General features: G+C 73.1%; 109 protein-coding genes and 2 tRNA genes (2 of these 111 only partly in view). 63 read left to right on the plus strand and 48 right to left on the minus strand.

Features of this window, described 5'->3' with window-relative positions; translation table 11 throughout:
• Positions 1-7, minus strand: the beginning of a protein-coding gene (locus tag FB388_RS26730; protein WP_142104899.1) for a hypothetical protein. 932 nt of this gene lie to the left of the window's left edge; the window shows 7 of its 939 coding nt (coding positions 1-7); the start codon lies at positions 5-7; its stop codon lies off the left edge, out of view.
• 360 nt (positions 8-367) lie between these two features.
• On the opposite strand from FB388_RS26730, the gene FB388_RS26735 reads away from it, so the two are divergent.
• On the plus strand, positions 368-733 hold the full coding sequence (locus FB388_RS26735) for a tyrosine-type recombinase/integrase (RefSeq protein WP_142104900.1): 366 nt from the start codon (positions 368-370) through the stop codon (positions 731-733).
• An 81-nt stretch (positions 734-814) separates the two neighbouring features.
• On the opposite strand, the gene FB388_RS26740 is transcribed toward FB388_RS26735, so the two are convergent.
• Positions 815-888: transfer RNA gene (locus tag FB388_RS26740), tRNA-Gly, on the minus strand.
• 93 nt (positions 889-981) lie between these two features.
• Between FB388_RS26740 and FB388_RS26745 the strand changes: the two genes are divergently transcribed.
• Positions 982-1,058, plus strand: a tRNA-Pro gene (locus FB388_RS26745).
• A gap of 2 nt (positions 1,059-1,060) precedes the next feature.
• Here FB388_RS26745 and FB388_RS26750 read toward each other — a convergent pair.
• On the minus strand, positions 1,061-2,044 hold the full coding sequence (locus FB388_RS26750) for a methyltransferase (RefSeq protein WP_142106309.1): 984 nt from the start codon (positions 2,042-2,044) through the stop codon (positions 1,061-1,063).
• Between the two features lie 220 nt (positions 2,045-2,264).
• On the opposite strand from FB388_RS26750, the gene FB388_RS26755 reads away from it, so the two are divergent.
• The 3 genes from FB388_RS26755 to FB388_RS26765 are packed head-to-tail and all read left to right on the plus strand — an operon-like array spanning position 2,265 to position 4,212.
• The gene (locus tag FB388_RS26755) at positions 2,265-2,663 is read left to right on the plus strand and encodes a cupin domain-containing protein (RefSeq protein WP_142104901.1); all 399 of its coding nucleotides are present in this window, start codon (positions 2,265-2,267) and stop codon (positions 2,661-2,663) included.
• Positions 2,664-2,680: 17 nt separating this feature from the next.
• On the plus strand, positions 2,681-3,559 hold the full coding sequence (locus FB388_RS26760; protein WP_142104902.1) for an alpha/beta fold hydrolase: 879 nt from the start codon (positions 2,681-2,683) through the stop codon (positions 3,557-3,559).
• A complete protein-coding gene (locus FB388_RS26765; RefSeq protein WP_142104903.1) occupies positions 3,559-4,212 on the plus strand; it encodes an RraA family protein in 654 nt (217 codons plus the stop codon). Before FB388_RS26760 ends, FB388_RS26765 begins: the two co-directional genes overlap by 1 nt.
• Here FB388_RS26765 and FB388_RS26770 read toward each other — a convergent pair.
• Positions 4,209-4,553 (minus strand): VOC family protein, encoded by a 345-nt coding sequence (locus FB388_RS26770; RefSeq protein ID WP_142104904.1) that lies wholly within the window; start codon positions 4,551-4,553, stop codon positions 4,209-4,211. The genes FB388_RS26765 and FB388_RS26770 overlap by 4 nt on opposite strands.
• Before the next feature lie 5 nt (positions 4,554-4,558).
• The gene (locus FB388_RS26775; protein WP_246122431.1) at positions 4,559-5,404 is read right to left on the minus strand and encodes a Mut7-C ubiquitin/RNAse domain-containing protein; all 846 of its coding nucleotides are present in this window, start codon (positions 5,402-5,404) and stop codon (positions 4,559-4,561) included.
• A 54-nt stretch (positions 5,405-5,458) separates the two neighbouring features.
• Between FB388_RS26775 and FB388_RS26780 the strand changes: the two genes are divergently transcribed.
• Together FB388_RS26780 and FB388_RS26785 are read left to right on the plus strand one after the other, a co-directional pair.
• On the plus strand, positions 5,459-5,989 hold the full coding sequence (locus tag FB388_RS26780; RefSeq protein ID WP_142104905.1) for a PH domain-containing protein: 531 nt from the start codon (positions 5,459-5,461) through the stop codon (positions 5,987-5,989).
• Positions 5,986-7,494, plus strand: a complete 1,509-nt coding sequence (locus FB388_RS26785; protein WP_246122435.1) for a PH domain-containing protein — start codon at positions 5,986-5,988, stop codon at positions 7,492-7,494. Before FB388_RS26780 ends, FB388_RS26785 begins: the two co-directional genes overlap by 4 nt.
• Here the strand turns inward: FB388_RS26785 and FB388_RS26790 are convergent.
• Complete coding sequence (locus tag FB388_RS26790; protein WP_142104906.1) at positions 7,483-8,034, minus strand: TetR family transcriptional regulator; 552 nt, start codon at positions 8,032-8,034, stop codon at positions 7,483-7,485. The genes FB388_RS26785 and FB388_RS26790 overlap by 12 nt on opposite strands.
• A 48-nt stretch (positions 8,035-8,082) precedes the next feature.
• Here FB388_RS26790 and FB388_RS26795 point away from each other — a divergent pair, with 48 nt between their 5' ends.
• A complete protein-coding gene (locus FB388_RS26795; protein ID WP_142104907.1) occupies positions 8,083-8,574 on the plus strand; it encodes a GNAT family N-acetyltransferase in 492 nt (163 codons plus the stop codon).
• Between the two features lie 43 nt (positions 8,575-8,617).
• Here the strand turns inward: FB388_RS26795 and FB388_RS39630 are convergent, their stop codons facing one another.
• The gene (locus FB388_RS39630; RefSeq protein WP_170225843.1) at positions 8,618-8,773 is read right to left on the minus strand and encodes a hypothetical protein; all 156 of its coding nucleotides are present in this window, start codon (positions 8,771-8,773) and stop codon (positions 8,618-8,620) included.
• Positions 8,774-9,029: 256 nt separating this feature from the next.
• Complete coding sequence (locus tag FB388_RS26805) at positions 9,030-9,779, minus strand: HAD-IIA family hydrolase (protein WP_211362354.1); 750 nt, start codon at positions 9,777-9,779, stop codon at positions 9,030-9,032.
• 107 nt (positions 9,780-9,886) lie between these two features.
• On the opposite strand from FB388_RS26805, the gene FB388_RS26810 reads away from it, so the two are divergent.
• The gene (locus tag FB388_RS26810) at positions 9,887-10,651 is read left to right on the plus strand and encodes a hypothetical protein (RefSeq protein ID WP_142104910.1); all 765 of its coding nucleotides are present in this window, start codon (positions 9,887-9,889) and stop codon (positions 10,649-10,651) included.
• A 54-nt stretch (positions 10,652-10,705) separates the two neighbouring features.
• On the opposite strand, the gene FB388_RS26815 is transcribed toward FB388_RS26810, so the two are convergent.
• Positions 10,706-11,176: a carboxymuconolactone decarboxylase family protein gene (locus FB388_RS26815; RefSeq protein ID WP_425468573.1), complete on the minus strand. Its 471-nt coding sequence runs from the start codon at positions 11,174-11,176 to the stop codon at positions 10,706-10,708.
• A 74-nt stretch (positions 11,177-11,250) separates the two neighbouring features.
• On the opposite strand from FB388_RS26815, the gene FB388_RS26820 reads away from it, so the two are divergent.
• Positions 11,251-12,123 carry a sigma-70 family RNA polymerase sigma factor gene (locus tag FB388_RS26820; protein WP_142104911.1) on the plus strand — a complete coding sequence of 291 codons (873 nt, stop codon included), beginning with the start codon at positions 11,251-11,253 and terminating at the stop codon, positions 12,121-12,123.
• Here FB388_RS26820 and FB388_RS26825 read toward each other — a convergent pair.
• Entirely contained in the window at positions 12,120-13,205 is a 1,086-nt protein-coding gene (locus FB388_RS26825; protein WP_142104912.1) for a winged helix DNA-binding domain-containing protein, read from the minus strand. The genes FB388_RS26820 and FB388_RS26825 overlap by 4 nt on opposite strands.
• Positions 13,206-13,409: 204 nt before the next feature.
• Between FB388_RS26825 and FB388_RS26830 the strand changes: the two genes are divergently transcribed.
• Complete coding sequence (locus FB388_RS26830; RefSeq protein ID WP_142104913.1) at positions 13,410-14,141, plus strand: alpha/beta fold hydrolase; 732 nt, start codon at positions 13,410-13,412, stop codon at positions 14,139-14,141.
• A gap of 25 nt (positions 14,142-14,166) precedes the next feature.
• Positions 14,167-15,369, plus strand: a complete 1,203-nt coding sequence (locus FB388_RS26835; protein ID WP_142104914.1) for a cytochrome P450 family protein — start codon at positions 14,167-14,169, stop codon at positions 15,367-15,369.
• On the opposite strand, the gene FB388_RS26840 is transcribed toward FB388_RS26835, so the two are convergent.
• From FB388_RS26840 to FB388_RS26850, 3 genes are read right to left on the minus strand one after another with little or no spacing between them, the layout of a single operon-like run.
• On the minus strand, positions 15,329-16,180 hold the full coding sequence (locus FB388_RS26840; protein ID WP_142104915.1) for an Fpg/Nei family DNA glycosylase: 852 nt from the start codon (positions 16,178-16,180) through the stop codon (positions 15,329-15,331). The two genes, FB388_RS26835 and FB388_RS26840, sit on opposite strands and share 41 nt — an antisense overlap.
• Positions 16,180-16,680, minus strand: a complete 501-nt coding sequence (locus FB388_RS26845) for a ribose-5-phosphate isomerase (RefSeq protein ID WP_142104916.1) — start codon at positions 16,678-16,680, stop codon at positions 16,180-16,182. Before FB388_RS26845 ends, FB388_RS26840 begins: the two co-directional genes overlap by 1 nt.
• Positions 16,681-16,696: 16 nt before the next feature.
• Positions 16,697-17,917, minus strand: a complete 1,221-nt coding sequence (locus FB388_RS26850) for an AI-2E family transporter (protein ID WP_246122437.1) — start codon at positions 17,915-17,917, stop codon at positions 16,697-16,699.
• Between the two features lie 226 nt (positions 17,918-18,143).
• Between FB388_RS26850 and FB388_RS26855 the strand changes: the two genes are divergently transcribed.
• The 7 genes from FB388_RS26855 to FB388_RS26880 all read left to right on the plus strand — a co-directional run bounded on the left by FB388_RS26855 (position 18,144) and on the right by FB388_RS26880 (position 26,415).
• On the plus strand, positions 18,144-18,863 hold the full coding sequence (locus FB388_RS26855) for a hypothetical protein (RefSeq protein WP_142104917.1): 720 nt from the start codon (positions 18,144-18,146) through the stop codon (positions 18,861-18,863).
• A complete protein-coding gene (locus FB388_RS40570; protein ID WP_246122439.1) occupies positions 18,860-19,552 on the plus strand; it encodes a hypothetical protein in 693 nt (230 codons plus the stop codon). Before FB388_RS26855 ends, FB388_RS40570 begins: the two co-directional genes overlap by 4 nt.
• Positions 19,549-20,793, plus strand: a complete 1,245-nt coding sequence (locus tag FB388_RS26860; RefSeq protein WP_246122441.1) for a MinD/ParA family ATP-binding protein — start codon at positions 19,549-19,551, stop codon at positions 20,791-20,793. The genes FB388_RS40570 and FB388_RS26860 overlap by 4 nt, the downstream gene beginning before the upstream one ends.
• 91 nt (positions 20,794-20,884) lie before the next feature.
• A complete protein-coding gene (locus tag FB388_RS26865; RefSeq protein WP_142104919.1) occupies positions 20,885-21,721 on the plus strand; it encodes a cupredoxin domain-containing protein in 837 nt (278 codons plus the stop codon).
• 18 nt (positions 21,722-21,739) lie between these two features.
• Positions 21,740-23,083: a ferredoxin reductase family protein gene (locus FB388_RS26870; RefSeq protein WP_142104920.1), complete on the plus strand. Its 1,344-nt coding sequence runs from the start codon at positions 21,740-21,742 to the stop codon at positions 23,081-23,083.
• Between the two features lie 36 nt (positions 23,084-23,119).
• On the plus strand, positions 23,120-25,384 hold the full coding sequence (locus tag FB388_RS26875) for a DUF1996 domain-containing protein (protein ID WP_142104921.1): 2,265 nt from the start codon (positions 23,120-23,122) through the stop codon (positions 25,382-25,384).
• A gap of 26 nt (positions 25,385-25,410) precedes the next feature.
• Positions 25,411-26,415, plus strand: a complete 1,005-nt coding sequence (locus FB388_RS26880; RefSeq protein ID WP_142104922.1) for a CopD family protein — start codon at positions 25,411-25,413, stop codon at positions 26,413-26,415.
• 46 nt (positions 26,416-26,461) lie between these two features.
• Here the strand turns inward: FB388_RS26880 and FB388_RS26885 are convergent, their stop codons facing one another.
• On the minus strand, positions 26,462-27,958 hold the full coding sequence (locus FB388_RS26885; protein WP_142104923.1) for an Nramp family divalent metal transporter: 1,497 nt from the start codon (positions 27,956-27,958) through the stop codon (positions 26,462-26,464).
• A gap of 357 nt (positions 27,959-28,315) precedes the next feature.
• Between FB388_RS26885 and FB388_RS26890 the strand changes: the two genes are divergently transcribed.
• From FB388_RS26890 to FB388_RS26910, 5 genes are all read left to right on the plus strand, one after another.
• Positions 28,316-30,181: an ABC transporter ATP-binding protein gene (locus FB388_RS26890; protein WP_246122600.1), complete on the plus strand. Its 1,866-nt coding sequence runs from the start codon at positions 28,316-28,318 to the stop codon at positions 30,179-30,181.
• A gap of 113 nt (positions 30,182-30,294) precedes the next feature.
• Positions 30,295-32,346, plus strand: a complete 2,052-nt coding sequence (locus FB388_RS26895; RefSeq protein ID WP_142104925.1) for an NAD(+) synthase — start codon at positions 30,295-30,297, stop codon at positions 32,344-32,346.
• Positions 32,343-33,017: a SanA/YdcF family protein gene (locus FB388_RS26900; RefSeq protein ID WP_246122443.1), complete on the plus strand. Its 675-nt coding sequence runs from the start codon at positions 32,343-32,345 to the stop codon at positions 33,015-33,017. The genes FB388_RS26895 and FB388_RS26900 overlap by 4 nt, the downstream gene beginning before the upstream one ends.
• A 47-nt stretch (positions 33,018-33,064) precedes the next feature.
• Positions 33,065-34,180, plus strand: coding sequence for an oxidoreductase (locus FB388_RS26905; RefSeq protein WP_142104926.1), 1,116 nt, complete (start codon positions 33,065-33,067; stop codon positions 34,178-34,180).
• A 68-nt stretch (positions 34,181-34,248) separates the two neighbouring features.
• Positions 34,249-35,121 (plus strand): alpha/beta fold hydrolase, encoded by an 873-nt coding sequence (locus tag FB388_RS26910; RefSeq protein WP_142104927.1) that lies wholly within the window; start codon positions 34,249-34,251, stop codon positions 35,119-35,121.
• Positions 35,122-35,124: 3 nt separating this feature from the next.
• On the opposite strand, the gene FB388_RS26915 is transcribed toward FB388_RS26910, so the two are convergent.
• Entirely contained in the window at positions 35,125-35,649 is a 525-nt protein-coding gene (locus FB388_RS26915; protein WP_142104928.1) for a pyridoxamine 5'-phosphate oxidase family protein, read from the minus strand.
• Between the two features lie 130 nt (positions 35,650-35,779).
• Between FB388_RS26915 and FB388_RS26920 the strand changes: the two genes are divergently transcribed.
• Positions 35,780-36,412 (plus strand): DUF1989 domain-containing protein, encoded by a 633-nt coding sequence (locus FB388_RS26920; RefSeq protein WP_170225844.1) that lies wholly within the window; start codon positions 35,780-35,782, stop codon positions 36,410-36,412.
• Positions 36,409-37,275 carry a polysaccharide deacetylase family protein gene (locus tag FB388_RS26925; RefSeq protein WP_142104929.1) on the plus strand — a complete coding sequence of 289 codons (867 nt, stop codon included), beginning with the start codon at positions 36,409-36,411 and terminating at the stop codon, positions 37,273-37,275. The genes FB388_RS26920 and FB388_RS26925 overlap by 4 nt, the downstream gene beginning before the upstream one ends.
• On the opposite strand, the gene FB388_RS26930 is transcribed toward FB388_RS26925, so the two are convergent.
• Positions 37,252-38,820 carry a PucR family transcriptional regulator gene (locus FB388_RS26930; protein WP_142104930.1) on the minus strand — a complete coding sequence of 523 codons (1,569 nt, stop codon included), beginning with the start codon at positions 38,818-38,820 and terminating at the stop codon, positions 37,252-37,254. The genes FB388_RS26925 and FB388_RS26930 overlap by 24 nt on opposite strands.
• Before the next feature lie 107 nt (positions 38,821-38,927).
• On the opposite strand from FB388_RS26930, the gene FB388_RS26935 reads away from it, so the two are divergent.
• On the plus strand, positions 38,928-40,328 hold the full coding sequence (locus tag FB388_RS26935) for a cytosine permease (RefSeq protein WP_142104931.1): 1,401 nt from the start codon (positions 38,928-38,930) through the stop codon (positions 40,326-40,328).
• Positions 40,329-40,379: 51 nt separating this feature from the next.
• Here the strand turns inward: FB388_RS26935 and FB388_RS26940 are convergent, their stop codons facing one another.
• On the minus strand, positions 40,380-40,610 hold the full coding sequence (locus FB388_RS26940) for a hypothetical protein (protein WP_142104932.1): 231 nt from the start codon (positions 40,608-40,610) through the stop codon (positions 40,380-40,382).
• A gap of 304 nt (positions 40,611-40,914) precedes the next feature.
• Here FB388_RS26940 and FB388_RS26945 point away from each other — a divergent pair, with 304 nt between their 5' ends.
• From FB388_RS26945 to FB388_RS26960, 4 genes are read left to right on the plus strand one after another with little or no spacing between them, the layout of a single operon-like run.
• Positions 40,915-41,904 (plus strand): methionine ABC transporter ATP-binding protein, encoded by a 990-nt coding sequence (locus FB388_RS26945; RefSeq protein WP_142104933.1) that lies wholly within the window; start codon positions 40,915-40,917, stop codon positions 41,902-41,904.
• The gene (locus FB388_RS26950) at positions 41,901-42,605 is read left to right on the plus strand and encodes a methionine ABC transporter permease (protein ID WP_246122444.1); all 705 of its coding nucleotides are present in this window, start codon (positions 41,901-41,903) and stop codon (positions 42,603-42,605) included. Before FB388_RS26945 ends, FB388_RS26950 begins: the two co-directional genes overlap by 4 nt.
• Before the next feature lie 17 nt (positions 42,606-42,622).
• A complete protein-coding gene (locus FB388_RS26955) occupies positions 42,623-43,456 on the plus strand; it encodes a MetQ/NlpA family ABC transporter substrate-binding protein (RefSeq protein WP_142104934.1) in 834 nt (277 codons plus the stop codon).
• A gap of 44 nt (positions 43,457-43,500) precedes the next feature.
• The gene (locus tag FB388_RS26960) at positions 43,501-44,493 is read left to right on the plus strand and encodes an ABC transporter substrate-binding protein (RefSeq protein WP_142104935.1); all 993 of its coding nucleotides are present in this window, start codon (positions 43,501-43,503) and stop codon (positions 44,491-44,493) included.
• Between the two features lies 1 nt (position 44,494).
• Here the strand turns inward: FB388_RS26960 and FB388_RS26965 are convergent, their stop codons facing one another.
• Positions 44,495-44,674, minus strand: coding sequence for a hypothetical protein (locus FB388_RS26965; protein ID WP_142104936.1), 180 nt, complete (start codon positions 44,672-44,674; stop codon positions 44,495-44,497).
• A gap of 534 nt (positions 44,675-45,208) precedes the next feature.
• Between FB388_RS26965 and FB388_RS40040 the strand changes: the two genes are divergently transcribed.
• Positions 45,209-46,612, plus strand: coding sequence for an HNH endonuclease signature motif containing protein (locus FB388_RS40040; RefSeq protein ID WP_211362231.1), 1,404 nt, complete (start codon positions 45,209-45,211; stop codon positions 46,610-46,612).
• Between the two features lie 334 nt (positions 46,613-46,946).
• On the opposite strand, the gene FB388_RS26975 is transcribed toward FB388_RS40040, so the two are convergent.
• Both FB388_RS26975 and FB388_RS26980 read right to left on the minus strand, forming a co-directional pair.
• Positions 46,947-48,542 (minus strand): non-homologous end-joining DNA ligase LigD, encoded by a 1,596-nt coding sequence (locus FB388_RS26975; RefSeq protein WP_142104937.1) that lies wholly within the window; start codon positions 48,540-48,542, stop codon positions 46,947-46,949.
• 18 nt (positions 48,543-48,560) lie between these two features.
• Positions 48,561-49,559 (minus strand): sigma-70 family RNA polymerase sigma factor, encoded by a 999-nt coding sequence (locus tag FB388_RS26980; RefSeq protein ID WP_246122445.1) that lies wholly within the window; start codon positions 49,557-49,559, stop codon positions 48,561-48,563.
• Between the two features lie 112 nt (positions 49,560-49,671).
• On the opposite strand from FB388_RS26980, the gene FB388_RS26985 reads away from it, so the two are divergent.
• From FB388_RS26985 to FB388_RS26995, 3 genes are all read left to right on the plus strand, one after another.
• Entirely contained in the window at positions 49,672-51,144 is a 1,473-nt protein-coding gene (locus FB388_RS26985) for an MFS transporter (protein WP_211362232.1), read from the plus strand.
• 82 nt (positions 51,145-51,226) lie between these two features.
• Positions 51,227-52,015, plus strand: coding sequence for a PP2C family protein-serine/threonine phosphatase (locus FB388_RS26990; RefSeq protein ID WP_142104939.1), 789 nt, complete (start codon positions 51,227-51,229; stop codon positions 52,013-52,015).
• Positions 52,016-52,251: 236 nt separating this feature from the next.
• On the plus strand, positions 52,252-52,632 hold the full coding sequence (locus FB388_RS26995) for a hypothetical protein (RefSeq protein ID WP_142104940.1): 381 nt from the start codon (positions 52,252-52,254) through the stop codon (positions 52,630-52,632).
• A gap of 89 nt (positions 52,633-52,721) precedes the next feature.
• On the opposite strand, the gene FB388_RS27000 is transcribed toward FB388_RS26995, so the two are convergent.
• Complete coding sequence (locus FB388_RS27000; RefSeq protein WP_142104941.1) at positions 52,722-53,324, minus strand: TetR/AcrR family transcriptional regulator; 603 nt, start codon at positions 53,322-53,324, stop codon at positions 52,722-52,724.
• 122 nt (positions 53,325-53,446) lie between these two features.
• Between FB388_RS27000 and FB388_RS27005 the strand changes: the two genes are divergently transcribed.
• Both FB388_RS27005 and FB388_RS27010 read left to right on the plus strand, forming a co-directional pair.
• On the plus strand, positions 53,447-54,178 hold the full coding sequence (locus FB388_RS27005) for an SDR family NAD(P)-dependent oxidoreductase (RefSeq protein WP_142104942.1): 732 nt from the start codon (positions 53,447-53,449) through the stop codon (positions 54,176-54,178).
• Positions 54,179-54,224: 46 nt separating this feature from the next.
• The gene (locus FB388_RS27010) at positions 54,225-55,508 is read left to right on the plus strand and encodes a D-arabinono-1,4-lactone oxidase (RefSeq protein ID WP_211362233.1); all 1,284 of its coding nucleotides are present in this window, start codon (positions 54,225-54,227) and stop codon (positions 55,506-55,508) included.
• Positions 55,509-55,526: 18 nt separating this feature from the next.
• On the opposite strand, the gene FB388_RS27015 is transcribed toward FB388_RS27010, so the two are convergent.
• Positions 55,527-56,012 carry an STAS domain-containing protein gene (locus tag FB388_RS27015; RefSeq protein ID WP_142104944.1) on the minus strand — a complete coding sequence of 162 codons (486 nt, stop codon included), beginning with the start codon at positions 56,010-56,012 and terminating at the stop codon, positions 55,527-55,529.
• Between the two features lie 76 nt (positions 56,013-56,088).
• Complete coding sequence (locus FB388_RS27020) at positions 56,089-56,808, minus strand: IspD/TarI family cytidylyltransferase (RefSeq protein WP_142104945.1); 720 nt, start codon at positions 56,806-56,808, stop codon at positions 56,089-56,091.
• Between the two features lie 224 nt (positions 56,809-57,032).
• Here FB388_RS27020 and FB388_RS27025 point away from each other — a divergent pair, with 224 nt between their 5' ends.
• Entirely contained in the window at positions 57,033-59,147 is a 2,115-nt protein-coding gene (locus FB388_RS27025; protein WP_142104946.1) for an LCP family protein, read from the plus strand.
• 7 nt (positions 59,148-59,154) lie between these two features.
• Here FB388_RS27025 and FB388_RS27030 read toward each other — a convergent pair whose 3' ends face one another.
• Both FB388_RS27030 and FB388_RS27035 read right to left on the minus strand, forming a co-directional pair.
• Positions 59,155-59,868 carry a response regulator gene (locus tag FB388_RS27030; protein WP_142104947.1) on the minus strand — a complete coding sequence of 238 codons (714 nt, stop codon included), beginning with the start codon at positions 59,866-59,868 and terminating at the stop codon, positions 59,155-59,157.
• A complete protein-coding gene (locus FB388_RS27035) occupies positions 59,865-61,439 on the minus strand; it encodes a sensor histidine kinase (RefSeq protein ID WP_142104948.1) in 1,575 nt (524 codons plus the stop codon). The genes FB388_RS27030 and FB388_RS27035 overlap by 4 nt, the downstream gene beginning before the upstream one ends.
• A gap of 142 nt (positions 61,440-61,581) precedes the next feature.
• Here FB388_RS27035 and FB388_RS27040 point away from each other — a divergent pair, with 142 nt between their 5' ends.
• Positions 61,582-62,925 carry a cation:dicarboxylate symporter family transporter gene (locus FB388_RS27040; RefSeq protein WP_142104949.1) on the plus strand — a complete coding sequence of 448 codons (1,344 nt, stop codon included), beginning with the start codon at positions 61,582-61,584 and terminating at the stop codon, positions 62,923-62,925.
• A gap of 46 nt (positions 62,926-62,971) precedes the next feature.
• Here the strand turns inward: FB388_RS27040 and FB388_RS27045 are convergent, their stop codons facing one another.
• Complete coding sequence (locus tag FB388_RS27045) at positions 62,972-63,550, minus strand: short chain dehydrogenase (RefSeq protein WP_142104950.1); 579 nt, start codon at positions 63,548-63,550, stop codon at positions 62,972-62,974.
• A 110-nt stretch (positions 63,551-63,660) separates the two neighbouring features.
• Between FB388_RS27045 and FB388_RS27050 the strand changes: the two genes are divergently transcribed.
• The 7 genes from FB388_RS27050 (at position 63,661) to FB388_RS27075 (ending at position 68,883) form a co-directional block, all read left to right on the plus strand.
• Positions 63,661-64,497: a helix-turn-helix transcriptional regulator gene (locus tag FB388_RS27050; RefSeq protein ID WP_142106318.1), complete on the plus strand. Its 837-nt coding sequence runs from the start codon at positions 63,661-63,663 to the stop codon at positions 64,495-64,497.
• 33 nt (positions 64,498-64,530) lie between these two features.
• Positions 64,531-65,418: an SMP-30/gluconolactonase/LRE family protein gene (locus FB388_RS27055; protein ID WP_142104951.1), complete on the plus strand. Its 888-nt coding sequence runs from the start codon at positions 64,531-64,533 to the stop codon at positions 65,416-65,418.
• 142 nt (positions 65,419-65,560) lie between these two features.
• Complete coding sequence (mihF, locus tag FB388_RS27060) at positions 65,561-65,872, plus strand: integration host factor, actinobacterial type (RefSeq protein ID WP_142104952.1); 312 nt, start codon at positions 65,561-65,563, stop codon at positions 65,870-65,872.
• Between the two features lie 116 nt (positions 65,873-65,988).
• Entirely contained in the window at positions 65,989-66,861 is an 873-nt protein-coding gene (locus FB388_RS27065; RefSeq protein WP_142104953.1) for an alpha/beta fold hydrolase, read from the plus strand.
• 116 nt (positions 66,862-66,977) lie between these two features.
• Positions 66,978-67,142: a hypothetical protein gene (locus FB388_RS39635; RefSeq protein ID WP_170225845.1), complete on the plus strand. Its 165-nt coding sequence runs from the start codon at positions 66,978-66,980 to the stop codon at positions 67,140-67,142.
• Positions 67,143-67,507: 365 nt separating this feature from the next.
• Positions 67,508-68,395, plus strand: a complete 888-nt coding sequence (locus FB388_RS27070; RefSeq protein WP_170225846.1) for a ParA family protein — start codon at positions 67,508-67,510, stop codon at positions 68,393-68,395.
• Positions 68,392-68,883 (plus strand): hypothetical protein, encoded by a 492-nt coding sequence (locus FB388_RS27075; protein ID WP_142104955.1) that lies wholly within the window; start codon positions 68,392-68,394, stop codon positions 68,881-68,883. Before FB388_RS27070 ends, FB388_RS27075 begins: the two co-directional genes overlap by 4 nt.
• A gap of 44 nt (positions 68,884-68,927) precedes the next feature.
• On the opposite strand, the gene FB388_RS27080 is transcribed toward FB388_RS27075, so the two are convergent.
• Positions 68,928-70,151, minus strand: a complete 1,224-nt coding sequence (locus FB388_RS27080) for a TMEM165/GDT1 family protein (protein ID WP_142104956.1) — start codon at positions 70,149-70,151, stop codon at positions 68,928-68,930.
• A 135-nt stretch (positions 70,152-70,286) separates the two neighbouring features.
• Between FB388_RS27080 and FB388_RS27085 the strand changes: the two genes are divergently transcribed.
• From FB388_RS27085 to FB388_RS27110, 6 genes are all read left to right on the plus strand, one after another.
• Positions 70,287-71,006 carry a GntR family transcriptional regulator gene (locus tag FB388_RS27085; RefSeq protein ID WP_142104957.1) on the plus strand — a complete coding sequence of 240 codons (720 nt, stop codon included), beginning with the start codon at positions 70,287-70,289 and terminating at the stop codon, positions 71,004-71,006.
• 96 nt (positions 71,007-71,102) lie between these two features.
• Positions 71,103-72,398, plus strand: a complete 1,296-nt coding sequence (locus FB388_RS27090) for a sugar ABC transporter substrate-binding protein (RefSeq protein ID WP_142104958.1) — start codon at positions 71,103-71,105, stop codon at positions 72,396-72,398.
• The gene (locus FB388_RS27095) at positions 72,395-73,351 is read left to right on the plus strand and encodes a carbohydrate ABC transporter permease (RefSeq protein ID WP_142104959.1); all 957 of its coding nucleotides are present in this window, start codon (positions 72,395-72,397) and stop codon (positions 73,349-73,351) included. The genes FB388_RS27090 and FB388_RS27095 overlap by 4 nt, the downstream gene beginning before the upstream one ends.
• Positions 73,348-74,157, plus strand: coding sequence for a carbohydrate ABC transporter permease (locus FB388_RS27100; RefSeq protein ID WP_246122446.1), 810 nt, complete (start codon positions 73,348-73,350; stop codon positions 74,155-74,157). Before FB388_RS27095 ends, FB388_RS27100 begins: the two co-directional genes overlap by 4 nt.
• Positions 74,154-75,533: a glycoside hydrolase family 3 protein gene (locus FB388_RS27105; RefSeq protein ID WP_142104960.1), complete on the plus strand. Its 1,380-nt coding sequence runs from the start codon at positions 74,154-74,156 to the stop codon at positions 75,531-75,533. The genes FB388_RS27100 and FB388_RS27105 overlap by 4 nt, the downstream gene beginning before the upstream one ends.
• A gap of 76 nt (positions 75,534-75,609) precedes the next feature.
• Positions 75,610-77,001, plus strand: coding sequence for a S1C family serine protease (locus FB388_RS27110; RefSeq protein ID WP_142104961.1), 1,392 nt, complete (start codon positions 75,610-75,612; stop codon positions 76,999-77,001).
• 55 nt (positions 77,002-77,056) lie between these two features.
• Here FB388_RS27110 and FB388_RS27115 read toward each other — a convergent pair whose 3' ends face one another.
• The 9 genes from FB388_RS27115 to FB388_RS27155 all read right to left on the minus strand — a co-directional run bounded on the left by FB388_RS27115 (position 77,057) and on the right by FB388_RS27155 (position 86,793).
• A complete protein-coding gene (locus FB388_RS27115) occupies positions 77,057-78,223 on the minus strand; it encodes a CaiB/BaiF CoA transferase family protein (protein WP_142104962.1) in 1,167 nt (388 codons plus the stop codon).
• A 63-nt stretch (positions 78,224-78,286) separates the two neighbouring features.
• Positions 78,287-79,693, minus strand: coding sequence for an MFS transporter (locus FB388_RS27120; RefSeq protein ID WP_142104963.1), 1,407 nt, complete (start codon positions 79,691-79,693; stop codon positions 78,287-78,289).
• Positions 79,694-79,759: 66 nt separating this feature from the next.
• Entirely contained in the window at positions 79,760-80,248 is a 489-nt protein-coding gene (locus tag FB388_RS27125; protein ID WP_142104964.1) for a MarR family winged helix-turn-helix transcriptional regulator, read from the minus strand.
• Positions 80,249-80,294: 46 nt separating this feature from the next.
• A complete protein-coding gene (locus FB388_RS27130) occupies positions 80,295-80,996 on the minus strand; it encodes an alpha/beta fold hydrolase (RefSeq protein ID WP_211362234.1) in 702 nt (233 codons plus the stop codon).
• 42 nt (positions 80,997-81,038) lie between these two features.
• Positions 81,039-83,162 (minus strand): phage holin family protein, encoded by a 2,124-nt coding sequence (locus tag FB388_RS27135; protein ID WP_142106320.1) that lies wholly within the window; start codon positions 83,160-83,162, stop codon positions 81,039-81,041.
• Entirely contained in the window at positions 83,162-83,758 is a 597-nt protein-coding gene (locus FB388_RS27140) for a DedA family protein (protein ID WP_142104966.1), read from the minus strand. The genes FB388_RS27135 and FB388_RS27140 overlap by 1 nt, the downstream gene beginning before the upstream one ends.
• On the minus strand, positions 83,755-84,561 hold the full coding sequence (locus tag FB388_RS27145) for an MBL fold metallo-hydrolase (protein ID WP_170225847.1): 807 nt from the start codon (positions 84,559-84,561) through the stop codon (positions 83,755-83,757). The genes FB388_RS27140 and FB388_RS27145 overlap by 4 nt, the downstream gene beginning before the upstream one ends.
• Positions 84,562-84,633: 72 nt before the next feature.
• The gene (locus tag FB388_RS27150; RefSeq protein ID WP_142104967.1) at positions 84,634-85,428 is read right to left on the minus strand and encodes an SDR family oxidoreductase; all 795 of its coding nucleotides are present in this window, start codon (positions 85,426-85,428) and stop codon (positions 84,634-84,636) included.
• Positions 85,429-85,452: 24 nt separating this feature from the next.
• Positions 85,453-86,793, minus strand: a complete 1,341-nt coding sequence (locus FB388_RS27155) for an ATP-dependent 6-phosphofructokinase (RefSeq protein WP_425468590.1) — start codon at positions 86,791-86,793, stop codon at positions 85,453-85,455.
• Between the two features lie 224 nt (positions 86,794-87,017).
• Between FB388_RS27155 and FB388_RS27160 the strand changes: the two genes are divergently transcribed.
• Positions 87,018-88,445, plus strand: a complete 1,428-nt coding sequence (locus tag FB388_RS27160; protein ID WP_246122447.1) for an MFS transporter — start codon at positions 87,018-87,020, stop codon at positions 88,443-88,445.
• A gap of 656 nt (positions 88,446-89,101) precedes the next feature.
• Here FB388_RS27160 and FB388_RS27165 read toward each other — a convergent pair.
• The gene (locus FB388_RS27165; RefSeq protein WP_142104970.1) at positions 89,102-89,467 is read right to left on the minus strand and encodes a VOC family protein; all 366 of its coding nucleotides are present in this window, start codon (positions 89,465-89,467) and stop codon (positions 89,102-89,104) included.
• A gap of 1 nt (position 89,468) precedes the next feature.
• Positions 89,469-90,338 (minus strand): alpha/beta fold hydrolase, encoded by an 870-nt coding sequence (locus tag FB388_RS27170; RefSeq protein ID WP_211362235.1) that lies wholly within the window; start codon positions 90,336-90,338, stop codon positions 89,469-89,471.
• Between the two features lie 115 nt (positions 90,339-90,453).
• On the opposite strand from FB388_RS27170, the gene FB388_RS27175 reads away from it, so the two are divergent.
• Positions 90,454-96,093 carry an ATP-binding protein gene (locus tag FB388_RS27175; protein ID WP_281290478.1) on the plus strand — a complete coding sequence of 1,880 codons (5,640 nt, stop codon included), beginning with the start codon at positions 90,454-90,456 and terminating at the stop codon, positions 96,091-96,093.
• Between the two features lie 146 nt (positions 96,094-96,239).
• On the opposite strand, the gene FB388_RS27180 is transcribed toward FB388_RS27175, so the two are convergent.
• Genes FB388_RS27180 through FB388_RS27190 form a run of 4 tightly spaced genes read right to left on the minus strand, consistent with a single transcriptional unit; the run spans position 96,240 to position 99,106 of the window.
• Positions 96,240-97,373 (minus strand): glycoside hydrolase family 3 N-terminal domain-containing protein, encoded by a 1,134-nt coding sequence (locus tag FB388_RS27180; RefSeq protein ID WP_142104971.1) that lies wholly within the window; start codon positions 97,371-97,373, stop codon positions 96,240-96,242.
• Positions 97,374-97,432: 59 nt separating this feature from the next.
• A complete protein-coding gene (locus tag FB388_RS27185) occupies positions 97,433-98,431 on the minus strand; it encodes a glutathione S-transferase family protein (RefSeq protein WP_142104972.1) in 999 nt (332 codons plus the stop codon).
• Positions 98,432-98,468: 37 nt separating this feature from the next.
• Positions 98,469-98,627 (minus strand): hypothetical protein, encoded by a 159-nt coding sequence (locus FB388_RS39640; RefSeq protein ID WP_170225849.1) that lies wholly within the window; start codon positions 98,625-98,627, stop codon positions 98,469-98,471.
• Positions 98,609-99,106, minus strand: a complete 498-nt coding sequence (locus tag FB388_RS27190) for a GtrA family protein (RefSeq protein ID WP_170225850.1) — start codon at positions 99,104-99,106, stop codon at positions 98,609-98,611. The genes FB388_RS39640 and FB388_RS27190 overlap by 19 nt, the downstream gene beginning before the upstream one ends.
• A gap of 187 nt (positions 99,107-99,293) precedes the next feature.
• Between FB388_RS27190 and FB388_RS27195 the strand changes: the two genes are divergently transcribed.
• The 3 genes from FB388_RS27195 to FB388_RS27205 are packed head-to-tail and all read left to right on the plus strand — an operon-like array spanning position 99,294 to position 101,668.
• On the plus strand, positions 99,294-99,929 hold the full coding sequence (locus tag FB388_RS27195) for a VC0807 family protein (protein WP_170225851.1): 636 nt from the start codon (positions 99,294-99,296) through the stop codon (positions 99,927-99,929).
• Between the two features lie 9 nt (positions 99,930-99,938).
• Entirely contained in the window at positions 99,939-101,063 is a 1,125-nt protein-coding gene (locus tag FB388_RS27200) for a sensor histidine kinase (protein WP_246122448.1), read from the plus strand.
• The gene (locus FB388_RS27205) at positions 101,063-101,668 is read left to right on the plus strand and encodes a response regulator transcription factor (protein WP_142104975.1); all 606 of its coding nucleotides are present in this window, start codon (positions 101,063-101,065) and stop codon (positions 101,666-101,668) included. Before FB388_RS27200 ends, FB388_RS27205 begins: the two co-directional genes overlap by 1 nt.
• 7 nt (positions 101,669-101,675) lie before the next feature.
• Here the strand turns inward: FB388_RS27205 and FB388_RS27210 are convergent, their stop codons facing one another.
• Genes FB388_RS27210 through FB388_RS27225 form a run of 4 tightly spaced genes read right to left on the minus strand, consistent with a single transcriptional unit; the run spans position 101,676 to position 104,524 of the window.
• On the minus strand, positions 101,676-102,074 hold the full coding sequence (locus tag FB388_RS27210) for a nuclear transport factor 2 family protein (protein WP_142104976.1): 399 nt from the start codon (positions 102,072-102,074) through the stop codon (positions 101,676-101,678).
• A gap of 11 nt (positions 102,075-102,085) precedes the next feature.
• Positions 102,086-102,634 (minus strand): protocatechuate 3,4-dioxygenase subunit alpha, encoded by a 549-nt coding sequence (gene pcaG, locus FB388_RS27215; RefSeq protein ID WP_142104977.1) that lies wholly within the window; start codon positions 102,632-102,634, stop codon positions 102,086-102,088.
• The gene (pcaH, locus tag FB388_RS27220; protein WP_142104978.1) at positions 102,627-103,355 is read right to left on the minus strand and encodes a protocatechuate 3,4-dioxygenase subunit beta; all 729 of its coding nucleotides are present in this window, start codon (positions 103,353-103,355) and stop codon (positions 102,627-102,629) included. Before pcaH ends, pcaG begins: the two co-directional genes overlap by 8 nt.
• Before the next feature lie 11 nt (positions 103,356-103,366).
• On the minus strand, positions 103,367-104,524 hold the full coding sequence (locus tag FB388_RS27225) for a 4-hydroxybenzoate 3-monooxygenase (RefSeq protein ID WP_142104979.1): 1,158 nt from the start codon (positions 104,522-104,524) through the stop codon (positions 103,367-103,369).
• Between the two features lie 78 nt (positions 104,525-104,602).
• Between FB388_RS27225 and FB388_RS27230 the strand changes: the two genes are divergently transcribed.
• The 5 genes from FB388_RS27230 (at position 104,603) to FB388_RS27250 (ending at position 109,159) form a co-directional block, all read left to right on the plus strand.
• A complete protein-coding gene (locus FB388_RS27230; protein ID WP_246122449.1) occupies positions 104,603-105,397 on the plus strand; it encodes an IclR family transcriptional regulator in 795 nt (264 codons plus the stop codon).
• Positions 105,398-105,464: 67 nt separating this feature from the next.
• Entirely contained in the window at positions 105,465-106,466 is a 1,002-nt protein-coding gene (locus tag FB388_RS27235; RefSeq protein ID WP_142104981.1) for an acetamidase/formamidase family protein, read from the plus strand.
• Between the two features lie 11 nt (positions 106,467-106,477).
• The gene (locus FB388_RS27240) at positions 106,478-107,236 is read left to right on the plus strand and encodes an SDR family NAD(P)-dependent oxidoreductase (protein ID WP_142104982.1); all 759 of its coding nucleotides are present in this window, start codon (positions 106,478-106,480) and stop codon (positions 107,234-107,236) included.
• Entirely contained in the window at positions 107,236-108,369 is a 1,134-nt protein-coding gene (locus FB388_RS27245) for an epoxide hydrolase family protein (RefSeq protein ID WP_142104983.1), read from the plus strand. The genes FB388_RS27240 and FB388_RS27245 overlap by 1 nt, the downstream gene beginning before the upstream one ends.
• 187 nt (positions 108,370-108,556) lie before the next feature.
• On the plus strand, positions 108,557-109,159 hold the full coding sequence (locus tag FB388_RS27250) for a superoxide dismutase (RefSeq protein WP_142104984.1): 603 nt from the start codon (positions 108,557-108,559) through the stop codon (positions 109,157-109,159).
• Between the two features lie 61 nt (positions 109,160-109,220).
• Here FB388_RS27250 and FB388_RS27255 read toward each other — a convergent pair whose 3' ends face one another.
• Complete coding sequence (locus FB388_RS27255; RefSeq protein WP_142104985.1) at positions 109,221-110,501, minus strand: competence/damage-inducible protein A; 1,281 nt, start codon at positions 110,499-110,501, stop codon at positions 109,221-109,223.
• Positions 110,502-110,578: 77 nt separating this feature from the next.
• The gene (locus FB388_RS27260; protein ID WP_142106325.1) at positions 110,579-111,541 is read right to left on the minus strand and encodes a patatin-like phospholipase family protein; all 963 of its coding nucleotides are present in this window, start codon (positions 111,539-111,541) and stop codon (positions 110,579-110,581) included.
• Positions 111,542-112,235: 694 nt separating this feature from the next.
• Here FB388_RS27260 and FB388_RS27265 point away from each other — a divergent pair.
• Positions 112,236-112,460 carry the beginning of a 2-dehydropantoate 2-reductase N-terminal domain-containing protein gene (locus FB388_RS27265; RefSeq protein ID WP_142104986.1) on the plus strand. 759 nt of this gene lie beyond the right edge of the window, so only the first 225 of its 984 coding nucleotides appear in the window; it begins with the start codon at positions 112,236-112,238; its stop codon lies off the right edge, out of view.

The following is a 112,460-nucleotide window of genomic DNA, read 5'->3' on the forward strand; positions in this document are numbered from 1 at the left end:
GTCCCATGCGCCGTCCTCCTCGTCCCCGCGGCGTGGCGTGCTCGGTGAGAACGACCTCCCGGACGGGACGACGGTTGGGGGCGGCGGCCGTCCGATCGGGCTGAAGATGCTCATCCCCACCTCGGCGAGCACCACTCGGCCAGTACATCATTTGACGTTCGCGCCGCTGCAAGCTGTCCGGTCAACGGTCAACGCCCAAACGGGTCGACAACCGAACCACCGACCGTCAGTAGACCGTGCCCACCCATACTCCAGGTCGCGAGGGCACTCGCGGAACTGAACAGCGGAGCCCGCCAATTGAAGGACCCGAAGTCGGAAGCCGGCAAGCGGAAGGTGGCGCTGCCGGCGGCGATCCTCCCGGAGATCCGTGAGCACCCCGCGCCGTACCGGAAGATGGACCGGACGGCCGCCTGTTCACCGGGCCCACGGGGCGACGCCGCGTCGTAGCTCATTCAATCGGATCTGGAAGCGAGCGCTCAAGGCCTCGGGCGCGAACCCGGAAATGCATCTGCACGATCTGCGCCACACCGGGGGAACGCTCGCGGCCCAGACAGGGGCCACGCTGAAGGAGATCATGGCGAGGATCGGTCACGGCAGCACGCGGGCAGCGATGATCTACCAGCACGCCACGAGCGAGCGTGATCGGAGGATCGCGGAAGCGCTCGACCTGATGATCCGAGAAGCACGCGCGGCTGGCGAGGAAGCCGCTGCGGAGGGCCCGACGGAGGACTGACCTGGCACGGATCTGGCGCGAACGGCAACGGCCGCCGCTCCGATGATCGGAAGTGGCGGCCGTTTCCGCTGGTCAGCGGCGTGGAGCGGGCGACGGGAATCGAACCCGCGTAGCCAGTTTGGAAGACTGGGGCTCTACCATTGAGCTACGCCCGCATGTTCCCGAGGCTACCCGACCACCCGCACGTGCTCGAAGCCACCCGGTATCCGGTGTCCTGGTGCCGAAGGCGCCGCTTAGACTCTGCCCGACGGGGTGTGGCGCAGCTTGGTAGCGCACTCGCTTTGGGAGCGAGGGGCCGTGGGTTCAAATCCCGCCACCCCGACCATGTCAGGACCGGTCCGGATGATCTTCCGGGCCGCTCCCGAACTCCAGTACCGTCCGCCCGTCCGCCACCGGTGCCGTGCCGCGGAGCACGAGTCCGCATTCGGCGGCCAGCTCGGCGAGCTCGTCGACCGTCCGTTCCCGGCCGGCGAAGCACATCAGCATGAACAGGTCCATCGCGGTGCCGGCCGCCCCGGCGCTCTCGATCACCACCACGGTGCCGTCGGGGCCGGCGGCGCGCCGGCAGCGGGCGAGGATCTTTCGGGCGTGGTCGTCGTCCCAGTCGTGCAGGATGTCGGACAGGAGATATGCGTCGGCCCCCTCGGGCAAGGGGTCGAAGAAGCTGCCGGAGACGGCGGACGCCCGGTTACGGAGTCCGGCGGCCGCGAACCGCTCCGACGCGGCGGTCGCCGTCGGGGGCAGGTCCACCACCTGGCCGCGAACACCGGGATGGGCGTGCAGGATCGCTGCGAGCACCATGCCGTCCCCGCCGCCGACGTCGACGATCTCGGAGAAGCGGCCCCAGGCGAAGCGTTCGGCGATCTGCGCCGCCTGCACCTGGAACCGCCAGTGCATCTGCGCGTCGAAGGAGCGCCGCAGCTCCGGGACGGCATCGAGGTCCTCCCAGAAGCCGCGCCCGTACCGCTGCACGTAACCCGGAGTGCCGGTGGTGAGCGTCCCGAGCAGCTCGACGAAGCCGAGTTCGGCCCGCCCACCGGCGCAGTTGATGTCGAGCAGGGGCTTGATCCCTTCCGGGGCGTCCTCGCTCATCTGGGCGCCGAGTTCCGTGGGTCGGTAACGGCCGGACTCCGTGTCGCGGTCGAAGACGCCGATCGCGACCAGGTGCTCGAGCAGGCGCCGCAAGGCCGGGGCGGCGGTTCCGGTCTCGGCGGCGAGCTGCTCCGCGGTCGCGCCCGCGCTCCCCGAGCGCTCCACCAGGCTGAGTGTCGCCGCAACCCGGATCGACATAGGGGTGGCCAGATCGGCCATGGCTCGGATGGACGGTGCGGCCGTTCGTTGATCCACCGCCCGAAGGTAGACACCCGCGCCGCGCCGCGGCGATCGGGTTCGACCCTGGGACTCGGCCGGCGGACCGTGAGGGGGGCGATCCGCCGGCCGGGCTGAAGAGAGGTTTCCCGAACTCCACCGACCGCACACATCGTCACGTTCGTACAAGCCGGTGCAAGGCACCGCGGGCGACGATCGGGGCATGACGACGACCGACCCGGTCAACCTGACCACCGCGCTGGCCTCCTTCGACGACGTGTACAGCCCCCGGATCGTGGCCCGGATGAACGACTACGACGTGCGCATCGCCCATACGAAGGGCGAGCACGTCTGGCACGTGCACGAGGACACCGACGAGTTCTTCCTCGTCCTCGACGGACGCTTCGACGTCGCGCTCCGGGAGGCCGACGGGACCGAGCGGACGGTCGTGCTGCACCGGGGCGACACGTTCGTCGTGCCGAAGGGCACCGAGCACAAGCCCTCCTCCCCCGGCGGCTCCATCCTGATGCTCGAGCCGAGCGGCACCTCCACCACCGGCGACCGGCACGACGGCGAGATCCCCGATCACGTCGACAGCACGACCGGGCACGACCTCGCGTAGCCGGTACGTTCCGAATCATGTTCGAGGGGTTCGAGCGGGTCAGGGTCGACACCGGCGAGGCGACGATCAACGCCGTGCACGGCGGCACCGGGCCGCCGGTGCTGCTGCTGCACGGGTTCCCCCAGACGTCGGCGATGTGGCACCAGGTGGCGCCCGCCCTGGCACAGCGGCACACAGTGGTGGCCGCCGACCTGCGCGGATACGGCGACTCCAGCCGCCCGCCGTCCGGCGACGACCACGCGAGCTACTCGTTCCGCGCCATGGCGGCCGACCAGGTGGCGCTGATGCGCTCGCTCGGGCACGAGCGCTTCGCGGTGGTCGGGCACGACCGCGGCGCGCGCGTCACCCACCGGATGGCCCTCGACTCGCCGCACGCCGTCACGCGGCTGGCCGTGCTCGACATCCTGCCGACCCTGCACGTCTACACCCACGTCGACCGCAGGCTGGCCACGGCCTACTACCACTGGTTCTTCTTCATCCAGCCCTACGACCTGCCGGAGCGGCTCATCGCCGGGGACCCCGTCGGCTACCTGCACCGGCTGCTGGGAACGTGGGGCGGCGTGCTCGACACGTTCGCGCCGGAGGCGGTGGCCGAGTACGAGCGCGTCTTCGCCGACCCGGACGCGCGCCACGCCATGCTGGAGGACTACCGGGCTGGCGCTTCGGTCGACCTGGAGCACGACCGCGCCGACAGCGGACGTCGCGTCGAGGCGCCGCTGCTCGCGATGTGGGGCACCCGGGGTGTCGTCGGGCGCGGCCCGGACAACCCGGTGGCCGTGTGGCGCGAGCACGCGACCGACGTGCACGGGGTGGCGCTGGACGCCGGGCACTTCCTGGTGGAGGAGCGGCCGGAGGAGGCGCTGGCCGCGCTCGAACGATTCCTGGAGGTGGAGTGATGGACGAGCTGGTCACGCGGCTCTCGCGGCTGCAGGTCTCGTCGCTCTCGGACGCCGACAAGACCCTGCCGGTGTGCGATCCGGCGATCCACGCGCTGGTCGCGGACGTCACGCTGGTGGGCGTCGCTCTCACCGTCCGCGCCGACGGCGACCTGCTCGGCATGATCGACGCGATCGGCCGGGCGGAGCCGGGCACCGTGCTCGTGGTGGCCACCGACGGCCGCCCGCTCGCCGCGTCCGGAGAGCTGTTCGCCACCGAGGGCCGCCGGCGCGGGCTCGCGGGGATCGTCGTCGACGGGTACTGCCGCGACCTGCGCGGGATCCGCCGCGTGGGGCTGCCCGTGTACGCCCGCGGCACGACTCCGGCTGCGGGACCGGCGCTCGGGCCCGCGGTCGTCGGGGAGCCGGTGACGTTCGGCGGGGTCGAGGTGAGCCCGGGTGACCTCGTGTTCGGCGACGACGACGGCCTGCTCATCGCCCCGCCCGAGCGGATCGCGGCTGCGGTGGACCAGGCGGAGGAGATCGAGCGCGTCGAGGCGGAGGTGGCGGCCGGGATGCGCGCCGGCCGGAGCCTGCACGAGCTCACCAACGCCCCCGAACACCTGCGGGCGATCGCCGCGGGCGAGCCGAGCACCTTCCGCTTCCAGCCCTAGCCGATGCAGAACTCGTTGCCCTCGGGATCGCGCATGACCGTCCAGCTGGTCCCGTTCCCGGAACGGTGTTCGTCCCGGGTGGCCCCGAGGGCGACGAGCCGGGCGATCTCGGCTTCCGGGTCGCGGGTGGCGAGGTCGACGTGCACCCGGTTCTTGCCCGCCTTGGGCTCCGGCACCCGGAAGAAGAGCAGGTGGCGGACGCCGCGCGGGTCGTTGGCGCGCAGCCGCACGAAGTCGGGCCGTTCCTCGGTCACCTCGTAACCGGTGACCCCCGCCCAGAACGCGGCGACCCGGCGCGGGTCGGTGCAGTCGAAGGTCACGTTGAACACGAACGACGTCATGACCGTCATGATGGGCGCGTCCTGAGGGCCTCCGCGACGATCGCGTCGAGGCGCCGCCCGTGCGCGCCGCGCCAGAACACCCGCCCGCAGGACCGGCACCGGGAGAACCGCTCGTAGCACCGCAGGGTGCCCGGCTCCAGCCGGTCGGCGACCTCTGCCTTGGGCACATCGGCCAGCTCGCCGTTGCACGCCGAGCAGCGCGTCCACGGAGCGAGCCGCGGCGCGAAGCGGTCCAGCACGTCGGCCAGCTGCGCGTCCGCACCGGCCCCGCGGACGTAGGCACCCGCCCGCAGCGCGCGCCGCATGAGCAGACCCCGGTCCTGCGTGAGCAGGACCCGGTGCTCCCGGCCGGCCCGCTCGACGAGGTCGGCGTCGTCGGCCTCGTTCTCGTACGCGGTGTCGATCCCGAGCAGGCGCAGCCGCCGGGCGAGCGATCCGAGGTGGACGTCGAGCAGGAAGCGGGCACCGTCCGGCAGGGGCTGCGGGCGCGGAGGCGGGGCGAGCTCGATCACCGCGCCGTCGTGGAGTCGCCCGGAGCGCGTGCCGTCGACCACCGGCGGCTGCACCTCGGTCAGTGGGATGCCGAGCGCCTGCACGACGTGTCCAAGCGAGGAGCTGCCGTCGTAGGGCACCACGATCTCGGGGCGCCTCCGGCGGGGCGGGAGGAAGAGCCACAGCGCTGCGCCCGGTCGGACCACGACCTCCATCCGGTCGAGGATCCCAGGAACGCCGGCTCGAGGCAGCCGGGACACCACCGCGGCCATCCGCTCGTCGGACATCGCCCGGATGAAGAACGCGACATCGGCGAGCCACGACGCCCGGCTGCGGTCGTCGGTCGGCAGGATCTCCACCGTGATCGTCCGAACGACCTCGCGGACGGTCGGCGGGCGGCCCGCCGCGATCGCATGGCAAAGGGGGGCGACGTGACCACGACGACCGCACGAAGCGGAGAGCTCCGGCTCCGGCCACCGCGCAACCCCGTCGACCCGCGGGCGGTCAGCTGGTGGCGCACGTCCCTCGCCCTGCTGTTCGCCGTGCCGGTGGTCGCGCTCGTGCTGGCTGCCCTGCTGATCCCGCCCGCGGCGCTCTGGCTGCTGTCGGCCGCCGTCGTCCTCGTGCTCGCGGGGACGCCGCTGACGCTGGCGCTCCCGCGGTGGTGGTACCGCCTGCACCGCTGGGAGGTCACCGACGCCGCCGTCTACACGCGCTCGGGCTACTTCTGGCAGGAGTGGCGGGTGGCGCCGATGTCGCGGATCCAGACCGTCGACACGCAGCGCGGACCGCTCGAGCAGCGCTTCGGGCTCGCGACCGTCACCGTCACGACGGCGTCGGCGAAGGGGGCGCTGAAGATCGAGGGCCTCGACCACGAGGTGGCCGCCGAGCTGGCCGAACGCCTCACGGCCACCACGCAGGCCACGCCGGGGGATGCGACGTGACCGGCTGGACGGCGCTGGACCGGCGCACCGTCGCGGTCACCGCGCTGGTCGTGGCGGGCATGTCGATCACGGCCGGGGTCCCCATCGGCATCGGGATCGCAGGCGCGAGCTCGGCCGGCACCGCCGCGCTCCTGCTGCTGCCGGTCGGGGCCCTGCTCGTGGCCGGCGGCAGCGCCGTCGAGTACGTCCGCTGGCGCCGCACGCGTTACCGGCTGACGCCGGGGCGTTTCGAGCTACGCAGCGGCGTCCTGGTCAGCAAGCACCGGTCGCTGCAGCGCGACCGGATCCGGACCGTCGACATCACGGCCGACCCGCTGCTGCGCGCGTTCGGGCTCGTCGCCGTGCGGATCGGAACCGGCGAGCAGTCCGGGGCGGACGAGGGGTCGGTGGTGCTCCGGCCCGTGCCGGCCGAGGTCGGCGACGCGCTGCGGCGCGAGCTGCTGGACCGGGCGCACCCGCCCGCGGCGACGGACGGGGCGCTCGCCGTGCTCGATCCGCGCTGGATCCGCTATGCGCCGGTGTCGTTCATCGTGCCGCTGCTCGGCGCGAGCGCCTTCGGCGGCGTGCTCCAGGTGTCGGAGTGGTTCGGCCTCCGGTCCACCGTGATCGGCTGGGTCGGGAGCCAGTTCCGCGGCGTGCCCGTCGTGGTGGTGATCGCGGTCCTCGCCGCGGTGGCGCTCGTGGTCGGTGCGGTCGCCTCGCTCGGGCTCTGGGTCGAGATGTGGTGGCACCACCGGCTGGAACGAGAGCCGGGCACGCTGCGGGTGCGCCGGGGCCTGTTCACCACCCGCTCGATCTCGATCGAGGAGGCGCGGCTGCGCGGCGTCGAGCTCGTCGAGCCGCTCGGCGTGCGGCTCGCCGGGGCGGCCCGCGTCGACGCGGTGGCCACCGGGATGGCGGCCGCGGGAAGCGACGACGACAAGTCCGACCGCCGCACCCTGCTACCCGCCGCCCCGGTCGCGGTCGCGCGACGGGTCGCGGCCGAGGTGCTGCGCGAGTCCGAGTCCCCGCTCGAGGCGGTCCAGCTGGTCGGGCATCCCGTGGCCGCGCGCGGGAGGCGACTGCGGTGGGCGCTCGGCTCCGTCGCCGTGGTCGAGGCCCTCCTGGTGATCCTCGGTGTCCTGTTCACCGACGTGTTGCTGCACGTCGCGTGGATCAGCGCGCTCGTACTCGTGCCGGTCGCCGTCGTACTGGCGCTCGACGAGTACCGCAGCCTCGGCCACGGTCTCGGCGAGCGGTACCTGGTGGTCCGCAGCGGCAGCGTCCGGCGTTCGACGGTGGCCCTGCAGCGCGGCGGCATCATCGGCTGGACGTTCCGCCAGTCGGTATTCCAGCGGCGCGCCGGGCTGGTCACCGTGATCGCGACGACCGCCGCGGGCGAGGGCGCGTACGCGGTGTCGGACGCGGGATCGCACGACGGCCTGACGTTCGCGGCCACCGCCGTCCCCGGCCTGCTGACGCCCTTCCTCGAGTCCTCTCCGGAGCCGGCGCTGCTACCCGGCTGAGAGACCGGCCGTCTGCTGCCGGACGGCGGCCGTGGTGCGCTCGACGTCGCCGGTGGCCAGCAGGTCGAGCAAGGCACCGCGGAGCATCGCCAGCACCGCCGTCGGGTCGCCCGCCGGGCCGAGCACCTCGCCGAGGACCTCGATCCAGTCGTGCACACCTTGCGCGGCGAAGCCTGCCCACGGCCCGTCCGGTTCCACGAGGGAGCGGGCGTAACCCTCCGCCCACAGGCGCAGCAGGTCACGCCGCTGCGGGGCGGCCAGCCACTCCCAGAGGCGCCCGACGACCTCGGCCGGCCCGCCGCCCTGCGCCCGCACCTGCGCGAGCAGCGCGAGCTCCTCGGTCCGCGATCGGCCGAGCAGCGCCCGCACCAGGCCGTCCTTGGAACCGAACAGGTACAGCAGCACGCGCGGGCTCGACCCGACGGCCTCCGCGAGCGGACGCAGCGACATGGCGGCCATTCCGGTGCGGAGCACGTAGGCGTACGCCAGCTCCAGCAGCTCCTCCCGGCGCGCGGAAGGGACTTGCGGATCGGCGCCCATGGCGACAGTCTGCACTGAAACACTCGTTTCAGTAGTTGGAGGGTACCGATGGGCGACGTGCGGATCCGCGAGCTCGGGCAGCCGGGCGACCTCGGCTGGGTCGTGCTCGCGCACGGCGAGCAGTACGCGGAGGAGTTCGGCTGGGACAGCTCGTTCGAGGCGCTCGTGGCCCGGATCGTGGCCGACTTCGGCGAGAGCCACGACCCCGTCCGGGAGCGGGCGTGGATCGCGGAGCTCGACGGCAGGCGCGTGGGTTGCGTCTTCTGCGTGGCCGGCGACGAGCCGGGCACGGCGAAGCTGCGGATCCTGCTGGTGCACCCGGACGCCCGCGGGCACGGCGTCGGCACGCAACTCGTGGACGCCTGCGTGGCCTTCGCCCGCGAGGCGGGCTACGAGCGCATGCGGCTCTGGACGAACGACGTGCTCACCGCCGCCCGCCGGATCTACCTCGCCGTCGGCTTCCGGCTCGTGGCCGAGGCGCCGCACCACAGCTTCGGCGTCGACCTGGTGGGACAGGACTACGAGCTCGACCTCTCGTAGTACCGCTCAGCGGCCGCGAGCCGCGGCCGGGAGGTTCGGCCGCCTACGCGGCCACGGCCTCCCACCGCCAGCTCTCGGTCATCGCCTCCGCGCAGTCCGGGCAGGGGACCTCGCAGCCTGCCGTGGCACCGACAGGCAGCTCGGCCTCGACGCCGCACCCGGTGCACATCCACCATCCGGTCGTGATCGTCGTGTCCATGGCTCGATGCTAAATGACACCACTGTCATTCTCGGCCACGCGCGCCGCGCCGACCGATGAGTAACACGCCGTCGGCGTGCCGCGAGTGGATCCGCGGGGGTGGGGTTGACCACGGGCCCCGCGCGGAGCGCTGGGCCCGCGCGCGTCCCCGGCGCCGCGCCCGGCCGGAGAAATCCCCTCCTCGACCGGCCCCGGATCCGCACCGACGTGCCCGCGTGGCGCGGATCCGGCCACGAGGTCGGGACGGTGCCCCGCCCTAGATCTCGCCCACGAGGTCGGCGATCGATGCCACCACGCGGTTGGGCCGGTACGGGTAGCGCTCGACCTCCTCCGCCTGGGTGATCCCGGTCAGCACCAGCACGGTGCGCATCCCGGCCTCGAGGCCCGCGATGATGTCGGTGTCCATCCGGTCGCCGACCATCACCGTCGTCTCGGAGTGGGCCTCCAGCCGGTTCAGCGCCGCCCGCATCATCAGCGAGTTCGGCTTGCCGATGAAGTAGGGATCCACCCCGGTGGCCCGGCTGATCAGCGCGGCCACGGCACCGGTCGCCGGCAGGACCCCGTCGGGCGACGGGCCGGTCGGGTCCGGGTTGGTGGCCACCCACCGCGCACCACCCTTGATCAGGCGGATCGCCGTGGTCACCGCCTCGAAGCTGTACGTGCGCGTCTCCCCGAGCACCACGTAGTCGGGCGCGTTGTCGGTGAGCACGTAGCCGATCTCGTGCAGCGCCGTGGTGAGCCCGGCCTCGCCCACGACGTAGGCGCTGCCCTGCGGCCGCTGGTCGTCGAGGAAGCTCGCCGTGGCGAGCGCCGACGTCCAGATCGACTCGACGGGCAGGTCGATCCCGCTGTTCCGCAGCCGGAACTGCAGGTCCCGCGGGGTGTAGATCGAGTTGTTGGTGAGCACGAGGAACGGCCTGCCGGTGTCGCGCAGGCGGGTGATGAACTCGTCGGCACCGGGGATCAGCCGCCCCTCGTGCACGAGCACACCGTCCATATCGGTCATCCAGCACTCGATCGGCTTGGAGTCGGCCACGGCTGGGGAGCCTATTGGAACGCCGCCGACCCCACCTGCGTTGACGGTGTGACGGTTCCCGATGAGGAGTGGTTCAAGTGGGCACGGTCCTGACCATCCTGGTCATCGCCCTGATCGTGGGTGGCGCCTGGTGGCTGATCCGCCAGCGCAGCGCGGCCCAGGCCCGCGAGCTGGAGGACGCCAAGTCCGAGGCCCGGCGGTGGGTGGAGCGGCTCGGCGGCCAGGTGCTCAACCTCGTCGGCACGGACGAAGCGTCCAGGCAGGCGCTCGCCGACGCCGCGGAGCGGTACAACGCTGCCGGCTCGCAGATGGAGCAGGCGCGCAGCACCGTTCAGGCGCGGCAGGTCATCGAGACCGCCCACGAGGGCCTCTACTACGTGCGCGCCGCCCGCACCGCGATGGGGATCGACCCCGGTCCCGAGCTGCCCCCGCTCCCCGGCCAGCAGCGCGCCGGCGCCGTCAGCGAGGAGCGCGACGTGGAGGTGGAGGGCCACTCCTACAGCGCATCGCCTGCGCCGTCGGGCCGCAACCAGCACTATTACCCGGGCGGCGTGGTGGCGGGGCGGCCGGTCCCGCAGGGCTGGTACTCCGAGCCGTGGTGGAAGCCCGCCCTCGTGGCCGGTGCGTGGGGTGTGGGGTCGGCGCTGCTGTTCAGCGCCATGTTCTCCGGCATGGCCGGCGTGGCCTACGCCGACGGGTTCTCCGACGGCGCGGCCTCCGCCGACGGCGGCGCCGACGACGCGCAGGGTGACGTCGGCGCCGACATGGGCGACCAGGGCGGCTTCGACGACGGCGGGTTCGACGCCGGCGGCGGCTTCGACGGGGGATTCGGCGACTTCTGAACCCGTGAGTGGGTACGGGTGCCGGAGCACTCGTATCCACTCACGCGGTCATTTTCAGGCGGCCTCCCAGCTCGGCGCGTCGGCGCGCTCCCGCACCGTCACGTTGATGCGGTTGAAGAGGTTCAGCGTGCCGACCATGACGAGGAGCGCCGCGAGCTGCTTCTCGTCGTAGTGGTCTGCCGCCTCGTCCCAGACCTCGTCCGGCACGGCCTCGGCGGCCGCGGACCGGTCGGCGGTGCGGGTCACCGCTTCCGCCAGCCGCAACGCGGCGCGTTCGGCGGCGTCGAAGTACGGCGCCTCCCACCACACGGCCACGGCCGTCAGCCGCTCGTCGCTCTCACCCGCCTTCCTGGCCTCGCGGACGTGTCCCTGCACGCACGCGGCGCAGCCGTTGATCTGGCTGACCCGCAGGCCGACCAGCTCGAGCGTGCGCTGCGGTACTCCGCCCTGCCTCGCCGCCTTCAGCAGGTACTGGATGCCCTTCATCGCGTCCGGGAGCACGAACGCCGGGTTGGTCATACGCATGGGTCTTCTCCTGTCACATCTGCGTCCCTCGGTGGGTCAGTGCTCTGACACCCGGCGACGGAGGGATGTGACAGGTGGACGAGCAGGACTTCCTGACGGTGCGGTTCGAGGAGCACCGGCCTCATCTGCACGCGGTGGCGTACCGGATGCTGGGATCGCGCGCCGAGGCCGAGGACGCGGTCCAGGAGGCGTGGCTGCGCGTCACCCGGGCCGACACCGCGGCCGTGGACAACGTGGGCGGGTGGCTCACCACGGTCGTCGCGCGCATCTGCCTGAACGTCCTGCGCACCCGGCACCGCGAGGAGCCGCTCGACGCGCACGTCCCCGACCCGGTCCTGGCGCCCATCGAGTCGTCCGACCCCGAGCAGGAGGCGCTGCTCGCCGACTCGGTCGGGCTCGCGCTCCTCGTCGTGCTCGAGACGCTGGGCCCCGCCGAGCGCCTCGCGTTCGTGCTGCACGACATGTTCGCCGTGCCGTTCGACGAGATCGCCGCCGTGCTCGACCGCAGTGAGACCGCCACCCGCCAGCTGGCCAGCCGGGCGCGCCGCCGCGTGCGCGGTGCGCGTCCGGGAGCGGACGCGGACCTCGGCGCCCAGCGCGCCGTCGTCGAGGCGTTCCTCACCGCGGCACGGGGGGGCGATCTCGAGACGCTCGTCTCCCTACTCGCGCCGGACGTCGTGGTGCGCGCCGACGGTGGGACGCTGCGCCCGAGCTCGGTGGTCCAGGGCCGGGAGGCGGTCGCCCGTGGCGCGATGACGTTCGCGCGGGCGGCCGAGCTGGGCCGGCTCGCGCTGGTCAACGGGTCGGTGGGGGCCGTCGGGCTCACGGAGGGCCGGATCGTCTCGGTGGCGGCGTTCACCGTGTCCGACGGCCGGGTCATCGCGCTCGACATCCTCACCGACCCCGAGCGGCTCGCCCGGCTCGACCCCGCCGTGCTCGACGGCTAGAGGGGCGCCTCGATCCGCACCTCGCGTTCGGCCGCGGGCCAGAGCGCGGCCAGCATCCGCTCGCCCTCGGCCACCACGTCGGCCGCGTCGGCGTCGGCGAGCGGGGCGAGCGGGCGTACGGCCAACCCGTCGGGTCCCGAGGTCCACAGCCCGGCCGCCATCCCGTCCACCAGGAGTGGCCGCACCGGCTTGAGCAGCACCTGTGACCGGTGCTCGGTGGCGAGGATGCGGGTGCGGTCGTCGTGGCCGAGCAACGCGTTGTCGAACTCGCCGAGGAACCGCGGGGGCGCGGGCGTGTCCGGGTCGGGCAGCGGCCCGTCGGCGACGTCGTACAGGGTGCGGCCGCGCTCGTCGGCGAACCGGCGCAGGTCCAGCCGCTCCACCACCTCCCGGATGCCGCCGACGCCGGTGAACGCGCGGATGTCGGCCGTGCTCGCCGGGCCGAACGCACGCAGGTAGCGCAGCACGAGCCACTCGGCAGAGGCGGCGGTTCCGACGGGTCGGCCGAGCACCGCGTCCAAGGGCGCCAGCCGGGCCCGCCCGGTCTCGCCCCAGACCCCGCGGGGCGGCAGCTGCAGGAGCGGTGCGCCGTACTGCACGGCGGCACCGAGCGGCGTCGGCTTCCGGCCCGGGTAGCGCTCCGCGAGCTCGCGGCCCAGCTCCGTGACGGTCAGCGGCCGGTCGCGCAGCAGCTCCAGGCCGGCGGCGACGACCTCGTCGACGTCCAGGCCGGCCAGGTCACGGCCGTACTCGCTGCCCTGGAACACGCGGCGGTGCAGCGCCGCGACGATCGGCGGGAGCGCGAGGGCGTCCTCGACGGTCGTCAGGTGGATGGTGGCGCGCAACGACGGCATCCGGACCAGCGAGAGCTCGGCGACGCGGCGCCCGAGGTCGTGCGGGTCGAACGCGGCCACCCGCGACCAGAGGTCCGGGTAGGGCGCGTTCGGCACCTGCGCCTGCACACCCACGAGGTGGGCCACCGCGTCCGGCACGGCCAGGTCCGCCCGCCGCAGTAGCAGCTGGCGCTCGAGGAAGGCGCGGTTCAGCGCGCGGCGGCCGAGCACCGGCTGGGAGGTCGTCATGCCAGGAACAATACGAACCAATGCGGCACGATCCGTTCCTCGTTCCGAATGTGGGCAGCGGGTACCGATGCACACGACGCCCGGAGGGCGTGGGATGGGCGCATGCAGCACGAGGCGCCGTACGCCGAGACCGTCCGGACCCCCGGATTCCCGATGAACGGGTTCGCCGTGCTGCCGGTGAGGCTGCGATGACGGGGAGGTGCGATGACGGTCTTCGTCCTGGTGCACGGAGGCTGGCACGGTGGCTGGTGCTGGCGACGGGTCGCGCCGCTGCTCCCCGGGTACGACGTCCACTGCCCGACGCTGACCGGTCTCGGTGACCGGGCCCACCTCGCCCGCCCGGACACCGGGCTCGCCGACCACGTGGCGGACGTGGTCGCCGTGCTCGAGCTGGACGACCTGCGCGATGTCGTCCTCGTGGGGCACAGCTCGGGCGGCGCCGTGATCACCGGGGTGGCGCAGCGGTGCCCGGACCGCCTCCGCGAGCTCGTGTACCTCGACGCCTTCGTCCCGGCGCCGGGGCAGTCCGTGTTCGACCTGCTGCCGGCCGCACGGCGCGAGCTCTTCCTCGGGCTCGTCGACGGGTCGGGGCGGATCGTGCTCGACCCGGATACCGCCATGGACGGCTGGGGCCTCACCGCGGCCGCCGATCGGGACTGGGTCCGCCCGCGGCTGCGCCCGTTCCCGGTCGGCGCGCTGCGCGACCCGCTTCCCGCGGATCCGGTGCCCGAGCTGCCCCGCCGGTACATCCATTGCACGGTGAAGCCCGGCGGGGACAGCTTCGCCGGGTTCGCCGACGCGGCCCGCACCGACCCGACATGGCGCCTCGACGCCCTCGGCGCCGGCCACGACGCGATGGTCACCGCTCCGGAGGCCCTCGCCACGTTGTTGACGAGCGGCGGTCTCAGCGCAGTGCCAGCAAAGCCACCTTGCTGACACTCCGAGGGCTAGCGTCGGGACGATGACCACATCGACCACGCCGTCGCCGTTCACCGAGACCACGGGCCCCGCCCGGCACGCCGCCTTCGCCGAGCTCGCGACCACCGGTCCGGTGCAGAAGGTCATGCTGTTCACCGGCGTCCCGGCGTGGGTGGTCACCGGGTACGCCGAGGCCCGCGAGCTGCTCGCGCACCCGGCCCTGGTCAAGATCGAGGGCGGCGGGCCGCACATGGACGCGATGCCGCCCGATCTCAACGCGGCGATGAACACCCACCTGCTCGGCACGAACCCGCCCGACCACACCCGGCTGCGCCGCCTGGTGACCGCCGCGTTCACCGTCCGCCGCATCGAGGCGCTCGCCCCGCGCGTGCAGGAGATCACCGACGCACTGCTCGACGCGCTGGAGGGCGAGGGCGACGGCCCGGTGGACCTCGTCGACGGGTTCGGGTTCCCGCTGCCGATCACCGTGATCACCGAGCTGCTCGGCATCCCGCCGGGCGACCGCGCCGACTTCCGGCGCTGGTCGTCGGTCACCGTCAATGGGACGGTGCACCCGCCGGAGGTCTACGTCGACGCGGCCCGCAGCATGGTCGGCTACGTGCGGGAGCTGATCGGCGCGAAGCGCGCCGACCCCGGCGACGACCTGCTCTCCGCACTGATCGCGGTGCACGAGGGCGGCGACCGGCTCTCCGTGGACGAGCTGACGTCGATGGTGTTCCTGCTGCTCGTTGCCGGGCACGAGACCACCGTCAACCTCATCGTCTCCGGCACGTACGCCCTGCTCCGCAATCCCGACCAGCTCGCGCTGCTGCGGGCCGAACCCGATCGGCTCCCCGCAGCCGTCGAGGAGCTGCTGCGCTACGACGGCCCGGTCCAGGTGACGATCCCGGCGGTGGCGGCCGCACCCATCGACGTGGGCGGGGTGACGATCCCCGCGGGCGAGATCGTGCTGCCGGCCCTGCTCGCTGCCAACCGCGACCCGTCACGCTTCCCCGAGCCCGACCGGCTCGACATCACCCGGCCCTCGAACGCCCACATGGCGTTCGGCCACGGCCTGCACCACTGCCTCGGAGCGCCGCTCGCCCGCCTCGAGGGACGAATCGCGCTGGGCACGCTGATCAACCGCTTCCCCCGGCTGCGGCTCGCCGACCCGGCAGGCGAACCGGCCCGCAACCCGGGGCTGCTCATGAACGGGCTGGTCGCGCTGCCCGTCGTGCTCGGCTGACGCGCTTGCGGCGCTTCGACTGGCAGGTCGGGCACCAGAACAGGTTCCGGGCCGCGTGCTCGGCGTGCGCGACCGGGGTGCCGCACAGCAGGCACGGCTCCCCGGTGCGGCGGTAGACGTAGACGCGCTTGCCGCTCGCGTCCACCGGGCCGTCGGACAGCTCGGCGTGCTCCGGCCGCAGCGTCTCGATCACACCCCTGCGGTAACCCTCGGCGAGCAGGTCCACCAGATCCGCCCAGACCGCGTCCCACTGCTCCCGGCGCAGCTCCCGCCCCGGCAGCTGCGGGTCGAGACCGTGCCGGAACAGCACCTCGGCGCGGTAGACGTTCCCGACGCCCGCGATCACGGACTGGTCCATGAGCAGGGTGGCGAGCGGCGCACGCGAACGCGAGATCCGGGCCCACGCACGGTCGGGGTCGGCATCGGTGCGCAGCGGGTCCTCTCCGAGGCGGGCGCGCACGGCCGCGGCCTCGGCGTCGGTGACGAGCTCGCAGGCCGGTGCCCCGCGCAGGTCGGCGTAGTGCGTGGCCCCCACCATCCGCATCCGCACCTGGCCCACCGGCTCCCCGCCCGGCAGCGGCTCGTCGCTGAACTTCCCGTACAGCCCGAGGTGGACGTGCACCACGAGGTCGGGGCCGTAGTGGTGGAACAGGTGCTTGCCGTGCGCGTCCGTGCGTTCCAGGACGCGCCCGTCGACCAGCGCCGCGCTCGCCGCGAACCGCCCCTGGGGGCTGGACACGGCGACCGGCCGGCCCGCGAAGCGGAGGCGGTGCAGGTCGGCGAGCCGGTGGAGGGTGTGGCCTTCGGGCATCAGTTGGTGGTCGTGGGTGCGGGAACCTGCTCGGGCGGCAGCGCAGGCGGCACGCCGGTGCGCTCGTACTCGGCGAGCAGGTCGATCCGCCGCTGGTGGCGCGGCTCACCGGAGAACGGCGTCGCGACGAACGCGGCGACGATCTCGGCGGCCTCGTCCAGGGTGTGCATCCGGGCCCCGACCGCCACGACCTGGGCGTCGTTGTGCTGGCGGCCGAGGGTGGCGGTCTCGACGCTCCACGCGAGCGCGCACCGGATCCCGGGCACCTTGTTGGCCGCGATCTGCTCGCCGTTGCCGGAGCCGCCGAGCACGACACCGAGGCTGCCCGGGTCGGCCAGGGTGCGCCGGGCGGCCTCCACGCAGAACGGCGGGTAGTCGTCCTGGGCGTCGTATGAGGCGGGACCGACGTCGATCGCCTCGTGGCCCAACCCGGTCAGGTGTGCGACCAGGTGCGTCTTGAGCTCGAAACCGGCGTGATCGGAACCCAGGTAGACCCGCACGATCGGCCATCCTCCCTCACCGGCGGACCTCGGGGACGTCCGGGTCGGGCACGTCCGGGTCCGGCACGGTGGCGTCCGGGGTCGGGGCGCCGGGGGCACCCGGGACCACCTGCACGGTCTCCAGGGGCGGGTCGATGCGCGGTGGCGGGCCGCCGGCCGCGCGGGAGTCGATCCGCTCCCCCAGGTAGCGGACCACGACGGACGCCGCGGCCACCACCGGCACCGAGAGGAACGCGCCCGCTATGCCGTAGAGCGTGCTGCCCGCGGTGACGGCGAGCAGGACGACGGCGGCGTGCAACCGCAGGCTGCGGCCCTGCAGGATCGGCTGCAGCACGTTGCCCTCGAGCTGCTGCACCAAGATGATGAGCGCCAGCACGATCAGCGCGGTGGTGAACCCGTTGCTGACCAGCGCGACGAGCACCGACAGCGTGCCGGCGACCAGCGCGCCGACGATCGGCACGAACCCGCCGAGGAACGTGAGCACGGCGAGCGGGAGCGCCAGCGGCACCCCGAGCACGACCAGCCCGAACCCGATGAGCACGCCGTCGACGAGCGCGACGAGCGCCTGCACGCGGATGAAGTCGCCGAGCGTGTTCCAGATCCGGCGCAGGACCTCGGCCATGTGCCCGCCCGCCCCGTCGCCCGCGAACGACTTCAGCCACGGCAGGAACCGCGGCCCGTCCTTCACGAACAGGAACGCCAGCACGAGCGTGAGCAGGGCGGTGACCACGCCCGACGCCACGCTGCCCACCCCGGTGAGCACGCTGGCCGTGATCGCCGAGACGCTCTGCTGCAGCTGGGCGGTGGCGGTCTGCAGCGCGGCGTCGAGCTGGCTCTGCGCCAGGTTGAGCGGTGGGCCGGACAGCCACTGCTGGATCGCCTGGATGCCGGTCGTGGCGCTCGTGGTGATCTCCGGGACGCTGCCGACCACGGACGTGGTGATGAGCGTGACCAGCCCGGCGAGCACCACGATGCCCGCGAGCACCACCGTTGCCGCGGCCAGCGCATGGGGGAAGCCGCGGTTGCGCAGCCACGCCGTGGGCGGCCAGAGCGCCGTCGCGAGGATGACCGCCAGCAGCGTCGGCATCACGACCGACCACAGAGCGCCGATCAGCAGCCAGATCAGCACCGCGCCCAGTGCGACGAGCACCAGTCGCAAGCTCCACCGGGCGGTCCACGTGATGCCCTCGCCGATCGCGGTGCCACGGCCCCGCTCGGGGGCGTCGCTCGTCGTCACGGCACTCTCCTCCGCTCCCCCGGCTCCCGGGATTCCCGCGCCCAGGCTTCCAGACACCGTCCCTGGGTGTCCTCCGGATCCATGATCAACCACCTGATGTCGCCGGCAACGGAACCCACCGTTCACACCTGCACACGTTTTCCCGCGTTCGGCCGCGGGCGCCCCTTCCGGCTGCCACGGTTCCGCACTGGACCGAGAAGCCACTTCCAGTTGTGAGGCCACCGGAATGGACGCAGGCAGCATCGTCATCGCACTGCTGACGGCGGCGGGCGCCGCCGCAGGCCCTGCAGCGCTCGGCGCGCTCCCGGACGCCACGGCGCCCGTCGCCCGCTGTATCGCCGCCCCCGACGAGGAGCGTTCCGGGAGCGCCCGGTCCGACGCCGGGGTGTCGGCCGAGCAACGGGCCGGCAGCAACGCCGGCCTCGAGGCCAGGGACAGGACCTCCGCCTCGTCGGCGCTCGCCGAGGAGCTCGCCCAGGAGCTCGCGGACGTCGTCGCCGAGAGCGATGACGCCACGTCCCGGCGGCTCGCCGCCGCACTCGCCGCCGCCGGCTTCGAGGCGAGCGCCGGATCGAGCCAGGAGACCGCCGCATCGCGCTCCGACGACAGCGGGCTCGACAGCAGGCTCGACGACAGCAGGCTCGACGACAGCAGGCTCGACGACAGCAGGCTCGACGACAGCGCGCTCGACCGGACCCGCCTCGACGACCGGCTCGGCGAGCGCGACGGCCGGCTCGGCCGGAGCCAGGGCGACGACGACCTGGCCTGCGACGGGCGGGGCGCCGACCAGGACACCGGCGCCAACCGCTCCAGCGACCTGGAGGACGTCCTCTCCAGGAGCTCGGAGCGCGAACGGACGGGTTCCGACCGGTCGAGCTCCCCGGTGGAGCGCGAGGACTCGGGCATCGCGGCTGCGCTCGAGCGCGGCGAGCGGACCGCCGAATGACCAGCGACAGCGGTGCGCCCCGGCCGTGGCGCCGCCCTCCGACGGCCCGGCGGGCCCGCCCTCGGACCTCGGAACACCCGGGGTCGCCGCACCTGCGGCCGGCACCGCAGGCCGGTCCCGGCCCCGCCGCCGACCGCACACGTGCCGACCTCGCCGCGCTCGGCCACCCGCACGCCGCCTCCGCTGCGCCGGCCGCCCTCCCGGCCCGCCGGGCCGACGCCGGGGCGCTGGCCGCGGCGTTCGGCGTCGACTTCCTGTCCTGGGACGAGAGCGACCCGGGGCGGCGGGGTCGCGCACTCGCGCCGTACGTCGCACAGCCGGTGCGGGAGGAGCGGCTCGCGGCCACGGGCTGGTCGGGAAGCGGGCGGCAGCGGGGTGAGCTCGCCCTCCCGGGCGCCGTGATCGCGCTCGCGGAGGACCGGCTGCTGGTGCACGTCCGGGTCCGGGTCACGCCCTTCCGCAGGTTGACGATGACGCCCACCTGCGTCCGGCGCAGCACCGACGTGCTCCCGTACCCGGCCGCGGCGCCGTCACCGAGCGATCCGGAATGGGTGGGGCTCGACTCCTACTGGTACGAGCTCCTCGTCCCGGTCCGGGAGATCACCGACCAGTGGCGGGTGGACATCGGCGCGGTCATCGTGGTGCCGCCCCTGCCCACCGACGTGCGCGACGGGGTGGTTCCGCCGTGACCGTGCAGTCCCACCGCCACCACCCCGGCCGCCCGCCCGAGCCACCGCTCGGCGAGGCACCTCCCGGCCCGGGCCGCCGGGCGACGTGGGCGGACACGCCGTGGCGCCCCGTCTCCCCCGCCTACGGCCGGAACGGCTACGACAGCGACGACCCGCCGACGGAGCCGATCCCGGTGATCCCCCCGGGTCCGGTCGTCCCCGACTGGAGCCGGCTCGCTCCCGTGCAGCCCTACCAGGCGTCGACGGGGTTCCTCCCCGCTGCCCAGATCGACGTCGCGAGCGACGCCGTGCTCACCGACGAGTCGCTGGTGCGGCACCACCGGGCCACGCCCACCGAGGGGTGGCGGCTCGCGCTGTACGCCGCGTCCGGGGGGCGCATCAACCCGGGGCAGAGCGCGCACGAGGCCGCGCGGCTGGAGCTGGTCCACCGCATCCGCCGCCCGTTGCCGGCACCGCACCGGGTCGCCGTCGTCTCGGTCAAGGGTGGCGTCGGGAAGACCACGGTCGCCGCCTGCCTGGGGCTCGTGCTCGCCGAGCTGCGGGGCGACCGGGTCGTTGCGCTCGACGCCAACCCCGACGCGGGCACGCTGTCCGAACGCCTCACCGGGCCCGGCGGTCCCACCGTCCGCGACCTCTACGAGGACATGCCCAACCTGAGCTCGGTCGCCGAGCTCACCCGGTACACCCGCAGCGCGGGCCGGTTGCACGTGCTGGGCAGCGAGCAGGAGCCCGCGATGGGCGAGGCGTTCAGCGCGGAGGAGTACCTCGACGTCACCTCGCTGCTCGAACGCTTCTACAACGTGATCATCACCGACTCGGGCACCGGCATGGTGCACTCGGCGATGGAGGCGACGCTCGCCACCGCCGACAGCCTGGTCGTGGTCGGCTCCCCCACGGTCGACGGCGCCAACCGGGCCAGCCGCACCCTGTCCTTCCTGGCCGACGAGGGCTACCGCGTGGCGGCCGAGCAGTCCGTCGTCGTGCTCTGCGGCGACCGGCACAGCCCGGACGTCGACCGCGCCCTCATCCGGTCCCACTTCGCGACCCGCTGCCGCGCGGTCGTCGACGTCCCGCCCGACCCGCACCTCTCCACCGGCGGCCGGATCGACCCGGCCCTGTGGCGGGGTCCCACCCGCGACGCCTGGTACCTCCTCGCGGCGCACGTCGCCGACGGGTTCGGGGCCCCGTCCCCGACGGCACCGGCGCCCCCGTTCGCGATGCCGATGCCCGACCCCGGGTGAGCCCCATCCGGACGACCCCGATCCCGACGACCCCAATCCCGACGACGCAGGAACAAACCGACGTACGAGGACGGCGATACCGATGGATCCGATGAAGAGCCGGAGGTGGATCGCTGCGGCTGCGCTCGCCGCCGCCGTGGTGTTCCTCGTCATGGTCACCGGCGAGCACGCGCCGGCGGCACCGGATGCCACGCCGGCGCCGGTCTCGTCGTCCGGGGCGGTGCTGGCATCCGACGGCGGACCTCCCGAGAACGACGACGGCGACGATCGCGGCGGAGGTGGTGGCGGCGCGGTCGACGGCGACCGGGAGGAGGTCATCGGCGCCTTGCGGGGCCTGCTCGACTCACTCGGCATCGCGCCCGAGGAGCTCGTCGACGGGGCCGACAACTCCAGCTGCGGCAACGACAAGGACAACGGCGACAAGAACAACGGTGAGAACAACAACGGCAACGACAACAAGGACGACAAGAACAACGGCGAGGGCAACGGCGGCTGCGAGCAGTCCGAGCCCGCATCGTCCGGGCAGTCCGCCGCCGTCACGATCACGATCAAGGGCTTCGCGTTCGGGCAGCCGCTGACCGTCGCGCCGGGCGCCACGGTCGAGGTGGTGAACACCGATGCGGCGCCGCACAACGTCACGGCCGCCGACGGGAGCTTCAAGACGTCCAACCTGAACCAGGACGAGAAGGCCACCTTCACCGCGCCGACCGCGCCGGGGCGCTACGAGTTCACCTGCACGCTGCACCCCGAGATGACCGGCACGCTGATCGTCGAGGCCGACGGCGGCGGGCAGGGCCGGTCGCGCTCGTCCGAGCCGACCACCGGGTCCCAACGCGGCGGCTCCGGCGGCGAGCACGGCGGCTCCGGGCAGCACCATTCGACGGCGCCGGGCCGGGACGGCACGGGTGGCTCGTCCAATGGCTACTGACGGGCGGGGTGAGGTGCGGTGACCAGCTCCCTCCAGACGCAGGCCGGGCCGGGATCGGTCGCGGCCGCACGGGACTCGGCGCGGCTGGTGCAACGCTGGCTCCTCGGCCTCGCCGTCGTGTTGCTGGCACCGATCGCGGTCCGCGTACTCGCGGGCGGTCCCGCACCGCTGTGGCCGATGCTGACCGACCTCACCGGTCTCGCGGCGCTCTCGGCGATGGTCTGCACGTTCCTGCTGGTCTGCCGGCTGCGGGCGCTGTCGCGGGCGGCCGGGATCACGGCGCTGCTGTCGGCCCACCGGAGCATCGGTGTGCTCGCAGCTGGGAGCGTGGTGCTGCACATCGGCGTCGTCATCGCCGCCGACCCCGACAACGTGGTCCTGCTCACCTGGATCTACGCGCCGCCGCGCGCACGGGCCGCCACCCTGGCCACTCTCGCGCTCGCGGGCGTCATCGCGCTCGGCGTGCTCAGGGGGCGGGTCCGCCAGGACTACGAGCTGTGGCGCTGGGCGCACCTGGTGCTGGGAATGGCGGCGGTCGGGCTGTCGGCGCTGCACGTGCAGCTGGTCGGGGAGCTCGTGGCACACCCGGTGATGCGCTGGGTGCTGGTGGCGCTGGCCCTGGTGCTCACCGCCGGGCTCGCACACCGCCTGCTGGCGGCACGGCGCTCCAGCGAGCACGTCGTGCGGGAGGTCCGGCTCGACTCCGACAGCGTCTGCACCCTGGTCCTGGATCCGCGCGGCACCCCGCTCCGGTTCGCCCCCGGCCAGTTCGCGTGGCTGCGGCTCGCCCGGTCCGGCGGCGAGGAGCACCCGTTCACCATCGCCTCCTCGGCCGCGGGCGGCGGGTGCGCGTTCACGGTGCGCTCCACCGGCGACTTCGGCACGGTGCTGCGGAACCTGCCGCCGGGCTCGCCGGTGTGGGTCGACGGGCCGTACGGGTCGTGCAGCCTCGACCTCCTCCCCCAGCCCGCGTCCGGCGTCGCCATGATCGCGGCAGGCGTCGGGATCACCCCGATGCTGAGCATGGTGCGCACGCTCGCCGACCGGCACGACCCGCGCCCCCTGCTCCTGGTCCGGGCCGCGGGCACGCCGCGCGAGCTGCTGTTCCGGCAGGAGCTCGGCCGGCTGGCGCAGCGGCTCGACCTCACCGTCGTCGAGGTCGTGCGCCAACCCCCACCGGGCTGGACGGGCGCCGCCGGCGACCTGGGCACGCCGCTGCTGCGCGCGGTCCTGCCCCACGCCGGTCAGCGCGCAGCCCTCGACTACTTCGTGTGCGGGCCACCCGGGTTCGTCACCGCCGTCACCCGCAGCCTGCTGGAGCTCGGCGTGCCGGAGCACCGCATCCACATCGAACAGTTCTGAACAGTCCGAGCAGTTCTAGACGCGAAGGACGGGGCCGTGCGATCACCTGTCTCGAGGGCCGCGCGCTGGGCCGGCGCACTCGTGCTGGCCGTCATCGTGATGGTCGCGGTGTTCAACTCGGGGGGCACCGGCGACAACGACGTCGCGGTCGACCAGCAGTCCAGCACCACCACCCGCACCGAGTTCGGGCCGCTCACGGCGTCCGACGTCGACCTGCTGGTGAAGGTGCGCCAGGCCGGGCTCTGGGAGACCCCCACCGGGCAGCAGATGCAGCAGCGGGCCGTGAACGCGGTGGTGCAGGAGGTGGGCAGGCGCATCTCGGTGGAGCACACCGAGCTCGACGCGATCGTCCGCCAGACCGCGGGCCAGCTCGGGGTCACGCTCCCCAGCCAGCCGTCGGCCCAGCAGCAGGGGTGGATGCAGGAGATCTCCGCGCAGAACGGTGCCGACTACGACCGCACAGCGGTGAACCTGCTGCGCCAGGCGCACGGCAAGGTGCTGCCGGCCATCGCCAACGTGCGCTCGGGCACCCGCAACCAGCTGGTCCGCGAGTTCGCGACCACGTCCGCCCAGTTCGTCACCCGCCACCACGAGTACCTCGAGAGCACCGGCCTCGTCGACTTCGAGGCGCTTCCCGAACCGCCCGCTCCCGCGGCGGTCCCGGCCCCGGCCGCATCCGCTGCGGCCGGGACCGGCGGCACCACGCCGGTGCTCACGGCGAGCGGGAGCCCGGCGAACGCGGACGGTGGGGGGTTCGGCAGCGCGCTGGCCGCGGTCCGCGAGGTCTCGCTGTCGTCGTGGCTCGCCGCGGTGCTCGCGTTCGTCGCCGTCCTCGGCGGCGGGGCCCTGCTCGACATGCTGCTGCGCGACCGCTCCCGCCCGGCCGGCGCCGCACCCGCGGGACCCCCGCCCGCACGACCGTTCCCCGCGCCGCCGCCACGGCCGCCGGCACCGCCGCGCATCCGCCCACCCCGGCGCCGGCCCGCAGCCCAGCACCGGCCGGGAGGGCCTGCCGTGTTCGGCCTGCTCGTGGTCGGTGTGCTTGCGCTGCCCCCGGTGCTCGAGGGCGCCGTGTCCGCGCCCGCGCAGCCGTCCACCTCGGCGGCCGTCGCGGCCGGGTTCGCCACCCTCGACCCCGCCCCCGAACGGGTCCTCGCCCTGGTCGCCGCCACGAAGGACGAGCCGTCCGACGACGAGGGCGACAAGAACGACGACGAGGCCGAGAACGCCGAGAAAGCCGACGCCGGCGAGGGCGGCGACGCGCGCGAGGCGCTGAGCCAGGCGCTCGCCGACGGGCAGGGCGAGCGGGATGGCGGCGACGAGGAGAAGAACGCCGACCAGCAGGACGAGAAGAAGGAGGACGAGAAGAAGGAGGACCAGAAGGAGAACGCAGGCGAGGACGAGTTCCCCGGCCGGGAGAACGCCGCGCTGCCGTCGATCGCCGACTTCGCCGACATCGGTGAGGTCAGGCAGCTCGTCGCCGACCCCACCCCCGACGCGAACGCCTCCACCGGCACCTTCGTGGCCGAGTGCGGTCAGCCGGACCCGTCGCTGCGCAACTCCGACAACTGGATCGCCGCGCCCGGCAAGCCGAACGGTGCCCAGCACATGCACGACTACCTCGGCAGCACCGCCACCGACTCGTCCACGGACGCGGGCGACCTCCTCGCGTCGAGGACGTCCTGCGACCTGGACAACCGCTCCACGTTCTTCTGGCCGGTGCTGCGCGACACCTCGCAGGTCGGCCCGGACGAGAACCAGGACGGCGGCGGCCTGGACGGCAACGTCGGGGAGATCCTCGAACCCGCGCAGGTCGTCATGCAGTTCCTCGGCAACCCGACCGGGCCCGTCTCACCGATGCCCCAGCTGTTGCGCGTCATCACCGGCGACGCCAAGGCCGTGACCAACGGGCCGGACAACGTGCGCGCCCAGTGGACGTGCCGCGGCTTCGAGGACCGGGCCACCACGCAGTACCCGCTCTGCCCGGACGGGAGCAGGCTGCTGCGCGTCCTCGACTTCCCGTCCTGCTGGGACGGCGAGAACCTCGACTCGGAGGACCACCGCTCGCACATCGCGTTCGCCGACGAGGACACCGGGGCGTGCCCCCAGGACACGGTCGCGGTGCCGCAGCTGCGGATGATCCTCGCCTACGACCAGCCGGGTGGGCGCAACTTCGCGCTCGACGGGTTCCCCGACCAGCAGCACCACCCGGCCACCGACCACGGCGACTTCGTCAACGGCATGCCCGACGAGCTGATGGACGCGGTCGTCGAGTGCCTGAACGAGGGTCTGCAGTGTTGACCCGCGCCGTTCTGAACCGCGAAGCCGTGACCACCCTGCCCCGGGTGGCCCTCGGCCCGGTCGGGTGGTGGGCGGTCATGGCGCTGGGCGCCACCGTCGCCGGGGTGGTGCTGGCCGCGTCGGCCGACGGGTCGCTGCCCGCCACCACGGCGCTCGCGGTCACGGTGAACCGGGCGCTGGTGGACGTGGCCGGGGTCGCGGTGGTCGGCATCGCGCTGCTCGAGGTGCTGCTCCCGCCCGGAGACCGGCGGGCGGCGCCGGTGCTCGCCCGAACCGGACGTGCGGCGCTCGTCGCCGCCGGCGGGTGGCTGGTGGCCGTCCTGGTCGCGATCGTCCTCGGTGCCGCCGCCGCGTTCGCCCGCCCGGTCACGGCGGTCGGGGCTGACGAGCTGGTCACCTGGACCACGCGGCTCGGCGCGGGCCAGGGCATGTTGCTCGTCGCCTGCGCCACCGCGCTCGTCGTGGGCTGCACGGTCGTCCGGGTGCGCAGGCCGGGGCTCGTCCCCCCGCGGGTGGTGCTCGCCGTCGCCCTGTTCGCGATCATCACGCCCGCGGTCACGGGCCACTCCGGTGCGGTGCACGCGTACCAGGTGGTCGCCGTCGTCGGCGTCGGCGTCCACGTCGCGGCCGCGGCCGCGTGGGTCGGCGGCCTCGGCGCGATCCTGGTGCTGGTCGCGTCCCGGCGCGGCCTGCTCGTCGCGGTGCTGCCCCGCTTCTCCCGGTTGGCCGCGGCGTGCATCGCCGCCGTGGCCGTCACCGGCGTGCTCACCGCCGCGGTCCGGCTGCCGCCCGCGCTGGCGCACGTCCGCTGGGAGGCGGCCGTGCAGCTCTACCTCGCCACCGGCACGGGGCAGCTCCTGGTGGCGAAGACCGCGGCGCTGGGCATCATCGGGTGCCTCGGCTGGCTCACCCGGCGCCGGATGGCCGCCAGCCGCGTGCCGCTGCTGCTCTGGGCCGGGTACGAGGTGACGTTGATGGCCGTGGCGCTCGGCCTGGCCGCCGCCCTCACGCAGACGGGCAGCGGCCACTGAGGAAGCCTGCGGCCCACATGCGGGCTTCTCAAACACATTCTGAGGATCAGAAGGTCACCAGCGGGTCTCCGAAGAAGTCGGCGACGAAGTTCACGAAGAAGAACCCGAAGAACAGGAAGTTGAGCACCAGCAGCACGTAGTGCCACGGCCGCGGCCGGGCCGCGCGCGGCAGCCTGCTGTTCAGGTACATCAGCATGAACGGGAAGATCAGCGCGCCGAGGTTCGACATGTTCGCCGAGAACTGCACGAGCGCCACGGGCAGCGCGAGGTGGATGATGATCGAGATCGCGATCAGCAGCGTGATCATGAACGGGTAGTAGAAGCGGCGCGGGTCCCGCTCGATCAGCTCACGCATGCGCGGGCTCACCGCCGGTGCGGCGTCGGTGACCACGCGGACGAGGCCCTCGAAGATGCCCAGCTGGGTGGAGAACAGCACCAGCACGCCCATCAGCAGCATCAGGTAGAACATCCCCTGCCCGTACTCCGGCTGCAGCGCGCTGGCGACGAACGTGGGGACGTTGGCCGTGGTGGGCTGCTGTCCGGACAGCGCAACCGCCTGCGCCATGAGCACCGTCGGCAGCAGCATGCCGAGGATCGCGCCCACGAAGAACACGCCCCACATGTCCACCATCAGCAGCCGGTACCAGCGGCGCCACAGGCCCGCGTTGCGCTCGTCGTCGGGGAACGTGACACCGACGGAGAGCAGCTCGCGCTGGCTGCCGCGCAGGCCTGCGATGAACCCGGCACGGTGCCCCATGCCGTAGCCCTTGTCGCGGTAGTGGCTCATCAGGTACCAGTTCAGCCCCGACGCCATCGCGGTGAACCCGGCGAGCGCCCCGAGCTGCGTGGCGCTGATGCCGGCGGGTGGGGCCGCTGGCGTGACGAACCCCCGGATGCCCTCCCACCACACGCTCCACGGCACGACCACCAGGTCCACGATGATCAGGACCACCAGGATCGCGCCCACCATCACCCAGTTCGACAGCTCGAGCGCCCGGCTGATCCGCTGGGCCGTGGCGGCGATCAGGAAGACCACGACGAGCAGCCCGATCGCGTACCAGCGCGTCTGCTGCATCTCGCCGGCTTCCGCGACCCGGCCGTTCACCAGCGCGAACAGGCCCTGGCCTGCGGAGGCCGCCCATCCGCCCGCGATGAACGCGAAGATCACGATGAACGCCGCGACGGGGACCCAGAACAGCTTCCCGGGCGGCACCCGGCCCCATCCGACGGTGTCCGTCTCGCCGGTCGCCATGATGTAGCGGGCGCACTCGACGTTGTAGAACGTCTGGAGCAGGGCCGATATGAGGATCACCCAGCCGACCCCGACGAAGCCGTACTGCCCGACGGCCTGCGGCCCGAGCAGCCACTCGCCGCTGCCGATCGAGACGCCCAGCGCGATCAGGCTGGGCCCGATCGCGTACATCACCAGCTCGCGCGCACCGATCTTGCGGACTTTGAACACTTCCTCCGGCGTCGGCAGATCCGCCACCGCGAGATCTGGTCGGCTGACGCCGAGCGGATAGGTCCTCTGCACCTCGGTCATTGCGACCTCCGCGACCACGTCGATGTGACATCGGTCACCAGAGGGTGATCCGGTCACCCGGGTGGGTCAAGAGCGGTCACTCGCCCGGCCCGATGTCGGACGGGCCGAGGTCGCTGCGGTCGGAGCACCGGTAGTCGCCGAGCGTCCGGAGCCTTGACCTGTACCTGACTTCAACTCCTACGGTCCTTCTCGAGCAGCCGGGTCGAAATCGGACGAGAACTGTCCGACCCCCCCGACACAATGACCGCGTCCGGCCGACCGATGAGTTCCACCGGGCGGATCGGTCCTACTGGGGGCGGGCCGGACAGCGAGGAACAGGAGCAGCACGTGAGCATGGAGATGGTGGCGTGGACCTCGATGTACCAGGCTGCCCACGCACAGGAGGAGAGACGGCCGTTCTCGCTGGCCACGCTGCGCCGGATCGGGGCGTTCGCGCGCCCCCACCGCAAACGCCTCGCGGCGTTCTTGCTGGTCAGCGTGATCGGGGCGGCGCTCGCGGTGGCCACACCCGTCCTCGCGGGGCGGATCTTCGACGTGATCAACAGCGGCGGAGCGGTCGGTGTCGTGGTCGGGCTCGCCGTCCTGATCGCCGTCATCGCGGTGGCGGAGGCGGGCGGCGGCATCGTGCAGCGCTACCTGTCCGCCACGCTGGGTGAGGGGCTCATCCTCGACCTGCGGGCCGCCGTGTTCGACCACGTCCAGCGCCAGCCCGTCGCGTTCTTCACCCGCACCCGCACCGGCGCGCTGGTCAGCAGGCTCAACAACGACGTCATCGGCGCGCAGCGGGCGTTCAGCGACACGCTGTCCGGGGTGGTCGGCAACCTCGTGCAGCTCGCGCTCACGCTCGCGGTGATGCTCAGCCTGTCGTGGCAGGTCACGCTGCTCGCACTCGTGCTGCTGCCGATGTTCGTCCTGCCGGCGCGGCGGATGGGCCGCAGGCTCGCCTCCCTCGAGCGCGAGGCCGCCGACCACAACGCCGCCATGGGCACGCAGATGACCGAGCGCTTCTCCGCGCCGGGCGCCACGCTCATCAAGCTGTTCGGCCGGCCCGCCGAGGAGACCCGCGAGTTCGTCGCGCGCGCCGCCCGCGTCCGCGACATCGGCGTGCGCACCGCCATGGTGCAGTGGGTGTTCGTCTCGGCGCTCACCCTCGTGTCCGCGCTGGCCCTCGCGCTCGTCTACGGCGTCGGCGGGTGGCTGGCGCTCACCGGCGGCGTGAGCTCCGGCGACGTGGTGGCGCTCGCGCTGCTGCTCACGCGGCTGTACGCGCCGCTCACGGCGCTGGCGAGCGCCCGGGTCGAGGTGATGAGCGCGCTGGTGAGCTTCGAGCGGGTGTTCGAGGTGCTCGACCTTCCGCCGCTGGTCGCCGAGCCGGAGAACCCGGAGCCGCTGCCCGATGGGCCGCTGTCCGTGGAGTTCGGTGGGGTCGACTTCGCCTACCCGTCGGCCGACAAGGTCTCGCTGGCGTCCCTCGAAGAGGTCGCGCGGCTCGACACCCGCGGCGGCGAGCAGGTGCTGCACGACGTCTCGTTCCGGGCCGAGCCGGGCCAGATGATCGCGCTCGTCGGGTCGTCCGGCGCCGGCAAGTCCACGATCGCGCAGCTGCTCCCCCGGCTGTACGACGTCGACTCGGGCTCGGTGGAGATCGGCGGGGTCGACGTGCGCCGCCTGTCGTTCGACACGATCCGCGGGGCGCTCGGCCTCGTCACCCAGGACGGCCACCTGTTCCACGAGTCGATCCGCTCCAACCTGCTCCTGGCCGCGCCCGGGGCCACCGACGCCGAGATCTGGGACGCGCTGGAACGCGCCCGGCTGGGCGAGCTCGTGGCGTCGCTGCCCGACGGCCTCGACACGGTCGTCGGCGAACGCGGCTACCGCCTCTCCGGCGGTGAGCGGCAGCGGCTCACCATCGCCCGCCTGCTGCTGGCGAAGCCGCGGGTCGTGGTGCTCGACGAGGCCACCGCCCACCTCGACTCCACCTCGGAGGCGGCGGTGCAGGAGGCGCTGGGCGAGGCACTGGCGGGCCGCACGGCGATCGTGATCGCCCACCGGCTGTCCACCATCCGCGCCGCCGACCAGATCCTCGTGCTGGAGGCCGGCCGGGTCGTCGAGCGCGGCACCCACACCGAGCTCCTCGCGCGCGACGGGCGCTACGCCGAGCTGCACCGCACGCAGTTCGACCAGCCGGACACCCAGCCCGCCATCGCGCTGGCCGGTAGCTGACCGGCACCGCCCGGCCGAGCTGAGGGGTCTCGGCCGGGCACGGCGTGTGATCACCTGTGCAGCACGCATGGCGACGTGCTGCACAGGTGATCCGCCTCCGGCAGACTCGACGGGTGGACTTCCGCTCCCCCTACCGCCACGGGTTCCTACGCGTCTCCGCCTGCACCATCCGCACCTCGATCGCCCAGCCTGCAGCCAACGCGGACGCCGTGCTGCAGCTGGCCCGGGAGTGCCATGACGACGGGGTCGGGCTCGCGGTCTTCCCGGAGCTGACGCTGTCGGGGTACTCGATCGAGGACATCCTGCTCCAGGACACGCTGCTCGACACCGTCGAGGATGCAGTGCTGCAGGTGGTGGCGGGCTCGGCCGACCTGCTCCCGGTGCTCGTCGTCGGGGCCCCGCTGCGGTACCGGCACCGCGTCTACAACACCGCGGTCGTCATCCACCGCGGGCGGGTGCTCGGGGTGGCGCCGAAGTCGTACCTGCCGACGTACCGGGAGTTCTACGAGCGGCGGCAGATGGCGCCGGGCGACGACGTGCGCGGCACGCTGCGGATCGGCGACGCGGAGGTGCCGTTCGGGCCGGACCTGTTGTTCGCGGCCGAGGACGTGCCGGGGTTCGTGCTGCACGTCGAGGTGTGCGAGGACATGTGGGTGCCGATCCCGCCCAGCGCGGAGGCCGCGCTCGCGGGGGCCACCGTGCTCGCCAACATCTCCGGCAGCCCGATCACGGTTGGCCGCGCGGAGGACCGGTGCCTGTACGCGCGGTCGGCGTCGTCGCGGTGCCTGGCGGCGTACGTGTACGCGGCGGCGGGCGAGGGCGAGTCCACCACGGACCTGTCCTGGGACGGCCAGACGATGATCTGGGAGAACGGGCTGCTGCTCGCCGACACCGAGCGGTTCCCGAAGGGGCCGCGGCGGTCGGTGGCCGACGTCGACCTCGACCTGCTGCGGGCCGAGCGTGCGCGGATGGGCACGTTCGACGACAACCGCCGCCACCACGCCGCACGCGTCGACGCGTTCCGCCGGGTGGAGTTCCGGCTGGACCCTCCGGGCGGGGACATCGGCTTCCACCGGGAGGTCGAGCGGTTCCCGTTCGTGCCGGCCGACGAGTCGCGGCTCGAGCAGGACTGCTACGAGGCGTACAGCATCCAGGTCTCCGGCCTCGAGCAGCGGATGCGGGCGATCGGCGAGCCCAAGATCGTCATCGGGGTGTCCGGCGGGCTGGACTCGACGCACGCGCTGATCGTCGCGGCGAAGGCGATGGACCGGGAGGGTCGCCCGCGCAGCGACATCCTCGGGTTCACGCTGCCCGGGTTCGCCACGGGCACCCGCACGAAGGGCAACGCCACGCGGCTGGCCGAGGCGCTCGGGATCACCTTCACCGAGCTCGACATCACCGAGACGGCCCGGCTGATGCTCAAGAACCTGGAGCACCCGTTCTCGCAGGGCGAGCCGGTGTACGACGTGACGTTCGAGAACGTCCAGGCCGGGCTGCGCACCGACTACCTGTTCCGGGCGGCCAACCAGCGGGGCGGGATCGTGCTGGGCACCGGCGACCTGTCGGAGCTGGCACTCGGCTGGTCCACCTACGGCGTGGGCGACCAGATGTCCCACTACAACGTCAACGGTGGGGTGCCCAAGACGTTGATCCAGCACCTCATCCGCTGGGTCGTGTCGTCGAAGCAGTTCGACGACGACGTGAACGCGGTGCTCACCGACGTCCTCGACACCGAGATCACGCCCGAGCTGGTGCCGACCGGCGAGGACGAGGAGGTGCAGAGCAGCGAGGCGAAGGTCGGGCCGTACTCCCTGCAGGACTTCTCGCTCTTCCACATCCTGCGCTACGGCTTCCGGCCCTCGAAGATCGCCTTCCTCGCCTGGCACGCGTGGCACGACCCGCAGAGCGGGGACTGGCCGGCCGGCTTCCCCGAGGACGAGCGGCCGTCCTACTCGATGAGCGAGATCAAGCACTGGCTGGAGGTGTTCGCGCAGCGCTTCTACGGGTTCAGCCAGTTCAAGCGGTCGGCGCTGCCGAACGGGCCGAAGGTGGCGGCCGGCGGGTCGCTCTCCCCGCGGGGTGACTGGCGCGCGCCGTCGGACATGTCGGCACGGATCTGGCTCGACGAGATCCACACGGAGATCCCGGCAGACTGGGAAGGGTGAGCCGGAAACCCTGGGTCCTCGCGGCGCTGCTGGCGCCGATGCTGGTCGCCGCGCCGCTGGCCTGGTTCGCGGCGGCCACCGACAGCAGGCGCACCACGGTGGATCGGGCGCAGGCCCGCCCCGTCGCGCTCGTGCTCGGCGCCGGGCTCCGCTCGGACGGGCGGCCGACCCTGCTGCTCGCCCGGCGCCTGGACATCGCCGCCGACCTCTACCACCGCGGCACGGTGGACGCCGTGCTGGTCAGCGGCGCGGACGACGAACCGGCCGCGATGCGCGCGTACCTGCTCTCCGCAGGCGTGCCGGACTCCAAGATCGTCTGTGACGCGGCCGGGTTCCGCACCTGGGACTCGTGCCTGCGGGCCCGCCACGTGTACGGGGTGCGCTCGGCGATCGTGGTGACCCAGGAGTTCCACCTGCCGCGTGCGGTCGTCCTGTGCGGGGCCGCCGGCATCGACGCAACCGGCGTCGGCGACCGGAGCCTGCGGGCACGGGGCAGGGCCACCGTGTACGGATGGCTGCGGGAGGTGCCGGCAGCGGTCAAGGCCCTCGGTGACACGCTGCAGCGACCGGCGCCGCAGAGCGTGGGAGAGCCGATGAGCTCCATCGCCGATGCCGTGCGCGCCCCCCGTCCGCAGCCTGGAGGTTCCGCCATAGCCGGCGGGGAACGTTAGGGGTTCGTCCATCGTCGGGTGGTGGGCGCGCGGCTTGACTGGGGCACATGACCACCGCGACCACCCACCCCGCACTCGCCCCGGCCCGCCTCGGCACCCACACCCTGCGCAACCGGCTGGCCGTCGCCCCCATGACCCGTACCTCGGCGAGCCCCGACGGCGTGCCGACCCCGGAGATGGCCGACTACTACGCGGAGTTCGCCGAGGGCGGGTTCGGGCTGATCGTCACCGAGGGCACCTACCCGGACGCCGAGTACAGCCAGGGCTACCTCGACCAGCCGGGGCTCGCCACCGACGCGCACGTCGAAGGGTGGCGGGCGGCGACCCGGCGCGTGCACGACGCCGGCGCCGTGATGATCGCGCAGCTGATGCACGCGGGCGCGCTGTCGCAGGGCAACCCGCACCGCACGGGCACGGTCGGCCCCTCGGCCGTGCAGCCGCGCGGGGAGATGATGCCCGAGTACGGCGGCAGCGGGCCGTGGCCGGTGCCGGCCGAGCTCACCGTCCGCGACCTGGAGCGGATCGTCGAGGGCTTCGCCGCCGCGGCGCTGCGAGCCAGGGAGGCGGGCTTCGACGGCGTCGAGATCCACGCCGCCAACGGCTACCTGCTCGACCAGTTCCTCACCGAGTACACCAACCGGCGCACCGACGCCTACGGCGGCTCGGTCGCGAACCGGGTGCGGCTCACCGCCGAGGTGGCAGGCGCGATTCGCGCCGCCGTCGGGTCCGAGTTCCTCGTCGGCGTCCGGCTGTCGCAGACGAAGGTCAACGACTTCGAGTACCGCTGGCCGGGTGGCAGGCGGGAGGCGGAGACCATCTACACCGCACTCGCGGACGCACGGGCGGACTACCTGCACATCGCGAGCGAGGGCCGCGCCTTCCTGGAGACGGCGCTGCTCGATGGCGGGTCCACGACCACCGGCCTGGCCCGCAGCGCCACCGGGCTGCCGGTGATCGCCAACGGCGGCATGCACGACCCGGCCCAGGCCGAGCAGGTGCTGGCCGACGGGCACGCGGACCTGCTCGCCGTGGCCCGCGGCGCGCTCGCCAACCCGGACCTGCCGCACCGGCTCGCCACCGGGATCCCCCTCGAGCCCTTCGACCGTTCGATGCTCTCCCCGCGCGTGACGCTGGAGAACGCCCGCCGCCGACGTAATGGCTGATCTATCTGTTTACGCCTTACTGACCGGGTTACCCGACTCGTGAGAGACCACGACACGAGGGAGGACCCATGGTTCCGGTGGCCCACCGCCGCGTCGACGTGGACGGCGTCGAGATCTTCTACCGGGAGGCGGGCCCGGCGGACGCACCGGCCGTCGTGCTGCCGCACGGCTACCCCTGCTCGTCGTTCCAGTTCCGCCACTACATGGCGGCGCTGGGCGACCGCTGGCGCCTCGTCGCGCCCGACCACCCCGGGTTCGGCCACAGCGCGACCCCCGAGCCGGACCGCTTCCCCTACACGTTCGACGCGTACGCGCACTACTTGCGCCGCTTCGTCGACGTGCTCGGCCTGCGGCGGTACGCGATCTACCTGCACGACTACGGGTCCCAGTTCGGGCTGCGGCTGGCGATGAGCGCCCCGGAGCGGGTGGCCGGGCTGATCCTGCAGAACGGCGACATCTACCCCGAGGAGCACGGCCCGAAGTACGCACCGCTGAAGGCGTTCTGGGACGACCCGACCCCGGAGGGCCGGGACCGGCTGCGGGCAGCGGTGAGCGAGGAGGGGTTCCGCGACGAGTTCGTCGGCGAGGTCCCGCAGCACCAGGTGGAGCAGATCAGCCCGGACCTGTGGACGCTGCACTGGTCGCTGGTGCAGCGGCACGACCGCCGGGAGAACCTGGTCACGCTGCTCGCCGACCAGGGCTCCACGCAGGCGTGGTTCCCGCGGCAGCAGGCGTACCTGCGCGAGCACCGGCCGCCCACGCTGATCGCGTGGGGACCGCACGACGGCTACATGCCGGAGGGCGCGGCACGCGCCTACCTGCGCGACCTGCCCGACGCCGAGCTGCACCTGCTCGACGCCGGACACTGGGCGCTCGAGACGCACCTCGACGAGATCGTGGCGCTGTCGCGCGACTTCCTCGGCCGGGTGCACCCCGCCTGATGGCTACGAGGCCTGTGCGATGAGCCGCGCAGGGTCGCTGGTGTAGGCCGCCATCCAGGTCGGCCGGAGCCGGTAGTAGACGATGTCGTTCCAGTCGAACGACGTGTCGCCGTAGAACCCGCGCAGGTACTCGTGGATCGGCGGCCAGTCGGGATGGGTGGACCCGTCCGCCGAGACGAGCTCCTCGACCTCGCCGTGGACGAACACCCCCAGCTCCTCGCCGCGGACGTGCGCCACACTGGCCGCGGGCCGCGCCCGCAGGTGCCGGGCCTTCGCGGCGCCGCGCGCCGTGCCGAACACCCATCGGCCGTGCAGGAAGTGCCCGTCGACGGCGCTGACGCGCGGTTCACCCTTGGCGGTGACCGTGGACAGCACGAGGACGCACATGCCGGTGAGCACCTTGGCCAGCTGCTCGGCCGTCAGGCTGCGCTCGCCGCTGATGATCGACTGAAGGTGTGCGGTGGAGCGGTCGAGCGAGGCGTCGATGAGGGTCTGCAGCTCCCGGAACTCCGGTTCGGTTTCGTACACGTCCTCAGCATGACGCCGAAACCTGACAGATCCCGGACAGGAATCGCCCTGGAGTTTCGCCCAGCATCAGCGCCATCCGATGGAGGTTCTGCCCTCGCCCCCCCCGTGCGGAGGGAGGTTGGGTACAGGCATGCAGACCGACACGATGACCCGGCGCGTCGAGGTCCCGGGCGGCGCCGGGCGGGCGGTGCGGGTGCGGGCGGGCGAGCTGGTCCGGATCGTCGACATCCTCGGCGGGCAGGTCGGCGACGTCTTCGCGTTCGCCGCCGGCGAGCAGCACGGGAACGAGCACCACAGCGCGGAGCACACCCGAGCGGTGACGAGCCGGCTCTTCCCGGCCGTCGGGGAGCCGTTCGTCACCGACCGCAGGCGCCCGATCCTCACGCTCGTCGCCGACACCTCCCCCGGCCACCACGACATGCTGATCGCCGCGTGCGACCCGCAGCGGTACGCCCAGCTCGGCGTGCCGGACCACCGCTCCTGCGCCACCAACCTGTGGGAGGCCCTCGCGGCCGTGGGCCACCCCTACACCGGCCCGACCCCGCAGCCGATCAACGTGTTCATGCGGATCCCGGTCGGGGACGACGGCACGCTCTCCTGGCTGCCCGCTCCGACCGAGGCGGGCGACGCGATCACCTTCCGGGCGGAGCTGGACGCCGTCGTCGTGGTGTCGTCGTGCCCGCAGGACCTGGTGGGGATCAACCGCGGAGCACCGTCCCCGCTCGCCGTGGAGGTGCTGGCCGGGCAGGGTCGGCAGCCATGACCGGAAGCTGGCACGGCGAGGCGGCCGCCGTCGCGACCCTCACCTTCGACGTCGACGCGGAGACCCCGGTGCTCGCCGCGGGACGGGGCTATGCCGACCACATGTCGACGATGTCGCACCAGGCCTACGGGCCGGAGGTGGGCGTGCCCCGGATCCTGGACCTGCTCGACGACCTGGGAGTGCCCGCCACGTTCTTCGTGCCGGGATGGGTGGCCCAGCAGCGACCCGGCCTGGCGGCGTCGATCGTGGAGCGCGGCCACGAGGTGGCGCACCACTCCTACTCCCACCGGCCGCCGACCGGGATGACCGCGGCCGAGGAGCGCGCCGACTTCGAACGGGCGCTCGCGGTGTTCGCCGAGCAGGGCATCCCGATCAGCGGTCATCGGGCGGCGATGTGGGAGGCGACCTGGCAGACGCCCGACCTGGTGGCCGAGCACGGCCTGCGCTACGACTCGTCGCTGATGGCCGACGACCGGCCGTACCGGCTCGCGGCCGCCGGTGGCGAGATCGCCGAGCTGCCGGTGCACTGGTCGCTCGACGACTGGGAGCAGTACGCGTTCCTGCCCGCCCCGCAGATCGGTTCGGTGATCACCGCGCCGTCGACGGTGCTGGGAATGTGGTGCGACGAGCTCGACGCGATGCGGCAGTACCGGTGCCTGTTCAACCTGTGCGTGCACCCGTTCCTGTCCGGGCGGCCGAGCCGGATCGTCGCGCTGCGGAAGCTGGTCGAGTTCGCGCTCGACCGCGGCGACGTGCACTTCGCCCGCTGCCGGGACGTGGCGGAAGCGGCGCTGGCGGACCGCTCCCTCCCCGTGCGCCACCCCGCACGCCCGGAGGTCTCACCGGAGTTCTTCCCCCACTGAGCCGGCTTCCAGCGCGAGGAAGAGGTCGACCCGGTCGGCGGTGCGGCTCACGTCCCTGCCGGTCAGCTCGGCGATCCGCGCGAGGCGGTTGCGCAGCGTGTTCACGTGCACGTACAGCGCCTCCGCGGTGGCCGCCCAGTGGCCGTCGTGGTCGAGGAACGCCCGAAGGGTCGCCTCCAGCTCCCCGCCGCGGCGGCGGTCGTGCTCGCGCATCGGGCCGAGCACGGTCTCGGCGAACCGCTGCAGCTGTTCGGGCTCCTGGAGCCCCAGCAGGAGCCGGTAGCCGCCGAGCGCGTCGAACGTGGTGACGGCCGGGCCGCCGCCCCGCGCGCGGAGCACCCGTGCCGCCTCCCTCGCCTGGGCGAGTGGCCTGCGCAGCTCGGCAGCGTCCGGTGCCGTGCCACCGATCCCGGCCACGGGCTCGCGGTCGGGGAAGCGCGAGGACAGCCCGGTGACGAGGCGGCCGGCGAGCGCCGACAGGTCCGACGGCGGCTGCCGCCACGGCAACACGGCCACGACGTCCTGGCTCCCGCCCGCGACGAGGGCGGGGAGGCTCTCGGCGAGGAAGAAGTCCGTGATCGCCTCGACCATGCCGGGAAGGGTCGGGTCGCCCGCCCGGAAGGCCACGGCGCACACGGCGAGCGGGGCGGCGGGATCGACGCCGAAGGCCCGGAGCCTGCCCGGGACCTCCGCGGCCCGGTGCGCCCCGGACAGCACCATGTCGAGCAGCTCGCTCGCGAAGCGCTGCTCGATCGCCTGCACGGTCTGCTGGCGCGCGACCTCGAGGGACAGGAACCGGGCCGCCTGCTCCAGCGCGTCGCGCTCCGCCCGGTCCAGCTCCGTGACCGGCCGCAGGCACAGCAGTGCGGCGTCGACGTCCCCGACCGCGCCCACCGGGTAGATCGTGGCCCGGCCGAGGGAGCCGAGATCCACTTCGAGGGGTCGCGGGCGGCGGGCGAGCGCCCGCGCGGCGACCCCGGCCTGCTCCGGGTCGAGCTGCGCACCGGCCGCGCCGAGGACGCGTCCCATCCGGTCGACGACGGCGAGCGGGAGGTCGTGGTCCCGGCGCAGCACGGCGAGCACCCCGGACGCGCCCGCTCCGTGCGAGATGGCCGCGGCCAGCGCGTTGCCGCGGCGCACCAGCCCGACGAGCGTCTCCTGGCGCTCGGCCGCGTAGCTGGCCGCGGCCGCCCGGGTGATCGCCGTGAACGGCACGTCGACCGAGATCTCCAGCAGCGGCAGGTCCGCCGCCCGGCACGCCTCGACCAGCTCGTCCGGCGTGCTCGTCCGCTCGGCACGCAGCCCGAAGACGATGCCGGCTGCGCCTGCCCGCCGCGCACCGGCCACGAACCCGGCGGGCTCGGCGTCGTCCAGCCAGAGTCCGTTGGTCAGCACGAGCTCGCGCTCGCGCACGTACCGGGACGGGTCGCCCAGCTCGGTGTTGTGCACCCACACGATCTCGGTGTCCAGCGCACCTTCCGGCCCCGGAACGAGCAGGCGCAGTTCGAGCGCCGGGTCGGCGAGAAGGGCTCGCAGCGTGAGCACGGTGGAAATATATCCAGCTCAGTAGCTGAACCGTAGATGTTCCTCCAGCTCCTGCGCTGCCCTGGCCCTGATTCCCTTGGCTCCTCGTCGCACAGAGAGGCGTCACCGTGGCCGCTACCCGAACGACCGAGCAGACCGAGACCGTCCCCTTCGACGCGCACGGCATCGACCCGATCCCACCGTCGAGCCGCGACTCGACGCCGTGGGAGCAGTTCTGGATCTGGGCGGGAGCGAACATCGCACCGATCAACTGGGTGCTCGGCGCGCTGGGCGTCACGCTCGGGCTCTCGCTGGTCGAGACGCTGGTCGTGATCGCGCTCGGCAACGTCGCCGGCTGCGCGGTGTTCGGCCTCTTCAACGTGATCGGCCACCGGACCGCCGTGAACCAGATGGTGCTCGGGCGAGCGCCGTTCGGGATCCGGGGCGCGGTCGTCCCCGGCGTCGTGCAGGGCCTCCTGACCATGGCGTGGGTGGGCGTGAACACCTGGGTGGTGCTCGACCTCGTGCTCGCCGTGCTGGCCCGGATGGGCGTGCACGGTGGTGTCGGCCTGGAGTACTCCGTCGCCGCCGTGATCATGGTCGTGCAGCTCGCCCTCGCCCTGTACGGCTTCTACGCGATCCGCACGTTCGAGAAGTACACGGTGCCGGCGACCGTCGTCGTCATGATCGTGATGACGGTGCTCGCACTCGCGCAGACCGACGTCGACTGGACCGGCAGCAGCGCGCCCACCCCCGGCGACAAGCTCACGGCCGTCACCCAGCTCCTCACCGCCATCGGTGTCGGCTGGGGCATCTCGTGGGTGCCCTACTCGGCGGACTACAGCCGTTTCGTCCGGCCGCAGGCATCCGGACGCTCGGTGTTCTGGGCGTCCGCGCTCGGCATGTACGTGCCGACGGTGTGGCTGGCCGCGCTCGGCGCCTGCCTCGCGAGCGCGGGGAGCGGCGGCGACCCGTCCGACCTCGTGGTGAGCACGTTCGGCGTGATGGCCGTCCCCGTGCTGTTGCTGATCATGCACGGGCCGGTCGCGACGAACATCCTCAACCTGTACTCCTGCTCACTGGCCGCGCTGACGATCGGGATCCGCGTCGCGCGGTGGAAGCTCACGCTCGTGGCCGGGGTCGTCGCGTCGGCCGTGCTCGTGGTGTTCGTCCGCGCCGACAGCTTCGCCCACGCCTTCGACCAGTGGATGGTGTCGATCCTGGTGTGGATCAGCCCGTGGGCGGCGATCGTGCTCGTCGACTTCTTCGTGCTCCGCCGCGGCCGCGTCGACGTGGCCGGGCTCTACGCCCCCGCCGAGCGCTCCCCCTACGGCTCGGTGCGCCCCGCGGCGCTGTGCGCGCTCGGACTCGGGCTGGTCGCGGGGTGGAGCTGGCAGTACGGGCTGGTGCCGCTCATGCAGGGCCCGATCGCACGGGCCTTGGGCGGCACGGACTTCTCATGGCTCTCCGGGAGCCTCGTCGCGGGCGGGCTGTACTGGCTGCTGGCGGTGCGGTCGCGCCGGGCGTGAACGGATGTCGGCCCGTCGGCGCGCTCGCGTCGACGGGCCGGATCGGTGTTCTCAGCTGCTGAGGCGCCGGGCCAGCATCTGCTTGCCCTGCTCGGCCCCCTTGCGGCTCTCGGCCTGGGCGCGGCGGAAGAACTCGGCGAGCTCGTCGTCGCCCTCGCGCTCCGCGTCCTGCACGTAGGTCTCGAGGCGCAGAGCGTTGCTCAGGCACGCCTCGGTGAACCAGATGACGTTGTAGTCCTTGTCCTTCGTGCCGGTGACCTGTCCGGTCTCGGTCGTGGACATCGTGTCGATGCCTCCTCCTCCTGGTCGGGTGTCCGGTGGCTAGGACGTACCCGCTGCGCGGGGCGGCACACGTGCGGTGCGGCGTCGCCTGTCGTCGATCACACAGGCCCGTGACTTGCGCGTTCATCTTTCCCACGGGTTGACTGGTGCCGTCATGACCTCCGCCGCCCCCGCCCGCCTGCTGACCCGCCGTCGCGTGGTCGACCAGTGCCGGCGCACCGCGACGGGCTGTCGAGCCCGCGGCTGAGCACACCACTCGTTCCCCACCGGCGCCCGCCGGTCTGTCGGCGCGCCTGGAGCACCCGTGATCACGGTCGAGAACCTGACCAAGAACTTCCCCGGCCGGGGCGGCCCCGTCCGCGCCCTCGACGGCGTCAGCCTGGACGTGCCCGCCGGCACCGTCTGCGGTGTCGTCGGGCCGAGCGGCGCGGGCAAGTCGACGCTGGCGCGCTGCATCCCGCTGCTGGAGCGGCCGGACTCCGGCGCCGTCCGCGTGGACGGCACCGACCTCGTCCCGCTGCGGGGCGCCGCCCTGCGCGACGAGCGCAGGCGGATCGGCGTGGTCCCGCAGGGCGACTCGCTGCTGCGGCAGCGCTCGGTGTCCGGCAACGTCGCGCTGCCGCTCGAGGCCGCCGGCGTCGGCCGGGCCGACCGCAACAGGCGGGTCGGCGAGCTGCTGGAGCTGGTCGGGCTCGCCGACAAGGCCGGGGCGTTCCCGGACCAGCTCTCGGGCGGGCAGCGCCAGCGCGTCGCCGTCGCCCGCGCGCTCGCCGCCCGCCCGCGGGTGCTGCTGGCCGACGAGCCGACCTCGGCACTCGACCCGGCCACCACGGCGTCCGTGCTCGACCTGCTCGAACGAGCCCGCGCCGAGCTGGGCGTCACCGTCCTGGTGGTCACCCACGACATGGCCGTGGTGCGGCGGATCTGCGCCACCGTGGCAGTGCTGGACCACGGGCGCGTCGTCGAGCACGGCTCCGTGCTCGACCTGGTCACCCAGCAGGGCAGCCGCACCGCCGCGGCGCTGCTGCCGGCGATCGACGACGCCCCCAGGTCGGGGCACGCGGTCGTCGCCGACGTCGTGCTCACCGGGGACGCGGCGACCGGTCCGCTGCTCACCGCGACGGCCACGGAGCACGGCGCCGACCTGGTGCTGCTCGGAGGTGGCTTCACCGACCTCGCAGGCGTGCCCGTTGCGCGGTTCCGGATCGGGCTGGACGGTGCCGGCGCCGACGCCGCACTGGCCGCGCTCGGCGCCGCCGCGCAGAGCGTGAGCGTGACGGAGGTGGTGGCGTGAACGTCCTCGTGCTCGCTCAGCGGCAGCCCACCGAGTGGTCCGAGGTGGTGGAGCTGCTCGTGCCCGCCACCGGCGAGACCCTCTACATGGTCGGGGTGTCGACGCTGCTCGCCGCGGTGTTCGGCATCCCGCTCGGGGTGCTGCTGCACCTCACCGCGCCCGGCGGGCTGCACCCGCGCCCGACCGTGCACCGCGTGCTCGGCGCGATCGTCGACCTCGGCCGGGCGATGCCGTTCCTCGTGCTGCTCGTGCTGCTCCTGTCGGTCACGCGGTTTCTGGTGGGCTCCACCATCGGGCCGACCGCGGCGATCGTCCCCCTGGCGGTCGGCGCCGTCCCGTTCGTCGGGCGGCTCGTGCAGAACGTGCTCGCCGAGGTGCACGTCGCGGTGGTCGAGGCGGCCGTCACGACCGGCGCCGGCACGTTGAAGATCGTCCGCAGCGTCCTGCTGCGGGAGTCGGTGCCTGCGCTGATCGGGGCGATCGGCGTCACCGCCATCGCGCTCGTCGGCTACTCCGCGATGGCGGGGGTGGTCGGCGGTGGCGGGCTCGGCGACGTCGCCGTGCGCATCGGCTACCAGCGGTTCGACGACCGCGTGCTGTGGGCCACCGTGATCGTCCTCGCGGTGCTCACCTCGCTCATCCAGCTCGGTTTCTCCCTCGCGTCCCGGCGGCTCGACCGCCGCCGGCACGCATCAGCCTGATCCGGAAAGGACCCCCGATGCGACTGCGTTCCGCCGTCGTCTCCACCGTCGCCGCGCTCGCGGCCGTCGTCACGCTCGCCGCGTGCGGCGGGAGCGCTCCCCAGCAGGCCCCGGCGCCCGCCGACCCGGCCGCTGCCCTGCGCGTCGGCGTCTCCCCCACCCCGCACGGCCAGATCCTGCGCTACGTCGCCGAGCAGCTCGCCCCCGCGCGGGACCTGAAGATCGACGTCGTCGAGTTCACCGACTACGTGCAGCCCAACACCGCGCTCGTCGACGGCTCGCTGGACGCGAACTACTTCCAGACCGTGCCGTACCTCGACGAGTTCAAGTCGACGAGCGGGGCCGACCTGGCCTGGATCGCGCCGGTGCACGTGGAGCCGCTCGGGCTCTACTCCCGCAAGGTGACCGACCTCGCCGCGCTACCCGACGGCGCCACCATCGGCATCGCGAACGACGCCACCAACGAGGCGCGTGGCCTCCGGCTGCTCGCCGCCAACGGCCTGATCACGCTCGAGCCGGGCTCCGACACGACGGCCACCCCGCGCGACATCGCGACCAACCCGAAGAACCTGCAGTTCAGCGAGCTGGAGGCGGCGCAGCTTCCGCGAAGCCTCGAGGACACCGACGCCTCGGTGGTGAACGGCAACTACGCGATCGACGCCGGCCTGAGCCCCGCCGACGACGCACTCGTGCTCGAGTCGGCGGAGAACAACCCGAACGCCAACGGCCTGGTCACCCGCAGCGAGCTGCAGGCCGACCCGCGGATCACGACGCTGGCCGAGCTGCTGCAGTCCCAAGAGGTGAAGACCTACATCCAGCAGAACTTCGCGGGAGCGGTGATCCCGGTCTGACCGGTACAAGTTAGGCTTCCCTCAGTTGCAGAGAGGGAGGCTCGATGAGGCGGATCGCGGCGGCCGGGGCGCTGGTACTGGCGCTGGTGGCGGGATGCGGTGGCGCGCCCGGCACGGGGTCGACCGGCCCCGGTAACACGGACGTGGCCACCGGCGGCCGGCTCTTCTCCACCGCCGACGAGGCGACGGCGAAGCTGGGCGCCGACGCCGCCCCGGGCGTGTTCCCGCGCACGATCACCCACGCCCGGGGCACCACCCGGCTCGAGCGGAAGCCCGAGCGGGTGGTCGTGCTCGACACCGGCGAGCTCGACGCGGTGCTCGCGCTCGGCATCGTCCCGGTGGGCAGCGCCACCCCGAACGGCATCGTCCCCTCGTACCTGCAGCCGCAGCTCGCGGGCAGCACGAACGTCGGCTCGCTCGACGGGCTGCGACTGGAGGCGATCGCCGCGCTCGATCCGGACCTCATCCTCGGCAGCCAGCTCCGGGTCGACGCGCTGTACGACCAGCTGTCCGCGATCGCCCCGACCGTGTTCTCCATCCGGCCCGGGTTCCCGTGGAAGGAGAACCTGCTGCTCGCGGGCGCGGCGCTCGGCGAGGAGACGAAGGCCACCGAGCTGCTCAACGACTACCAGCGCCGCGCCGACGCCATCCGGGCGCGGTTCACGCAGCCCCCCACGATCTCGCTGCTGCGGTTCATGCCCGAGCGCATCCGGCTCTACGGCAACCTGTCGATGATCGGCGTCGTCCTGAAGGACGTCGGGCTCCCCCGCCCGGCCAACCAGAACATCGAGGAGCTGGCCGCCGAGATCTCCCCGGAACGGATCTCGGAGGCCGACGCCGACTGGGTCTTCTACTCCAGCTACGGCCCGAAGGACGGCACGGCCGAGGGTTCGGTGGTCGGCGGGGAGCTGTGGAAACGCCTCGGCGCCGTGCAGCGCGGCACCGCACGCCCCGTGGACGACGAGGTGTGGTTCCTCGGCCTCGGCCCGATCGGCGCCACCCGCGTGCTCGACGACCTGCAGGCGTTCCTGGCCTGAATCACGGCTCGTCGTCGGCGTCCGTCTCCTCCCCGAGCGGCTCGTCGCCCACGATCTCCAGGTAGGTGTCGACCTCCTCCGGTGACGGGTCGGTGCCCACCGACTCGGCGTATGCCTCGGCCCGCTCGGGGTCGTGCTCGAAGCCGGGATCGGCCTGCGGGGGCGCATCGGGTCCGGTCATCACCGTCTCCTCGTGATCGATCGTGATGGTTCCGACGCTGTACCCCGGGTGCGACGACGTAGACCTCATCGACGCAGCCGCTTCTCGAACTCGCCGCCGCCACCTGGCACAACCGCGCCACCGGCCAGCCAGTCAGCCGATCCCTGATCGTCTACGACCATGGCTTCTTGCGGTTGGCGCGCCGTTCCCGGCTCGGAACGGAAGGCGTCGGGCCCAGCTCCTGCTTCGCGTGAATCCACGGGCTCACGTCGGCCTATTGCGTGGCGTAGTGGCTGGTTTGGCATAACTACCGAATATTGTGGTTGCTCTGGCGGCCGTCCCCGGCGCGGGGGCACGCCTGTTCTGGACGAGCCCGTCTCTGCCGAGTGGGCGGGGACTGTCCTGTGGTGCCGAATCCGTTCCCCGTGATCACCAGGATGTGACTGCTTTCGTCGCGTTCCGCGGAACGTCTGCTGCCTGGAATTGTCGGACCCCCGTGCCATTCTGGACTTGCAAATTGATCCGACTCTGGGGGTTTTCGTGTCCGTCGCCGCTGTGACTTCGCTGCCGACTCCGCTGCAGGCCCTGCCCACCTCCGCCCTGGAATCGGAACTGCTGGGTCTGGCCGGGCACATCGCTGCTGCGGAATGTCGGTTCCTGCAGCTGCTGGCCGAGTTCGACGACCGAGGCGGATGGTGCGGGGACGGGATCCGCTCGTGCGCGCACTGGCTGTCCTGGCGGGCCGGGATGAACCTGCGCACCGCCGTCGAGCACCTGCGGGTCGCGCACGCCCTGCAGCACCTGCCCGGCATCACCGAGGCGTTCGCCGCCGGCCGGGTGTCCTACTCGAAGGTTCGGGCGATCACCCGAGTCACCGGGTCCGATACCGCCACCCTGACCCGGATCGCCGCCGACATCGCCGCCGGCGCCTCGGAGTTGCGGCACACCGCGGTCGCGGACCCGCAGACCGCGGAACGGGTGCTGCTCGACGTGGCCCTGTCCGGCACCGCCAGCCACGTGGAGACCGTGGTGCGGGCCGTGCGGCGCCGCCACACCCCACCCGAAGACCTGGCTGCCCGCCGATCCCTGACCTGGCAGTGGGACGAGGACGGCTCCCTGATCCTGCGCGCCCGGCTCACCCCCGACGACGGGGCCACCCTCATCGCCGCCATCCAGGCCCTGGCACCGGTCTCTACTCCGGTGCGCCATCCGGTCCCGCCCGCACCGCAGGACCTGGACCAGCAGGCCCGCGAACACGAACCCGGCCCAGCCGCCGACCGAGTGGCCGCCCGCCGGGCCGATGCCCTGCTCACCCTGGTCAACCGGAAGGGGGGAGGGAAGGAGGCCGGGCCGGTGGTCGAGCGCGGGCAGGCGCAGGTGATCGTGCACCTGGACGCCACCACCGGTACCGCCCGCCTGAACGACGGTCCCGAGCTACCCGATGCCACCGCGCAGCGGCTTTCCTGCGACGCCCGCGTCCAAGTGCTGCTCAACGATCGGGAGGGCAACCGGCTGTACCTGGGCCGCTCCCGCCGCCTGGCCACCCCGGCCCAGATCGCGGCGTTGACCGTGCGCGACGGGGCGGGCTGCCGGTTCCCCGGCTGCACCCACACCCACTACCTGCACGCCCACCACGTGCAGCACTGGCTGCACGGCGGACCCACCGACGTCGACAACCTGGTCATGATCTGCAGCTTCCACCACCGCCTGATCCACGACCACGGCTACCACATCCAATGGGCCTCGGGCCGCTGGGAGTTCAGCCGCCCCGACGACACCCCCATCCCCACCATCGCACCACCGTTGACCGGCAGCAGCGAAAGCCTGATCGAGATGCACACCCGCGCCCGCCTACGGATCACCCGCACAACCCTCACCCCCGACTGGTACGGCGAACGCCTCAACCCCGAACCCATCCTCGACGCCCTGCTACCCCGCCGAATCACAACCGCGGCGTGAGCAGCACCCACTGCGTTCCGCGGAACGCGGTCAGCAGCTCGAGGTAGACGTGAGCGGGGGCGCCGAGTCGACCCAAGGCGAAACGGGACCACAGGACAGTCCCCGCCCACCCGGCAGAGACGCACTCGTCCAAAACAGCCGTGCCCCCGCGCCGGGGACGGCCGCCAGAGCAACCACGAAATTCGGTAGTTATGCCAACCGGACCACCTTCCGAACCGGGCGAGCTCGATCGGACTGGTGCGAATGCACCGGAAGCCTGAAGGTGGAGTGGCGGCGGGGACAACAGGGTGCCGGGAACGGCGCGCCAACCGCAGCCGATCCCCGACCAGGCGCCCTAGAGCTCCGGCAACCGCTGCGGCCGGCCGATGAGCTCGGCGAGCGGGTCGCCCGCCTCCCGCACCCGGTCGAGAACGGTGCGGATCGTCCAGCGGTCGGGACGCAGGTCGGGGTCGTCGAGCTCGTCCCACGTGATCGGGACGGAGACCGGGGCGCCCGGCGCGGGCCGGGCGCTGTACGGCGCGATCAGCGTCTTGTTGATCGCGTTCTGGGTGTAGTCGAGGCGGGCGAGGCCGCGGCGGCGGTCCTTGTGCCACTCCCAGCTGATCATGTCGGGCACGGTGCGCCCGATCGCCCGGGACACCTTCTCCACCCAGCCGCGGGTGTCGGCGAACGTGTAGCCGTCTGCCACCGGCACCCAGATCTGCACGCCGCGCTTGCCCGTCACCTTCGGCGCAGCGGCGACGCCGAGGTGCTGCAGCGCCGTGCGGTAGAGGCGGGCGAGCACGAGCACGTCGTCGAACGAGCTGCGGTCACCGGGGTCGACGTCGATCAGGGCCCACGTCGGCTCGTGGACGTCCGGCAGCCGGGATGTCCACGGGTTGAGCTCGACCGCACCCCAGTTCGCCATCCAGACCAGCGCGGCGACGCTGTCCACCACGCCGTAGCAGACCGTCTCGCCGGGGTCGGCCTCCTCGTTGCGCCACTGGGTGAGCCACTCGGGCGCGTAGTCGGGCATCTCCTTGTGCCAGAAGCCGGGCTTGTGGACGCCGTCGGGATAGCGGTGCAGGTTCACCGGGCGGTCGTGGAGGAACGGGAGCATGTACGGGGCGACCTGGGCGTGGTAGCGGACGAAGTCGCGCTTCGTCACCGGCGGCTCCCCGTCCCGGGCGGGGAAGAGCACCTTGTCCAGGTTGGTGAGCTGCACCTCGAGGCCCTGCACGGTCCAGCGGCCCTTGCGACGCAGCGCGTCGAGGGCGGCCAGCTCGTCGGGGGTCGGCGGGTCCCAGGTCGGAGGCGTGCGGCCGATGGCGACGGCGGCCTCGGCGGCGGGGCGGTCGCTGCGCCACAAGGCGTCCGGTTCGGCGGCCACCTCGTCGTTGGTGCGGCCGCTCTTGACCGACCGCGGGTGCTCCTCGGGGTCCCAGCCGGCCACGGCGTGCTCGTCGTTCTTGTGCAGCATCAGCCACTGCTCCTTGCCCGACCGGTCCCGGCCCGTGCGGACCAGCACGAACCGGCCTGCGAGCTTCTCGCCGTGCACGTCGAAGTGCAGCTCGCCGTCCGCGACGGCCGCGGCCGGGTCGTCGGTGCGCGCCGGCTCCCACGTCCCCCAGTCCCAGACGACGACGTCCCCGCCGCCGTACTCGCCGCGCGGGATGATCCCCTCGAAGTCGAAGTACTCGACCGGGTGGTCCTCGACGTGGACGGCCAGCTGCCGGGCCTTCGGGTCGAGCGACGGGCCCTTCGGTACCGCCCAGCTCACCAGTACGCCGTCGATCTCGAGCCGGAAGTCGTAGTGCAGCCGCCGCGCCCGGTGCCGCTGCACGACGAACCGCCCGCTGCCCGGCCCGGCCGCTGCACCCGCCGGCTCGGGCGTCGCGGCGAAGTCGCGCATGGATCGGTAGGTGGCCAGCCGGTCCGCCTGGTCCGTCATGCCCGTCGAGTACCCCGATCAGCTCTCCCGCAGCACGGGTGCCAGGCCGAACACCGGGAACAGGCCGGGGTCCAGGAATGCGACGACACCCGCGACGGCGCCCGGCACCAGCTGCAGAACGTGCACCCCGTGCGCCCGCAGCAGGCCGTCGGCGTCGCGGTGGTAGGCGGCGAAGGCCGGGCAGCCGTTGGCGCGGGTGGCGACCATCCAGACGTCGCCCGGCCCGCCCGGGCACTGCGCCCGGATCAACGCGGTGATGGCGTCGCGTCCGCGCACCCACACCGGGTGCGGCGGCATCTCCCAGGTGGCGTCGGCCGTGAGCAGCCGCGAGAGCGCGGCCATGTCGGCCCGCTCGAACGCCTCCGCGTACCGATCGAGCAGGGCCCGCTGCTGCGGGTCGTCCGGCTCGACCACCGCGTCCTCCGCCGGCGCCACGGCGGCCACCTGCGCACGGGCGCGTTGCAGCGAGCTGTTGATCGCGGCCGACGAGGTGCCCAGGAGCTCGGCCACCTCGGAGGCGCGCCATCTCAGCACGTCGCGCAGCAGCAGCACCGCCCGTTGCCGCGGCGGCAGGTGCTGCAGTGCGGCCACGAGCGCGAGGCGCAGGCCGGCCCGAGCCGCGACGACCGATGCCGGATCCGACCTGTCCGACACGTCGAGCGCGTCGGGAAGGGGCTCCAGCCACGTCGAGTCGGACAGCTCGGCGAGCGGGCCGTCGATGTCGTCGGCTGGACCGCCGAGCCCCGCCGGCAGCGCCCGCCTGCGCCCGCGCTCGATCGCGGTGAGGCACGTGGTCGTCGCGATCCGGTGCAGCCACGTGCGCAGTGACGACCGCCCCTCGAACCTCGGATAGCCCCGCCACGCCCGCAGGTAGGTCTCCTGGACCAGATCCTCGGCGTCGTGCACCGAGCCGACCATGCGGTAGCAGTGCTCGAGCAGCTCGCGCCGGTACGGGTCGGCGAGCCGGGCGAACTCCGCGCGGTCCCGGACGGGTGGGGTGATCGGTGCGGCGGTCACACCGGTACAGACCTCGCCGCGCGGCGGAACTCATCGCGATGAGTCCCGCACCGCTCGCGTGTCAGTCCCGATGGAGGCACCGAACCGCGGTGCCGCATCGCTCGGAGGAACCGTGGACCACCACCCCGCGACCAGCGCGCCGCGCGGCGAGCCCGCGCTCGACCCGCGCCGCTGGCAGGCGCTCGCCCTGCTCGGCACGGCCTTCTTCATGGTCATCCTCGACTCCACGATCGTGCTCACCGCCATCCCGTCGATGCAGGCGGAGCTCGGGCTCCCCGTCGAGGTCGTGCAGTGGGTGCTCACCGGGTACGCGCTCGCGTTCGGCGGTCTCATGCTGCTCGGCGGCCGGGTGGCCGACCTGTGGGGCAGGCGGCGGGTGTTCGTCACCGGGCTCGCGCTGTTCGGGTTGTCGTCGCTGGCCTGCGGCCTCGCCTGGACCGCAGGCGTGCTGCTCGCGGCCCGGGCCGCGCAGGGCGTGTCCGCGGCGATCATGGCCCCGACCGCACTCTCCCTGGTGATGACCACGTTCCGGGAGGGCGCGGAACGCAACAAGGCGCTCGCGGTCTGGGGTGGGCTCGGCGGCGTCGGCGCCACAGCCGGGCTGCTGGCCGGTGGCCTGGTCACCGCCGCGCTGGGCTGGGAGTGGGTGTTCTTCCTCAACGTGCCGATCGCCGCCGTGCTCATCGCGCTGTGCCCGGTGCTGCTGCGGGAGAGCCGCGACCCCAGCGCACCGCGGTCCGTCGACGTCGCGGGCGCGGTCACGGTGACCGGCGCGCTGGTCCTGCTCGTGTACGCGGTCGTCACCGCACCGGAAACCGGGTGGGCGAGCCTGCGCACGATCGGGCTGCTCGTCGCGGCCGCGGTCCTGCTCGGGCTGTTCGTGCTGATCGAGGCGCGGGCGAAGGCACCGCTGGTGCCGCTGCGGGTCTTCCGGCTCCGCACCCTCGTCGCAGGCAACGTCGTGCTGTTCACCGTCGGGCTGACGCTGGACGGGATGCTCTTCCCGCTCACGCTCTACGCGCAGCAGGTGCTGGAGTACTCCCCGCTACAGGCAGGCCTGCTGTCCGCGGCAATGACCGTGACGTCGATCGCCGGAGCGTTCGGCGGGCAGGCGGTCGTGGCCCGGATCGGCCTGCGCCGGCTCGCGGTTGCCGGGATCGTGCCGATCGTGGCGGGATGCGTGCTGCTGCTCGGCGTCACCGCGGACGGCAACCCGCTCGTGCAGGTCGTGCCCGCGATGCTGGTCTTCGGCGCGGGCCTCGGCGCCGCGTTCGTGGCCTGCCAGATCGCGGCGCTCGCCGGCGTGGCGGAGGAGGAGTCCGGGCTCGCCGCCGGCCTGATCGACACCTCCTTCAACCTGGGCAACGCGATCGGCATCGCGATCGCGACGTCCGTCGCCGTGCTGGGCGCGGCCGCGGCGCAGCTCGCCGATCCGGGCATCGACCCCGATGCCGCGCTCACCGACGGCCTGCGGGCCGCGTTCGGGATGACCGCGGTGGCCGCCGCGCTCGCCCTGGTCGCCGCGCTCGTCCTCCTGCCGCGCACGGCTGCCGGCGGCGGAACCGCCGCGCCGGTGCGGCAGTAGTCCTACCTGCAGCGATCTGCGCGCTACTCTGCGTTGCGGCTCGGTCGTCCGGCCGGGACGACAACCGGTGCTGGGGGGCGCGATGGCGGAGCCGGAAGGCACGGACCGGGTCGAGACCGACCTCGACGTGGTCGCCGGCGTCACCGACCGTGGCCACGTCCACGAGCGCAACGAGGACGCGATGGCGCTCGGCCGGTTGCCCGGCGGGACCGTGGCCGCCGTCGTCTGCGACGGGGTGTCGACGTCGGTCACGCCCCAGCACGCCTCCCGGACGGCCGCCGACACCGCGCTCGACGTGCTGCTGACCAGCAGCGCCCCGCTCCTGGAGCGCATGGACGGCGCCGTGCGCGCCGCCGCGTCCGGGGTGGCGACGCAGGGCCGCACAGGTGACCCGCACGCGCCGTCCTGCACCCTCGTGAGCGCGCTGGCGCGACCGGGCGAGATCACCGTCGGCTGGATCGGCGACAGCCGCGCCTACTGGCTCGCCCCGCCCGACTCCGCCGAGCCGGCCCGCCTCGTGACGGCCGACCACTCCTGGGCTGCGCAGATGGTGGCCGCGGGCGTGCTTGACGAGACGGCGGCGATGCGCGACCCGCGGGCGCACGCGATCACCCGCTGGCTGGGTGCCGGTGGCACGGCGGAGGCGGAGGTCGCCACGCTGCACCCCTCGGTCCACGGAGCACTCCTGCTCTGCACCGACGGGTTGTGGAACTACCTTCCCGACGCGGCCGACCTCGCCGCCGTCGCGCTCCCGGAGCTCGCCCGCGGCGGCCCGATCGCAGCCGCGGAGGCGTTGACGGCGCTCGCCCTCGAAGCGGGCGGTCGCGACAACATCACCGTTGTCGTGATCCCGGTCCATCCAGGTGAATGACCGTCACAGCGCGTGACCAGCACGCGCGCCGAGCGCATTGAAGCCGGATCGACGGCAACCCGAAAGTGGGCGTAACCAAACGCAGAGTGCGCGATTCACCCGATGGTATTACGTGATTTGTTTCGCTCCAGCGTGGCCGCTAACTTTTTCTTCAGTCAGCGAGGCTCCCCGTCATTGACGCTGACCATGGATGGGTTGGCTCCGGTCGACTCCGGACACGCAACAGGAGATGAACTGTGCTGAAGAAGGCTGGAATCATCGTGGCCACGGCCGCTGCTGGTCTGCTCGCGGTCAGCCCGCTCGCCTTCGCCGGCGACGACCACGGCCGGACTCACGTCGACGGCGTCAGCAGCGTCGACCAGTCCAACGACGGCGGCCTGCTCAACCTCGGCGGCAACAACATCGCCGTCCCGGTGAACGTGTGCGACAACCAGGTGCCGATCAACGTCCTGGGCGTCCAGGTGCCGCTGAACGACACCTCCGTCCTCGCCGAGCTGACCGGCGCGATCGGCCTGCTGAACAGCGACACCGACGCCGACAACGACGGCGACAACACCGTCGACGACTCCTGCAGCGCCGCCGCGAAGTCCGGCGACAGCGCCTCGGTCGACGACTGATCTCGTAGCACGGATCGCGAGAACGGCGCCGGACCTTCGGGTCCGGCGCCGTTTTTGCATTTCCGGTCCCGCCCACATCACCGTGGTGATCAGGGCCAGCTCGGCGCCGGTTCGGGCAGCGGAGCGGCACCCTCGGCGCGCAGGCCGTCGAAGATGATGGCGAGGTATCGCCGCCACAGGTCTGGCGCCGGATCGGGCAGGAAACCGGCCGCGTGAACCGGTGCACAAATGAGCAGGAATACGTCGGTCCCGGTGATGTCGGGTCGGACGGCGCCCGACTCGCGGGCCCGCTCGACCAGCGATCCGATGCTCGCATGCAGCCGGTTGCGGAGTTCGGCCACCATCGAGTCGCCCTCGCTGACCGTCTGCAGGAACGTCAGGTCCTGTTGCTGCAGCCCCTCCGCGGCCACGGTCAGGAACTCCAGCAGCGCCGCCCCGGGGTCGGCCGAGTCCAGCAGTCCTCGGGCGACGGCGGTGAGCGCGGCGAAGTGGCCGCCGACGATCGCCGCGATCAGCTCCTCCTTCGTGGCGAAGTGCCGGAAGACGGTGCCCTTCGCCACACCCGCCCGGCGCGCGATGTCGGCGATCGAAGCGTCCATACCCCGCTCTGCGAACTCCTCCTCGGCCGCGGCGAGAAGCAACTCGCGGTTGCGTGCCGCGTCTGCGCGCAGGGAACGAGCAGGCGTCGTCACGCGCACGATCCTAGCAAGTTGACCGCCCGGTCATCTTGTGGTTGTCTGCCCGAGTCAACATGACCAATCGGTCATCTTACGGTTCATGAAGCGACCGGAATCAGGTCTCGGGAGGAACACCGATGGAACTGCGCGGCGCCACAGCCCTCGTCACCGGCACGAACCGCGGGATCGGCCGCCACTTCGCCATCGAACTGCTGCGACGCGGGGCGAAGGTCTACGCCACCGCCCGCCGTCCCGAGCTCGTCGAGATCCCCGGCGCCGAGCTGCTGCGCCTGGACATCACCGACCAGGCCTCCGTCGACGCCGCTGCCGCGGTCGCCACCGACGTCGACGTTCTGATCAACAACGCCGCGTTCACCGCCGGCGGGAGCCTCGTCGCCGGTGATCTCGACGCGATCCGGCAGGTGATGGACTCGAACTACTACGGCACCCTCGCCATGATCCGGGCGTTCGCCCCCATCCTGGCCCGCAACGGCGGTGGCGCCATCCTCAACGTCCTGTCGGCCGCGGCCTGGACGACCGTCGACGGCAACACCGCATACGCCGCCGCGAAGTCCGCGGAGTGGGGCCTGACCAACGGTGTCCGGATCGAACTCGCCGGCCAAGGAACCCTCGTCGCCGCCCTCGTCCCCGGGCTCGTGGCCACCGAGACGCTGAAGGACTTCGTGAGGAACGCCGGGCTCGTCATCCCCGACGACGCGATGATCGAACCGGCCGACCTCGTGCGGCTCGCCCTGGACGGGCTCGAGGCGGGCGAGGTCGAGATCCTCGACCGTCTCGGGGCCGACGCGAAGGCGGCCCTCGCCGGTCCTCCGCGCGCCTTCGACCTGGCCGCCGTCGCCGGCTCGTGACCGTCTTCGCTGACATCTCGGGCCCGGCCCCGGAATCCTGCTCGGCGTGACGTGGATCAACTGGGCCGGTGACGAACGGTGCAGCCCGGCCGTCGTCGCCCGGCCGGGCTCGGTCGAGGAGCTGGCCGCCGCGGTGCGGCAGGGCACCGCGGGCGAGCGGACCGTGCGCGTGGCCGGCGCCGGCCATTCCTTCGGCGACCTCGTCGCGACCGACGGCGTGTTGCTGCAGCTCGACGGGCTCGCCGACGTACTCGATGTGGACCGGGCGGCCGGTCTGGTGCGGGTGGGGGCCGGGATCCGGCTGCACGCCCTGAACGCCGCCCTCGACGCGCTCGGGCTGGCGCTGCCCAATCTCGGCGACATCGACCGCCAGAGCGTGGCGGGCGCGATCTCCACCGCAACCCACGGCACCGGCGCGCGGCTGGGCAACCTCGCCACGCAGGTCGAGGAGCTGGAGCTCGTCCTCGCCGACGGGGGCGTGCTGCACTGCGCCCCGGGCAGCGACGAGCTGCGCGCCGCGCGGGTGGGCCTCGGCGCCCTCGGCGTCATCGCGAGCGCGACGCTGCGGGTGGTGCCCGCGTTCCGCCTGCGTGCCGAGGACCGGGCGCGCCCGCTCGAGGAGACCCTGGCGCGGCTCGACGAGCTCGCCGACGGCAGCGACCACTTCGAGTTCTACGTCTTCCCGCACTCCGACCGGGCCCTGACGCGCACGAACACCCGCACGGGCGCCCCGGCGGCCCCACGGGGCCCGCTGCGCCGCTTCCTGGACGAGGAGCTCGTGCCCAACGACCTCCTCGGCGCGGTGTGCCGGCTCGGCAGGCGGTTCCCGGCCGCGATCCCGCGGCTGAACCGGCGGGTGGCGGCGGCGTTCAGCGGGAGCGTGCGGACGGACGTGAGCCACCGGGTGTTCACGAGCCCCCGGCGGGTGCGCTTCACCGAGATGGAGTGGGCACTACCCCGCGCGGCGTGCGTGCCGGTGCTTCGGGCGGCCGTGCGCGCCGCGGTGCGGCACGTCATCAACTTCCCGATCGAGGTGCGCTTCACGGCTGCCGACGAGGAGTCGTTCCTGAGCCCGTCATGGGCGCGCGACACCGCCTACGTGGCGGTGCACGCGTTCGAGGGCATGCCGTGGGAGCCCTACTTCCGGGAGGTGCAGGCCGCGGCGCTCGACCACGAGGGGCGCCCGCACTGGGGCAAACGTCATCTCCTCGACGCCACCGGCCTCGCGCCCCGGTACCCCGCGTGGGGCCGCTTCCAGGCCGTGCGCGACCGCCTCGACCCGGGCCGCCGGTTCACCAACCCGCACGTGGCGCGCGTGCTGGGCAGCTGACGTTCCCGGAGCGCCGGGTCAGCCCGCCAGTGACGTGTCGGGGCGGGTCTCGCTCTCGTCCTCGAAGGCCGGGGCCGACATGCACGGCCAGCCGTGGCTGCTGCGCGGCCGCCCGACGGCCGCCACCACCGCCGGCCGCGCTGCCAGCTCCCGCTCCGCGGTCTCCACGGTGGGGAACGTCGAGAACTCGCCGAGCGCAGCGGTGATGCCGGTGGGCAGCAGCGGCTCCCGCGCGCTCACACCCGTCAGGTGCAGGCGGGTCCCTGCGGCGCGGGCCCCGTCCCGCGCCCGGACGAGCGCACCGAAGTCGTCGGTGGCGAAGAAGCTGACCTCGCCGAGATCGATCACCAGGTTCCCGGAGCTGCCGGGGCGGGCGACCTGCGTGGCCACCAGGCCCGCCAGCCGCCCCACGGTCGCCCGGTCGAGCACTCCAGCCACCCGCACGACACGCAGACCGGGGGAGCAGACCTCCACCGACACCTGTGCCCCGTCGAAAAGCGCCACCGCACCCTCCCGCCGCCTCTGACCCGTTCTGATCAGCGGATACCCGGCAGCCGGACGATCACACCTGTTGCGTCGATCACCCGATCGGGGCGGCGTGTTCCGCGACCAGCAGGTCGTGCGCGTAAGTGATCTTGATGTTGCGTTCGTCGCCCGGCACCCACCGGATGGGCAGCTCGGGGGCGAAGCGCTCCATGCAGGAGGCGGTGTCGGTGCCCACGAACCCGCGGCGGGCGGCCTCCTCGTACGCCGCGAGGAGGGGCACGGCGCGGAAGGCCTGTGGGGTCTGCACGGCGACGAGTCCCTCGGGTGACGGCCCGGCGAGCCCCGCGCCGTCGGCCGCGGCGGCCGCGAGGTCGTCCCGCCGGAGCCCCGGCACCGCTCCCCCGTGGGCGCGCGCCGCGGCCAGCACCGACGACGCGAGCTCCCGCCCGGCGAGCGGGCGCGCGGCGTCGTGCACGAGCACCGCGTCGATCTCCCCTCCGTCGATCCGCGCGGCGAGCCGCCGCAACCCGGCCAGCTCGGACTCCTGCCGGGTGCGCCCCCCGACGACGACCTCGACGCCACCCGCGGTGTGCTCGGCCAGCACCTGCTCGGCGAGCGGCCGGTCCGGCTCGCGCACCACCAGCACGATCGCACCGACCTCCGGCATGCCGGTGAACGTGGCGAGCGACCAGGCGAGCACGGGCCGCCCGCGCAGCGGCAGGTACACCTTGTTCCGCTCGGCGCCCAGCCGCGTGCCGCTGCCGCCCGCCAGCACGACGGCGGCAGCGCGCTGACCGAGTGACGACGACTCCACGGCGCAAGTGTGCCGGAATCCCCGCCTTCGGCCCGATCGGTCCGTATCGTCGTCACGAGTGGCCCGGGACGGCCGTCACCGCCGCAGCCACCGGTAACGGACAGGGAGAACCGCTCGAATCCCCCACCCGACGAGGTGCGCGCGGTGCCTGCGATCACTCGCAGTAGGCTCCGGCGGATTCTTCGTCCCGCCGCCGGAAGGACCGACCGTCAGAGGGGGTGCGCATGACCGACGACAAACAGCGCGTGCCCGACCGCGACCGCGCGACGCCTCCCCCGCGGCAGGCGCCGCGTCCGCCGGTCCCCCGTCCGCAACCGCAGCGCCAGCAGCCGCCGCGCCAGCAGCCTCCGCGGCAGCAACCACCGGGGCAGGCCCGCCAGCAGCCGGCGCCTTCGGCCCGCCGGTCCGACCGCAGCCACCGGGCCGTGCCGCCATCGCGCAACCCGCAGCCGCCGCGGCCCGTTGCGCCGTCCGACCCCACTCGCGCACTGCCGACGACGCACCGGCCTCCGCGGCCCCGTGAGGTCGACCCGGCCACGAGCCCCGTCCCCCGGCCCACCCCGGCCGGCCCGCGCCCCGGCGCCCCGCCCCGCGGGCCGCAGCCGAGATCCGCCGCGGCGGCGCGCGCCGCCGTCACCACGGCCCTGCCCACATCGCCTGCGGCAGATCTCCTCGACGACCCGGAGCCCCCCACCGTCCGCAACGGGACGCTCCCCCCGACGCGCCCCCCCGTTGTGCATGCACCCACGCGGCCTCGTCCCGAGGCCCCGCCCACGACTCCGGCCAGGAAGCAGGCGAAGGCCCCCGCACCGGCCCGCGAGGTCGAGGAGGAGGCGGCGGAAGAGCGGCCGCAGCGTTCCTTCGGCACGGCGCTCGCCGCCGCGGCGGTCTCCACCCTTGCGCCCGGTTCGGGCCACCTCCTGCTGCACCGCACCCGCACCGGCGGCGTGATCCTCGGCACGTTCCTGCTGGTCATCGCCGTGCTGGTGATCCTGGTGCTCACGTCCGACACCGCGCAGCTGCTCGAGACGGCGCTGTCGTCCAACGTGCTCGTCATGGCCACCGTCGGCTGCGTGGTGGCTGCCGTCGCCTGGGTCGCGGTGATCGTCCGGGCCTACCTGATCGGCCGCCCACAGGGGCTCGGGGTCGCCCGGCAGTCGGTCGGGGCGCTCACGGTCCTCGCGCTCTGCCTGGTGGTGGCCGCACCACTCGGGTTCGGCGCCAACCTGGCCAACTCGCAGCGCACGCTGCTCAACGACCTCTTCACCGGCGGCGGCGGCACGTCGGCCGCGGAGGCCATCGCGAAGCCGAAGCTGAACATCCTGCTCGTGGGCAGCGACGCCGGCCCGGACCGCAAGGGCGCACGCACCGACACGATGATGGTGGCCAACTTCGACACGAAGACCGGCCGCACCGTCCTGTTCGCGCTGCCGCGCAACATCGAGTTCGCCCAGTTCCCGCCGGATTCCCCGATGGGCGAGGAGTTCCCGGACGGCTTCCACAACCCGTCCGAACCGGGGGCGGGCGACTACCTGCTCAACGCCGTCTACGCGTGGGGGCTCACGCACCCGAAGCTCGCACCCTCGGGCCCGACGTCCGACCCTGGTCTGAACCTGCTCCACCAGACCATCTCGTACATGCTCGGCCTGCAGCTCGACTACTACATCGAGGTCAACATGGCCGGGTTCGCGTCGATCATCGACGCGCTCGGCGGCCTCACCGTCGACGTCGGGCCGGAGCGCCTCCCGGTCGGTGGGATCACGCCGAGCGGGCGGCACGTGAAGCCCGACTACTACATCGAGCCCGGTGTCCAGCAGCTGTCCGGCGAGCAGGCCCTCGCGTTCGCCCGCTCGCGCACCAACTCCTCCGACTACGCCCGCATGGGCCGCCAGCGCTGCCTGCTGCAGAACATCGTGAGCCAGAAAACCCCGGCGGACATCCTCACCAACTTCCAGGGCGTCGCATCGGCCACCACCAACAGCGTGTCGACCAACATCCCGCAGGGCGTCCTGCCCGCTCTCGCCAAGCTCGCGGGCACCGTCACGCTGGAGAGCGTGTCGTTCGACCCGAGCCTCCCGGACCCGTCCACCAGGGACGGCCACTTCAGCACCGGCGACCCGAACTTCACCTACATGCGCCGGGTGGTGCAGGACGCCATCAACCGTCCCGCGGCCCCGCCCACTCCCGCCGCCGCCGCGGCGTCGGCCCCCACCACCCGCGCGAGGGACGGCGACGACGAGGAGTCGACGGGCAAGAGGACCAAGGAGAAGGACGAGGAGAAGGACGACGAGTCGGAGGTCGTCTCGGCCGCCCCCACGCCGCTGGCGGGCTCCTGCTGACTCCTCGTCAGCCCTCCCCCACCCCGGACGTCCCGCGGGGGCGCCACCGGTACTCCGTCTGCGGCCTCCCGGTGGGCCCGTAGCGGGCGGTGCGCTCTGCGAGGCCGGTCTCCACCAGGTACTCCAGGTAGCGCCGGGCGGTCACCCTCGAGGAGCCGACGGCGTCGGCCACCTCGGCGGCGGTTCGCCCGGCGGTGCCGTCCGGCGCCGCGCCTTCGAGGGCCGCGCGGACGGCGTCGAGCGACTCGCGGCTCACTCCCTTCGGCAGCCCGCCCGCCTCCGCGGGAGCGCGCAGGCGCCCGAACAGCTCGTCGACGTCGTCCTGGGCCACCACGGGCCCGGCGCCGAGCCGTTCCCGGTACTCGAGGTAGCCCTCCAGCTTGCGGCGCACCGCGCTGAACGTGAACGGCTTCACCAGGTACTGCGTGGCACCGAACGCGACGGCGGCCTGCACGACGGCGACGTCCCGGGCCCGCGTCACCATGATCACGTCGGTGGTGTGGCCCGCCGCCCGCATCCGGCGCAGCACCTCGAGCCCGTTCGTGTCGGGCAGGTGGACGTCGAGCAGGACCAGGTCGACGGGGGTGGCCGCGAGCGCGCGCAGCGCGTCTGCCCCGGACGCGGCGCTCGCGGCGACCGTGAAACCCTGCACGCGCTCGACGTAGGAGACGTGAGCGGCTGCTGCCACGGGGTCGTCCTCGACGACGAGGGTGCGGATCACGCCCGCACCAGCGGCAGCCGCACGGTGAACTCGGCCTTACCGGACAGCTGGACCGCGCCGCCGTGGCGCTGGGCCGCCCGGCGCACCAGGGCGAGCCCCAGCCCGCGCCCCATGCCGTCGTGCGGCTTGGTGCTGTACCCCCGCTCGAAGGCCCGCTCAGCGTCCTCGGGCGCGATCCCGGGGCCGCTGTCGCTGATCCGCAGCTCCACCGCGTCGTCGTCGACGCCCGCGCCGAACCGCACCCACCGCGGCTCCGCGCCGTCCTGCGCGGCGTCGATCGCGTTGTCCAGCAGGTTCCCGACGATCGTGACGAGGTCGCGCGGGTCGGCGAGCCCGGCGGGCACGTGGGTGCCGTCCTCCAGGCGCAGCTCGACACCCCGCTCACCCGCCGCGGCCGCCTTACCGACCACCAGCGCCGCCACCTCGGGCACCGCGATCCCGGACACGACGGCGTCGGTGAGGTGCTGGGCGGTCTCGAGCTCCGCTGCGGCGAACTCGAGGGCCTCGTCGGCCCGGCCGAGCTCGATCAGCGAGATGACGGTGTGCAGCTGGTTGGCCGCCTCGTGGGCCTGGGCGTGCAGCGAGTCGGCGAAGCCGCGCACCGTCTGCAGCTCGCTCACCAGCCGGCGCAGCTCGGTGTGGTCCCGCAGGGTGACGACCGTGCCGAGGTACCGCCCGCCCCAACGCGCCGCGCCCTGGCTCACCACCACGATCCGGTCGGCCGTCAGGTGGATCTCGTCGTCGCGGGGCAGCCCTTCGGCGAGCGCCTCGCCGAGTGGCGCCGGCAGCCCGATCTCGTCCACCCGGCGGCCGCTCACGTCGGCCGGGAGCGCCAGCAGCCTGCGCGCCTCGTCGTTCACCAGTTGCACCCGGCAGTCGCGGTCGAGCAGCAGCAGTCCTTCGCGCACCGCGTGCAGCACGGCGTCGTAGTACTCGTACATCCGCGTCAGCTCGGCCGGGCCGAGGTCGTGGGTGGCGCGGCGCAGCCACCGGCTCACGAACCACGACCCGGCTGCTGCCAGCAGCAGCGCCACCGCGACGGCGGAGAGCACGAGCGGGACCTGCCGTTCCAGGTCGCGGGCCACTGCGGTGATCGACCGGCCCACCGAGACCAGGGCCACCACCCGCCCGCCGTCGAGGACCGGCACGACCGCGCGGACCGACGGACCGAGCGTGCCGGTGTAGGTCTCGGTGAACTGGTTGTCGCCCGCGGCCGCAGGCCCGATCGTCCCGACGAAACGGCGCCCGATCTCGGCGGGCGTCGGGTGCGAGAAACGGATCCCGTCGGGGGTCATCACCACGACGAAGTCGGTGGCGGTGTCGGCCCGCACCCGCTCGGCGAGCGGTTGCAGCACCGCGCTCGGGGCGGGGTCGTCGAGCGCGGCGAGCACCTCGGGCGACGCGGCGAGCGTGTGGGCGATGCTGAGCATCTCCTCCGCGGTGGCGGCCCGTTCCGCCTCCCGCAGCTGCAGCCAGCTGGCGCCGGCCAGCCCGATCAGCACGACGCCGGCGATCGCCGCCTGCAGCGCGAACAGCTGCCGGGCGAGGCTCCATCCGCCTGCGCGCCCCATCGGCCGCTCCTCGCGTCGCACGAAATGAACAGAAGGGCGACGATAACCATCCCGCGCCGCATGCTCGCCGCGATGGTCACCGGTCAGCCGGTACCCCTGCAATCGCCTGAAATCGCCAGAGTCGTCGGCTTCGGAGGAACCCGTGACAGACACCAGCCCGCCACCCCGGCGGGATCGCACGCACTACCTCTACATCGCGGTGATCGTCGCGGTGCTCCTCGGCGTCGTCGTCGGCCTGGTCTCCCCCGACCTCGGCAAGGCGCTCAAGCCGGTCGGCACGGCGTTCGTCAACCTGATCAAGATGATGATCTCGCCGGTCATCTTCTGCACGATCGTGCTCGGCATCGGGTCGATCCGGCAGGCGGCGAAGGTGGGCCGCGTCGGCGGGCTCGCGCTCGGCTACTTCATCGCGATGTCCACCGTCGCGCTGGTCATCGGCCTCGTCGTGGGCAACATCGTGCAGCCGGGGATGGGCCTGGACGTCGGCGGCGCCGCCGGCTACGAGGCGCCGGAGGGCGAGTCGACGTCCGAGTTCCTCATGGGGATCATCCCCACGACGCTGTTCTCCCCGCTGGTCGGCGACAGCGTGCTCTCCACCCTGTTCGTGGCCCTGCTGGTCGGGTTCGCGGTGCAGGCGCTCGGCCGCTCCGGCGAGCCCATCCTGCGCGGCGTCAAGCACGTCGAGCGGCTCGTCTTCCGCGTGCTCGCCATGATCATGTGGGCGGCGCCGATCGGTGCGTTCGGCGCCATCGCCGCCGTTGTCGGCGAGACCGGCTGGTCGGCGATCGTCGCGCTGTTCCAGGTGATGCTCGGCTTCTACGTCACGTGCGCGCTCTTCGTGTTCGTCGTGCTGGGGCTGCTGCTGCGGTTCGTCGTCGGGATCAACATCTTCTCGCTGCTGCGCTACCTGGGCCGCGAGTTCCTGCTGATCGTGTCGACGTCGTCGTCGGAGTCGGCCCTGCCGCGGCTGATCGCGAAGATGGAGCACGCCGGCATCTCCCGGCCGGTCGTCGGCATCACGGTGCCGACCGGCTACTCGTTCAACCTGGACGGCACCGCGATCTACCTGACGATGGCGTCGCTCTTCATCGCCGACGCACTCGGCCGGCCGATGGCGATCGGCGAGCAGATCGGGCTGCTGCTGTTCATGATCATCGCGTCGAAGGGTGCCGCGGGCGTCACCGGCGCCGGGCTCGCGACGCTCGCGGGCGGCCTCGCATCGCACCGCCCCGACCTCGTCGACGGCGTCGGCATCATCGTCGGGATCGACCGGTTCATGTCCGAGGCCCGCGCGCTGACCAACTTCGCCGGCAACGCCGTCGCGACCGTCCTGATCGGCCACTGGGTCGGCGAGTTCGACCGCGAGAAGGCCGACCGCGTGCTGCGCGGCGAGGACCCGTTCGACGAGGCCACGATGCTCGACGACGCGGACGAGGCGCCTCGGACGTCCGCTCCCCAGCCGGAGAAGGCCGCCACCAGCGCCTGATCCCCCCAGAACGGCGCCCCGCCAACAAGCGGGGCGCCGTTCTGCGTCACCGGGCGGTGAGCGTGCTTCCCGTCATCGCGCCCTCCACCGCATCGACGTAGACCCGGGCCAGCACGTCCGCGGGGACGCCGCCGTCCTCGCCGACGGCAGCGAGGGTCTCGCGGACCCAGCCGGGGCTCACGACGTTCACCCGCAGACCGTCGGGCACCTCCGCGGGCGCCGCGTGGACGAACGCCTCGAGGCCCACGTTCACCAGCCGCCCGAACGTGCTGCCCGGAAGCGGGCCGTCGAACCGGCCGCCGGTCAGCGTGACCGAGCCGCTGAGCCTGCGGCGTGCGGCCGCACGAACCAGCCGCACCTGGCCCATCAGCTTCCCGTCGAGACCGGTGAAGAACTCGTCGTCGGACGGCGAGTCCAGCCGCGTCAGCGACCCGCTCACCGCGCAGCAGACCACGGCCCCGACGTCGGGGACGGTGTCGAACAGCGCCTCGATCGAAGCCGGGTCCGCCAGGTCCACCCGCAGCGGGCCGCGCCGCGCGGCCGCCACGACCTCGTGCCGTTCGCCCAGCGCCGCCGACACCGCCCGTCCGATGGTCCCGGTCGCGCCGATCACAACGATCTTCATGACGGGAGCCTCACCCGTGCCGGACCCGGGCCACCAGCCCGTGCCCGGGGTACCACCGGCAGGTGCAGGCACGGCTGCGACCGATCGCGGACACTGGACCCGTGGCCCAGATGTCGACGCTCGGCGAGTTCCTGCGCAGCCGCCGCGCCGCGCTGACGCCGGATGCCGCCGGACTGCCCGACTACGGCGAGCGCCGCCGAGTGCCCGGCCTGCGCCGCGAGGAGCTGGCCCGGCTGGCCGGCGTCAGCGTGGGCTACTACGTCCGGCTGGAGCAGGACCAGAGCGGGGGCGTCTCCCCCGCGGTGCTCGACGCGCTGGCGAGGGCGCTGCGCCTCGGGGACGACGAGCGGGCCCATCTCCACCGGCTCGCGCGCCCCGCGGCGCCGTCGGTGCGCACCGACGAGCCCGAGCGCCTGCGGCCCGCCGTCCGGACCATGATCGACGCACTGCGGGTGCCCGCGATCGTCCTCGGCCGTCGCACCGACGTCCTGGCCTGGAACCGGCTCGGGCACGCCCTCCTCGCCGCGGCCCTCGACGTCGACGCACCCGGCGACGAGCGGCGGCGACCCAACTGGTCACGGCTGCTCTTCCTCGACCCGCACTTCAGGACCCTGATCGTCGACTGGCCCGGCAAGGCCCGCGACACCGTGGCCGACCTGCGCCTGCTGACCGGCCGCTTCCCGGACGACCGGCGCCTCGCCGAGCTGGTCGGCGAGCTCAGCATCGCGAGCCCGGAGTTCGCCGAGCTGTGGGCCGCGCACCCGGCGCACGGTTGCGCCCACCACACGCGCGAGTACGACCACGAGCTCGTCGGCAGGCTGACCCTCACCGACGAGCTCATGGCGCTCCCCGACGACGGCCAGCGCGTGGCGGTCTTCACCGCCGAACCCGGTTCCGCATCGCACGACGCGCTCGAGCTGCTGGCGCAGCTCACCGGGCCGGGCTGACCGGGACCGGCCTGCGTTGGTCTACTGGGCGCCATGACTCGTGAGATCACCGCCGAGCAAGCCACCGCCGCCGTCGCCGAGCACGGCGAGGGACCCGTCTGGGACGCGAGCCGCGGCGTACTCGCCTCTGTGGACATGCTCCGCGGCGACCTGCTCACCGTCGACCTGCTGCGCGACGGGGCCGAGCTCGCCGAGGTGCGCCGCCGGCACGTGGGCGACGTCCTCGCCGCCCTGCGCCCCCGGGCCCGCGGCGGCTGGGTGGTGGCGCTCGAGCGCGGGTTCGGGCTGCTCGACGAGCCGGGATCTTCCGGGGATGGTGCGGCACGGCCGCTCGGCGAGCTGTGGTCCGACCAGGGCGTCCGCATGAACGACGGCGGCTGCGACCCCACAGGCGGCTTCTGGTGCGGCTCGATGGCCTACGACTCCACCCCCGGCCGGGGGTCGCTGTACCGGCTCGCCCCTGACGGGTCGGTCGCGACGATGCTCACCGGCGTCACGGTCTCCAACGGCCTCTGCTGGGCGCCCGACGGCTCCCGCGCCTACTACGTCGACTCCGGCACCGGCGGGATCGACGTGCTGACCGTCGACCTCGCCGCGCCGGCCGTGACCTCCCGGGACCGGTTCGTCGACGTCGAGGGCGGCACACCCGACGGGCTCACCGTGGACGCGGACGGCGGGATCTGGGTGGCGCTGTGGGGCGGCTCCGCCGTGCACCGCTACACGCCCGACGGCGAGCTCGACGCGGTCGTTCGGGTACCCACCACACACCCCACTGCCTGCGCGTTCGCCGGTCCCGAGCTGGACGAGCTGTGGATCACCACATCGGCGACCGGCGCTGGCGGGCAGGACGGCCGCGCGGGTGCCCTGTACCGGTGCGTGCCGGGTGTCCGCGGGCTCGAACCGCTCCCTTTTCGCGGGTGAACCACCCCCGACCGGGGAAGACCGTTCGGCGCGGACCGGGGGGCGCGTGCGTGGCGCTGCACGGTTCTGTCACCCTTGACAGCCAAGATGACCTGCGCACATCCCATCCGGGGTGGACGCACGGAGAGGAGAGAAGGTCGACATGGCACTGCCCACGCTCACTCCGGAGCAGCGCGCCGAGGCCCTGAAGAAGGCCGCGGCCGCACGCACCGCCCGCAAGGAGCTCCGCGACGCGATCGCGCGCGGCGAGCAGACGATCCCCGCGGTTCTCGACCGCGCCAAGACCGACCAGGTCGTCGGCAAGACCAAGGTGGCCGACCTGCTCAAGAGCCTGCCCGGCTACGGCCCCGCCAAGGTCTCGGCCCTGCTGGAGCAGACCGGCATCGACGCGTCCCGCCGCGCCGCCGGTCTCGGCGACCGCCAGCGCCAGGCGCTCATCGACGCACTCAAGTGACACCCGCCGCCCGGCGCCCGGCCTAGTGACCAACTAGAGACCGGGCCCGGGCGGGGTGGCGCCCGCCACGCCCCCACCGATCGACACGAGCACCGTCGACCGGCAGGCTGCACGCCGTGGAACGCTTCGTCGACGTCGAGCCCGGTGTCCGCCTCTGGGTCGAGGACATCGAGCCCACCGGGTCCCACCCGGGTGAGCCGCTGCTGCTCGTGATGGGCGCCAACGCCTCCGGCCTCGTCTGGCCCGACCCACTCGTCGCCCAGCTCGCCGAGCACCACCGCGTCATCCGCTACGACCATCGCGACACCGGGCGTTCCACCGCGTTCGAGGACGACCCCTACGGGATCACGGACCTCGCCGAGGACGCGATCGCCGTGCTCGACGCGCTCGACGTCCCGCGCGCGCACGTGGTCGGGATGTCGATGGGCGGGTACCTCGTGCAGCTCATGCTGCTGGACCACCCCGACCGCATCGCCACCGCCACGCTCTTCTGCACCGGGCCGCTCCCGTTCGCGGATCCCGCACCCACGCCGCCCCTCCCCGGCCCGGACCCGGCGCTGCTGCGCCTGTGGGCCGAGATGGACGACCCCCGCGACGTCGAGGGCGAGATCGCGTGGCGGCTGGAGCACTGGCGCATGCTCAACGGCTCCGGCACCCTGTTCGACCCGGCGGAGTTCCGCGCCCTCGAAGAACGCGTCATCGCCCACGCCGGCACGCACGACCCCGTGGTCGCGCACGCCCGGATGGCCACCGACGGGATGGAGCGCGGAGCCGAGCTGGCCGCCGTCACGGTGCCGACGCTCGTGATCGAGGCGCCGGAGGACCCGGCGTTCCCGCCACCCAACTCGGGCGTGCTGGCCCGATCGCTCGGGCAGGGCAGGCTGGTCCGGATCCCCGGGATGGGCCACGCGATCAACCGGACCGTGATCTCCCCGCTCGCCGCCGCGATCCTCACGCAGACCACGCGAGCGGCCGCCGCCCCCGCCTGATCAGGGGCCGAGGCGGCCTCCCGGCGCTCCGGTAGCCCCGGACCCGCTCGGGTGGTGTGAGCGATCGTCCCGTCGGGCACACTCGCCCGGGCATCTTCGAGCGACGGAGGGACAGCATGGGTATCGAGGACCCGGACGCCGACGTGGTCGAGCAGCTGCAGGGCACCGATGACGGCGATGAGCCCCTGGTCGACCCGACGGACCTGCCGTCGGAGGCCGACCCGGCCGACGTCGCGGAGCAGCGCCTCGTCGTGCCGGAGGACGACGACTACGACCGCTGACGCCGGCGGCCGGTCGAGTGACGCCGGTAGGCGTGGCGTTGGCACTGCGTGATGACGTTCTGCCGCTCGGCGTGCGCCCACTCACCCGATCGAGTGATCCTTGGACGAGCTCGTTCGGGGGCAGCGGCCCGGGAGATGCGCCTCAGCGACTGTGAGGCGCATCTCCGCTGGTAGAGCCGATCTGTGATCAACTTCCCCGCGGGGCCCCGGTGCTCGGCGTAATGCACACGGCCCTAGAGTCTGCCCCCTCGGCCGGTGTGCCGATGCCGCCTCGTAGCGCAGTCGGCATAAGCCGATTGGCCTAAGTGCAGCCCTCCTCCGGGCGTATGGCATCGTTCGCGCGGCGTGCTGCGGGAGGAGAACGGGTGAAGGTCGTCGCCGTCATCAACCACAAGGGAGGGGTGGGCAAGACCACCCTCACGGCCAACCTCGGCGCCGGGTTCGCGGCCCGAGGTCAGAAGGTGCTACTCGTCGATCTGGACGGGCAGGCCAGCCTCACGATCTCGTTCTTCACCCAGAGCGAGTGGACGGCTGACCTGCTGCCGGAAAAGACGATCAAGCACTGGTTCGATCGGATCGGGAGCGACAACGCCGAGTCCCCGGCGAAGCTCGTCTCCACCCCGCCTCGCGTCCAGGACAAGCTGGCGCGCGGCACCGGGCGGCTGGACCTCATCGCCGCCCACCGCGACCTCACGGACGTGGAAACCAATCTGGCCGCGGAGCTGCTCTCGGCGCCCGGGCGGTTCGGCGAGCTGCACGGCAGCCTGCGCGGGATGCTCGCCCACGACGATTTCGCCGACTACGACACGGTTCTCATCGACTGCGCTCCGAACTTCGGGCTCATCGCGAAGAACGCCGTCGCGGCCAGCGACCTGCTGCTGATCCCGACCAAGCCGGACTACCTGTCCACCAACGGCATCGACTCGCTCGGACTGAAGATCCGCTCGTTCGTCGAGGAGTACAACGAGCACTCCGAGGTTCCGGTCGAGCGGCCCGCCGCGTCCGTCGTGTTCACGATGGTGCAGAACCAGAACGGCGCCCCCATCGAGGCGCAGCGCAGTGTGATCAGCCGGATCGAGGCCCGCGAGGTCCCCACGTTCGCGACCACGATCCGCGACAGCAAGGCCGTCTACGGCCCGGCGCCCGAGCACGGCGTGCCGGTGATCCTCGGCGGCACGGGGCGGGCCGCCACCCGTGAGCTGCGCGACATGGTGTCCGAGCTGTCGGGCCGGCTGGAGAGGATTGCGCCGTGACCGGATACGACCCGATCGACGCAGGTGCGATCGACGCAGATCGGATCGACATCGAATCGCTCCCGAGCTCCCCGCTCCCCTCCCCGCCGCTGGCGATCGCGCTGCAGAAGGCCGTCGCGCTGCTCGAGTCGCTCAGCCGTGAGCAGCTCCAGGACATCGCCTCCGGCGAGGGCAAGCTCGTCTACCAGCCGAGCCCGGCGCGCCAGATGCGCAGGCGCGAGGTCGTGCAGCGGGACACGAGCGTCGACATCGCGGCGGCCGCCGCCGACATCAACCGGCTCGCCACCCCCGGCGAGGTGGCCGACTACCTGAAGAGCCGCGTGGAGTTCACGGTGCCGGTGCTGAAGGAGATCGCCCGGGCCCTCGGCCCCACGGTGAACAGCACGGGCCGCACGAAGGAGCAGCTGCGCCGCGACATCGTGGAGGGCACGGCCGGCTTCCGGGTCCGCTCGGCCGCCATGTCCGGTGGCGCCTGGGCCAAGCCCTGAACCACCCGTGAGTGGTTACGAGTGCTGGAAACACTCGTAACCACTCACGACCGGGACGGCGTCAACCGGGGTAGGTAGCGGCCGGTTCGGGCCGCGTAGGCGACGTACTCCTCGCCGTGCAGCTCCGCCAGCATCGGCTCCCGCACCGCACGCACCTGGATGCGCACCGACACGACGAGCAGCACCGCGGCCAGCACGCCGACCAGCGTCGGCACCATCACGAGCGTGCCCGCCGTGGCCAGGACGATGCCCGTGAGGCCGGGGTTGCGCATCCGCGACCGCAGCCCGCGACTGGCGAGCACCGGGTCGGCGGACCCACCGCGTCGCAGCTCGATCTGCGACGCGAGCACCAGGGCCACCCCGAGCAGGGCCAGGCCGGCACCGATCACGACGAGGCCGGGGTCGTCGAACAGCGCGATCGGGTCGACGACGTCGGCGGCCACGAGCAGCGGCGCCACGAGGCCGAGCACCGTGGCGACGCCGTGGAGCACGCGGCTCCACCATGCGGCCGAGCCCCGCACGCGCTCCGCCCGACCGATCGCGCGGCGGGCGGGCGAGGCGTGCAGCAGGCGGCGCCCACCGACCGCGCCCAGCACCGCCACGAGCGCGGCGATCACGAGTGCGAGCCAGCCTGCTGCGTGGTGGTCCAGTGCGTCCGCCAGCACGTTCCAGGCGGAACGACCGGTGAGCTCCCCCGCGGCCTGCACCGCCAGCGAGCCACCGAACAGGAAGAACAGCACGGCGGCGCCGATCTGGACGGCGCGCTCCGGCAGCAGCCGCCCCAGCTTCCGCCCGACGACGATCGCCAGCGCGTCCGCGGCCACCATCCCGAGGGTGGAGCCGAGCCACACCCCGAACCAGCCGTACTGGGTGGCCAGGGTGATCGTGGCGAGCATCGTCTTGTCGCCGAGCTCGGCGAGGAAGAACGCCACCGACGAGGCGAGCACGGCCGACCCGGTGGCCCGCTCGGCCTTGGCCCGCTCGGCCGCCGTCAGCCGGTCGCCGCGCAAGGTCCAGGCCCCGAACCCGACGAAGGCGACCGCGGCCACCAGCGCAATCCACCCAGTGGGGAGCGCGGCGCCCAGCCCGTGCCCGACCGCGACCGAGATCAGGTGCACCGCCGTGGTGGCGATGGTGATGCCCACGAGCACCGGGAGGGCCCGGTAGCGCGTGGCGAACGCGAGGGCCATCAGCTGGGACTTGTCGCCGAGCTCGGCGACGAACACCACCCCGAAGCTGACGGCGAAGGCAATCAGGAATCCGTCCATGTCGCGGTCGACGCTATGAGCATCCGAGGCAGCGGCTGAACTGCAAAATCCGGTTAGCGTGAGCTAACGAGCGCCGGTGGTGGTGCTAACCGCGAAGGTTCGCCTTCCGGGGGACCACTGGTGTACCAATGGGCTATGAGCGCTCCGTCGACGGAGACCGACAAGCAGCGGCGCCTGCGAGCGCGGCTCGCCGAGCTGATCTCCGCGATGTCCCCCGGCGAGCCGCTCCCCGCCGAGCGCGACCTGGCACGCGAGCTGGGTGTCGCCCGGATGACGCTGCGCCGCGCCGTCGACGGGCTCGTCGCCGAAGCCGTGCTCGTGCGCCGGCAGGGCGCCGGCACGTTCGTCGCAGCGGGCAGGGAGGCACACCGCCTCGCGGCCAACTCGTTCTCGACCGACATGCGCTCCCGCGGCCTCCGACCCGGCAGCCGCACGCTGCGGTCGGGCCGCGCCCCGGCAGGCGTGATGCTGGCGGCGCTGCTCGAGGTGCCGACGGGCACGCCGGTCCTGCACGTGCGACGGCTGCGACTGGCCGACGACGAGCCGATGGCCGTGGAGGACCTGCACGTCCCCGCCGACCTCGTACCCGGCCTCACCGGCGCCGACCTGGAGGACCGCTCCTACTACGAGGTGCTCGCCGAGCGGTACGGGCACCGCATCGCCTCGGGCACCCAGACCGCCGAGGCCGCCCTCACCAGCGCCGAGGACGCCGCGGTGCTCGGGGTCGAGCCCGGCGCCCCCGCGTTCTGCTTCGAGCGCACCTGCCGGGTGGACGGCGGGCGGGTGGCCGAGTTCGTGCGGTCGATCTACCGAGGCGATCGCTACCGCATCATGGCCGACATCTACCCGTCGTAACCGGAACGACGCTTGACGTCGCGGGGGTGGCCGACACTACAGTCCGACGCCTAGACCTCTGGTCTCAAATCCGTCGGAGGGGAACCCATGTGGTCCATGCCCGGATCCCGAACGGCACGCCGGAGCGCGGTAGCGGTCCTCGCCGTCGCCGCTCTGGCCCTGACCGGATGCGGCGGCGGCGGAACCGCCTCCGGCGGCGGCGGTGACCGCACCCTGACCGTCTGGATCATGGAGGGCACCAACCCGGACGCCCAACCGTTCTTCTCCGAGCTCTCCACCGCGTTCCAGCAGCGCACCGGCGCCACGCTGGACGTGCAGTTCGTGCAGTGGGCCTCCGCGCACGACAAGTTCGTCACCGCGATCGCGGGCGGCACCACGCCGGACGTCGCGGAGATCGGCACCACGTGGGTCGGCGAGTTCGGTGACGCGGGCGCGCTGGTCGACCTCACCCCGCGCGTGCAGGAGGCCGGGCTGTCCGACGGCCTCGTCGACGGACTCGTGGAGGCCGGGACGCTCGGCGGTGCGCTCTACGGCATGCCCTGGTACGCGGGCGTCCGCTCGATCGTCTACCGCACCGACGTGTTCGCCGAGCTGGGACTGCAGCCGCCCACCACGTGGGACGAGCTCGTGGCCGTCGGGCAGCGCATCAAGGAGGCGCGTCCCGATCTCCTGCCGCTGCCGATCGCGGGCGACAACGAGTTCATCGTCTACCCCTTCGTGTGGGGCGCGGGCGGGCAGATCGCCACGCAGAACGGCGACACCTGGACCAGCGGCATCGACTCCCCCCAGGCCCGTGCCGGCATCCAATTCTACGCGGACCTCGCGCTGGAACACGGGTTCTCCACACCCGCGGCGGCCACCTGGCGCGAGACCGACGTGCGCGACTCCTTCACCAAGGGCCAGTCGGCGATGATCTTCTCCGGCAGCTGGACGCCGAAGGCCATCCTCGAGGCCGCACCCGACCTGCAGGGCAAGATCGGCGCGTTCCCGATCCCCGGGCCGACCGGCGGGCTCGCCCCTTCGGTGCTGGGCGGGTCGCTGCTGTCGATCTTCGAGACCAGCGACGACCAGGACCTGGCGTGGCAGCTCGTCGAGACGATGGGCACGGGCGACTTCGCCGCCAAGTGGGCGCAGGAGTCCAGCTACTTCCCGGGCACCACGGCGCTGCTGAACGAGGCCGCCCGGTCGCCCGACCCGCTCGTGGCGCCGTTCGCCATGCAGATGGTCGACTCAGGGCGCAGCGTGCCGGTCACCCCGGCCTTCGGCCAGATCCAGGGCAAGAAGACGATCGCGGCCATGATGCGCTCCGTCCTCACGGGCGAGGCCACCGTGGAGCAGGCCACCTCCACCGCGGCGGCGGAGATGAACGAGATCTTCGCCAGCGGCGCATGACCCTCGCGGAGCGCACCGACGTCAGGCCGGGCGTGGCGCCACCCGCGCCCCGCCCGCGCCGCCGCACCGCCGTCGCCCGGCCGTGGCTGCTGCTGACGCCCGCCCTGCTCGTGATGGGCGGGCTGCTGCTCTACCCGCTCGTCCGGGTGCTGGTGCTCTCGTTGCAGGACTTCGGCCTGCGCGAGCTCGTGTCGGGACGCACGAAGTGGGTCGGGCTCGACAACTACGGGGAGCTGCTCGGCAGCGCGGACCTGTGGGCCACCGTGCTGCCCAACACCGTGGTCTTCGCCGTGGTGGCGGTGGTGCTCACGGTGGTGCTCGGCACGCTGGTCGCCCTGCTGCTCGCCCGGCTCACGCCGCTGGTCCGCGGCCTCGTCACCACCGCGATCATGGTGGCGTGGGCGATGCCGGCCGTCACCGGCACGTACGTCTGGGTGTTCGTGTTCGCGCCGGTCGACGGGATCGCGGTGCAGGCGCTCGACGCACTCGGCCTCGTCGACGCCGCCACCGCCAACCCGTTCGCCGGGCGCATCTCGTTCTACGCGGTGGCCGCGCTCAACGTGGTGCACCACGGCTTCCCGTTCGTCGCGCTCACGGTGCTCGCCGGTCTGCTGACGATCCCGCGGGAGCTCACGGAGGCGGCGATCATGGACGGGGCGAGCGCGTGGCGCCGGTTCTGGTCGCTGACCTTCCCGATGCTGCGGCCGGTGTTCGCGGTGGTCACGGTCCTGTCGACGATCTGGGACTTCAAGGTGTTCACCCAGATCTACCTGATGCCCGGCGGCGACGGCGTCAACCGCAACGTGCTCACGCTCGGCACCTGGTCCTACGTCGAGTCGTTCGCGCAGAACCGCTACGGCCTCGGCGCCGCGATCGCGGTGCTGCTCACCGCGATGCTGCTGGTGGTCACGATGGCCTACCTGCGGCTGCTGTTCCGGGAGGAGGAGCTGTGAGGGCTGCCGCGAAGGGCCTCGGGGTCACCGGCGTGCTCGTCTTCACGCTGTTCCCCGTGTACCTCATGATCGTCACCGCCCTCAACGGCGAGGCGAACGCCGGCTCCCGCACCCTGTGGCCGGACGAGTGGACCTTCCGCAACTTCGCCTACGTCGTCACGGAGGGCGGGTTCGGGCGGTACCTGACGAACTCGCTGGTCGTCGCGCTCGCCACCGTGCTCGCAGGCGCCCTGCTCGCCCTGCTGGCCGCGGTGGCCGTCGCCCGGTTCCGCTTCCGGTTCAGGACGTCCGTGCTGGTGATGGTGCTGATCATCCAGATGGTGCCGGTGGAGGCGCTGGTCATCCCCCTGTTCATCCAGGCACGCACCTTCCAGATGCTGGACAGCCTGTTCGGGCTCGTCGTCGTGTACCTGGCGTTCTCGCTGCCGTTCGCGATCTGGACGCTCCGGGGGTTCGTCGCCGCGGTGCCCGTCGAGCTGGAGGAGGCCGCCTACCTCGACGGAGCATCGTGGGGACGGATGTTCCGGTCGGTGCTGCTGCCGCTGGTGGCGCCCGGGCTCGTCGCCACGAGCGTGTTCTCGTTCATCGTGGCCTGGAACGAGTTCATCTTCGCCCTGACGTTCATGTCCGACGACCAGAACTACACCGTTGCGGTCGGGCTGCGCCGCTTCTTCGGCCAGCACGCCACCGACTGGGGCGCCGTGATGGCCGCGTCCACGCTGATCACGATCCCGGTGATGGTGTTCTTCGTGATCGCGCAGAAGCGGCTCACCGACGGCCTGGTGGCGGGTGCGGTGAAGGGGTGACCACCGACGAGCGGCTCGTCGACGCGGTGCTGCTCCCCGGCTTCACCGGGACGACCGTGCCCGGCTGGCTGGCCCGCGCCGCCGACGCGGGGCTCGCCGGGGTCTGCTTGTTCGCCGGGAACGTCGGCCCCGGTCTCTCCGCGCTCACCGATGAGCTGCACGGGCGCCGCCCCGGCTTCCTCGTCGCATCCGACGAGGAAGGCGGCTCGGTCACCCGCCTCGACGTCCCGGCCCCGAGCGCGGCCGCACTGGGGCGGCTCGACGACGAGACCGTCACCGAGGCGGTGGCCGCCGGGATCGGGGCGCAGTGCCGGGCGCGCGGGATCGACCTCGCGCTCGCGCCGGTGGCCGACGTGAACGCGGAACCGGACAACCCGGTGATCGGCATCCGGTCCTTCGGCGCCACCCCGGAGCTCGTGGCCCGGCACACCGCGGCGTTCGTCCGCGGGATGCAGGGAGCAGGCACGGCGGCGACCGCGAAGCACTTCCCCGGCCACGGGTGCACCACCGTCGACTCCCACCTGGCCCTGCCGGTGATCGGCGACGACGCTGGCACGCTGCGGGCCCGGGACCTCCCGCCGTTCGCAGCGGCGGTCGCCGCGGGGGTGCGGTGCGTGCTCACCGCGCACGTGCGCTTCCCCGCGCTCGACCACCGGCCGGCCACGATGAGCCCGCCGCTCCTGCACCTGCTGCGCCGCGAGCTGGGCTTCGACGGCGTCGTGATCAGCGACGCCGTCGACATGGCCGCGGTCGCCTCCTCGGTCGGGACGGGCCCGGGCGCGGTCGCAGCCGTCGTGGCCGGGGTCGACCTGGTCTGCATCGGCAACCCGCAGAACGGCTACGACGACGAGACCGGCTACCGCGAGGTGCGCGACGCGCTGCTCGCCGCGGTCGCCGACGGCACCCTGCCCCGGGAGCGGCTGGCCGATGCCGGGCGGCGGGTCGCGGAGCTGGCCGCATGGGTCCGCGCAGCACCCGCCGGTCCCGGCGATGTGGACGGCACGCAGGTCGTGCGCCGGGTCGCGGAAGTGGCCGGGGACGTGCGCATCGGGAAGGGGACGCACGTGCTCGACCTGCGCGGCGCGGTGAGCATCGCCGACGGCCGGGCCGGGGAACCGCGCGTGGTCGAGGCCTTGCGCCACCACGACCCCGCGGTGACGGCGGGTCCCGGCACCCCGCCCGGCCGGCCGCTCGTGGTGGTGGTGCGTGGCCCCTCGCCCGCGTTCGACGCCGTCCGGGCCGCCCGACCGGACGCGGTGGCACTGCACGTCGGGCTCCCGGGGGACTGGCACCCGCCGGCACCGTCGATCACCACGTGGGGGGACGGGCGCGCGCACGCCGAAGTCGCGGCGCAACTACTGAGGGGCACCCGATAGCCCGATCAGGGGTTTCGGCTGGTATTCCCAGGTGGTCCTCAGGACAGGCTCAGAATCCTGGCGCATCGTCAATGGCATGAGCGACGAGCAGAGGGAGCACGGCCGGGACGCGAGCGCCTCGACCGGGGACTCCCGTACCGCGCAGTACCCCGTTCCGTCGTACGCGGGCGCCGCGGGACCGGCGCACGCGCAGGACGCCGGCCAGCAGGCCCCTCCGGCCGACCCCTCGGGCCAGTACGGCCCGCCGCAGGGGCCTGTTGGCGGCTTCTTCCCGCCCCCGCCCGGCCACTTCCAGGGGCCGCCGACGGCCACGCTGCCGCCCCGGCCGCGCAAGCAGCGCGGGATGGGCACGGTCGTGGCCGCCGCCCTGCTCGCAGGCCTCGTCGGCGGCGGCGCCGGATTCGGCGGCGCCTACGCGCTGCTCGACCGCCCCGCCGGCACCACCCTCTCCTCGGCGCCGCAGGGATCGAGCTCGGTGAACGCCGCGCCCGGCACGGTCACCGCGGCCGCCCAGACGGTGCTGCCCAGCACCGTCGACATCCGCGCCACCCTCCCGCAGGGAGAGGCCGAGGGCAGCGGCATCATCCTCAGCGCGGGCGGCGACATCCTGACAAACAACCACGTCGTCGCAGGCAGCCGCCAGCTCACGGTCACCCTGCAGGACGGCAGCGAGCACCCGGCCACCGTCGTGGGCACCTCGCCGAGCTACGACATCGCCGTGATCCGGCTGCAGGGCGCCACCGGACTCACCCCGGCGACGCTCGGCGACAGCAACTCGCTGCAGGTCGGCCAGCCGGTCGTCGCGATCGGGTCACCGCGCGGCCTCACCGGCACGGTCACGACCGGCATCGTGAGCGCGCAGAACCGGACCGTCACCGTGCAGGGCGAGGACGGCCAGGCGGTCGTCTACAACGGTCTCCAGACCGACGCCCCGATCAACCAGGGCAACTCCGGCGGCCCGCTGGTGAACCTCGACGGCCAGGTCGTCGGCATCAACTCGGCCATCGAGACCACGGGCCAGAACTCCGGCAGCATCGGGCTCGGCTTCGCGATCCCGGTCGACCAGGCCAAGCGCGTCGCCCAGGAGATCATGAGCACCGGCACCGCCACCAAGCCGGTGCTCGGGGTGCAGGGCAGCATCGCCGGAAACAGCGACAACGGCGCCCAGATCGCGGCCGTGCAGCCGGGCTCGCCCGCCGAGGCAGCCGGGCTGAGGGCAGGCGACGTCGTCACGCAGGTCGGCGACGCGCCGGTCGCCGACTTCGCCGACCTCATGGCCCGGGTCGGCGCGCACGCCCCCGGCGAGCAGGTCGCGCTCACCGTCGGGAACGGCGGCGCCGAGCGCACCGTGAACGTCACGTTGGGCAGCCAGCCCGACCAGGCGGCGACCACCAGCCCGAGCGGCGGGAACCGCACCCCGTTCGGCGGCCAGAACCCCTTCGGCAACCCGTTCGGCGGCGGCAACTGAGTTCAGGAAAGCCACGTTCAGGGCCTGCACGGCCCTCGACGTGGCTTTCCTGTCATCACGACAGGAGCCAGGCCCGGATCTCCTCGCCGTCCGCTCCCAGCGCGGGCGGCGGACGCCGGTAGGACGGCGGCGTCGCCGAGTACGTCACCGGGTTGCGGACGCTCGGGACACCTCCGGGTTCCACCACCGGGTCCAGCCCCAGGCGCTCGGCCAGGGCCAGGCCGTCGTCGATCGTGTTGATCGGCCCGCACGGCACGCCCGCGGGGGCGAGGATGTCGAACCACTCCTGGGCGGTCTTCGTGGCCAGCCGCGCGAGCAGCAGCGGCCGCAGCTCGTCGCGGTGGGCGTTGCGCGAGCCCATCGAGGCGAACCGCGGGTCGTCGAGCAGCTCGGGGGCGCCGATCGCGGTGGCGAGCTTGCGGAACTGACCGTCGTTGCCGGCGATGACGATCAGCTCGCCGTCGCCGGTCGGCAGCGGCTCGTACGGGAAGAGCGACAGGTGGGCGTTGCCCAGCCGGCCGGGCACCACCCCGCCGGCGAGCACCGCCGAGGTCTGGTTGACCAGGCCGGACAGGGCCGCGGACAGCAGGTTCGTCTCCACCTTCTGCCCCTCGCCGGTCCGTTCCCGGTGGTGCAGCGCTGCGACGATCGCGAGAGCCGAGTGCAGCCCGGTGATCACGTCGAAGACGGCGACGCCCGCGCGGTAGGGCGGGCCGTCGGCGTCGCCGGTGAGGCTCATCAGCCCGGACGTCGCCTGCACGAGCAGGTCGTAGCCGGGCAGCGCCGCCCCGCCCGCCGTGCCGAAGCCGCTGATCGAGCAGTAGACGATCCGCGGGTTGGCCGCCGATACCGCCTCGTGGTCCAGCCCGAAGCGCGCGAGACCGCCCGGCTTGAAGTTCTCGATCATGACGTCGGCGCGGGCGGCGAGCCGCTGAGCGACGTCGCGGTCGGAAGGGTCGGCGAGGTCGAGCACGATCGACCGCTTGTTCCGGTTGATCGACAGGTAGTACGTGGCGGTGCCGTCGTCGCTGGTGGGCGGCACCCAGGTGCGGGTGTCGTCCCCGGTGCCCGGGCCCTCGACCTTGATCACCGTGGCACCGAGGTCGGCGAGCAGCATCGTGGCGTACGGCCCGGCGAGGATGCGGGAGAAGTCGGCGACGAGCACCCCGGAGAGTGGTCCGCCGACCGGGCTTCCGTCGACGACATCGTTGGCGTTGCTCACGCTGCAGATCCTAGGAACGGGGCTCGGGGTCGGTGCCTGCCGGCGCGAGATGGCACTGGGAGGTCAGGCGCGGCGGCGCAGCACCGTCACCGTGACCAGCCCGGCTGCGGCCACCGCGACCGCGCTCGTGAAGAACGCGAGCTGGTAGCCGCTCGTCAGGGCCTCGATCGGCGATGCGCCTGCTGCGGTGGCGGCGTCGGTGCGGGCTGCGGCCAGCGCGGCGAGCACCGCTGTGCCCAGCGCGCCGCCGACCTGCTGGCTGGTGTTCGCCAGTCCGGAGGCGAGCCCGGCGTCCTCGGGGGTGGCGTCGGACATCATCAGCGTGGTGACCGCCGGCAGGGCGAGGCCCGCGCCGATGCCGAGCACGACCATCGACGGCAGCACGTCCACCACGTAGCTGCCCACCGGCGGGCGGGTGAGCAGCAGCAGGCCGGCCACGAGCAGGATCTCCCCGGCGAGCAGCACCGTCCGAGCGCCCGAGCGCGCGATCAGCCGGCCCGACGCGGTGAGCGACACCAGCGCGATCGTGAGCGTGATGGGCAGCAGCGCGAAGCCGGCCTGTGCTGGGGCATACCCGAGCGCCTGCTGCAGGTACAGCGCCGTGGTGAACTGGAAGCCGAGCATCCCCGCCACCATCAGCAGCTGGGCCGCGTTGCCACCCGAGACCGCCCGCGAGCGGAAGATCCGCAGCCGCACGAGCGGTTCGGCGGCCCGCTGCTGGCGGACGACGAACCCGACGAGCAGGGCAACGGCGAGCGCGGCCATCCCGAGGCGCACGGCGGCGCCCGAGGTGTCGACGATCGTGAACACCGCGAGCACCAGGCCCGCGGTGACCAGCAGCCCGCCGATGACGTCAGGGCGCGCGGAGCGGTCGGCCGGGCTGTCGGCGGCGACGTGCCGCAGCGCGAGCAGCACAGCGGCCACCCCGATCGGCACGTTGACCAGGAAGATCCACCGCCAGCCGACGGTGTCGGTGAGCACGCCGCCCAGCAGGGTGCCGATGGAGGCCCCGGCCGCGCCGACGAACGCGTAGACGCCCATGGCCCGCGCCCGCTCGCCGGGCTCCGGGAAGAGCGCGACGATCATGCCGAGCACCACGGCCGACGCCATCGCGGCCCCGATCCCCTGGACGAACCGGGCCGCGACGAGCATCCCGGCGTCGACCGCCAGCCCGCACAGCAGCGAGGCCAGCACGAACAGCGAGAGGCCGCTGAGCAGCATCCGGCGCCTGCCGTAGAGGTCACCGAGCCGCCCGGCGAGCAGCAGCAGGCCGCCGAGCGGCACGAGGTAGGCGTTGACCGTCCACGCCAGCCCCGCCGTCGTGAAGCCGAGCTCGGCCTGCAGCACCGGCAGCGCGACGCTGGTGATCGTGCCGTCGAGAATGATCATGAGCGTCCCGACGCAGAGCACGGCGAGCGCGAGCCAGCGTGACGGTGCGGAGCGGGGCGCTGTAGCGGTCGATCTCGTCATGAGATGGACCGTAGCAGATAGTTTTTTAACAGACAATCCCGATCCAGATTGCCTGCTTCGGGACGGTCAGGCACCCCGCTTCCGGCGCGGGGCGTGCGGGTTCGGCTCGACGGCGGACAGCGGACCCCCGTGGGTGACCAGCTTCATCAGGGCGTCCAGCAGCACCGTGCGCTGCTCGGGGGTCAGCACGCCGAGCACCTCGCCGTAGAGGTCGTCGATCACGTCTCGAGCCTTCGCCACGGCCTCGTCGCCCGCTTCCGTCGTGCGGACGATCCGCACGCGGCGGTCGGCGGGCGACGGCGTGCGCTGCGCCAGGCCGGCCTTCTCGAGGTGGTCGCAGGTGACGACCATCGTGGTCTTGTCCAGGAGGGCCATCTCGGCCAGCTCGCCCTGGGTCAGCTCGTGGGCCCCAGCCTTCGCGAGCACGCAGTAGTCGCGCACCGTCATGCCCAGCTCGCCCAGCACGGTGCCCATCCGCGCGGCGAGCGCCTGGCTCGCCTTGTCGAACAGGTAGGAGAGGTCGGCCCGGATCTCGTCGTCGCTGCGCGCGTCCATGCAGCCAGCGTACAGACGATCCGGAACGGAACAATCCGGAACGGAACTAGCTGGAGAGCAGCTCTGCCGTTGCCGCCGGAGCGCTGATCATCGCGTCGTGCCCGGTGGCCAGCTCCCGGAACTCCCACCCCTCGCGCCGGGCGATCGCGTGCGCGGAGTGGACCGCCGGGTAGGCCGGGTCGGTGCACGCGACGTACGTGACGGGCCGGCCACCGCCGAGCGGAGCGGTCAGCGGGAACGGCTCGGCGTAGGTGCGGAGCGGGTGCGGGGTGAGCCTGCGGTCCACCCAGGCGATGTCGTCGGGTTCGATCAGCCCGAACGCGGCACCTCCGGGCGGCGGGAACGCGATGTCGCCGGTGGCCTCGGCCGCGGCCCTGCGCGCTGCCGCGGACTGCGGTGGCAGGCCGTCGAACCCGGTCTCCCCCGCCTCGACGACCAGCCCGTCGAGGAGCACGACGCGCCGCACCCGCTCCGGGGTGCGCTCGGCGACCGCGAGCGCGACGAGCGCCCCGAAGCTGTGCCCGACCAGCACGACGTCGGTGAGCTCCTCGCACTCCAGCACGCCCACCACGTCCTGGACGAGCGTGTCGGGGCCGATCTCCGCGCTCAGCAGGTGGGCCCGCTCGCCGAAGCCGGTGAGCGTCGGCGTGAACACCTCGTGGCCCGCTTCCCGCAGCAGCCGCGCCACCGGCCGCCAGCACCACCCTCCGTGCCAGGCACCGTGGACGAGGACGAAGGGGTCGCTCACGCGGGCGATCCTCGCACGCCGTGCCGACGAAGGTCCCCGGAGCTAGGAGTCCGCCGCCGCCGGCACCGCCCGCTCCCCCGAACCCGCCGGCTCCGCGTGGCCGAGGCGGGTCAGCCAGCCGCGTAGCACGCGGTGCAGCGCCTCCGCCCCGACGATCTCGTCGGGCGGCGTCAGCTCCACCGGGTACAGGAGGAAACCGCGGGACTGCCCCCCGCCCAGCCCGCCGTGCGAACCGACGTGCGGCTCGAACGGCGACGCCTCGTCGCGGGCCGGGTCGTACCGACTGTTGATCATCACGTCCGCGCAGTGCGGGAAGGCGTCGACGCGGCGCACCAGGTCGGCGGCGTGCGGTCCGTACGGGGCGAGCGGGTCCTCCCCGATGACGACGCCCGTGGCGAGCCGGTGCAGCCCGTCGCGCCCGAACACGACGGGGCCGAACTCGGCGCTGCGCACCAGCACGAACCCGATGCCGGGGTGGTCGACGAGCGAGGGCAGCAGCTCCGGGTACTCGCGCTCGATCGTCTCCAGCTCCACCCGGCCCGCGTGGTCGGTGAACGACACCATCGCGAGGTGGCCGGACGCGACGACCACAACCCCGGGCGCGACCCGTGCCACCTCGCTCGGTGCGCCGCTGGGCGTGCGCGGCCGATCGGCGGTGCTACCCGCCCGCTCCACGCGGGCCCGCAGCCGGCGCGCGATCGGGCCGCCGCCGGACGACGCCTCGGCGAGCACGGCGTCGACCGGCCAGCCCTCGGCCGGGCGGCTCGCCTCGGAGTGCGAGCCGCGACGCGGGTCGGCCTGCGGCTCCCCGCACAGCCGCCCGACCAGCGCCTCGATCGACTCGCCGAACCGGTCGGCGAAGGCCCAGCCCTGGGTCTGCCCGTGGTCGGAGAGCGCGATGATCCGGTAGCTCCTGGGGGCGAGCTGGGTGGCGCGGTGCAGCCGCCCGATCTGCCGGTCGATGCCCCGCAACACGGCCAGCGCGTCGAACCGCTCGACGCCGGAGTGGTGACCCACCTCGTCGTAGCCCATGAAGTCGGCGTACACCACGGCCCGGCCGGCCAGCATGTCCTCGGTGATCGCGGAGACGACAACGTCGCGGGCGATCACCGTGGTGCCGGCGCGTGCCAGGGGGTAGAACCCGCCCCGGCTCACCCGGGGCCGCACGCCGGCGCGGCGCTGCCGCACCGCGGCGGAGACCTCCCGCCCCAAGTCGACGAGCGCGCCGACCCCCGTGCGCAGCGCGTTCGCCGGGTTGGCGAAGTAGGCGTAGTAGCCCGCGCCGACCCCGTCCCGGCCGCGGCGGCGCCGGCCGGCCCCGCTGATCAGCGGCAACGCGCTCATCGTGAGGCTCGTGTGCGCGGCGTCGCCGGTGAACAGGCTCGCCCTGGTCGCGCCGTCGACGGCGAGCAGGCCACGCCCGTCGGAGTGGCGGCGCTCGATCTCCGCCGCGTCCTCCGGGCTGGAGCACGCCATCACGTGGTCGCGGTCCTTCTCGTACCAGCGGAACCCGATGACGTCGGAGTTGTCCCCGTGCAGGATCCCGCAGACGCTGGCTCCGGTCTGCGAGCTCCAGTCGGTGTGCCACTCGGCGAGCCGGTGGCTGCCGTCGTCGAGCAGGCGGGCGACCGCCGGCATGTCCCCGGTCCGCACGGCGCGCCGCAACGTGTCGATGCCGAGCCCGTCGACCTGCAGGAGCAGCACACCGGGCGGCATCGTCCCGTCAACGGTGGCGCCGCGGCGGCTGCGGCGCGCCGCCCGCCGGAAGAACAGCTCGTCCTCGTCGAGCCCGACCACGCTGCTGACGACCGACCCGAGCGCCGCAACCGCGACCGCCACCACCACGGCCGTTCCGAAGTCGGTGATCGCGACGCCGGGCACCGCGAACGAGATCGCCAGCACCCCGGCACCGAGCAGCACGAACGAGCCGATGCCCAGCGTGAACACGGCCAGCGGCAGCGCGACCCGCAGCACCAGCGGCCACACCACCGCGCTGAGCACGCCGAAGAGGAGCGCGCAGACCGTCGGCTGCCACCACTGCGGCATCGAGAAGCCGGTGAGCCACGTGTCGAGCAGCCGCAGGGCGCCCACGACGAGCACCCACACGAGCAGCACCCGTGCGACCACCCGGCCGCCGCGCACGAGCCGGCCGCCTCCCGGCAGCATCACCGCGCGGCTCCCGCACGGGCCCGCCGCCGCCTGCGCCACGTGGACACCAGCGAGCCGAGCCCGGCCAGCACGAGAACGAGGACGGCCGCCAGCACCGTGGCCAGCACCGGGTCGTCGAAGAGGCCGCCCGACAGCACGCCGAGCGCCGCGTAGGCGAGGGCCCAGAGCGTGCAGGCGAGGACGGCGGCCGGCACGAAGCGCCGCCACGGGTACTCGAGGGCACCCGCCGCGACCAGCACCGGGATCCGTCCGGCCGGCAACAGCCGCCCGACGACTACCAGCAGGCCGCCCCGGCGCTCGAACTGCGCCCGCGCGGCGGCCAGCCGTTCCGGCGACTGCCGCCCGGTGACCCACCGCTGCGCGGCCGAGCTCCCGGCGTGCGCGACGGCGAACGTGGCGAGGTCGCCGAACAACGCCCCGAGGACCGACAGCAGGAGCACCAGCGGGAGCGACATGGTGCCGCTGGAGACGGCGATCGCGGCGGCCGCGCCCACCACCGCGCCGGTCGGGACGATCGGCACGATTGAGCCGATGAGCACGCCGCCGAAGACCGCCGAGTAGCCCAGTGCGGACGGATCCGTCCAGCCGGTCATCGCACCACCGGCTGCATCCCGTCCAGCACGACCGCTGCGCCCGGCTCCGTCACGAGCACCCGCGTGCGCTCCCCCGCAGCCGCCACGGCCGCGGCGAACCGGTGCGGCGGCTCGACGAGCAGCCTGCGCATCCGCGCGCCGACCCTGGGCAGCCGCGGCAGGCCGCCCACGGCGAGCGTGCCCCAGTGGACCGGCACGGCGACGCGCGGGCGCAGCAGCCCGACGGCCTCGGCGGCGCGGTGCGGGTCGAGGTGGCCGGGCCCGAGCGAGAGCCCCCACCCCCACACCGGCAGGAGGGCCGCCGCCAGGGGGCCGAAGCCCGCCATGCCCGGGAACAGGTCGGTGTCGCCCGCCGCGTAGATGCGGTTACCGCCTGCCTCGATGAGGTGCCCCATCGCCGCGGCCTGCGGCCCGTGGGTGGAGCGCGGCCCGAACCGGTGCCCGCTGTGGGCCGCGGGCACCCCGTGCACCCGGAGGTCGCCGTGCTCCAGCTCCTCGCCGGGCGCGAGCTCCTCGACGTTGCGGATGCCACGCCCGCGCAGCCACCGGCCGGCACCGCGGGGCGCCACCACGCGCACCGTGCGCGGCAGCAGGCGCAACGACGGCAGGTGCAGGTGGTCGGCGTGCAGGTGGGACAGCAGCACCAGGTCGGCGTCGGCGAAGTGGGCGCGGTCGGGCAGCGGGCTCGTCCGGCGCAGCGGGCCGACGCGGGCGGTGAGCACCGGGTCGGTGAGCACGACGGACCCGGCCAGCTCCAGCCGCACGGTGGAGTGGCCGAGGAAGCGCATCGCGAGCCCGGGCACGCCCCCAGTATCGCCGGTTCCGCCGGGCGACGATCGACCCGGCCGTGAGCTGCGACGCGACCGCTCAGCGGCTCAGGGGCGGCGCCAGGCGTCGGACTCGAGGTGGGCGCCGCCGGTGGGGCCCATCTGCGTCATGCCGCCGTCCACCACCCACGACGCCCCGGTCACGTACGCCGCCTGCGGCGAGCACAGGAACGCCACCACCGCCGCGATCTCCCGCGCATCGCCGGGGCGGCCCACCGGCACTCCGGGGCGCTCCGTGCCGCGCGGGTCCTCGTCCTCCTGGCCCGTCATCGGGGTGGCGATCTCGCCGGGTGCGACCGAGTTGACCGTGATGCCGTGCTCGGCGAGCTCGATCGCGGCCACCTTCGTCAGCAGGCCGAGGCCGCCCTTCGCGGCGCAGTAGGGAGCAGCGCCGATCTTCGGCTGGTGCTCGTGCACGCTGGTGATGTTGACGATCCGGCCGCCGCGACCGGCGTCGATCATCCGGCGGGCGGCCCGCTGCAGGCACAGGAACGCGCCGTCGAGATCGGTGGCGAGCACGTTGCGCCAGGTCTCGTAGGCGATGTCGACGAGCAGGGTGGAGGTGCCCGTGCCGGCGTTGTTCACCAGGACGTCGACACCGCCGAGTGCATCGGCCAGCTCGTCGACGACGGCGGCCGCGGCGGGCAGGTCCGTGAGATCGAGGCGGCGCACCTCGGCCTTGCGGCCGCGGGAACGGACCTCCTCGGCGGTGGCCTGCCCACCGGCCTCGTCGGAGTGGTAGGTCACGCCGACGTCGCAGCCGGCCTCGGCGAGGGCGACGGCGGTCGCGCGGCCGATGCCGGAGTCGGAACCCGTGACGATCGCGGTGCTCGGGAAGCTCATGCCCCCCGGGATGCCCGGGAGCGGTCAGGCGAACCGCGCAGGCTGCCCGGTGGACTCCAGCACCGCCATCCACAGGTCGCCGTGCGGGTCGACCTGGTTGCGCCTGCTCACGGCCACACCCATCGGGATGTGCACGAAGCGGCGCCGGTAGCGGCCCACCACCATCTCGGTGCGCCCGGACATCGCCGCGTGCACCGCCGCCTGCGAGAGCCGCACGCAGTACACCGAGTCGTACGGGTTGGCCGGCACGCTGCGGATCGCGTAGCTCGGGTCGATGTAGCGGATGGAGGTCTCGATGCCTGCGTCGGAGAAGTGGTCGGTGATCCGCCGCCGCAACCATGGCCCGATGTCCTGCAGCCGCGCGTTGCCGGACGCGTCCCGCGCGTCCTCGTCGACCCCGCCGAGCAGCTCCTGACCGGCGCCCTCGGCCACGACCACCACCGCGTGCCCTCGCTCGGACACCCGGCGCCGCACGTGGGCGAGCAGCCCGTGCTCGCCGTCGAGCGCGAACGGGACCTCCGGGATCAGCACGGCATCGGCGCCGCTGCGGGCGAGCGCCGCGTAGCAGGCGATGAAGCCCGAGTGCCGCCCCATCAGCTTGACCAGCCCGATCCCGTTGGCCGTGGACTTCGCCTCCACCTGCGCCGCCCGGATGGCGTCGCTGGCCAGGCTGAACGCGGTCTGGAAGCCGAAGCTCTGGTCGATGTAGGGGATGTCGTTGTCGATCGTCTTCGGGATCCCGACGACCGCGATGAGCAGGCCGCGGTCGGCGATCGTGCGCGCGATCTGCATCGCACCGCGCATCGACCCGTCGCCGCCCACCACGAACAGGATGTTGATGTGCAGCCGCTCAAGGCAGTCGACGATCTCGTCGGGGTCCTGGTGCCCGCGCGACGTGCCGAGCACGGTGCCGCCGTCGGTCGCGATGTCGCGCACCGACTCCGGGGTGAGGTCGACGACGTCGTGGCCGTACCGGGGCACGAACCCCTGGTAGCCGTTGCGGATGCCGACGACGCGCCGCACCCGGTAGTGGTAGGTCAGCGTGCGGACGAGGCCTGCGATCACGTCGTTGAGGCCCGGGCACAGCCCGCCGCACGTGACGATCGCCGCACGCGTCTTGGCCGGGTCGAAGAAGATCTTCCGGCGCGGGCCGCACGGTTCCATCCCCGGCAGCTGGTCGGGCACCACCCCGCGGGAGGAGATGCCGCTGAGGGTGTCGTCGAGCAGGACGCGGTCGTTCTCGCTGATGTAGTGCTCGGTGGTCCGGGTGGCGTCCAGCAGGGTCGCCATCGGGGACGTGATCCGGGCGGTTCCGAGCGTGCTGATCGTGAGATCGGGGGGTGGCTCGATGCGAGGCAGCTCCACGACGGATGCCTCGTGGCCGAGCCCGTCGGACTCGTCGGAGAAGGCGGTGCTCACGGCGCTCCCAGCGTCGGCAAGGTGGGCCGGCCACGCCGCGTCGCTGGGACGGTGACCCTCTTGACCGGTACAGGATGCCTGGCGGCGCCCGTGCAGACCAGCCTGTATCACGAGCTGTTCCCGATTCCACATGCTTGCCGGATGCCAACGACCCGTGCTCACCTGATGGGGTGACGTCCTCCCGGCCGACAGCCGTCATCGGCGTTCTCGCGTCGTGCGGGCTGGCCGTCTCACTCATGCAGACGCTGGTCGTGCCCCTGCTGCCGGTGTTCCCGCAGCTGCTGTCGGCGTCGCCCGCGACGGTGGCGTGGCTCGTCACGGCCACGCTGGTGGCCGCCGCCGTGTGCGCGCCGGTGCTCGGGCGGCTCGGCGACATGTACGGCAAACGCCGGATGCTCCTCGTCGGGCTCGGCATCGTGACGGTCGGCTCGACGCTCGGCGCCGCCGCCCCCAACATCGGCGTGCTCATCGTCGCGCGGGCGCTCCAGGGCGTCGCGATGGGCGTGATCGCGCTCGGGATCAGCGTGATGCGCGACCTCCTCCCGCCCGAGCGCGTGGGCAGCGGGATCGCGCTGATGAGCTCGTCGCTCGGGATCGGTGGCGCGATCGGGCTGCCGCTCACGGGCGCGGTGGCGCAGCAGGCGAGCTGGCGGTGGCTATTCGCAGGCGCCGCGGTGCTCGGCGCCGTGCAGTTCCTGCTCGTGCTCCTCGTCGTGCGGGAGTCGCCGCTGCGCTCCGGCGGCCGGTTCGACCTGCCGGGGGCGCTCGGGCTGTCCGCCGCGCTCATCTGCCTGCTGCTCGCCATCTCGAAGGGCAACGAGTGGGGCTGGGGCGGCCCGGTCGTGCTCGGGCTGCTCGTCGCCTCCGCCGTCCTGTTCGCGCTGTGGTTCGCCTGGGAGCTCCGAACGCCCCGGCCGCTCGTCGACCTGCGGGTCTCCGCCCGCCCCGCCGTGCTGTGGACGAACATCGCGTCCATCGTGATCGGGTTCGGGATGTTCGCGGGCTTCCTCGTGACGACCCAGATCCTGCAGGCTCCACGCGCCACCGGGTACGGATTCGGGCTCTCGCTGGTGGCGGCGGGCCTCGTGCTGCTGCCGATCGGCGGGGCGATGACGATCTTCTCGCCCGTGTCGGCCCGGGTCTCGCGGCGCCGCGGGGCGCGCACCACGCTCGTGCTCGGCGCAACCATCCTCGCACTGGGCAACGTCCTGATGGCGACGCTCCCGGGAGCACTCCCGCTGATCGTCGCGGCGTCCACCACCACGGCGATCGGCGCGGCGCTGGCCTACTCCGCCATCCCGCTGCTGATCATGGAGGCGGTGCCGGCAGGCGAGACCGCGGCAGCCAACAGCCTCAACACCCTGATGCGGATGCTCGGGACGTCCTCGTGCAGCTCGTTCGTGGCGGCGATCGCCACCGGCCTCACGACCTCCGTGGGCGGCCAGACACTGCCGGCCGGGTCGGCCTACACGGTGATCTTCCTGGCCGCCGCGGGAGCCGCCGTCATCGGCACCACCATCGCCGCGCTCACCCCGCGCGCCGCCCAGGCCGACGCCGTCCGCGCCACCGGGAGGGCACGGGCCGCGCGCGCCGCGTGAGGCACCAGGCCTTCGGTGGCGCCGCGCATCATGCAGGGCCGCTTCGCGGGCAGGCCCGGGCCTGCCCCTTCGGCGCGCGGCGCCACCGAAGGCCGGCCTCACCACCATGATCATGGCTTCGGTGCGAAAACGGCCGAAACAAGCCGGGAACGCACCGAACCGCTGATCATGGGGCGGGAGCCAGGACGCGGCCAGGCTGATCGGCGCGAGGAGCACGCCAGCGTCGCGGGCAAGGCCGTTGTGTACTGCTCGCGGTGATCCGCAAGGTTCACGCACGCGTTCTCGGCCCACGCTGCCCGTCGACCGGCAGTGCGACCCGACAAGAGGTGCGCGAGCCCAAACCAGATGCACGACGACAAGAAGATGCCCGACACCGGCCTCCTGGCGGCGCCGCGCACCAAGAGGGCAGGCCCTTGGGCCTGCCCGCACAGCTTGCCCTCAAGGGGCCGCAGAGGCTCACAGATCAAGGGGCGCGCCAGCGATCGCGAAGCGACGCGCAGCGCCCTTGAGCTGTGAGGGGCGGCCCCGCACAATGCGCGGCGCCGCCAGGAGGCCCTGACAAGGCACACCTTGAGACAGGAGGCCGTGACGCAGGCGGCCGGCTCTTCCGGATGGTGGTCTCGATACGGGCCGGCCCTACTCGACCACCGGGCACCTCACCGCGGATCCCGGCGGATCGGATGGTCCTCCGGCACCTGCACCAGCACGATCCGCGTCCCATCCGGATCGCTGATCCACATCTCGTGCAAGCCCCAAGGCTCCAGCCGCGGCTCGCGCACGACGTGGTCGGCGAGCTGGCGGTGGGCCGCCGCGAGGTCGCGGACCTGCAGCCAGAGCGCCACCGCGGGGCCTGCGGGCGCGTCCGCGGTCCCGGAGAGCTCCAGGTATCCGCCGCCGAGGAAGAACACCGTGCCGCCGGGGAACTCGCGGGCGATCGCGAGCCCGAGCGCGTCGCGGTAGAACGCGAGGCTGCGCTGCATGTCGAGGGGTCGCAGCAACACCCGTCCGGAGAGGATCTCCATGTCAGGCCGGGTGCTCGGCGACGTGTTCGAGGATGAGGTCCGCCAGCTGGTCGGGGGCCTCGTCGGGGATCCAGTGACTCACGCCCCGCAGCTCGACGTACCGGAACGGCCCCGTCACGTGCTTGTGCACCAGCTCGGTGGACTGGCGGGTCAGCGCGGTGTCTCCGTCGCTCCAGACGAACAGGGTGGGCACCTGCACCGGCGGGTCGGTGTCACCGGGAGGCCCGGAGAACACGCCGCGGTACCAGTTGATCGCGGCCTTGAGGGCGGCCGGGTCGGCGAGGCCCGCCGCGTCGCGCTGCGCCGCCTCCTTGGACTGGCCGGTGCGGCGCAGCGACGCCACCAGCCGCCGCGAGAACGGGCCACCGTTCGCCCCGAGCAGCCGCTCGGGCAGCCAGGGCAGCTGGAACGCGTAGACGTACCAGGACGCGAGCCCCTGCCGCGTGGTCACGAGCGAGCGCAGGTAGGCAGCGGGCGGGGGCACCGACACGGCCGTCAGGGTGCGGACGCGCTCGCCGTGGCGCGCGGCGAGCCGCCAGGCGACCGCGGCGCCCCAGTCGTGCCCGACGAGGTGCACGCGCGCGCCCGGGCCGACCAGCTCGTCCACCACCGCGAGCGCGTCGTCGACCATCTCCCCCAGCCGGTAGGCGTTCCGGCCGGCCGGGCGGGCGCGCGGGGAGTAGCCGCGTTGGTCGGGGGCGAGCGTCCGGAAGCCTGATTCGGCGAGCCGGTTGGCCACGCCGTGCCATGAGTCGCCCCGTTGCGGGAACCCGTGCAGGAGCAGCACCGGATCGCCGCCCGGCGGGCCCAGCTCGCGCACGTCGAACGTCAGACCGTCCCGGTTCGCCGAGCGCACGGAGGCGTTGAGCACCGCCACATTGTGCCCGGCGTCCCCCGCCTGTCGGTTGTGCGACGCGGGTGGCGTCGAGTTGGGTGGGCGCGGCGTACGGTGCACCGGTCACCAGCGACGGGGAGTGAAGAAGATCGTGACGGACACGTTCCAACGGGTCGCCATCGTCAACCGCGGCGAACCCGCGATGCGCCTGATCCACGCGGTGCGCGAGTGGAACGCCGAGCGGAGCGTGGGATCGCGAGCGGACGGCGCGGAGCTGGCCGACGGGAACGGCGCGGGTCCGCTGACCACGATCGCGCTCTACACCGCGGTGGACCGGCACGCGATGTTCGTCCGCGAGGCCGACGAGGCGGTGCTGATCGGACCCGAGGACCCGGAGCAGGCGTTCGCCACGAGCCCCTACCTCGACTACGCGGAGCTGGAACGCGGGCTGCGGGCCGCCCGCGCCGACGCCGTCTGGCCCGGCTGGGGCTTCGTCTCCGAGAAGGCCGACTTCGCCCGGCTGTGCCGCGAGCTCGGCATCGTTTTCGTGGGGCCCTCGCCCGAGGTCATGGAGCGGCTCGGCGACAAGATCGCGTCCAAGCTGCTGGCCGAGGAGGTCGGCGTGCCGATGGCCGCGTGGAGCGGCGGGCCGGTCGCCGACCTCGCCGCGGCCCGCGAGCACGCCGAGCGGATCGGCTACCCGCTCATGGTGAAGGCGACGGCCGGCGGCGGCGGGCGCGGCATCCGCCGCGTCGACTCGGCGGACCAGCTGGCCGAGGCGTTCGAGCGGGCGGGCTCCGAGGCCTCGAAGACCGCGGGCGACGCCACCGTGTTCCTGGAGCGGGCCATCCCCGGTGGGCGCCACGTCGAGGTGCAGGTCGTGGCCGACGCGGCGGGCGACGTCTGGACGCTCGGCGTCCGCGACTGCTCGGTGCAGCGGCGCAACCAGAAGGTGATCGAGGAGTCGGCATCCACGGCGCTCGACGCCGAGCAGGAGCAGCTGCTGCGCACGTCGGCCGCGCGGCTGGTGCAGGCCGCGGGCTACGTCAACGCGGGCACCGTCGAGTTCCTGTACGAGCCGAGCGAGCGGCTGCTGTCGTTCCTCGAGGTCAACACGCGGCTGCAGGTGGAGCACCCGGTCACCGAGGCGACCACCGGCGTCGACATCGTCAAGCTGCAGCTGCACGTCGCCGGGGGCGGCAAGCTCGCCGACATCGCCCCCGAGACCCCGCCGGCACGCGGCCACGCGATCGAGGCCCGGCTCACGGCCGAGGACCCCGAGCAGGGCTTCGCCCCCGCGCCCGGCCGGATCGAGCACCTGGCCCTGCCCAGCGGCCCCGGCGTCCGCGTCGACACCGGCGTCGCAACCGGCGACGTGATCCCGCCGCAGTTCGACTCCATGATCGCGAAGGTGATCGCGTGGGGCCGCGACCGCGACGAGGCGCGCGCCCGGCTCTCGCGGGCCCTCAAGCAGACCGCCGCCGTGATCGACGGCGGCACCACGAACAAGGCGTTCCTGCTCGACCTGCTCGACCGCCCCGAGGTCCGGGAAGGCCGGCTCGACACCACCTGGCTCGATACGATGATGGCGGGCGGGTACGAGCCGCCGCGCCGCCTGGACGTCGCGCTGCTCGCCACGGCGGTCGAGGCGCAGGACGCGCACGTGGCACGCCAGCGAGAGCGCTTGTTCGCCTCCGCGGAGCGCGGGCGCCCCGAGGTGGGCCACGAGACCTGGTACCAGGTGGACGTCCGGGCCGCGGGCGAGTCGTACCGGCTGCGGGTCGCGCAGTCGCGCGGCAACCGCTACCACGTGGAGCTGGACGGCAAGGCCGTCGACGTCGACGCGGAGCGCACCGGCCGGTTCGAGCGCAAGCTCACCGTGGCCGGCCGCTCCTACTCCGTGCTCTCGGTGCCGCAGGGCTCGGACTTCCTCATCGAGGTCGACGGCGCGGTGCACCGCATCTCCGGCGGCGAGGCGGGGCTCGTCAGGGCCCCCGCCCCCGCGATGATCGTCGCGATCCCGGTGGCGCCGGGCGACGCCGTCGAGGCGGGCGACGTCGTGGCCGTCGTGGAGAGCATGAAGCTGGAGACGGCCCTGCGCGCTCCCGTCTCGGGTCTGGTGCGCGAGGTGCTCGTCGCGCCGAACACGCAGGTGGACGGCGGCACCAAACTGGTCCGCCTCGAGCCGGACAGCGACTCGGGCAGCGCGGCCACCGGCGCACGGGCCGACTTCTCGCAGCTGGCCGGGCCGCCGGTCACCGGGACCGACGCGGCCGCGCGGGCCGCCGACGCGCTGCGGTCGCTGCGCTTCCTCGTGCTGGGCTACGACATCGACGAGCGCGACGCCCAGCCGCTGCTCGCCGCGCTCGGCGCGGCGCGCGCGGAGCTCGCCCCGGACGATCCGGGGGTGCTCGCGGGCGAGACCGCGGTGCTGCGCATCTTCGCCGACCTCTGCGCGCTCTCGCGCAACCGGCGCGGCCCAGAGGACGAGACGCAACAGGTCGACCCCGCCGGTGAGGAGGCCCGCAACCCGCAGGAGTACCTGTACGCGTTCCTCCGCTCGCGCGACGCCGACGCCGAGGGCCTGCCGGAGTCGTTCCGAGACCGGCTGCGCCGGGCGCTGGGGCACTACGGCGTTCCGGACCTGGCGCCGTCGGACACCGTCTCGGCCGACGCGCTGCACAGCGCGCTCTACCGGATGTTCCTGGCGCATCGCAGGGCCACCGCGCACGTGCCGGTGGTGCTGGAGCTCCTGGAGTGGCGGCTCTCGCACCCCGACTCGCTCCCGCCCGGTGCCCGCGCCGACTACCAGCGCATGCTCGACCGGCTCGTCACGGCCACCCAGCTGCGGCACCCGGTGGTCGGCAGCCTGGCCCGGCGGGTGCGCTACACGCTGTTCGACGCACCGCTGATCGCGGCCGAGCGGGCCGAGGGCCAGGCCGAGGTGCGGGCGGAGCTGGACCGGCTGTCGGACGACCCGGCCGAGCGGGCGCGGCAGATCGACGCGATCGTGTCGGCCGGCGAGCCGATCCTCGGGGTGTTCGGCGCGGAGCACCACGCGGCGATGCTCGAGGTGATGACGCGGCGCTACTACCGCATCCGCACCCTGCACGACCTGCAGGTCACCGACCGCGGCGGCCGCCCGTTGCTCACCACCCGCTACGAGCACGGGGGCCAGGAGCTCACCGTGCTGGCCACCACCGTGCACACCGCGCCCGACGCGCCTGCGTGGGGCGACCCGATGACCGTGCAGGGCGACCTGCGGCGGATCATCGCGCAGCTGCCCGAGCCCAGCGCCGTGCTGCTCGACCTCTACATCATCGCCGGGGAGGCGCCCGACGCCGACCCGGAGCGTTCGTCGGAGAAGATCCGCGCGATGCTCGGGCGGCTCCCCGATCGGCTCGCCCGCGTCGCGGTGGCGGTGCGCCGCCCCCGCGGTGACGAGCGGTCGGCGTGGTTCACGTTCACCGCCGGACCGGACCGGCGGCCGGTCGAGGACCGCACCCTGCGCGGCGTGCATCCGATGGTCGCCGAACGGCTCGGCCTGTGGCGCCTCGCCGACTTCGAGCTGACCCGCCTGCCGTCGCCGATCGACGTGCACCTGTTCCGCGCAGTCGGGCGCAACGTGCCCGACGACAAGCGGCTCATCGCGCTGTCGGACGTCCGCGAGCTCACGATCCTGCGCAACGGTGACGAGGGGAAGGGCCACATCCGCGCCCTGCCCCAGCTGGAGCAGGTGCTCGACTCCTGCCTGGACGCGATCCGCTCGGCCCGCGCCGCGAACCGCGGTGACGCGCGCCTGGACTGGAACCGGGTGCTGCTCTACGTCTGGCCGGTCGTCGACGTCCCGTTCGAGGAGCTCGACTCGGTGGTGCGGGTGCTCGCGCCCCGCTCGGTCGGGCTCGGCCTCGAGCAGGTCGTCGTCCAGTTCCGGCACGTCGGGGACGGGACGGGCGAGCCGAAGGAGTACCTGCTGCGGATGTCGCGCCCGCCGGGTGCCGGGCTCACCGTGCAGGTCACCGACCCGCCCACGGAGCCGCTGCGCGAGCTGGACGCGTACACGCAGAAGGTGATGCGGGCCCGCAGGCGCGGCGCGGTCTACCCCTACGAGCTCGTGCCGATGCTGCAGCGCAGCCCCGACCGGGGCGGTTCGGCAGGCGCGTTCACCGAGTACGACCTCGGTCCGGACGGCGCACCTGTCGTCGTCGAGCGCCCGCCGGGGCAGAACACGGCCAACATCGTGCTCGGCACCGTCACCACGCCGACGCAGCGCTACCCGGAGGGCATGACCCGCGTCGTGCTGATCGGCGACCCGACCAAGGCCCTCGGCGCGCTCGCGGAGCCGGAGTGCGCCCGCGTGCTCGCGGCGATCGAGCTGGCCCGGCGGCTGGACGCGCCGATCGAGTGGTTCGCGGTGTCGGCCGGCGCGAAGATCGCCATGGACTCCGGCGTCGAGAACATGGACTGGATCGCCCGGGCCCTGCGCGGGATCGTCGAGTTCACCCAGGAGGGCGGCGAGATCAACGTCGTGGTCTCAGGCATCAACGTCGGCGCGCAGCCGTACTGGAACGCCGAGGCCACGATGCTCATGCACACCAAGGGCATCCTGGTGATGACGCCGGACAGCGCGATGGTGCTCACCGGCAAGCAGGCGATGGACTACTCCGGCGGTGTGTCGGCCGAGGACAACTTCGGCATCGGCGGCTACGACCGGATCATGGGCCCGAACGGGCAGGCCCAGTACTGGGCGCCGGACCTGTCCGGGGCCGTCGACGTGCTGCTCGCGCACTATGAGCACACCTACCGCGCGCCCGGCGAGCGGTTCCCCCGGCCGGCACCCACCACCGACCCGGTGGAACGGGACATCTCCGACTCGCCGCACTACGGGCCCGGCTGCGACTTCACGACCGTCGGGGAGGTCTTCTCGGCCAACCCGGAGCGCAAGAAGCCGTTCGACATCCGATCGGTGCTGCGCGCGGTCTCCGACGCCGACCACCCCACGCTCGAGCGCTGGGTCGACATGATCGACGCCGACGGCGTCGTCGTGCTCGACGCACACCTGGGCGGGCAGCCGATCGCCCTCATCGGCGTCGAGTCGCGGCCGCTGCCCCGGCGCGGGCCGCTCCCGATGGACGGGCCGACCACGTTCACGGCCGGCACGCTGTTCCCGAAGTCGTCGAAGAAGATGGCCCGTGCCATCAACGCGGCGAGCGGCAACCGCCCGCTGGTGATCCTCGCGAACCTCTCCGGCTTCGACGGCTCACCGGAGTCGCTGCGCCAGCTGCAGCTGGAGTACGGCGCGGAGATCGGCCGGGCGGTCGTCTACTTCGACGGCCCGATCGTGTTCTGCGTCGTCTCCCGCTACCACGGCGGGGCGTTCGTGGTGTTCAGCGGGACGCTCAACGACAACATGGAGGTCGCCGCCGTCGAGGGCTCCTACGCGTCGGTGATCGGCGGCGCGCCCGCAGCGGCCGTCGTGTTCGCCGGGGAGGTCAACAAGCGCACGGCCGCCGACCCGCGGATCGCCGACCTGGAGGCCCGCATCTCCGAGGCCCACCAGAACGGCGCCGAGGAGGAGGCCGCGCGGCTCACCAACGAGCTCGCGACGCTGCGCCCCGGCGTGCGGGCCGAGGTGCTCGGGAAGGTCGCCGACGAGTTCGACGCCGCCCACAGCGTGGAGCGCGCCCAGCGGGTGGGCTCGGTGGACGTGATCGTGCCCGCCACGGGCCTGCGCCCCTACCTGGCCGACGCGGTGCGGCGCGGGATGGAGCGGGCCGGCAACCAGCGCTGACTCGCGCTCAGGGCGCGACTCGCCCGCACCCACAGCGCGACTCGCGTACACGGAGAGCGCGACTCGCGGAAGGGGGTTGACGCATGTCCGCGAGTCGCGGTGTGAGTGCGCGCGAGTCGCGGTGTGAGTGCGCGCGAGTCGCTGTGTCAGGAGCACACGCGCTTCGCGCGCAGCACCCTCGAGACGGCGGCGGCGTTCGCGGCGGGGTCGAGGTTCGCCTGCTCCAGGTGGTCGAGCACGGGGGTGATGCGGCCTCCGCTCGACCACAGGGCCATGTCCGCGCCCGACCGCAGGGCGCGTTCGACGGCCTCGGGCAGGGTGAACTCGTCGGTGACGGCGTCCATCGCGCCCAGGTCGTCGGTGATGACGAGGCCGTCGAAGCCGATCTCGTCGCGCAGGAGGTTGTAGGCCTCGGGGGTGAGCGAGCTGGGCAGGTCCTTGGTGAGCCCGGGCACGTCCAGGTGCCCGACGAGGACCCCGGTGCGCCCGTCGGCGAGCGGGCCGCCCGGGCCGAGCAGGGTGGCGTAGGGACGCAGGTCGTCGCCGCGCATCTCGTCCAGCGGCGGCGTGGTGACGCGGCCCTTGTGCGAGTCGCCGTTGGCCCGACCGTGCCCCGGGAAGTGCTTGAGCACGGTGTAGACGCCCGCCGACCGCTGCCCCTCGACGAACGCCTCGGCGTACCTGCTGACGGTGTCCGGGTCGTCGGCGAAGGAGCGGTCGCCGATCGCGGTCGACCTCCCGGTGACGTCGACGGTGGGGGCCAGGTTCATGGTGATGCCCCGCGCGAGCTGCTCCCGCCCGCGCTGCTCGCCCAGCGCACGCACCTGCTCCGGGGTCCGGCTGCGTGCCATGGCGCGGGCGCTGGGCAGCTCGCCGTCGAGCATGTCGAGGCGTTGCACGCGCCCGCCCTCGTCGTCGACGGCGACGGCGAGCGGGACGCGCACCATGGCCTGCACGCCGCGCAGCGCCTGGTCGGTGAGCAGCGCGGTGGCGTTGCCGCCGATGAAGATCCCGCCGACCTGGGTGGCGCGCACGTTCTCGGCGACCGCACGCGGATCGGTGGCCTCGACGCCGACCATCAGCCGCTGGGCGAGCTGGTCCCGCGGGGACATCGCCGCCACCACGTCGGCGCAGTGCGGGAGCCGGTCGGGTCCCAGGTGTTCACCCGTGAGCGGGGGCGGAGGTGGGGGCGGTGGCGGCGTCGCGCCCGCCGGCACCGCGGTGAGCAGCAGCGCCACGAGCACCCCGAGCGCCAGGGCGAGCGACTTGCGGACGGTCATCCCGGCCCATCCTCCTCCGCCGGGAAGCGCGCGCGGAGCCGCCCCGCTCCCGGCTCGGCTCAGGCGAGCGGCGGCACCCGCTCCCCCTCCGGCGGCGGGCCGGGTGGGGTGCCGTCGCCGAACGGCCGCCCGCCCAGCTCCTCCCGCCCGTGGGGGGTGAGCCAGCCGCGGGGATCGGGGCCGAGCGGGACGATGCCGGTCGGGTTGATCTCGGCGTGCACGCCGTAGTAGTGCTGTTTGATCTGCTCGAAGTCGATCGTGTCGCCGAAGCCGGGGGTCTGGAACAGGTCGCGCGCGTAGGCCCACAGGACCGGCATCTCGGTGAGCTTCTGCCGGTTGCACTTGAAGTGGCCGTGGTAGGCGGCGTCGAACCGGACGAGCGTGACCCACAGCCGGATGTCGGCCTCGGTGATCGTGTCCCCGACCAGGTAGCGCTGGGTCTCCAGGCGCTCGGACAGCGCGTCGAGCCGGGCGAACAGCGCGCGGTAGGCGCGTTCGTAGGCTCCCTGCCCCTTGGCGAACCCGCACTTGTAGACGCCGTTGTTGACGTCGTCGTAGACGGACTCGTTGATCTCGTCGATCTCGGCCCGGCGCGCCTCGGGGTACAGGTCGGGGGCGCCGTCGCGGTGGTACGCGCGCCACTGGGTGGACAGGTCGAGCGTGAGGTCCTGGAAGTTGTTGGTCACGGCCTTGCCGGTGGCGACCTCGACGACGGTCGGGACGGTCACGCCCCCGTCGAACCCGGGGTGGGCCTTCTCGTAGGCCTCGCGGAGGTACTCGATGCCGAGCACCGGGTCCCGGTTGTCGGGATCGTTGTGGAACCGCCAGCTCCGCTCGTCGTGCAGCGGGCCCGCGATGCCCATCGACAGCACCGGTTCGAGCCCGAGCAGCCGCCGGACGATCACGCTCCGGTTCGCCCACGGACACGCCCGAGCGACGACGAGGCGGTAGCGGCCGGGCTCGACGGGCCACGCCGACGATCCGTCCGAGGTGATCCGTTCGGTGAGCGCGACGGGTTCGCGCTCGAAGGCCTCGGTTCCGGACTGGGTAGCAGTCATGGACCCGAATCTATGCGGCGGTGCGCCGCCGCACAGGTCAGTCGTCGCCGTCGCCGTCGCCGTCCTCCTGCTGCGTGACGCCGGGGGCGTCGTCGCCGTCGTCGTCATCGCCGCCGCCGCAGGAACCCGCGGTGAGGAACAGGGCGGCGCCCGCGAGGACCGCCGCGATCGTCCGGCTCAGGCTCGTTCGTCCCATGCGTCCACGGTGCCAGGTTTCGCGGCAACCGGCTGGACGGGGGCCTCGCCCGTGCCGAACACCCAGTAGCGCATCACGAGGAACCGGCCGACGCCGCCGAGAACGCTCGCCGCGGCGAGCGCCACGGTCTCCTCCACCGGTGTCGGCGCGTCGACGACCAACCCGAGCAGCAGCAGGACGGCGGAGCTGTAGAAGGCGTAGAAGAGCACCGTGCCGCCGATCTGCACGCGGGCGCGCCAGGGGTGCACGGCCGTACCCCCGAACGTGAACCGGCGGTTCGCCTCCGTGCTCACGGCGGTGCTCACGAGCAGTGAGACGAGGCTCGCCGGCACTGCGTCCAACCCCGCGGTGCGCAGCAGGAGGAAGGTCGCGGCGTTGACGCCCGTGCCGAGGCCGCCGACCATCACGTACCGGGCGACCTGCAGGAACAGCGGGTGCCGCGGCCGCAGCCGGGCCGGCGCGACCACCGCCCTCGCCATATCCACCACGCCCTTCCGGCCGCGCCGAGTCGATCCCCCCTTTATTTCATCCGGAGTGGGGGACGCGCTGTCGCTCACTCGTGGGAACGCTGTGAGCGGAGCGTCATTCCCGGCCCTGACAGATGTCACGCCCGGGTCGTGACCGGTGTCGTGGTCGCCGCGGGCGCGCGAGCCGCAGGCTCGGGACATGACGCAGACGACGGACCGCTCCCCCGCCCCGGCCGCCCCTCGGTGGTCGATGTTCCTCGGCCTCTTCTGGGACATCGGGCTCAGTCTGGTGGCGTACTACGGCCTGCGGGCCATGGGCGCGTCGCCGTACGTCGCGCTGCTCGGGGGCACCGTGACGGCGGGCCTGCGGATCGCCTACGTGTGGCTGCGCACCCGCCGCTTCGACGGGTTCGCCGCGTTCATGCTGGTCGAGTTCGGGGTGGGGCTCGGGTTCGCGCTGCTCACCGGGGACGCCCGCTTCCTGGTGGCGAAGGAGTCGTTCAGCACCGCGATCGCCGGGCTGATCTTCCTCGCGAGCTGCGGGTTCGGCCGCCCGATGATCTGGCACGCCGCGGCGCGGTTCCAGCCGGCAGCCCGGGCCGAGCTGGAGCGCCGTTGGCAGGCGGTTCCGGAGTTCCGGCACGCATTCCGCATGCTGACGATCGGGTGGGGCGCCGGGCTGCTGGCCGAGGCGGTGGCCAGGGTGGTGGTCGCGTACACGCTGCCGGTGGATGCCGCCGCCGGGCTGTCGCAGCTGCTCCGCTTCGGCACGATGGGGTTGCTGGTGCTGTGGACGCTCGCCGCGGTGAAGCGCCACCGCGCGGGGCGATCGTAAGGTCGGGACGTGCGCGTCGAGCAGGGCGTCGATCGCCGGGCATGGCCGGTCTGGACCCCCGAGGACCCGGCGGCCACCCGCCGGGTCCGCCTGCGCAGCGCCATCGCCGCGGCGGTGTTCCTCGTCTTCCTCGTGCGCAGCGTCATCCAGGAATGGGGCCTGCCGGCCGGCAGCCGCGTCGCGCTCGTCGCGGTCACCGGCGTCTACGTCGTGAGCTACCTGCTCACGCTGTACCTCGGCCCGCTGCAGGGGCCGATCGTCCGGACCCTCGCGATCGGCTGGCTGTACCTGGCAGGCGCCGCGTTCACGCTGGTGACCGCCGACCCGAGCGACCTGGCACTGCTGTCGTACGCGGTGGCAGCCGGGATCATCCTGCTGCCGCTGCGCTGGGGCATGGTGCTCGGGCTGCTCACCGCCCTCGCGCTGATGGTCGGCACCTGGGCGGTGGACGGCGCGGTCGACTGGAGCGACACGTTCGTGCTGCTCATGATGACCGCCGGGCTCGTGACGGTCACCCAGCTCATCCGCACGGTCAACCAGCTCCGCGCCGCGCACGACCGGATCCGCGCGCTCGCCGTGGCCGACGAGCGGGCCCGAGTGGCGAGGGACCTGCACGACGTGCTCGGCCACAGCCTCACCACGATCACCGTCAAGACCGGCCTGGCCCGGCGGATCCTGGAGAGCGGCGCCGATCCGGACCGAGCGCTCACCGAGCTGAGCGACGCCGAGCGGCTGTCCCGCCATGCGCTCGCGGAGATCCGCGCCACCGTGTCCGGCTACCGACGGCCGTCGCTGGCCGCCGAGCTGGCCGGGGCCCACGAGGCGCTGCGGGCGGCGGACATCGCGGGGGATCTCCCGCAGGCCGTCGACGACGTCGCGGAGGAGCTGCGGGAGCCGTTCGCGTTCGTCCTGCGCGAGGGCGTCACCAACGTGATCCGGCACAGCGGCGCCACCCGCTGCGTCGTCCGGATGGGTCCGCGCTGCCTGGAGATCCGCGACGACGGCCGCCCCGCCGACGGGGTCGAGGCCGGGAGCGGCCTCACCGGGCTCACCGAACGGATGGCCGCGGTGGGCGGCCGCCTGACCGCGGAACCCCTGCCCGGCAGGGGCTTCCGCCTCTGCGCGGAGGCGTGATGATCCGGGTGCTCCTGGCCGACGACCAGGCGCTCGTCCGCGGCGCCCTGGCCGCGATGCTGGCCCTCGAGCCGGACATCGAGGTGGTCGCCGAGGTCGGCGACGGGGGCGAGGTCGTCGAGGCGGCCCGCCGCACCGTTCCCGACGTCGCGCTGCTGGACGTCCAGATGCCCGGCACCGACGGGCTGACCGCGGCGGCGCAGCTGCACACCGCGCTCCCGTCCTGCCGCATCGTCATGTGCACGACGTTCGGCCGGCCGGGCTACTTCGCCCGGGCCATGGCCGCAGGCGCCGCGGGCTTCGTCGTGAAGGACTCACCGCCGGAGCAGCTGGTGGAGGCGATCCGCAGGGTGCACGCCGGGCTGCGCGTCGTGGACCCCGGATTGGCCGCGGAGTCCCTGGCCCGCGGAGTCAGCCCGTTCACCGAGCGGGAGCGCGACGTGCTGCGCGCGGCCCGCGACGGCGCGAGCGTGGCCGACATCGCCCGCGCCGTGCACCTGTCGGGCGGCACGGTCCGCAACCACCTGTCCTCGGTGATCGGCAAGACGGGCGCCGCCAACCGCGCCGAGGCCGCCCGCATCGCGGAGGAGAACGGGTGGCTGTGAGCGCGTCTCAGGCGCCGGCGACGGCGGTGATCTGGCTCAGCACGCAGAGCCAACGGTCCCCGCGGCGCACGAAGACGTCCGTCACCCACTCGTCGGCGTCGAACCGCCTGCCTTCGTAGTGCGCTGTGTTCGTGATGCGCGCGGTGAGGAGCGCCGTGTCGCCGTAGGTCCGCACCCGGGCGTCGCCGACGCGGTCCATGGCCGAGTGGGTCAACGCCCCGGACTCCACCACGGCCAGGAACTGCTCCCTGGTCGTCACGCCGGACTCGGAGACCATCACCCAGTCGTCCGCCATGAAGCCGGCGATCCGCGCGACGTCGTTCGAGACGATCGCTCGTGCCCACTCGTCCTCGACGGCCTCCAGCTCCGCATCGGCCGCAGGCCACGCATCGGTCTCGTCGGACATCGAGCCTCCGGTCAGATCTGGAGGAAGACCGTCTCCCCCTCGCCCTGCAGGCGGATGTCGAAGCGCAGCTCGCCCTCGCCCGCCGGCTCGGCCAGCAACGTGGCCGCGCGCTCCGGCGGCAGCGACGACAGCAGCGGGTCGGCGGCGTTGGCCTCGGCCTCGTCCGGGAAGTAGATGCGGGTGACCAGGCGGTCGAGCAGGCCACGCGCCAGCACCGTGACGTCGATGTGCGGTGCCTGCCCGTCCCCCAGCGCGCCCGGCTTCACCGTGACGATCTGGTAGCGGCCCTCGCCGTCGGTCGGGCAGCGGCCGAAGCCGGCGAACCCGGAGCCGGAGGCGCCCCGCGGGTCGTCGGGGTGGTCGAAGCGACCGTCGGCGTCGGCCTGCCAGGTCTCGATCACGCCGTCGGGCACCGGCGCGCCCGAGCCGTCGCGCACGATGCCGGAGATGCGGATCGCGCCCGGGCTGCCCTCGGGGACGACCAGGTGCCCGCCGGACCAGGTCAGGCCGATGGAGAGGAACGGTCCGACGGTCTGCGACGGGGTGAGCAGGTCACTCATGGGGCTCCTCGAACGGGGTCTGCTCGCGGCCGCGCAGCACGATGTCCCAGCGGTAGGCGAGCGCCCACTCCGGCCGGGTGGCCTCGAGGTCGAACGTCGAGATCATGCGCCGGCGGGCCTTCGGGTCCGGGACCGAGTTGAAGATCGGGTCCTGGTCGAACAGCGGGTCGTCCGGGAAGTACATCTGCGTGACGAGCCGCTGGGTGAACGCGCGGCCGAACAGCGAGAAGTGGATGTGCGCCGGGCGCCACGCGTTGTGGTGGTTGCCCCACGGATAGGCGCCGGGCTTGATCGTGGTGAACGAGTACTCGCCCTTATTGTTGGTGAGCACCCGCCCGCCGCCCGTGAAGTTCGGGTCGAGGGCGCCGGCCCAGTTGTCGTTCTTGTGCGGGTAGCGGCCGGACGCGTTGGCCTGCCACACCTCGACGAGCGTGTCGGGCACAGGCCGGCCGTCGCTGTCGAGGACGCGGCCGAACACGACGATCCGCTGGCCGATCGGCTCACCTGCGTGCTGGGTGGTGAGGTCGTGGTCGCTGGGGCCGATCAGGTCGTCGTGCCCCGCGGTCAGCAGCGGCCCGGTGACCTCGGTGAGCCGGTTCGGCAACACGATCGGCGCCTGCGACGGCGCCCGTAGGCCGGTGCTCTTGTAGCCGGGGTGGTCGAGCGGCGGATGCGTCCCCGGCGGGGGCGGGCGGTAGCCGGCGGGCTGGGCGAGCGTCATGTCGATCCTCCTCAGTGAGGTAGGCCGGTGTAGTTCTCGGCGAGGCTGGTGGCCGCGGCTCTCGACGTCACGGTGTAGTGCAGCTGCGAGAGCTGGAGGCGGCGGGTGAACGGGTCCCCGTCCGGCGCGTTGTGCAGCATCGACGTCATCCACCACGAGAAGTGCTCTGCGCGCCAGACGCGGCGCAGGCACGTGTCGGAGTAGGCGTCGAGGCCGGACTCGTCGCCGCGGGCGAAGTACGGGGTGAGGGCCTCGGCCAGCACCCGCACGTCGGCGATGGCCAGGTTCATGCCCTTCGCCCCGGTGGGCGGCACGATGTGCGCGGCGTCGCCCGCGAGGAAGAGCCGCCCGTGCCGCATGGGCTCGGCCACGAAGCTGCGCATCCCCGTGACGCCCTTCTCCAGGACCGGGCCCTCGTTGAGCGTGAACCCCTCGGCGGCCAGGCGGATGCCCAGCTCGTCCCAGATCCGGTTGTCCGGCCAGTCGGCGAGGTCGGTGTCCGGCGGGACCTGCAGGTAGAGCCGGGTGACCTCGGGGCTGCGCATGGAGTAGAGCGCGAAGCCGTTGGCGTGGTTGGCGTACGCGAGCTCGTGCTGGGTGGGGGCGGCCTTGGCGAGGATCCCGAGCCAGGCGTAGGGGTACTCGCGGTCGAACACCTCGGGGGCGAAGGAGCCGCGGCTGATCCCGTGGAAGCCGTCGCACCCGGCGATGACGTCGCAGCGCAGCTCCTGGCGCTGCCCGTCAGCGTCGGTGAACCCGATCACCGGGGAATCGGCGAGCCCGTCGAGGGTGACGTCGGAGACCTCGAAGCGCAGGTCGCCGCCGTCGGCGAGGCGCCTGGCGATCAGGTCCTTCACCACCTCCTGCTGCCCGTACACGGTGATCCCGCGACCGACGAGGTCGGTGAAGTCGATGCGGTGGTCCTCGCCCTCGAACCGCAGCGAGACGCCCTCGTGCGGCATGCCCTCGCGGTCGAGCCGCTCGCCGAGCCCGACCTCGCGCAGCAGCTCGACGGTGGGGTGCTCCAGCACGCCGGCCCGCACCCGCTGCTGCACGTACTCGCGGCTGCGCGCCTCGAGCACCACGGAGTCGACGCCTGCGCGCGCGAGCAGATGGGAGAGCAACAGGCCTGCCGGTCCCGCTCCTACGATGCCGACCTGCGTACGCATGCGAGGAAGCCTGACGCACGCCGACCGCGTCCTCGACTCGCCTTCCGGCCAACGGAAGTGGCACGGCAGACTCGCCCCGTGACGGAAACGGTGACGGGACGCGTGCTCCGCCTGCTCGCGGCGTTCACGGCCGAGCGCCCCGAGCTCGGGCTCAGCGAGCTCTCGCGGCGCGCGAACCTGCCACTCACCACCGCCCACCGGCTCGTCGGCGAGCTCGCCGAATGGGGAGCCCTCGAACGGGGGACGGACGGGCGCTACCGGGTCGGGCTGCGGTTGTGGGAGGTCGGCGCGCTCGCGCCGCGCGGGCTGGGGCTGCGCGAGTCGGCCATGCCGTTCCTCGAGGACCTCTACGAGGTCACCCGGCAGAACGTCCAGCTCGCGGTCCTCGACGGCAGCGAGGTCGTGTTCGTCGAGCGGATCTCCGGCCGCGGCGCCGTCAACGTGATCACGCGCGTGGGCGGCCGGCTGCCGCTGCACGCCACCGGCGTCGGCCTCGTCCTGCTCGCCAACGCCGACCCGGAGCTGCAGGAGCAGGTGCTCGCCACTCCCCTGAAGCGCTTCACCGCGAAGACGATGTGCGATCCCGACGAGCTGCGCCGCGTGCTCGCCGAGGTCCGCCGCACCGGCGTGGCCGTGAGCGACGGCCAGATCGAGCTGATCGCGCTCTCGATCGCGGCGCCGGTGCACGGCCCGCGCGGCGATGTCGTGGCCGCGCTCTCGGTCGTGGTCCCCGCGGAGGCCTCGGACGCCCGCGCCTACATCCCGGTGGTGCGAGCGGCGGCCCGCGGCATCTCCCGGGTGTTGGGGGCGCCGGAGCCGCGGCGAGGTGCCGAAAGGTCAGGAAAGCCACGTTCAGGAACCGCAACGCCCTGAACGTGGCTTTCCTGAACCTCCGGCGCCGGGCTTGCGCGGGCCCTTCCCTGGGCCCACGATCTGCCGCGTGGACGTCCTGGAGTTCCGGCCGCAGCCCGACCAGTACGCGTGGACGTTCGGCGGCGTCGCGCCGACCCACCGGATCACGCCGGGCACGGTGCTGAAGCTCTGGACCGAGGACGCCTTCTCCGGACGGCTGCAGCGCACCACCGACAAGCCGTCGCAGGTGCTGAACATGGCCGAGGTGAACCCGCAGACCGGCCCGTTCTACGTGGAGGGCGCCGAGCCGGGCGACACGCTCGCCCTGCACATCGTCGACCTCACTCCGGCCCGGGACTGGGCCGCGTCCAGCACGATCCCGTTCTTCGGGGCGCTCACCGGCACCGACCGCACCGCCCTGCTGAACGACCCGCTCCCCGAGCAGACCTGGATCTACGAGCTGGACCGCGCCCGCGGCGTCCTCCGCTTCGAGGCGCAGCGCAGCTCGCTCAGCCTGGAGCTGCCGATCGCGCCGATGCTGGGCACGGTCGGCGTGGCGCCACCCGGCCGCGAGGTGCGGTCGAGCCTCGTGCCCGACACCTTCGGCGGCAACATGGACACCCCCGAGATGCGCGCCGGCACCACCTGCTTCCTGGGCGTGAACGTCGAGGGCGCCATGTTCTCGGTGGGCGACGGGCACTACCGCCAGGGTGAGGGCGAGAGCTGCGGCACCGCGGTCGAGGGCGCGATGGACGTCACGCTGATCGTGGAGCTGGTCAAGGGGCACGCCCCGGCGTGGCCGAGGCTGGAGCACGACGAGGACTACGTGGTCGTCGGGTCGGCCCGCCCCCTGGAGGACGCGTGGCGGGCCAGCCAGGTCGGCATGATCGCCTGGCTCGGCGAGCTGTACGGGCTCGACCGGCTGGACGCCTACCAGCTGCTCACCCAGATCGCCCGCTCACCGCTCGCCAACGTCTGCGACACGAACTACAGCGCGGTCACGAAGATCGAGAAGTCGCTCCTGCCCACCGCCGCCGCGTTCGGTGGCATGCACCGCCACCTGCGCGAGCAGGCCGCCGCCCTGACCTGAAGGAGCCCGGAGTGGATCTGCAACTCGCCGGCAAGACCGCCCTCGTGACCGGCGGCACGAAGGGGATCGGGCGCGCGATCGTCGAGTCCCTCGCGGCCGAAGGGGTCCGGGTCGCGTTCTGCGCCCGCACCGACGCGGACGTGAAGGCCGCGGAGGAGGCACTTCGGGCGGCGGGTCACGAGGTCGCGGGCACCGTGCTCGACGTCACCGACGGCCCAGGGCTCGCCGGCTGGGTGGAGGCCACGGCGGAACGCTTCGGCGGCATCGACATCGCGGTCGCCAACGTGAGCGCCATCGTGGCGGGTCAGGACGAGGAGAGCTGGCGGAAGGAGTTCGAGGTCGACCTCATGCACACGGTCCGGCTGGTCAACGCGGCGCTTCCGCACCTGGAACGCAGCGACGACGGCTGTGTGGTCGCCGTGTCCAGCGTGTCGGGGCGGGAGGTCGACTTCTTCGCCGGCTCGTACGGCGGGATGAAGGCGGCGCTCGTCCACTACATGGCCGGCCTGGCCTACCAGAAGGCGGGCAAGGTCCGGGCCAACACCGTCTCGCCCGGCAACGTCTACTTCGAAGGCGGCGTCTGGCAGAACATCGAGCGCAACGACCCGGAGTTCTTCGCGAAGGCGCTGGCGCTCAACCCGACGGGGCGCATGTGCACGGACGACGAGGTCGCCTACGCCGTCATGATGCTCGCCAGCCCACGGGCGTCGTTCATCTCCGGCACCAACCTCGTCGTCGACGGCGCACTGACAAGAGGAGTGCAGTTGTAGTGCGGGACTTCCGCATCGAGATCCCCGAGTCGGACCTGGACGACCTGCGTGAACGCCTCGCCCGCACCCGCTGGCCCGACCCGGCCACGGCGTCGGGCTGGATGCAGGGCGTGCCCCTCGACTACGCGCGGGAGCTGTGCGACCACTGGGCCCGCCGCTACGACTGGCGCCGCTGCGAGGCCGAGCTGAACGCCCTCCCCCAGTTCCGCACCGGGCTGGACGGGGGCGGCGACGACACGGTCGAGGTGCACCTGCTGCACGTCCGCTCGCGGCACGAGGGCGCGCTGCCGCTGCTGCTCACCCACGGCTGGCCGGGGTCGATCGTGGAGTTCCTCGACATCATCCCGGCGCTCACCGACCCGCCTGATCCGGCCGACGCGTTCCACCTCGTGATCCCGGCGCTGCCCGGCTACGGGTTCAGCGGCAAGCCGACGGTCCCCGGGTGGGGCGTGGAGCGGATCGCCACCGCATGGGCGCAGCTCATGGACCGGCTGGGCTACGACCGCTACGCGGCGCACGGCGGCGACTGGGGCGCGGCGATCACCTCCGCGCTGGGCACCGGGGCGCCGGAGAGCCTCGTCGGCATCCACCTCACGATGCCGATGGCCGGGCCGCCACCGGACGACGAGGCGAAGCCCCTCACCCAGGCCGAGCAGAAGGGCCTCGCTGCCCGCAAGACGTTCATGAAGGTGGGGGCCGGCTACTCGCACGAGCAGTCGACCCGGCCCCAGACGCTCGGCTACAGCCTCGCGGACTCGCCCGTCGGGCAGTGCATGTGGATCGTGGAGAAGTTCTGGGACTGGACCGACTGCGCCGGCCACCCGGAGAACGTCGTCTCCCGCGACCGGCTGCTGGACAACGTGATGCTCTACTGGCTCCCCGACGCAGGCGCGTCGTCGGCCCGGCTGTACTGGGAGAGCTACAAGCGCAGGCGGATGGACGTGGTACCGGTGCCGACCGGGGTCACACTCTTCCCGCAGGAGCTGGCGCGGCTGCCGCGACACTGGATCGAGCGCCGCTACACCGACTTGCGGCACTGGAACGAACCTCCGGTCGGCGGCCACTTCGCGGCGCTGGAGCAACCGGACGTCCTGGTGGACGAGCTGCGCACCTTCTTCCGCAAGCTGCGGTGATCACGCGGACCCGGCCGCGAGGCCGGGTCCGCGCCCCCCGCCGACGTCGAGCTGCCAGAACGATCACCAGCACGAGGTAGTTGCAATCTACTTGCGATTAGCCGTCGCCGCCACCCAGTTGCGAAGCACTGGCAAGAGCATGAGGATCGCTGCTGCACCGCACGCGATCGAGAGCGAGGAAGTACCCATGGCCCCGTACACGCTTCCCGACCTGCCCTACGACTACGGCGCCCTCGCCCCGCACATCGCGGGCGAGATCATGGAGCTGCACCACTCCAAGCACCACCAGACCTACGTCAACGCCGCGAACGACACCCTCGACAAGCTCGCCGCCGCCCGCGACACCGGCGACTACGGCTCCATCGTCGGCCTGGAGAAGACCCTCGCGTTCAACCTCGGCGGCCACGTGAACCACTCGATCTTCTGGAACAACCTCTCCCCCGACGGCGGCGACAAGCCCACCGGCGAGCTCGCCGCCGCCATCGACGAGCACTTCGGCTCCTTCGACGCCTTCCGGGCGCACTTCACCGCCGCCGCCACCACCATCCAGGGCTCCGGCTGGGCCATCCTCGGCTGGGACACGCTCGGGCAGCGGCTACTGATCCACCAGCTCTACGATCAGCAGGGCAACCTCCCCGCCGGCCAGGTCCCCGTCGCCATGCTCGACATGTGGGAGCACGCCTTCTACCTGCAGTACCGCAACGTCAAGCCGGACTACGTCAAGGCCTGGTGGAACGTGGTGAACTGGGCCGACGCGGCAACCCGCTTCGAGGCGGCGCGCGGCGCCTGACCCGTACCGACGAACGGCGCGTTCGTCGGTACCTATCCGACCAACGCGCCGTTCGTCGGATTCAGGAGTGGCGCGTGGCGCGCAGGAGCAGGTGCATCCCGACGTCCGTGGACCGTTCCCTGATGTCCGTGCGGCCGCCGGGGAGGCGGGGGCCGCGGGCGATCACCTGGCCGTCCGCGGTGGTGACGCAGAAGCAGACGTAGCCGACCGGCTTCGCCTCGGTTCCGCCGCCGGGTCCGGCGACACCCGTGATGCCGATGCCGACGTCGGCGCCGAAGCGCTCGCGAGCCCCGTCGGCCAGTGCCCGCGCGACCTCGGGCGACACGGCCCCGTGAGCGGCGATCATCTCGGCGGGCACGCCCAGCAGCTCGGTCTTGGCCTCGTTGGAGTAGGCGACCACCCCGCCGGCGACGTAGTCGGACGACCCGGCCAGGTCGACGAGTCGCGCGGCGAGCATGCCGCCGGTGCACGACTCCCCCGTGGCCACCGTCCAGCCGCGCTCGCGCAGCGCGCCGGCCAGCAGCTCGTCGGTGCTGGTGCCGTCGGTGCTCACGAGGTGCCGGGCGTGCCGCGCGGCGAGCTCAGCGTGCACCGCATCGGCCACCGACTCGGCGCCGGGTTGCGGGCGCAGGTCGACCTCCAGCCCCGAGCGGCGCAGGCACGTGGTGATCTCGACACCGGACAGGTCGCGCTCCGCCTCGATCTCGCGCAGGGTGGCCGCGATCTCGGACTCGGGCAGGCCGAAGTAGCGCAACGAGCGGGCCTCGGCAGCGGGCACGCGCGCGAGCAGCTCCCGCACGGGCGCCGACGCCAGCGCCGCAGGCCACATCCCCTGCAGCTCGCGGGGTGGTCCGGGCAGCACCACGACGAGCGGGCCGCCCGGCCGGGGCACCACGAGCCCCGGCGCCGTGCCCACCGGGTCGAGCGCCACCGCGCCCCGCGGCACCATGGCCTGCTTGCGGTTCGCCGCGTCCAATGCGGGGCCACCGAAGCCGGTGCGGGCGGCGAACCCGGCCAGGATCTGCGCGATCCGCGCGTGCATCGCCTCGTCCAGCTCCAGCGGCACGCCCGCGAACCGGGCGACGATCTCGGCGGTCAGGTCGTCGGCCGTCGGGCCGAGCCCACCACTGGTGACGACCAGCTCGCAGCCGTCCTCGAGTGCGAGGTCGAGCGCGCGGGCGAGGTCGCCGGGGCGGTCGCCGACGACCTGCACGTGCGCCACCTCGAAGCCGAGCGCGGTGAGCTCGCGGGAGAGCCACGGGCCGTTGCGATCGGGGATGACGCCCGTCAGCAGCTCGCTCCCGGTTACGACGACGGCGGCCCGCGGCCTGACGGTGTTCATCTGCCTCCGCTCCGCGCTCCCGCGGCTCGCGTCCAACATGGCTTCGCTCCGCACCGACAGGCCGGAACCCGTCCGGATCAGGCGGCCACCGCGTCGAGGGCGGCCACCGCCGACTCGTCACCGATGCGCACGGCATCGCCGACGCGCACGGGGTCGACGCACAGCGCGCCCATGCCCGCTGAGCGCGCCGGGCCGATGGCGGCCAGGTGGCCCGGCCCCCGGTCGGGGTGCGCGGCGTCGGTGACCAGCCGCAGGTCGACGCCGTACCGGCGGGACCCCTGTGCGAGCGAGCCCAGGCCGGGGACGAGCCGGTCGAGCGCGCGGGCCCACAGGGAGAGCCCGGCGTCGGCGTCCGGGTGGAGGTCGTCGGTTCCCCGGCACAGCAGCACGAGCACGTGGGTGGCACCGCCGCGCAGTGCCCTCGCCATGGCGAGCGGCTCCGCGACCGACCCGTCGACCCACCGCCGTCCGCCCCACGAGATCGGCGGACCGGCCAGCAGCGGGATGGACGCGCTCGCGCGCAGCGCCCGCTTCCAGTCCTCGACCGTCTCCATGCCCACCAGGGTGTGGGCGGTCAGGTCCGCTGCGTCGGTTGCCACCACGCGAAGCGGCGCCGGAGTGCGCCCCAGCTCGTGCCACGCGAGTGGCTTGCGGTCGGAGAGCACGTCGTGCACGAGGTGGTCGAGGGCGACCACCGGGCGGCGGCTGCCGAGCCGGCGCATGTTGATGAAGACGTCCGTGCAGAGGTCCTCCGGGTAGCTCGCGGCGCAGGCAGCTGCCTCGCCCGTGAGGAAGGCCGCGCCGCTGAACCCGCCGGACGACGCCCCGTAGACCTCGTCGAACGCCGGGACGAGGCCGGCACGGTCGAGTGCGCGCAGCATCCCGGCCACGTACGCGCCGCGCATGCCCCCGCCACCGATGACGAGGGCGACGCGGTGATCGTCGTCACGGGCACCGGGAGTGGTGCGGGCTGCTCTGCGCTCGCGCAGGACCGCGATGACCTCCCGGTCACCGTGCAGAAAAGGGACGGGAGACACCATCGGCACGCGAACAGGGTAACGGGGTGCGCCGCATCACCGAGCAGACAGCGACAGTGGGTGCTCGGGCAATGACGACCAGCAGCGTTCAGCGCGGCTAGGCTGTCGGTCGGCGCGGCGTTCGGGCGCGAGCACCCGCTGCGCTCCAAAGGGGACGATTCCGCAGGTCCGCGCGGTGATGGCCCGGACGGGTCCCTCGTCGCCCACCCGGGGCAGCGGCGGGGAGCACGCGCAGTGACCGCTCGCCCCCGCGGCCGCTCCGGCCGAACGACCGCAAGTCGCCGAGGTTGCGCGCGAGATGATGAGCGCGCGCCGAGCGGCGACCCCTATGCGCTCATTGTCTAGGAGTGGCGGCGAACGGCGATGCGGAAACGGCGAGCGGCATCAGCCGAAACGTTACCGTTATTCGGCGACGTGCCCGTAAATTGGTCCGAGCGAGTGATTCGAGCGGTGACAGAGGTCACAGCAGTTGATTACGAAGCGCTGTGACGCTCTCAGGTAGGTCACTCCACTGGCTGAGCAACGCCTTCGGTACTCTGTCGTCGACCTGGGGAAACTCGGGCATTCGGGTGGCTGCTTCCACCAGTGTGGTTGCGCTGCGTGACGAAGGACCTGGGCGTTCGTGGATCCATCAGCTGCGAAACCATCGTCCGTCAGAGGCGACCGGAACGGTTGCCAAGAATTGGAGGGGCATTCCATGCAGTCGTCGAGGATCTTCATCGTCGGATCGGGCGTCGTGGGAGCTGCTACGGGTGGTGGCTTCCGTGAGGCCGGCCACGACGTGACGTTCATCGACATCAACGAGGCGCGGGTCAGCGAGCTCAAGGAGCGTGGCTGGGACGCACGCACCGCGATCGACCTGACCGACGAGCCCGAGTCGTTGATCTTCCTCACCCTGCCCACCCCGCACGAGGGGCACCGC

Source organism: Pseudonocardia cypriaca (genome assembly GCF_006717045.1).
GTDB classification, from domain to species: domain Bacteria; phylum Actinomycetota; class Actinomycetes; order Mycobacteriales; family Pseudonocardiaceae; genus Pseudonocardia; species Pseudonocardia cypriaca.

Excerpts from the sequence above, each read along its gene's own strand:
- FB388_RS27225 (WP_142104979.1), bottom strand. The coding sequence starts at position 104,524 with ATGCGTACGCAGGTCGGCATCGTAGGAGCGGGACCGGCAGGCCTGTTG.
- FB388_RS26760 (WP_142104902.1), top strand. The coding sequence starts at position 2,681 with ATGTTCGAGGGGTTCGAGCGGGTCAGGGTCGACACCGGCGAGGCGACG.
- FB388_RS39640 (WP_170225849.1), bottom strand. The coding sequence starts at position 98,627 with ATGGGACGAACGAGCCTGAGCCGGACGATCGCGGCGGTCCTCGCGGGC.
- FB388_RS26960 (WP_142104935.1), top strand. The coding sequence starts at position 43,501 with ATGAGGCGGATCGCGGCGGCCGGGGCGCTGGTACTGGCGCTGGTGGCG.
- FB388_RS26790 (WP_142104906.1), bottom strand. The coding sequence starts at position 8,034 with ATGGGCGCCGATCCGCAAGTCCCTTCCGCGCGCCGGGAGGAGCTGCTG.
- FB388_RS40570 (WP_246122439.1), top strand. The coding sequence starts at position 18,860 with ATGACCAGCGACAGCGGTGCGCCCCGGCCGTGGCGCCGCCCTCCGACG.
- FB388_RS26750 (WP_142106309.1), bottom strand. The coding sequence starts at position 2,044 with ATGGCCGATCTGGCCACCCCTATGTCGATCCGGGTTGCGGCGACACTC.
- FB388_RS27035 (WP_142104948.1), bottom strand. The coding sequence starts at position 61,439 with ATGGGGCGCGCAGGCGGATGGAGCCTCGCCCGGCAGCTGTTCGCGCTG.
- FB388_RS27005 (WP_142104942.1), top strand. The coding sequence starts at position 53,447 with ATGGAACTGCGCGGCGCCACAGCCCTCGTCACCGGCACGAACCGCGGG.
- FB388_RS26910 (WP_142104927.1), top strand. The coding sequence starts at position 34,249 with ATGGTTCCGGTGGCCCACCGCCGCGTCGACGTGGACGGCGTCGAGATC.
- FB388_RS26835 (WP_142104914.1), top strand. The coding sequence starts at position 14,167 with ATGACCACATCGACCACGCCGTCGCCGTTCACCGAGACCACGGGCCCC.
- FB388_RS27120 (WP_142104963.1), bottom strand. The coding sequence starts at position 79,693 with ATGACGAGATCGACCGCTACAGCGCCCCGCTCCGCACCGTCACGCTGG.
- FB388_RS27045 (WP_142104950.1), bottom strand. The coding sequence starts at position 63,550 with ATGAAGATCGTTGTGATCGGCGCGACCGGGACCATCGGACGGGCGGTG.
- FB388_RS27195 (WP_170225851.1), top strand. The coding sequence starts at position 99,294 with ATGACGCAGACGACGGACCGCTCCCCCGCCCCGGCCGCCCCTCGGTGG.
- FB388_RS27090 (WP_142104958.1), top strand. The coding sequence starts at position 71,103 with ATGCCCGGATCCCGAACGGCACGCCGGAGCGCGGTAGCGGTCCTCGCC.
- FB388_RS26955 (WP_142104934.1), top strand. The coding sequence starts at position 42,623 with ATGCGACTGCGTTCCGCCGTCGTCTCCACCGTCGCCGCGCTCGCGGCC.
- FB388_RS26825 (WP_142104912.1), bottom strand. The coding sequence starts at position 13,205 with ATGACGACCTCCCAGCCGGTGCTCGGCCGCCGCGCGCTGAACCGCGCC.
- FB388_RS26925 (WP_142104929.1), top strand. The coding sequence starts at position 36,409 with ATGACCGGAAGCTGGCACGGCGAGGCGGCCGCCGTCGCGACCCTCACC.
- FB388_RS27250 (WP_142104984.1), top strand. The coding sequence starts at position 108,557 with ATGGCCCCGTACACGCTTCCCGACCTGCCCTACGACTACGGCGCCCTC.
- FB388_RS26815 (WP_425468573.1), bottom strand. The coding sequence starts at position 11,176 with ATGCGTATGACCAACCCGGCGTTCGTGCTCCCGGACGCGATGAAGGGC.
- FB388_RS26855 (WP_142104917.1), top strand. The coding sequence starts at position 18,144 with ATGGACGCAGGCAGCATCGTCATCGCACTGCTGACGGCGGCGGGCGCC.
- FB388_RS26940 (WP_142104932.1), bottom strand. The coding sequence starts at position 40,610 with ATGTCCACGACCGAGACCGGACAGGTCACCGGCACGAAGGACAAGGAC.
- FB388_RS27125 (WP_142104964.1), bottom strand. The coding sequence starts at position 80,248 with ATGGACGCGCGCAGCGACGACGAGATCCGGGCCGACCTCTCCTACCTG.
- FB388_RS27025 (WP_142104946.1), top strand. The coding sequence starts at position 57,033 with ATGACCGACGACAAACAGCGCGTGCCCGACCGCGACCGCGCGACGCCT.
- pcaG (WP_142104977.1), bottom strand. The coding sequence starts at position 102,634 with ATGAGTGACCTGCTCACCCCGTCGCAGACCGTCGGACCGTTCCTCTCC.
- FB388_RS26795 (WP_142104907.1), top strand. The coding sequence starts at position 8,083 with ATGGGCGACGTGCGGATCCGCGAGCTCGGGCAGCCGGGCGACCTCGGC.
- FB388_RS26990 (WP_142104939.1), top strand. The coding sequence starts at position 51,227 with ATGGCGGAGCCGGAAGGCACGGACCGGGTCGAGACCGACCTCGACGTG.
- FB388_RS27185 (WP_142104972.1), bottom strand. The coding sequence starts at position 98,431 with ATGACTGCTACCCAGTCCGGAACCGAGGCCTTCGAGCGCGAACCCGTC.
- FB388_RS27260 (WP_142106325.1), bottom strand. The coding sequence starts at position 111,541 with ATGGTGTCTCCCGTCCCTTTTCTGCACGGTGACCGGGAGGTCATCGCG.
- FB388_RS26975 (WP_142104937.1), bottom strand. The coding sequence starts at position 48,542 with ATGACGGACCAGGCGGACCGGCTGGCCACCTACCGATCCATGCGCGAC.
- FB388_RS39630 (WP_170225843.1), bottom strand. The coding sequence starts at position 8,773 with ATGGACACGACGATCACGACCGGATGGTGGATGTGCACCGGGTGCGGC.
- FB388_RS27050 (WP_142106318.1), top strand. The coding sequence starts at position 63,661 with ATGTCGACGCTCGGCGAGTTCCTGCGCAGCCGCCGCGCCGCGCTGACG.
- FB388_RS26865 (WP_142104919.1), top strand. The coding sequence starts at position 20,885 with ATGAAGAGCCGGAGGTGGATCGCTGCGGCTGCGCTCGCCGCCGCCGTG.
- FB388_RS27255 (WP_142104985.1), bottom strand. The coding sequence starts at position 110,501 with ATGAACACCGTCAGGCCGCGGGCCGCCGTCGTCGTAACCGGGAGCGAG.
- FB388_RS39635 (WP_170225845.1), top strand. The coding sequence starts at position 66,978 with ATGGGTATCGAGGACCCGGACGCCGACGTGGTCGAGCAGCTGCAGGGC.
- FB388_RS27150 (WP_142104967.1), bottom strand. The coding sequence starts at position 85,428 with ATGAGCTTCCCGAGCACCGCGATCGTCACGGGTTCCGACTCCGGCATC.
- FB388_RS26830 (WP_142104913.1), top strand. The coding sequence starts at position 13,410 with ATGACGGTCTTCGTCCTGGTGCACGGAGGCTGGCACGGTGGCTGGTGC.
- FB388_RS26965 (WP_142104936.1), bottom strand. The coding sequence starts at position 44,674 with ATGACCGGACCCGATGCGCCCCCGCAGGCCGATCCCGGCTTCGAGCAC.
- FB388_RS26755 (WP_142104901.1), top strand. The coding sequence starts at position 2,265 with ATGACGACGACCGACCCGGTCAACCTGACCACCGCGCTGGCCTCCTTC.
- FB388_RS27140 (WP_142104966.1), bottom strand. The coding sequence starts at position 83,758 with ATGACCGGCTGGACGGATCCGTCCGCACTGGGCTACTCGGCGGTCTTC.
- FB388_RS27110 (WP_142104961.1), top strand. The coding sequence starts at position 75,610 with ATGAGCGACGAGCAGAGGGAGCACGGCCGGGACGCGAGCGCCTCGACC.
- FB388_RS27165 (WP_142104970.1), bottom strand. The coding sequence starts at position 89,467 with ATGGAGATCCTCTCCGGACGGGTGTTGCTGCGACCCCTCGACATGCAG.
- FB388_RS26805 (WP_211362354.1), bottom strand. The coding sequence starts at position 9,779 with ATGACCGATATGGACGGTGTGCTCGTGCACGAGGGGCGGCTGATCCCC.
- FB388_RS27055 (WP_142104951.1), top strand. The coding sequence starts at position 64,531 with ATGACTCGTGAGATCACCGCCGAGCAAGCCACCGCCGCCGTCGCCGAG.
- FB388_RS27190 (WP_170225850.1), bottom strand. The coding sequence starts at position 99,106 with ATGGCGAGGGCGGTGGTCGCGCCGGCCCGGCTGCGGCCGCGGCACCCG.
- FB388_RS26890 (WP_246122600.1), top strand. The coding sequence starts at position 28,316 with ATGTACCAGGCTGCCCACGCACAGGAGGAGAGACGGCCGTTCTCGCTG.
- FB388_RS26770 (WP_142104904.1), bottom strand. The coding sequence starts at position 4,553 with ATGACGTCGTTCGTGTTCAACGTGACCTTCGACTGCACCGACCCGCGC.
- FB388_RS26920 (WP_170225844.1), top strand. The coding sequence starts at position 35,780 with ATGCAGACCGACACGATGACCCGGCGCGTCGAGGTCCCGGGCGGCGCC.
- FB388_RS26840 (WP_142104915.1), bottom strand. The coding sequence starts at position 16,180 with ATGCCCGAAGGCCACACCCTCCACCGGCTCGCCGACCTGCACCGCCTC.
- FB388_RS27205 (WP_142104975.1), top strand. The coding sequence starts at position 101,063 with ATGATCCGGGTGCTCCTGGCCGACGACCAGGCGCTCGTCCGCGGCGCC.
- FB388_RS26765 (WP_142104903.1), top strand. The coding sequence starts at position 3,559 with ATGGACGAGCTGGTCACGCGGCTCTCGCGGCTGCAGGTCTCGTCGCTC.
- mihF (WP_142104952.1), top strand. The coding sequence starts at position 65,561 with ATGGCACTGCCCACGCTCACTCCGGAGCAGCGCGCCGAGGCCCTGAAG.
- pcaH (WP_142104978.1), bottom strand. The coding sequence starts at position 103,355 with ATGACGCTCGCCCAGCCCGCCGGCTACCGCCCGCCCCCGCCGGGGACG.
- FB388_RS27095 (WP_142104959.1), top strand. The coding sequence starts at position 72,395 with ATGACCCTCGCGGAGCGCACCGACGTCAGGCCGGGCGTGGCGCCACCC.
- FB388_RS27080 (WP_142104956.1), bottom strand. The coding sequence starts at position 70,151 with ATGGACGGATTCCTGATTGCCTTCGCCGTCAGCTTCGGGGTGGTGTTC.
- FB388_RS27210 (WP_142104976.1), bottom strand. The coding sequence starts at position 102,074 with ATGTCCGACGAGACCGATGCGTGGCCTGCGGCCGATGCGGAGCTGGAG.
- FB388_RS26780 (WP_142104905.1), top strand. The coding sequence starts at position 5,459 with ATGGCAAAGGGGGGCGACGTGACCACGACGACCGCACGAAGCGGAGAG.
- FB388_RS27180 (WP_142104971.1), bottom strand. The coding sequence starts at position 97,373 with ATGACCGTCCGCAAGTCGCTCGCCCTGGCGCTCGGGGTGCTCGTGGCG.
- FB388_RS27085 (WP_142104957.1), top strand. The coding sequence starts at position 70,287 with ATGAGCGCTCCGTCGACGGAGACCGACAAGCAGCGGCGCCTGCGAGCG.
- FB388_RS27135 (WP_142106320.1), bottom strand. The coding sequence starts at position 83,162 with ATGCTGCCGGGAGGCGGCCGGCTCGTGCGCGGCGGCCGGGTGGTCGCA.
- FB388_RS26885 (WP_142104923.1), bottom strand. The coding sequence starts at position 27,958 with ATGACCGAGGTGCAGAGGACCTATCCGCTCGGCGTCAGCCGACCAGAT.
- FB388_RS26905 (WP_142104926.1), top strand. The coding sequence starts at position 33,065 with ATGACCACCGCGACCACCCACCCCGCACTCGCCCCGGCCCGCCTCGGC.